General features: G+C 60.5%; 109 protein-coding genes and 1 pseudogene (2 of these 110 cut by a window edge). 68 read left to right on the top strand and 42 right to left on the bottom strand.

Features of this window, described 5'->3' with window-relative positions:
- The 5 genes in view from GA0061101_RS11955 to GA0061101_RS11935 are tightly spaced (at most 7 nt apart) and all read left to right on the top strand, a layout consistent with a single transcriptional unit that may run on beyond the window.
- Nucleotides 1-648, top strand: partial view of an ABC transporter ATP-binding protein gene (locus GA0061101_RS11955; protein WP_037193039.1) — the 3' portion only. 75 nt of this gene lie to the left of the window's left edge; only the last 648 of its 723 coding nucleotides appear in the window; its start codon lies beyond the left edge, outside the window; it ends in the stop codon at nucleotides 646-648.
- Entirely contained in the window at nucleotides 635-1498 is an 864-nt protein-coding gene (locus GA0061101_RS11950; RefSeq protein WP_092573607.1) for a branched-chain amino acid ABC transporter permease, read from the top strand. Before GA0061101_RS11955 ends, GA0061101_RS11950 begins: the two co-directional genes overlap by 14 nt.
- A 7-nt stretch (nucleotides 1499-1505) precedes the next feature.
- On the top strand, nucleotides 1506-2621 hold the full coding sequence (locus GA0061101_RS11945) for a branched-chain amino acid ABC transporter permease (RefSeq protein ID WP_092573606.1): 1116 nt from the start codon (nucleotides 1506-1508) through the stop codon (nucleotides 2619-2621).
- Entirely contained in the window at nucleotides 2614-4368 is a 1755-nt protein-coding gene (locus tag GA0061101_RS11940; RefSeq protein WP_092573605.1) for an FAD-dependent oxidoreductase, read from the top strand. The genes GA0061101_RS11945 and GA0061101_RS11940 overlap by 8 nt, the downstream gene beginning before the upstream one ends.
- A 6-nt stretch (nucleotides 4369-4374) precedes the next feature.
- Nucleotides 4375-5262, top strand: a complete 888-nt coding sequence (locus tag GA0061101_RS11935) for an intradiol ring-cleavage dioxygenase (protein ID WP_092573604.1) — start codon at nucleotides 4375-4377, stop codon at nucleotides 5260-5262.
- Nucleotides 5263-5342: 80 nt separating this feature from the next.
- Here GA0061101_RS11935 and GA0061101_RS11930 read toward each other — a convergent pair whose 3' ends face one another.
- Entirely contained in the window at nucleotides 5343-6134 is a 792-nt protein-coding gene (locus GA0061101_RS11930; RefSeq protein WP_047558656.1) for a phenylalanine 4-monooxygenase, read from the bottom strand.
- A gap of 123 nt (nucleotides 6135-6257) precedes the next feature.
- Between GA0061101_RS11930 and GA0061101_RS11925 the strand changes: the two genes are divergently transcribed.
- Complete coding sequence (locus tag GA0061101_RS11925) at nucleotides 6258-6719, top strand: Lrp/AsnC family transcriptional regulator (protein WP_092573603.1); 462 nt, start codon at nucleotides 6258-6260, stop codon at nucleotides 6717-6719.
- A 30-nt stretch (nucleotides 6720-6749) separates the two neighbouring features.
- On the opposite strand, the gene GA0061101_RS11920 is transcribed toward GA0061101_RS11925, so the two are convergent.
- The gene (locus tag GA0061101_RS11920) at nucleotides 6750-7229 is read right to left on the bottom strand and encodes an Lrp/AsnC family transcriptional regulator (protein WP_037193029.1); all 480 of its coding nucleotides are present in this window, start codon (nucleotides 7227-7229) and stop codon (nucleotides 6750-6752) included.
- 130 nt (nucleotides 7230-7359) lie between these two features.
- Here GA0061101_RS11920 and hppD point away from each other — a divergent pair, with 130 nt between their 5' ends.
- The 8 genes from hppD to GA0061101_RS11880 all read left to right on the top strand — a co-directional run bounded on the left by hppD (nucleotide 7360) and on the right by GA0061101_RS11880 (nucleotide 16058).
- On the top strand, nucleotides 7360-8469 hold the full coding sequence (gene hppD / locus GA0061101_RS11915; protein WP_047558659.1) for a 4-hydroxyphenylpyruvate dioxygenase: 1110 nt from the start codon (nucleotides 7360-7362) through the stop codon (nucleotides 8467-8469).
- Between the two features lie 59 nt (nucleotides 8470-8528).
- Nucleotides 8529-9890, top strand: coding sequence for a homogentisate 1,2-dioxygenase (hmgA, locus tag GA0061101_RS11910; protein ID WP_047640369.1), 1362 nt, complete (start codon nucleotides 8529-8531; stop codon nucleotides 9888-9890).
- Between the two features lie 37 nt (nucleotides 9891-9927).
- Nucleotides 9928-10953 (top strand): fumarylacetoacetate hydrolase family protein, encoded by a 1026-nt coding sequence (locus tag GA0061101_RS11905; protein ID WP_047640370.1) that lies wholly within the window; start codon nucleotides 9928-9930, stop codon nucleotides 10951-10953.
- Nucleotides 10950-11582, top strand: coding sequence for a maleylacetoacetate isomerase (gene maiA / locus GA0061101_RS11900; RefSeq protein ID WP_092573602.1), 633 nt, complete (start codon nucleotides 10950-10952; stop codon nucleotides 11580-11582). Before GA0061101_RS11905 ends, maiA begins: the two co-directional genes overlap by 4 nt.
- Before the next feature lie 388 nt (nucleotides 11583-11970).
- The gene (locus tag GA0061101_RS11895; RefSeq protein ID WP_342587918.1) at nucleotides 11971-12576 is read left to right on the top strand and encodes a DUF3455 domain-containing protein; all 606 of its coding nucleotides are present in this window, start codon (nucleotides 11971-11973) and stop codon (nucleotides 12574-12576) included.
- Between the two features lie 217 nt (nucleotides 12577-12793).
- Complete coding sequence (locus GA0061101_RS11890; protein WP_037193019.1) at nucleotides 12794-13996, top strand: MFS transporter; 1203 nt, start codon at nucleotides 12794-12796, stop codon at nucleotides 13994-13996.
- A 113-nt stretch (nucleotides 13997-14109) separates the two neighbouring features.
- A complete protein-coding gene (locus GA0061101_RS11885) occupies nucleotides 14110-14787 on the top strand; it encodes a FadR/GntR family transcriptional regulator (RefSeq protein ID WP_092573601.1) in 678 nt (225 codons plus the stop codon).
- Complete coding sequence (locus GA0061101_RS11880) at nucleotides 14784-16058, top strand: CynX/NimT family MFS transporter (RefSeq protein WP_092573600.1); 1275 nt, start codon at nucleotides 14784-14786, stop codon at nucleotides 16056-16058. The genes GA0061101_RS11885 and GA0061101_RS11880 overlap by 4 nt, the downstream gene beginning before the upstream one ends.
- 57 nt (nucleotides 16059-16115) lie before the next feature.
- On the opposite strand, the gene GA0061101_RS11875 is transcribed toward GA0061101_RS11880, so the two are convergent.
- Entirely contained in the window at nucleotides 16116-16820 is a 705-nt protein-coding gene (locus GA0061101_RS11875) for an SDR family oxidoreductase (RefSeq protein WP_047558678.1), read from the bottom strand.
- 528 nt (nucleotides 16821-17348) lie between these two features.
- On the opposite strand from GA0061101_RS11875, the gene GA0061101_RS11870 reads away from it, so the two are divergent.
- From GA0061101_RS11870 to GA0061101_RS11860, 3 genes are all read left to right on the top strand, one after another.
- Nucleotides 17349-17657, top strand: coding sequence for a co-chaperone GroES (locus tag GA0061101_RS11870; RefSeq protein ID WP_047558842.1), 309 nt, complete (start codon nucleotides 17349-17351; stop codon nucleotides 17655-17657).
- Nucleotides 17658-17705: 48 nt separating this feature from the next.
- Nucleotides 17706-19340: a chaperonin GroEL gene (groL, locus tag GA0061101_RS11865; RefSeq protein ID WP_092573599.1), complete on the top strand. Its 1635-nt coding sequence runs from the start codon at nucleotides 17706-17708 to the stop codon at nucleotides 19338-19340.
- A gap of 557 nt (nucleotides 19341-19897) precedes the next feature.
- Nucleotides 19898-20938: a fatty acid desaturase gene (locus GA0061101_RS11860; RefSeq protein ID WP_092573598.1), complete on the top strand. Its 1041-nt coding sequence runs from the start codon at nucleotides 19898-19900 to the stop codon at nucleotides 20936-20938.
- Between the two features lie 73 nt (nucleotides 20939-21011).
- Here GA0061101_RS11860 and GA0061101_RS11855 read toward each other — a convergent pair whose 3' ends face one another.
- Complete coding sequence (locus GA0061101_RS11855) at nucleotides 21012-21641, bottom strand: ParB-like protein (RefSeq protein ID WP_092573597.1); 630 nt, start codon at nucleotides 21639-21641, stop codon at nucleotides 21012-21014.
- An 80-nt stretch (nucleotides 21642-21721) separates the two neighbouring features.
- On the bottom strand, nucleotides 21722-22270 hold the full coding sequence (locus GA0061101_RS11850; RefSeq protein ID WP_092573596.1) for a cupin domain-containing protein: 549 nt from the start codon (nucleotides 22268-22270) through the stop codon (nucleotides 21722-21724).
- A 141-nt stretch (nucleotides 22271-22411) separates the two neighbouring features.
- Between GA0061101_RS11850 and aptA the strand changes: the two genes are divergently transcribed.
- The gene (aptA, locus tag GA0061101_RS11845) at nucleotides 22412-23746 is read left to right on the top strand and encodes an omega-aminotransferase AptA (protein ID WP_092573634.1); all 1335 of its coding nucleotides are present in this window, start codon (nucleotides 22412-22414) and stop codon (nucleotides 23744-23746) included.
- A gap of 46 nt (nucleotides 23747-23792) precedes the next feature.
- On the opposite strand, the gene GA0061101_RS11840 is transcribed toward aptA, so the two are convergent.
- Nucleotides 23793-24404, bottom strand: coding sequence for a TetR/AcrR family transcriptional regulator (locus tag GA0061101_RS11840; protein WP_080760598.1), 612 nt, complete (start codon nucleotides 24402-24404; stop codon nucleotides 23793-23795).
- A gap of 210 nt (nucleotides 24405-24614) precedes the next feature.
- Between GA0061101_RS11840 and GA0061101_RS11835 the strand changes: the two genes are divergently transcribed.
- The 3 genes from GA0061101_RS11835 to GA0061101_RS11825 are packed head-to-tail and all read left to right on the top strand — an operon-like array spanning nucleotide 24615 to nucleotide 28359.
- Entirely contained in the window at nucleotides 24615-25091 is a 477-nt protein-coding gene (locus GA0061101_RS11835; RefSeq protein WP_037192997.1) for a (2Fe-2S)-binding protein, read from the top strand.
- A complete protein-coding gene (locus GA0061101_RS11830; protein WP_092573595.1) occupies nucleotides 25091-26074 on the top strand; it encodes an FAD binding domain-containing protein in 984 nt (327 codons plus the stop codon). The genes GA0061101_RS11835 and GA0061101_RS11830 overlap by 1 nt, the downstream gene beginning before the upstream one ends.
- On the top strand, nucleotides 26071-28359 hold the full coding sequence (locus tag GA0061101_RS11825) for a xanthine dehydrogenase family protein molybdopterin-binding subunit (protein ID WP_092573594.1): 2289 nt from the start codon (nucleotides 26071-26073) through the stop codon (nucleotides 28357-28359). Before GA0061101_RS11830 ends, GA0061101_RS11825 begins: the two co-directional genes overlap by 4 nt.
- Before the next feature lie 47 nt (nucleotides 28360-28406).
- Here GA0061101_RS11825 and GA0061101_RS11820 read toward each other — a convergent pair whose 3' ends face one another.
- The gene (locus tag GA0061101_RS11820; RefSeq protein ID WP_208865000.1) at nucleotides 28407-29129 is read right to left on the bottom strand and encodes an ArsR/SmtB family transcription factor; all 723 of its coding nucleotides are present in this window, start codon (nucleotides 29127-29129) and stop codon (nucleotides 28407-28409) included.
- 154 nt (nucleotides 29130-29283) lie between these two features.
- Here GA0061101_RS11820 and GA0061101_RS11815 point away from each other — a divergent pair, with 154 nt between their 5' ends.
- Nucleotides 29284-30054 carry a metallophosphoesterase family protein gene (locus GA0061101_RS11815; RefSeq protein ID WP_081938694.1) on the top strand — a complete coding sequence of 257 codons (771 nt, stop codon included), beginning with the start codon at nucleotides 29284-29286 and terminating at the stop codon, nucleotides 30052-30054.
- Nucleotides 30055-30073: 19 nt separating this feature from the next.
- On the opposite strand, the gene GA0061101_RS11810 is transcribed toward GA0061101_RS11815, so the two are convergent.
- Both GA0061101_RS11810 and GA0061101_RS11805 read right to left on the bottom strand, forming a co-directional pair.
- Nucleotides 30074-31231, bottom strand: coding sequence for a patatin-like phospholipase family protein (locus GA0061101_RS11810; protein ID WP_037192987.1), 1158 nt, complete (start codon nucleotides 31229-31231; stop codon nucleotides 30074-30076).
- Between the two features lie 35 nt (nucleotides 31232-31266).
- Nucleotides 31267-32013: an acetoacetate decarboxylase gene (locus GA0061101_RS11805; protein ID WP_037192985.1), complete on the bottom strand. Its 747-nt coding sequence runs from the start codon at nucleotides 32011-32013 to the stop codon at nucleotides 31267-31269.
- A 207-nt stretch (nucleotides 32014-32220) separates the two neighbouring features.
- On the opposite strand from GA0061101_RS11805, the gene GA0061101_RS11800 reads away from it, so the two are divergent.
- The 10 genes from GA0061101_RS11800 to GA0061101_RS11755 all read left to right on the top strand — a co-directional run bounded on the left by GA0061101_RS11800 (nucleotide 32221) and on the right by GA0061101_RS11755 (nucleotide 45090).
- A complete protein-coding gene (locus GA0061101_RS11800; RefSeq protein ID WP_037192983.1) occupies nucleotides 32221-33009 on the top strand; it encodes a 3-hydroxybutyrate dehydrogenase in 789 nt (262 codons plus the stop codon).
- Nucleotides 33010-33096: 87 nt separating this feature from the next.
- Nucleotides 33097-34011 carry a polyphosphate kinase 2 gene (gene ppk2 / locus GA0061101_RS11795; RefSeq protein ID WP_037192980.1) on the top strand — a complete coding sequence of 305 codons (915 nt, stop codon included), beginning with the start codon at nucleotides 33097-33099 and terminating at the stop codon, nucleotides 34009-34011.
- Nucleotides 34012-34283: 272 nt separating this feature from the next.
- Nucleotides 34284-36884, top strand: coding sequence for a LuxR C-terminal-related transcriptional regulator (locus GA0061101_RS11790; protein WP_245297467.1), 2601 nt, complete (start codon nucleotides 34284-34286; stop codon nucleotides 36882-36884).
- Between the two features lie 115 nt (nucleotides 36885-36999).
- The gene (locus GA0061101_RS11785) at nucleotides 37000-38679 is read left to right on the top strand and encodes a hydantoinase B/oxoprolinase family protein (protein WP_037192975.1); all 1680 of its coding nucleotides are present in this window, start codon (nucleotides 37000-37002) and stop codon (nucleotides 38677-38679) included.
- On the top strand, nucleotides 38676-40739 hold the full coding sequence (locus tag GA0061101_RS11780) for a hydantoinase/oxoprolinase family protein (protein WP_037192973.1): 2064 nt from the start codon (nucleotides 38676-38678) through the stop codon (nucleotides 40737-40739). The genes GA0061101_RS11785 and GA0061101_RS11780 overlap by 4 nt, the downstream gene beginning before the upstream one ends.
- A 1-nt stretch (nucleotide 40740) precedes the next feature.
- The gene (locus GA0061101_RS11775) at nucleotides 40741-41835 is read left to right on the top strand and encodes an ABC transporter ATP-binding protein (protein ID WP_037192971.1); all 1095 of its coding nucleotides are present in this window, start codon (nucleotides 40741-40743) and stop codon (nucleotides 41833-41835) included.
- Between the two features lie 47 nt (nucleotides 41836-41882).
- Nucleotides 41883-43055, top strand: coding sequence for an ABC transporter substrate-binding protein (locus GA0061101_RS11770; protein ID WP_037192968.1), 1173 nt, complete (start codon nucleotides 41883-41885; stop codon nucleotides 43053-43055).
- Between the two features lie 105 nt (nucleotides 43056-43160).
- The gene (locus tag GA0061101_RS11765; protein ID WP_037192965.1) at nucleotides 43161-44015 is read left to right on the top strand and encodes an ABC transporter permease; all 855 of its coding nucleotides are present in this window, start codon (nucleotides 43161-43163) and stop codon (nucleotides 44013-44015) included.
- The gene (locus GA0061101_RS11760; protein WP_037192963.1) at nucleotides 44012-44812 is read left to right on the top strand and encodes an ABC transporter permease; all 801 of its coding nucleotides are present in this window, start codon (nucleotides 44012-44014) and stop codon (nucleotides 44810-44812) included. Before GA0061101_RS11765 ends, GA0061101_RS11760 begins: the two co-directional genes overlap by 4 nt.
- Nucleotides 44813-44880: 68 nt before the next feature.
- On the top strand, nucleotides 44881-45090 hold the full coding sequence (locus tag GA0061101_RS11755; protein ID WP_037192961.1) for a hypothetical protein: 210 nt from the start codon (nucleotides 44881-44883) through the stop codon (nucleotides 45088-45090).
- Nucleotides 45091-45137: 47 nt separating this feature from the next.
- Here the strand turns inward: GA0061101_RS11755 and GA0061101_RS11750 are convergent, their stop codons facing one another.
- The 7 genes from GA0061101_RS11750 to GA0061101_RS11720 are packed head-to-tail and all read right to left on the bottom strand — an operon-like array spanning nucleotide 45138 to nucleotide 51621.
- Nucleotides 45138-45485: a cupin domain-containing protein gene (locus tag GA0061101_RS11750; RefSeq protein WP_037192959.1), complete on the bottom strand. Its 348-nt coding sequence runs from the start codon at nucleotides 45483-45485 to the stop codon at nucleotides 45138-45140.
- Nucleotides 45478-46146, bottom strand: coding sequence for a cysteine hydrolase family protein (locus GA0061101_RS11745; protein ID WP_037192957.1), 669 nt, complete (start codon nucleotides 46144-46146; stop codon nucleotides 45478-45480). The genes GA0061101_RS11750 and GA0061101_RS11745 overlap by 8 nt, the downstream gene beginning before the upstream one ends.
- On the bottom strand, nucleotides 46146-47696 hold the full coding sequence (locus GA0061101_RS11740) for an ABC transporter ATP-binding protein (protein WP_092573592.1): 1551 nt from the start codon (nucleotides 47694-47696) through the stop codon (nucleotides 46146-46148). Before GA0061101_RS11740 ends, GA0061101_RS11745 begins: the two co-directional genes overlap by 1 nt.
- A complete protein-coding gene (biuH, locus tag GA0061101_RS11735) occupies nucleotides 47693-48406 on the bottom strand; it encodes a biuret amidohydrolase (RefSeq protein ID WP_051963325.1) in 714 nt (237 codons plus the stop codon). The genes GA0061101_RS11740 and biuH overlap by 4 nt, the downstream gene beginning before the upstream one ends.
- Nucleotides 48407-48417: 11 nt before the next feature.
- Nucleotides 48418-49344: an ABC transporter permease gene (locus GA0061101_RS11730; RefSeq protein WP_037193349.1), complete on the bottom strand. Its 927-nt coding sequence runs from the start codon at nucleotides 49342-49344 to the stop codon at nucleotides 48418-48420.
- Complete coding sequence (locus GA0061101_RS11725; RefSeq protein WP_037192953.1) at nucleotides 49344-50474, bottom strand: ABC transporter permease; 1131 nt, start codon at nucleotides 50472-50474, stop codon at nucleotides 49344-49346. Before GA0061101_RS11725 ends, GA0061101_RS11730 begins: the two co-directional genes overlap by 1 nt.
- 19 nt (nucleotides 50475-50493) lie before the next feature.
- Nucleotides 50494-51621: a BMP family ABC transporter substrate-binding protein gene (locus GA0061101_RS11720; RefSeq protein WP_037192951.1), complete on the bottom strand. Its 1128-nt coding sequence runs from the start codon at nucleotides 51619-51621 to the stop codon at nucleotides 50494-50496.
- Nucleotides 51622-51960: 339 nt separating this feature from the next.
- Here GA0061101_RS11720 and GA0061101_RS11715 point away from each other — a divergent pair, with 339 nt between their 5' ends.
- Both GA0061101_RS11715 and GA0061101_RS38595 read left to right on the top strand, forming a co-directional pair.
- Nucleotides 51961-52629 carry a GntR family transcriptional regulator gene (locus GA0061101_RS11715; protein ID WP_037193346.1) on the top strand — a complete coding sequence of 223 codons (669 nt, stop codon included), beginning with the start codon at nucleotides 51961-51963 and terminating at the stop codon, nucleotides 52627-52629.
- Nucleotides 52630-52856: 227 nt separating this feature from the next.
- A pseudogene (locus tag GA0061101_RS38595) lies at nucleotides 52857-52985 on the top strand (AraC family transcriptional regulator); the annotation flags it as partial.
- A 232-nt stretch (nucleotides 52986-53217) separates the two neighbouring features.
- On the opposite strand, the gene GA0061101_RS11710 reads toward GA0061101_RS38595, so the two are convergent.
- Nucleotides 53218-53841, bottom strand: coding sequence for a CGNR zinc finger domain-containing protein (locus GA0061101_RS11710; protein ID WP_037192947.1), 624 nt, complete (start codon nucleotides 53839-53841; stop codon nucleotides 53218-53220).
- 165 nt (nucleotides 53842-54006) lie between these two features.
- On the opposite strand from GA0061101_RS11710, the gene GA0061101_RS11705 reads away from it, so the two are divergent.
- The 4 genes from GA0061101_RS11705 (at nucleotide 54007) to GA0061101_RS11695 (ending at nucleotide 56034) form a co-directional block, all read left to right on the top strand.
- Nucleotides 54007-54717, top strand: a complete 711-nt coding sequence (locus GA0061101_RS11705) for an alpha/beta fold hydrolase (RefSeq protein ID WP_202032779.1) — start codon at nucleotides 54007-54009, stop codon at nucleotides 54715-54717.
- Between the two features lie 57 nt (nucleotides 54718-54774).
- On the top strand, nucleotides 54775-55617 hold the full coding sequence (locus GA0061101_RS11700) for an alpha/beta fold hydrolase (protein ID WP_037192945.1): 843 nt from the start codon (nucleotides 54775-54777) through the stop codon (nucleotides 55615-55617).
- Nucleotides 55618-55695: 78 nt separating this feature from the next.
- A complete protein-coding gene (locus GA0061101_RS41040; RefSeq protein ID WP_234903857.1) occupies nucleotides 55696-55851 on the top strand; it encodes a hypothetical protein in 156 nt (51 codons plus the stop codon).
- Nucleotides 55852-55857: 6 nt separating this feature from the next.
- The gene (locus tag GA0061101_RS11695) at nucleotides 55858-56034 is read left to right on the top strand and encodes an SDR family oxidoreductase (RefSeq protein ID WP_234903856.1); all 177 of its coding nucleotides are present in this window, start codon (nucleotides 55858-55860) and stop codon (nucleotides 56032-56034) included.
- A 20-nt stretch (nucleotides 56035-56054) separates the two neighbouring features.
- Here the strand turns inward: GA0061101_RS11695 and GA0061101_RS11690 are convergent, their stop codons facing one another.
- From GA0061101_RS11690 to GA0061101_RS11680, 3 genes are all read right to left on the bottom strand, one after another.
- The gene (locus tag GA0061101_RS11690; protein WP_037192943.1) at nucleotides 56055-56948 is read right to left on the bottom strand and encodes a hypothetical protein; all 894 of its coding nucleotides are present in this window, start codon (nucleotides 56946-56948) and stop codon (nucleotides 56055-56057) included.
- A 156-nt stretch (nucleotides 56949-57104) separates the two neighbouring features.
- Nucleotides 57105-58136: an aldo/keto reductase gene (locus GA0061101_RS11685; RefSeq protein WP_037192941.1), complete on the bottom strand. Its 1032-nt coding sequence runs from the start codon at nucleotides 58134-58136 to the stop codon at nucleotides 57105-57107.
- A gap of 71 nt (nucleotides 58137-58207) precedes the next feature.
- Nucleotides 58208-58963 (bottom strand): SDR family NAD(P)-dependent oxidoreductase, encoded by a 756-nt coding sequence (locus GA0061101_RS11680; protein WP_197072730.1) that lies wholly within the window; start codon nucleotides 58961-58963, stop codon nucleotides 58208-58210.
- A gap of 114 nt (nucleotides 58964-59077) precedes the next feature.
- On the opposite strand from GA0061101_RS11680, the gene GA0061101_RS11675 reads away from it, so the two are divergent.
- The gene (locus tag GA0061101_RS11675; RefSeq protein WP_037192937.1) at nucleotides 59078-59704 is read left to right on the top strand and encodes a TetR/AcrR family transcriptional regulator; all 627 of its coding nucleotides are present in this window, start codon (nucleotides 59078-59080) and stop codon (nucleotides 59702-59704) included.
- 211 nt (nucleotides 59705-59915) lie between these two features.
- Entirely contained in the window at nucleotides 59916-60557 is a 642-nt protein-coding gene (locus tag GA0061101_RS11670; RefSeq protein WP_037193338.1) for a dihydrofolate reductase family protein, read from the top strand.
- 130 nt (nucleotides 60558-60687) lie between these two features.
- On the opposite strand, the gene GA0061101_RS11665 is transcribed toward GA0061101_RS11670, so the two are convergent.
- A complete protein-coding gene (locus GA0061101_RS11665; protein ID WP_037192935.1) occupies nucleotides 60688-61482 on the bottom strand; it encodes an SDR family NAD(P)-dependent oxidoreductase in 795 nt (264 codons plus the stop codon).
- 123 nt (nucleotides 61483-61605) lie between these two features.
- Here GA0061101_RS11665 and GA0061101_RS11660 point away from each other — a divergent pair, with 123 nt between their 5' ends.
- The 4 genes from GA0061101_RS11660 (at nucleotide 61606) to GA0061101_RS11640 (ending at nucleotide 65855) form a co-directional block, all read left to right on the top strand.
- The gene (locus tag GA0061101_RS11660; protein ID WP_037192933.1) at nucleotides 61606-62571 is read left to right on the top strand and encodes a GlxA family transcriptional regulator; all 966 of its coding nucleotides are present in this window, start codon (nucleotides 61606-61608) and stop codon (nucleotides 62569-62571) included.
- A gap of 323 nt (nucleotides 62572-62894) precedes the next feature.
- Nucleotides 62895-63989, top strand: coding sequence for a diguanylate cyclase (locus GA0061101_RS11655; protein WP_037192930.1), 1095 nt, complete (start codon nucleotides 62895-62897; stop codon nucleotides 63987-63989).
- Between the two features lie 143 nt (nucleotides 63990-64132).
- Entirely contained in the window at nucleotides 64133-64279 is a 147-nt protein-coding gene (locus tag GA0061101_RS41035; RefSeq protein ID WP_080760602.1) for a DUF1344 domain-containing protein, read from the top strand.
- 316 nt (nucleotides 64280-64595) lie between these two features.
- Complete coding sequence (locus GA0061101_RS11640) at nucleotides 64596-65855, top strand: MFS transporter (protein ID WP_037192925.1); 1260 nt, start codon at nucleotides 64596-64598, stop codon at nucleotides 65853-65855.
- A gap of 22 nt (nucleotides 65856-65877) precedes the next feature.
- Here GA0061101_RS11640 and GA0061101_RS11635 read toward each other — a convergent pair whose 3' ends face one another.
- The 5 genes from GA0061101_RS11635 to GA0061101_RS11615 form a co-directional block, all read right to left on the bottom strand.
- Nucleotides 65878-67146, bottom strand: coding sequence for an MFS transporter (locus GA0061101_RS11635; protein WP_051963323.1), 1269 nt, complete (start codon nucleotides 67144-67146; stop codon nucleotides 65878-65880).
- Entirely contained in the window at nucleotides 67143-67472 is a 330-nt protein-coding gene (locus tag GA0061101_RS11630; protein WP_037192921.1) for a hypothetical protein, read from the bottom strand. The genes GA0061101_RS11635 and GA0061101_RS11630 overlap by 4 nt, the downstream gene beginning before the upstream one ends.
- A 1-nt stretch (nucleotide 67473) precedes the next feature.
- Complete coding sequence (locus GA0061101_RS11625; RefSeq protein WP_037192919.1) at nucleotides 67474-68040, bottom strand: isochorismatase family protein; 567 nt, start codon at nucleotides 68038-68040, stop codon at nucleotides 67474-67476.
- A 59-nt stretch (nucleotides 68041-68099) separates the two neighbouring features.
- Nucleotides 68100-68525, bottom strand: a complete 426-nt coding sequence (locus GA0061101_RS11620) for a MarR family winged helix-turn-helix transcriptional regulator (RefSeq protein WP_245297466.1) — start codon at nucleotides 68523-68525, stop codon at nucleotides 68100-68102.
- Between the two features lie 156 nt (nucleotides 68526-68681).
- Entirely contained in the window at nucleotides 68682-69506 is an 825-nt protein-coding gene (locus tag GA0061101_RS11615; RefSeq protein WP_037192915.1) for a helix-turn-helix domain-containing protein, read from the bottom strand.
- Nucleotides 69507-69602: 96 nt separating this feature from the next.
- Here GA0061101_RS11615 and GA0061101_RS11610 point away from each other — a divergent pair, with 96 nt between their 5' ends.
- A complete protein-coding gene (locus tag GA0061101_RS11610) occupies nucleotides 69603-70532 on the top strand; it encodes a phytanoyl-CoA dioxygenase family protein (protein ID WP_037192912.1) in 930 nt (309 codons plus the stop codon).
- A 331-nt stretch (nucleotides 70533-70863) separates the two neighbouring features.
- On the opposite strand, the gene GA0061101_RS11605 is transcribed toward GA0061101_RS11610, so the two are convergent.
- From GA0061101_RS11605 to GA0061101_RS11585, 5 genes are all read right to left on the bottom strand, one after another.
- On the bottom strand, nucleotides 70864-72213 hold the full coding sequence (locus tag GA0061101_RS11605) for a c-type cytochrome (protein WP_037192910.1): 1350 nt from the start codon (nucleotides 72211-72213) through the stop codon (nucleotides 70864-70866).
- 165 nt (nucleotides 72214-72378) lie between these two features.
- On the bottom strand, nucleotides 72379-74643 hold the full coding sequence (locus tag GA0061101_RS11600) for a xanthine dehydrogenase family protein molybdopterin-binding subunit (RefSeq protein ID WP_037192908.1): 2265 nt from the start codon (nucleotides 74641-74643) through the stop codon (nucleotides 72379-72381).
- Nucleotides 74640-75101 (bottom strand): (2Fe-2S)-binding protein, encoded by a 462-nt coding sequence (locus GA0061101_RS11595; protein ID WP_037192906.1) that lies wholly within the window; start codon nucleotides 75099-75101, stop codon nucleotides 74640-74642. Before GA0061101_RS11595 ends, GA0061101_RS11600 begins: the two co-directional genes overlap by 4 nt.
- Before the next feature lie 219 nt (nucleotides 75102-75320).
- A complete protein-coding gene (locus tag GA0061101_RS11590; protein ID WP_037192904.1) occupies nucleotides 75321-76721 on the bottom strand; it encodes a M20/M25/M40 family metallo-hydrolase in 1401 nt (466 codons plus the stop codon).
- 120 nt (nucleotides 76722-76841) lie between these two features.
- Nucleotides 76842-77561: a CDP-diacylglycerol diphosphatase gene (locus tag GA0061101_RS11585; RefSeq protein ID WP_037192901.1), complete on the bottom strand. Its 720-nt coding sequence runs from the start codon at nucleotides 77559-77561 to the stop codon at nucleotides 76842-76844.
- A 291-nt stretch (nucleotides 77562-77852) separates the two neighbouring features.
- On the opposite strand from GA0061101_RS11585, the gene GA0061101_RS11580 reads away from it, so the two are divergent.
- The gene (locus tag GA0061101_RS11580) at nucleotides 77853-78755 is read left to right on the top strand and encodes a LysR family transcriptional regulator (RefSeq protein ID WP_037192898.1); all 903 of its coding nucleotides are present in this window, start codon (nucleotides 77853-77855) and stop codon (nucleotides 78753-78755) included.
- A 116-nt stretch (nucleotides 78756-78871) separates the two neighbouring features.
- Here the strand turns inward: GA0061101_RS11580 and GA0061101_RS11575 are convergent, their stop codons facing one another.
- Nucleotides 78872-80758, bottom strand: a complete 1887-nt coding sequence (locus tag GA0061101_RS11575; protein ID WP_037192895.1) for an MFS transporter — start codon at nucleotides 80756-80758, stop codon at nucleotides 78872-78874.
- A gap of 348 nt (nucleotides 80759-81106) precedes the next feature.
- On the bottom strand, nucleotides 81107-81706 hold the full coding sequence (locus GA0061101_RS11570; protein WP_037192894.1) for a cation efflux transmembrane domain-containing protein: 600 nt from the start codon (nucleotides 81704-81706) through the stop codon (nucleotides 81107-81109).
- A gap of 354 nt (nucleotides 81707-82060) precedes the next feature.
- Between GA0061101_RS11570 and GA0061101_RS11565 the strand changes: the two genes are divergently transcribed.
- The 3 genes from GA0061101_RS11565 to GA0061101_RS11555 are packed head-to-tail and all read left to right on the top strand — an operon-like array spanning nucleotide 82061 to nucleotide 83718.
- Nucleotides 82061-82381, top strand: a complete 321-nt coding sequence (locus GA0061101_RS11565; RefSeq protein WP_081938693.1) for a hypothetical protein — start codon at nucleotides 82061-82063, stop codon at nucleotides 82379-82381.
- The gene (locus tag GA0061101_RS11560) at nucleotides 82382-83176 is read left to right on the top strand and encodes a class I SAM-dependent methyltransferase (protein ID WP_081999521.1); all 795 of its coding nucleotides are present in this window, start codon (nucleotides 82382-82384) and stop codon (nucleotides 83174-83176) included.
- The gene (locus GA0061101_RS11555; protein ID WP_037192890.1) at nucleotides 83176-83718 is read left to right on the top strand and encodes an AAA family ATPase; all 543 of its coding nucleotides are present in this window, start codon (nucleotides 83176-83178) and stop codon (nucleotides 83716-83718) included. The genes GA0061101_RS11560 and GA0061101_RS11555 overlap by 1 nt, the downstream gene beginning before the upstream one ends.
- Nucleotides 83719-83785: 67 nt before the next feature.
- On the opposite strand, the gene GA0061101_RS11550 is transcribed toward GA0061101_RS11555, so the two are convergent.
- Nucleotides 83786-84991: an MFS transporter gene (locus GA0061101_RS11550; protein WP_037192887.1), complete on the bottom strand. Its 1206-nt coding sequence runs from the start codon at nucleotides 84989-84991 to the stop codon at nucleotides 83786-83788.
- 412 nt (nucleotides 84992-85403) lie between these two features.
- On the opposite strand from GA0061101_RS11550, the gene GA0061101_RS11545 reads away from it, so the two are divergent.
- The 6 genes from GA0061101_RS11545 to GA0061101_RS11520 all read left to right on the top strand — a co-directional run bounded on the left by GA0061101_RS11545 (nucleotide 85404) and on the right by GA0061101_RS11520 (nucleotide 91215).
- Complete coding sequence (locus tag GA0061101_RS11545) at nucleotides 85404-86963, top strand: radical SAM protein (protein ID WP_037192885.1); 1560 nt, start codon at nucleotides 85404-85406, stop codon at nucleotides 86961-86963.
- A 368-nt stretch (nucleotides 86964-87331) separates the two neighbouring features.
- Nucleotides 87332-87673 (top strand): YjiS-like domain-containing protein, encoded by a 342-nt coding sequence (locus GA0061101_RS11540; protein WP_425349993.1) that lies wholly within the window; start codon nucleotides 87332-87334, stop codon nucleotides 87671-87673.
- A 209-nt stretch (nucleotides 87674-87882) separates the two neighbouring features.
- On the top strand, nucleotides 87883-88557 hold the full coding sequence (locus GA0061101_RS11535) for a response regulator transcription factor (RefSeq protein ID WP_037192883.1): 675 nt from the start codon (nucleotides 87883-87885) through the stop codon (nucleotides 88555-88557).
- The gene (locus GA0061101_RS11530; protein WP_037192881.1) at nucleotides 88554-89909 is read left to right on the top strand and encodes a sensor histidine kinase; all 1356 of its coding nucleotides are present in this window, start codon (nucleotides 88554-88556) and stop codon (nucleotides 89907-89909) included. Before GA0061101_RS11535 ends, GA0061101_RS11530 begins: the two co-directional genes overlap by 4 nt.
- A 98-nt stretch (nucleotides 89910-90007) precedes the next feature.
- Nucleotides 90008-90598 (top strand): class I SAM-dependent methyltransferase, encoded by a 591-nt coding sequence (locus tag GA0061101_RS11525; protein ID WP_092573591.1) that lies wholly within the window; start codon nucleotides 90008-90010, stop codon nucleotides 90596-90598.
- A complete protein-coding gene (locus GA0061101_RS11520; protein ID WP_051963320.1) occupies nucleotides 90595-91215 on the top strand; it encodes a DedA family protein in 621 nt (206 codons plus the stop codon). Before GA0061101_RS11525 ends, GA0061101_RS11520 begins: the two co-directional genes overlap by 4 nt.
- 73 nt (nucleotides 91216-91288) lie before the next feature.
- On the opposite strand, the gene GA0061101_RS11515 is transcribed toward GA0061101_RS11520, so the two are convergent.
- Nucleotides 91289-92320 carry a class I SAM-dependent methyltransferase gene (locus GA0061101_RS11515; RefSeq protein WP_037192879.1) on the bottom strand — a complete coding sequence of 344 codons (1032 nt, stop codon included), beginning with the start codon at nucleotides 92318-92320 and terminating at the stop codon, nucleotides 91289-91291.
- A 204-nt stretch (nucleotides 92321-92524) separates the two neighbouring features.
- On the opposite strand from GA0061101_RS11515, the gene GA0061101_RS11510 reads away from it, so the two are divergent.
- Together GA0061101_RS11510 and GA0061101_RS11505 are read left to right on the top strand one after the other, a co-directional pair.
- Nucleotides 92525-94513 (top strand): putative bifunctional diguanylate cyclase/phosphodiesterase, encoded by a 1989-nt coding sequence (locus tag GA0061101_RS11510; RefSeq protein WP_245297465.1) that lies wholly within the window; start codon nucleotides 92525-92527, stop codon nucleotides 94511-94513.
- 40 nt (nucleotides 94514-94553) lie between these two features.
- Nucleotides 94554-94940: an ester cyclase gene (locus GA0061101_RS11505; RefSeq protein ID WP_037192875.1), complete on the top strand. Its 387-nt coding sequence runs from the start codon at nucleotides 94554-94556 to the stop codon at nucleotides 94938-94940.
- Here the strand turns inward: GA0061101_RS11505 and GA0061101_RS11500 are convergent.
- The 5 genes from GA0061101_RS11500 to GA0061101_RS11480 form a co-directional block, all read right to left on the bottom strand.
- On the bottom strand, nucleotides 94935-96149 hold the full coding sequence (locus tag GA0061101_RS11500; RefSeq protein WP_051963317.1) for an MFS transporter: 1215 nt from the start codon (nucleotides 96147-96149) through the stop codon (nucleotides 94935-94937). The two genes, GA0061101_RS11505 and GA0061101_RS11500, sit on opposite strands and share 6 nt — an antisense overlap.
- Before the next feature lie 122 nt (nucleotides 96150-96271).
- Entirely contained in the window at nucleotides 96272-98599 is a 2328-nt protein-coding gene (locus GA0061101_RS11495) for a cation:proton antiporter domain-containing protein (RefSeq protein ID WP_051963315.1), read from the bottom strand.
- Nucleotides 98600-98759: 160 nt separating this feature from the next.
- Nucleotides 98760-99965 carry a 3-oxoadipyl-CoA thiolase gene (gene pcaF, locus GA0061101_RS11490; RefSeq protein ID WP_037192873.1) on the bottom strand — a complete coding sequence of 402 codons (1206 nt, stop codon included), beginning with the start codon at nucleotides 99963-99965 and terminating at the stop codon, nucleotides 98760-98762.
- Nucleotides 99965-100735, bottom strand: coding sequence for a CoA-transferase subunit beta (locus tag GA0061101_RS11485; protein ID WP_047558896.1), 771 nt, complete (start codon nucleotides 100733-100735; stop codon nucleotides 99965-99967). Before GA0061101_RS11485 ends, pcaF begins: the two co-directional genes overlap by 1 nt.
- Before the next feature lie 10 nt (nucleotides 100736-100745).
- A complete protein-coding gene (locus GA0061101_RS11480) occupies nucleotides 100746-101606 on the bottom strand; it encodes a CoA transferase subunit A (RefSeq protein WP_037192868.1) in 861 nt (286 codons plus the stop codon).
- A 132-nt stretch (nucleotides 101607-101738) separates the two neighbouring features.
- Between GA0061101_RS11480 and GA0061101_RS11475 the strand changes: the two genes are divergently transcribed.
- On the top strand, nucleotides 101739-102494 hold the full coding sequence (locus GA0061101_RS11475) for an IclR family transcriptional regulator (RefSeq protein WP_037193288.1): 756 nt from the start codon (nucleotides 101739-101741) through the stop codon (nucleotides 102492-102494).
- Nucleotides 102495-102582: 88 nt separating this feature from the next.
- Here GA0061101_RS11475 and GA0061101_RS11470 read toward each other — a convergent pair whose 3' ends face one another.
- Nucleotides 102583-103470, bottom strand: coding sequence for a helix-turn-helix domain-containing protein (locus tag GA0061101_RS11470; protein ID WP_037192866.1), 888 nt, complete (start codon nucleotides 103468-103470; stop codon nucleotides 102583-102585).
- A gap of 113 nt (nucleotides 103471-103583) precedes the next feature.
- On the opposite strand from GA0061101_RS11470, the gene pobA reads away from it, so the two are divergent.
- Nucleotides 103584-104756, top strand: coding sequence for a 4-hydroxybenzoate 3-monooxygenase (gene pobA / locus GA0061101_RS11465; RefSeq protein WP_037192864.1), 1173 nt, complete (start codon nucleotides 103584-103586; stop codon nucleotides 104754-104756).
- Nucleotides 104757-104763: 7 nt separating this feature from the next.
- On the opposite strand, the gene pcaQ is transcribed toward pobA, so the two are convergent.
- A complete protein-coding gene (gene pcaQ / locus GA0061101_RS11460) occupies nucleotides 104764-105690 on the bottom strand; it encodes a pca operon transcription factor PcaQ (RefSeq protein ID WP_037193286.1) in 927 nt (308 codons plus the stop codon).
- A 95-nt stretch (nucleotides 105691-105785) separates the two neighbouring features.
- On the opposite strand from pcaQ, the gene pcaD reads away from it, so the two are divergent.
- The 9 genes from pcaD to GA0061101_RS11415 all read left to right on the top strand — a co-directional run.
- Nucleotides 105786-106595 carry a 3-oxoadipate enol-lactonase gene (pcaD, locus tag GA0061101_RS11455; RefSeq protein ID WP_037192863.1) on the top strand — a complete coding sequence of 270 codons (810 nt, stop codon included), beginning with the start codon at nucleotides 105786-105788 and terminating at the stop codon, nucleotides 106593-106595.
- Nucleotides 106592-106996, top strand: a complete 405-nt coding sequence (gene pcaC / locus GA0061101_RS11450) for a 4-carboxymuconolactone decarboxylase (protein WP_037192861.1) — start codon at nucleotides 106592-106594, stop codon at nucleotides 106994-106996. Before pcaD ends, pcaC begins: the two co-directional genes overlap by 4 nt.
- Nucleotides 106997-107008: 12 nt before the next feature.
- Nucleotides 107009-107758, top strand: coding sequence for a protocatechuate 3,4-dioxygenase subunit beta (gene pcaH / locus GA0061101_RS11445; RefSeq protein WP_037192858.1), 750 nt, complete (start codon nucleotides 107009-107011; stop codon nucleotides 107756-107758).
- Nucleotides 107758-108372 carry a protocatechuate 3,4-dioxygenase subunit alpha gene (gene pcaG / locus GA0061101_RS11440; protein WP_037192855.1) on the top strand — a complete coding sequence of 205 codons (615 nt, stop codon included), beginning with the start codon at nucleotides 107758-107760 and terminating at the stop codon, nucleotides 108370-108372. Before pcaH ends, pcaG begins: the two co-directional genes overlap by 1 nt.
- A gap of 3 nt (nucleotides 108373-108375) precedes the next feature.
- Entirely contained in the window at nucleotides 108376-109425 is a 1050-nt protein-coding gene (locus GA0061101_RS11435; protein WP_037192853.1) for a 3-carboxy-cis,cis-muconate cycloisomerase, read from the top strand.
- A 149-nt stretch (nucleotides 109426-109574) separates the two neighbouring features.
- Complete coding sequence (locus GA0061101_RS11430; protein ID WP_037192851.1) at nucleotides 109575-110747, top strand: ABC transporter substrate-binding protein; 1173 nt, start codon at nucleotides 109575-109577, stop codon at nucleotides 110745-110747.
- A gap of 96 nt (nucleotides 110748-110843) precedes the next feature.
- Nucleotides 110844-111707, top strand: a complete 864-nt coding sequence (locus tag GA0061101_RS11425) for a branched-chain amino acid ABC transporter permease (protein WP_037192849.1) — start codon at nucleotides 110844-110846, stop codon at nucleotides 111705-111707.
- Nucleotide 111708: 1 nt separating this feature from the next.
- On the top strand, nucleotides 111709-112713 hold the full coding sequence (locus GA0061101_RS11420) for a branched-chain amino acid ABC transporter permease (RefSeq protein ID WP_037192847.1): 1005 nt from the start codon (nucleotides 111709-111711) through the stop codon (nucleotides 112711-112713).
- Nucleotides 112710-113287, top strand: the 5' portion of a protein-coding gene (locus GA0061101_RS11415) for an ABC transporter ATP-binding protein (RefSeq protein WP_037192845.1). The gene runs 187 nt beyond the window's last position; 578 of the gene's 765 nt are visible here — the first part of the coding sequence; its start codon is at nucleotides 112710-112712; its stop codon lies beyond the right edge, outside the window. Before GA0061101_RS11420 ends, GA0061101_RS11415 begins: the two co-directional genes overlap by 4 nt.

The following is a 113287-nucleotide window of genomic DNA, read 5'->3' as shown; positions in this document are numbered from 1 at the left end:
TACCTCGATGCCGGTGAAACGGTCGCGGTCATCGGCGCCAACGGCGCCGGCAAATCGACGTTGATGCGATCGGTCGCCGGTGTTCTCAGCAACCAGCCTGAGATGGTGGTCTACAAAGGCGAGCCGATTGGGGCGCTTTCGGCGCCTGACGTCATGGCTCGCGGCATCGCTCTCGTTCCGGAAGGGCGCAAGCTGTTTGCCTCCATGACCGTGGAGGAGAACCTGCTGATCGGAACATACGGCCGCAAGGTCGACGGACCGTGGACGCTGCGCGGCGTCTACGAGCTTTTTCCCATTCTCCAGGAGCGCCGGCACAATCCTTCCACGGCACTTTCCGGCGGCCAGCAGCAGATGGTGGCGATCGGTCGGGCGCTGATGTCCAATCCGCAGGTTCTGCTGTGCGATGAGCTGAGCCTCGGTCTGGCGCCCGTCGTCATCAAGGATATTTATGCGGCCTTCCCCCGCATCCGCGCCACGGGCGCCGCCATAATCATCGTCGAGCAGGATATCGGCCAGGCGCTTGCCGTGTCCGACCGTGTCTATTGCATGATGGAAGGCCGGATCACCTTGACCGGCCGCCCCGGAGAGCTCGACCGCGCGCAGATCCACGCCGCCTATTTCGGAGCTGATCAACATGAACTGGGTTGATACGATCCTCCAAGGCGTTCTGCTCGGCGGGCTCTATGCCCTGTTCGCCGCCGGCCTCAGCCTCGTGTTCGGCATCATGCGGCTGGTCAATCTGGCGCATGGCGACCTTATCGTCTTTGCGGCCTTTCTCATCCTGGTGTTGGTGTCGACGCTTGGCGTCAATCCGTTCCTTGCCGCCGCGATTGCCGCACCGCTGATGTTCGCGATCGGCTGGCTGGTGCAATTCATTCTTCTCAATCGCACTCTCGGCAAGGATATCCTGCCGCCGCTGCTCGTCACCTTCGGCCTCTCGATCGTCATTCAAAACGGGCTCATGGAAGGCTTCAGTGCCGACAGCCGCCGTGTGTCGGCCGGCGCACTGGAGACGGCCTCCATCCCGCTTGCCGGCCTCAATATCGGCCTCATGCCTCTGTTGACGTTCGCCTCGGCAATTCTTGTCATCCTCGTGCTGAACAGGCTGATCTACAGCACCTCGATCGGCCGCGCGTTCCGAGCCACTTCCGATGATCCCGTGACGGCAGGGTTGATGGGCGTCCGCCCCGAGCGAATTTTTGCCATGGCGACCGGGATCGCCATGGTCGTCGTCACGATCGCCGCCCTTTATCTTGGAACCCGCGCGAATTTCGATCCGAGCGCCGGACCGTCGCGATTGATCTATGCTTTCGAGGCCGTGATCATCGGCGGTCTCGGCTCGCTTTGGGGCACGCTGGCGGGCGGTATTATCCTTGGCGTTGCGCAGACCTTCGGCGCCGCCATCAATCCGGAGTGGCAGATCCTGGCGGGTCACATCGCCTTCCTCCTCGTACTCGTCTGCAAGCCGCGTGGTCTTTTCCCGCGAGCGATCGATTGAGGGTCCCATGACGTCAGGTTTCGAAACAATGATGGCAGAAGACGGGTCGCAAACCCCTTGGCGCACCGAAATAGGAACGCGGCTTTCGACAGGCTTTGCAGGCGTGGCTCTCCTCGTGCTGGCGGGCTTGGCTTTCGCGCCTTTCGTGGTCTCGCGCGGTGTGCTGCAGGACCTGTTCTTCATTCTGACCATGCTGGCGCTCGCACAAAGCTGGAACCTTCTTGCCGGCTATGCCGGGCTGATCTCCGTCGGGCAGCAGCTTTTCGTCGGCTGCGGCGCCTATGCTCTCTTCGGACTGGTCACCCTTCTCGGCATGGACCCGACCCTCGCGGTGCTGCTGGCCGGCGTGGTTGCGGCACTTCTCGCGGTCCCCACCGCCTTCTTCGTGTTTCGCTTGCACGGACCCTATTTCGCCATCGGCACCTGGGTGATCGCGGAAGTCGGCCGGCTGGTGCTTGCCCAGTGGAAGATGCTCGGCGGCGGCACGGGAACCTCCCTGCCGCGTGAGGCGGCCAGGGACATGGCCGGCATCGCGCTGCTCAAGGATTGGTTTGGCATGAAGGCAGCGCTTGCCGCCGATGCTCTCACCTTCTGGCTGGCGCTGATCATGGTCGCGATTACCATCGGCTTTGTCTATCGCCTGCTCAAAAGCAAGCAGGGCCTCGGCCTGGCGGCTGTGCGCGACAATGAAACCGCCGCCCGCGCGCTGGGTGTGGATGCCAGGCGCATGAAGGTGACGGTCTATCTCGCCACGGCCTTTCTGACAGGCATCGTCGGTGCCCTGATCTATCTGCAGAAGGGCCGGATCTCCCCGGATGCCGCCTTCTCGCTCACGGACTGGACAGCCTATGTGCTTTTCATCGTTGTCATCGGCGGCATCGGAACGATCGAGGGGCCGATCGTCGGTGTGATCCTGTTCTTTTTCCTGCAGAATGCGCTCGCAAGCTATGGGTCCTGGTACCTGCTGCTGCTCGGTGCGCTGGCGATCGCTACCATGCTTTTCGCGCCGCGCGGCCTTTGGGGTTTGGTCAGCGAGCGCACCGGCATCGAACTCTTTCCGGTCCGCCGTGTCTTGAAGGGCAGACCGCTCGCACAAACAGCAAAGGGAGGGCCAAATGGCTGACATCACGACCGACGTTCTCATCATTGGCACAGGGCCTGCCGGCTCGGCGACGGCCGCATTGCTGGCCAGCTACGGGTTGGAGCCTCTGGTGATCAACCGCTATCGCTGGCTGGCCACCACACCGCGGGCGCACATCACCAACCAGCGTACGATGGAGGTTCTGCGCGATCTCGGCCGCGATGTGGAGGACGAAGCCTATATGTTCGCGACCGAGCAGGAGCTCATGGGCGAAAACGTCTTCTGCACGGCGATCAACGGCGAAGAGATCGGCCGCATGAAGAGCTGGGGCACGCATCCGCTCTCGCAGGCGGAACACCAGCTGTCATCGCCGAGCCATATGAACGATCTGCCCCAGACCTTCATGGAGCCGCTGCTCTTCAAAACCGCCTGTTCGCGTGGCGCGCAGGCGCGCATGTCGACGGAATATCTGAGCCACGTGCAGGACGAGGACGGCGTGACCACGACATGCCTCGATCGGCTGACGGGCAAGGAAGTCACCGTGCGCTCGAAATTTCTGATCGGCGCCGATGGCGGCAATTCCAAAGTTGCCGAGCATGCCGGTCTCAGCTTCGAGGGAAAGATGGGGGTCGCGGGCTCGATGAACATCCTTTTCGAGGCGGATCTCTCGCCCTATGTTTCGCGCCGTCCCTCTGTGCTTTACTGGGTGCTGCAGCCGGGAGCCGATGTCGGCGGCATCGGCATGGGCCTCGTGCGCATGGTGCGGCCCTGGCATGAGTGGCTGATCGTCTGGGGCTATGACATCAACGAGCCGCCTCCGGCCGTCGACGAAGCATTTGCGATCAGGGTGGTGCGGGACCTCACCGGCGTTGCCGACCTGCAGCCGAAGATAAAATCGGTGTCGACCTGGACCGTCAACAACATGTATGCCACCACCATGTCCAACGGCCGGGTGTTCTGCATGGGCGATGCCGCCCATCGCCATCCCCCCTCGAACGGCCTTGGCTCCAACACGTCCATTCAGGACGGTTTCAATCTCGCCTGGAAGCTGGCGATGGTGATCAGGGGGCAGGCGGGCCGCGGTCTTCTCGACAGCTATCAGGCGGAGCGGGCGCCGGTCGCCAAGCAGATCGTTACCCGCGCCAACAAGTCGATCGAGGAGTTCGGGCCGATCTTCAGTGCGTGCGGCCTTCTGGACTCCGTCGATCCGGTGAAGATGCAGCAGAACATGGATGCCCGCTGTGATGACACGCCCGACGCCGAACGGCAGCGCAAGGAGATCCGCGAGGCGATTGCGGCCAAGGTCTATGAGTTCGATGCGCATGGCGTTGAAATGAATCAGCGTTACCGGTCGGATGCCATCGTCACCGACGGGCAACCGGAGCCCGGTTTCGAGACGGATGCGGAGTTGCATTATCAGCCGACGACATGGCCCGGCGCACGCCTGCCGCATACCTGGCTCTTCGGCCCCGACGGGGAAAAGGTGTCGACGCTCGACATTACCGGCCATGGACGGTTTACCGTGCTGACCGGCATCGGCGGCGATGCCTGGCTTGCGGCGGCAAGGGCGCTTGCTAAGGAATTCTGCATCGAGCTCATTGCGCACAAGATCGGTCCGCGGCAGCAATGGCAGGACTACACCGGCGATTGGGCGCGGGCGCGTGAAATCCGGGATTCCGGCGCGATCCTCGTTCGTCCGGACCATCATGTCGCCTGGCGCTGTGACGGTACTATCGCCGATCCCGTCGGCGAACTGCGCCGCGTATTGAACACCATTTTGGATCGGTGACTGATCATGGAAGCGCATGAAAAAGGATATTTCACAGAGGAAAACTCGGTCGAGGTCGTGACCGGCCGCAACGCCAACGCCAAGAGCGAACGGCTGAAGGAGGTCATGTCGGTCATTACGCTCAAACTACATGAGGCGGTGAAGCAGATCGAGCCGACCCAGGAGGAGTGGATGGAGGCGATCCTCTTCCTCACCCGGACAGGCGGGATGTGCAACGAATGGCGTCAGGAATTCATCCTGCTTTCGGATGTGCTTGGCGTATCGATGCTGGTCGACGCCATCAACAACCGCAAGCCTTCAGGCGCATCCGAGAGCACGGTGTTGGGTCCGTTCCATGTCGCCGACGCGCCGGAATTGCCGATGGGCGCCAACATCTGCCTCGACAGCAAGGGCGAGGATATGGTGATCTCCGGCCGCATCCTGGATATCGAGGGCAACCCTATCAAGAATGCGGTCATCGATGTCTGGCAGGCCAATGACGAGGGCTTCTACGACGTCCAGCAAAAAGGTCTTCAGCCTGATTTTAATCTGCGCGGGATATTCCGCACCGGGGGAGACGGAAGCTACTGGTTCCGGGCGGTCAAGCCGAAATACTATCCGATCCCGGATGATGGACCTGTCGGCCAGTTGCTGGCCCAGCTCGGCCGCCACCCGTACCGGCCCGCGCACCTGCACTACATCATCTCGGCCGATGGTTTTGAAACGCTGACGACCCACATCTTCGATCCGGACGATCCCTACATCCATTCGGATGCTGTCTTCGGCGTGAAGGAGAGCCTGCTTGCCAAGTTCAGGCTGACTGAAGATCAGGCGAGGGCAAGGCAGCTCGAGTTTTCAGGCAAGTTCTGGGAGGTTAACCACGACTTCGTTCTCGCCTATAAGCGACAAGTCTAGGACATGGTTGACGATGCGTATTGGATAATCGGCAGCGGGAGGACGCTGCCGATCTTTGTCGTCGCCGGATCGTCCGCGGCTCACGAGGCCTTGGCTTCGAAGGCGGGCGGGAAATCGCCCAGCGACTTTGCCTTGAGGATCAGGCCTTCGATATCCTCATCGACGATCGCTTCAAGGTCGCTGAAGCTGTCGATAACATAGTAGATCGGCTGGACGATATCGATCCGGTAGGGCGTCCTGAGCACGCTCAGCAGATCGAACGGCCGAAACTCGCACGCCTTGCCTTCCATCGCCGCCTTCGCTTCGCTTGGCGAGGAGACGATGCCCGCGCCGAAGCAGCGGCGGCCCTCCGGCGTATTGATCAGGCCGAACTCGACAGTGAACCAGAAGATGCGGAACAGGTGCCAGGAATAGCCCTTGCCGAGGCGTACGGCAGTTTCGCCGAAATGCCGTACGAAATTGGCATAACTCTGATTGGTCAGCAGCGGGCAATGGCCGAAGACTTCGTGGAACAGGTCCGGTTCCTCGATATAGTCGATATGCTCGCGACGGCGAAGGAAGGTGGCGAGCGGAAACTTGCCTTGCGACAGGAGCTCGTAGAAGCGGGAAGGCGGAATGAGTGCCGGCACGCCTTCCACCCCGAAGCCCGTCGTTTCGTTCAGGCGGCGGTTGACGTCGCGCAGCTGGGGCACCTTGTCCGGCTTCAGCCCCAGGGTTTTGACGCCGTCCAGATATTCGCGGCAGGCCATATTGGCGAGCAGCTTCAACTGACGCCGATAGAGTTCGCCCCATATCGCATCTTCTTCGGCGGTATAGGCGTATAAGCCATCCGGGCCTGGCAATTTGGCGGTGTAGCTGCTTTCCTTGACCATAGCTCGATCCTCCCAGATGCTGCGGTATCTTTCCAATTATGAACCGAGTTCGCGGGAAATTCTTTCCTTTTCCGGTAAAAATGGACGTGGTATTGGTAAATCTTCTCAAAAACGGTGCAGAAGATGAAAGAATCTGGGAATCCTCACCGCAAGCTTCTGCAATCGATCCAGGCCGATGGCAGTCTTTCGCTGGCAGACCTGTCGGAAAAGGCCGGTATGTCGCAGAGTTCGACCTGGCGGAAGATCCATGAACTGGAATCGGAGGGTGTCATCCGCAAGCGAGTGACGCTGCTCGATCCCGGCAAACTCGATCTCAAGCTTTGTGTGATCGCGCATGTAACACTGGAGGACCATCACGAGGAGACAGTGGCGTCTTTCGCATCGGTGGTATCGGAGCGGCCGGAGATCATGGAATGCTATGCCCTGTCCGGCGCCTTCGACTACATGCTGAAGATCAGGGCGAAGGACGTGGAAAGCTACGAGGCGTTCATGACCCATTACCTGCTGCGCAACCGGCGTGTTCGCACTGTCGTTTCGAGCTTTGTGCTGCGCGAGCTGAAATTCTCGACCGAATTGCCGATCTAGCGCCTGTCAGGCCGGATGCGCGCCACCATGTCAGCTGTGCGGCATGAGCACCGGGAACCCTTCGAATGTCTTCAGCGTATCGAGCACAATGGAAGTCTTTACGTGTTGCACCGACTCGTGCGGCAACAGGATGTCGTTGACGAATCTCGAGAGGTCAGCGAGCCCCCGTGTCGCGACCTTCAGGTGGTAGTCCATCTCACCCGTCAGCGCATAGGCTTCGAGAACTTCCGGCAGCCCGTTGATCAGCTGGGAAAATCGGCGAGCATTGTCCCTGTTATGGGTCGCAAGCGTCACCGAGATAACCACCAGCATATCCAGACCGAGCTTCTGCCGATCGAGGTTTGCCTGGTAGCTGCGAATATATCCTTCGGCTTCCAGCCTCGTTCGCCGGCGCGAGCATTGCGAGGGTGAAAGCGCGATCCGCTCGCCCAGTTCGTTGTTCGTCAGCCGGCCGTCTTTCTGGAGTTCCTGCAGCAGGCGCAGATCCAATTTGTCGAGTTGTTCATCCATTGCGCAAAACTTCCAAAATCCTCACAGATCGTGTATAATATTTTCGCTTCGCATGAAGAATGCAAGAACTTTGCATGCGTTTTGGGCCACACTTTGCATAGACAGAGTCCAATCTTCCGAGGAGGAGAAAATGGGTCCTTTTCCGCATGACGCGCCGCCGTCGGAAATTACCGCCGACAATCCGGCCGGCACCGACGGCTTCGAATTCGTTGAATTCGCTCATCCCGAGCCCGAGAAGCTGCGTGAGCTCTTCACGCGCATGGGCTATACTCCTGTTGCCAAGCACAAGACGAAGGACATCACCGTCTGGCGTCAAGGCGATATCAATTATGTGCTGAATGCCGAGCCGGGCAGCCATGCCGCCCGTTTCGCGGCAGAACACGGCCCCGCTGCTCCGTCGATGGCCTGGCGGGTCGTTGATGCCAAGCACGCCTTCGACCATGCCGTGTCAAAAGGTGCTGTTCCCTATGAAGGGAATGACAAGGCGCTCGATGTCCCGGCAATTGTCGGCATCGGCGGTTCGCTGCTCTATTTCGTCGAAACCTATGGCAAAAAGGGATCGGCTTACGATGCCGAGTTCGATTGGCTGGGCGAGCGCGACCCGCATCCCGAAGGTGTCGGCTTCTATTATCTCGACCATCTGACGCACAACGTCTTTCGCGGCAACATGGACAAGTGGTGGGCATTTTATCGCGAATTGTTCAATTTCAAGCAGATTCACTTCTTCGATATCGACGGGCGCATCACCGGTCTGGTGAGCCGCGCGATCACGTCTCCCTGCGGCAAGATCCGCATTCCGCTGAATGAATCGAAGGACGACACAAGCCAGATCGAGGAGTTCCTGAAGAAGTACAAGGGCGAGGGCATCCAGCACATCGCCGTCGGAACGGAAGACATCTACGAAGGCACCGACAGGCTTGCCGATAATGGACTGCGCTTCATGCCAGGTCCGCCGGAGACCTACTACGATATGTCCTATAAGCGTGTGAACGGCCACGACGAGCCCATCGACCGCATGAAGAAGCATGGTATCCTCATCGACGGCGAAGGCGTGGTGAATGGCGGCCTGACGAAGATCCTGCTGCAGATCTTCTCCAAGACGGTCATCGGCCCGATCTTCTTCGAATTCATTCAGCGCAAAGGCGACGAGGGCTTCGGCGAAGGCAATTTCCGGGCTCTCTTCGAGTCGATCGAAGCAGATCAGATCAAGCGCGGCGTCATCGGCACGGCGGCCGAATGATCTCTAGGCGACCCGGCGATTGCATGGGGTCGCCCTCAGTTTTCGGGAGGAATTGAGCGATGGACCAGACGATATCTAAGACTTCCGACCATGAGGCTCTGGCGGCAAGTAACCTCAAATACATGCCCGGATTCGGCAACGATTTCGAAAGCGAGTCGCTTCCCGGCGCTTTGCCGCAAGGCCAGAACAGCCCCCAGAAATGCAACTACGGTCTTTATGCCGAGCAGCTTTCCGGCTCGCCTTTCACGGCACCGCGCGGGACGAACGAACGGTCCTGGCTCTATCGCATCCGTCCGAGCGTGCGCCATACCCGGCGCTTTTCGAACACCTCCTATCCGCTCTGGAAATCCGCGCCCTGTCTGGACGACCATTCGCTTCCGCTCGGCCAGCTCCGCTGGGGTCCCGTGCCGGTGCCCGACGAGAAGCTGAGCTTCCTCGAGGGAGTGCGGACGATCACGACGGCTGGCGATGTCCTGACCCAGACAGGGATGGCCGCTCATGCCTATGTCTTCAACGAGGACATGGTGGACGATTACGTCTTCAATGCCGATGGCGAATTGCTCGTCGTCCCGCAGATCGGCGCCATTCGAATATTCACTGAAATGGGCGTCATCGATGTCGAGCCCTTGGAAATATGCATCATCCCGCGCGGCATGATGTTCAAGGTGCTGCGCATCGGCGACCAGAAGGTCTGGCGCGGATATATCTGCGAGAACTACGGCGCGAAATTCACGCTGCCGGATCGCGGGCCGATCGGCGCGAACTGCCTGGCAAATCCGCGAGACTTCAAGACACCGGTCGCGGCGTTCGAGGACAAGGAAACGCCTTGCCGCGTGCATGTCAAATGGTGCGGGAAATTCTACGTCACGGACATTGGCCACTCGCCCCTCGATGTGGTGGCCTGGCACGGCAATTATGCGCCTTACAAATACGACCTGCGGACATTCTCCCCGGTCGGCGCGATCCTGTTCGATCACCCCGATCCGTCGATTTTCACGGTACTGACCGCGCCGACCGAAGCAGCGGGCACGGCGAATGTCGATTTCGTGATCTTTCCGCCGCGCTGGCTGGTCGCCGAACACACCTTCCGTCCGCCCTGGTACCACCGCAACATCATGAGCGAATTCATGGGGCTGATCCACGGTCAATACGACGCGAAGGAAGAGGGATTCGTGCCTGGTGGTATAAGCCTGCACAACATGATGCTTCCCCACGGACCGGATGCGTCGGGCTTCGAAAAGGCATCCAATGCGGAACTCAAGCCCGTGAAGCTCGACAATACCATGGCCTTCATGTTCGAGACCCGGTACCCGCAGCAGGTGACGAAATATGCGGCGGAACTGGAAACGTTGCAGGACAATTACCTGGAGTGCTGGGATGGCCTGGAGCGCAGGTTCGACGGCACGCCCGGAATCAAGTGAAGATCGGCCACGCATCCTCTTACGGTGGAACCAGCACATGAAGCTCGCGACTTTGAAAGACTCCACGAGGGACGGGCGGCTTGTCGTCGTCTCCCGCGACCTGACCCGCTGCTCCGAGGTCGGTCATATCGCCCGCACCTTGCAGGCTGCCCTCGACGATTGGGAGCATGTGGCGCCCAGACTCGCGCAGGTTGCCGAGGGTATCGAGACGGGTGCCCAGCCGACGCTGAGGTTCCACGAGCATGACGCCACATCGCCTTTGCCACGGGCCTATCAGTGGGCTGACGGCTCTGCCTATGTCAATCATGTCGAGCTGGTGCGCAAGGCGCGCGGTGCCGAGTTGCCGACAAGCTTCTGGACCGATCCGCTGATGTACCAGGGCGGCTCGGATAGTTTCCTCGCACCGCGCGATCCGATCGTGGCGGCTGACGAGGCCTATGGGATCGACATGGAGGGCGAGGTCGCCGTCATCGTCGGCGACGTCGCCATGGGTTCGGGTCCGGAGATTGCCCGGAGCGCCATCCGCCTGGTGATGCTCGTCAACGACGTGTCGCTGCGCGGCCTCATTCCGCAAGAGCTGGCAAAAGGGTTCGGCTTCTTTCAGTCCAAGCCTGCATCGGCATTTTCTCCGGTCGCGGTCACGCCCGACGAACTGGGGGAGGCGTGGGATGGCGGCAAACTGCATCTCCCCTTGCTCGTGACCTTGAACGGCAAGCCATTCGGCAAGGCGAATGCCGGTGTCGACATGACGTTCGATTTTGGCCAGCTGATCGCCCATGCCGCCAAGACCCGTGACCTTGTGGCCGGAACGATCATCGGCTCGGGAACGGTGTCCAACAAGCTCGACGGCGGTCCGGGCAAGCCGGTCGAGAGCGGCGGTGCCGGCTACTCCTGCATCGCCGAGATCCGGATGATCGAGACCATCGAAAGCGGAGCGCCGAAGACTCCCTTCCTGCGGTTCGGTGACCAGGTCCGCATCGAGATGCACGACCGGGCAGGGCATTCGATCTTCGGGGCAATCGAGCAGAGCGTCGAAAGACATGGGGGATCGGAGCTGCAATGAATGAGGTCGTTCTCTACGACTATTGGCGATCGTCGGCGAGCTATCGCGTCCGCATCGCGCTCAATATGCTCGAGATCGACCATAAGACCGTGTCGATCAATTTGCTGGAAGGTGAACAGAGAGGCCCGGACTATTTGGCGCTCAACCCGCAGGGGCTCGTACCGGCGCTGGTGATCGATGGGAGAACGTTGACGCAGTCGCTGTCCATCATCGAATATCTGGCGGAGCTTCAGCCGGAGTGCGGTTTGATGCCGGCGGATAGTGCAGGCCGCCAGCACGTGCGGGCACTTGCCTACGCGATCGCCATGGACATCCATCCGATATGCAACACGCATGTCGCAGCCTATGTCATGACCATAACGGACAAGGCCGAAGCCCGCGGAGAATGGATGAAGCATTTCATTGCGGATGGACTTCGCAAGCTGGAAGCGATGCTTGGCGAATTCAACGGGGATTTCAGCTTTGGAGATCGGCCGACGATGGCGGACCTTTGCCTTGTCCCGCAAGTCTACAATGCCCGCCGCTGGGGAGTCGATATGACCGACCTCAAGCGCATCGTTGAAATCGATGGCCGGTGCGCCGCACTGCCTGCCTTCCAGGCAGCGCATCCGGACCGCGTGAAACCATAACGTCAGAGCTGTAACGGCGAGAATTCGCCCAGGCTTTTGCGTAGGTCTCGAAATCAAATCGATGGTGGTGTCCGCAGCCAAGGCAGACACCGACCGCCGGCGCGAGAAAAAGAGCCGGGGAGGATGAGCTTCCCGACCGTCAATGACAATAATCTTCTTTTCCACCCCCAGGGCATTGCTCAAAGCGAAACTATTTTCGGTTTCGGCTGAACCTGCGAGCCGGTGCAGCCGCATAATGCGTGCAGGCGCTATATGCTGGATCCGGCACCGGCAGTTTCACTTCGGGGTCACTTTATGGTGTGGGACCACCAGCTTGATCCTGCTCGAATTCAGGACTTGAAATGGGGCGCAGGAATCCTTCGCCGCAGGCGAACCGGACTTGCCTGGGATGAACGAGGAGTATGAGCATATCATGCAGATTCTATATTTTCGCAGATCTGGCGTCGCCACAATCCGGCTTGGCAAGCGACTTCGAAGGATGAAGCTTCTTTCCGTCGGCCTATTCGTGTCTTGTCTGGCAGTCGCAGCATCTATTTCGGCCAACTCTCAGCGAGCCAACGCTGCCGACCTCCCCGCGAATATAGAGGTCAAGGACGCAACGTCAGTTGCAACCGTGCATGCCGAAGGCGTTCAGATCTACGAGTGCAAAACCGGCTCGGACAATAAGATGAGCTGGCAGTTCCGCGAGCCGCTGGCAACGTTGCTGCAGGACGGCACGACCGTCGGGCGCCATTTTGCAGGCCCCGGTTGGGAGTTTGCCGATGGCAGCTCCATCAAAGGCAAGGTCGCGAGCCAGGCTCCAGGTGCCACAAAGAACGACATCGCCATTCTGAGGCTCGATGTCGTCGAACATCGGGGTGATGGAGTGTTGTCGAAGGTGACGGCGGTGCAGCGTCTGGACACGAAGGGCGGCGTATTCTCCGGCGCATGCGACCAACCGGGCGCGATGCATCTTGAACCCTATACAGCCCGCTACGTTTTCCTTGCGAACTGATCGCGTCCGTCAGGCTGCGGCCCCGGTATGGGAGCCAGGTGCACAAGAGCCGCCAATTGCCATCGGGTTTCTGGCGAGGCGTCCTTCCATCCAGCTCCCGATATGCAGCATCGCCAGTGCAGCCAATATTTATTTTTGCACGTTTCCGTCGGGCTCAAACCTGCTAAAAGCCGCTCACCCGCAAGACGGGTGATTTGACAGACCTTCGACACAACCGATGACCCGCCTCATTCCCGAAGTATTCCGCGACCCGACGATCCGGGTGAGCATGCTTGCCATCTTTGCCTTCGGCTTTGCCGGAGCCGCGACATCGCCTTATCAGTCCGTCGTGGGTATTCGCGAACTCGGCCTGAGCAATGGGCTATATTCGGCACTGATCTTTTGTGCGGCTGCGGTCAACGTCATCGTCAGCATTCTGCTGGGAAACCTGGCGGACAGGATCGGTGAATATCGCACGATGATGCTGACGGTCGCGCTCTTCGGCATCCTGGGTTATGGCGCGGTCTACGTCGTTCCCACGCAGGCGACCTTCATTCTCGCCGCATTGTTTCTCCTTCCGATCTACGGTTCCCTCAATTCACTGCTGTTTGCCAATGTCAGGGTCGCGACCAATGGGATGGAGCGCAACAACGTGGCGACCGTAAATTCGGGCGTCAGGGCGATGATTTCGCTATCCTGGGTTCTCGTGCCTGGTATCACCGGGGCGCTGCTCGCAAACTCCGCAAGCATGTTACCCGCCTATCTTTTCGCCGGTTTGGCCTGTGCGGTTTGTTTCGGATTGATTGCGGTTTTCCTTCCCCGCCAGAGCGGCACCGACAAGGCGGCAACGCGCCATCTCTCCTATCTCGCGGCACTCGGCGAGGTCATCTCGCCGCCGGTTTTTGTGCGGGTGATCGCGGTGGCTTTGATCAGCAGCACGCTTCATGTCAATGGTGCCATTCTGCCTCTCATCGTCACCGGTGCCGCCCACGGCTCCGTCGCCGATATCGGCGTGCTCGTCGGGATCGTTGCGCTTCTGGAAGTCATATTCATCGTCGTGTGGGGACGCGCCCAACGGATCATGAGCCATGTGACAGCGCTGGCCCTCGGCACGGTCATCTATGTCGTTTACCTGCTGTTGCTCGGGTTGGCATCGGCGCCCTGGCACGTCTATGCGCTGACCCTTATCAGCGGCATCGGAGCGGCTGCCCTCATCAGCATTCCCATCACCTATCTGCAGGATCTGATCGCCGAGCGTCCGGGGCTCGGCAGCGCCCTCATATCGGTCAATATTTTCCTCAGCGCCGGCCTGAGCGCCCTCCTGTTTGCGCTCGGAACCGCTACGAGCAGCTATTCGGGAACGGCAGTCATCGGAGCGGTTGCCGGCGTGGTCGGACTTGCCATGCTGCTCTTCTTTGATGGCGCCAGGCGGCGCGGATAGGCGCAGGCGCGCTTCCCTTGTTCGACGACCTGGCAGCAGCCAGGACATTTGTTGACGACACCTCGTCATTCGATTAGTCATTAAGTCATCTGATGACTTGATGAGATGTGATCATGCGCGCCCTGACCAAAACCACGCTCGCGGAAACAGCGGTCGAAGCAATCCGCGGCGAAATCATTGCAAGGCGATGGCGTGTCGGCGAGAAATTGCCCAATGAGGCTTCTCTCTCATCCATGCTTTCCGTCAGCCGCGGCACCATCCGCGAGGCAGTCCGGGTGCTGGCGTCTCAAGGCTATATCGAGACACGACAGGGATCCGGCACCTACGTGCGCTCGACGATCAACCTCGGCCGCCCTTTCGACATGGCGCGCCGGGCCGGGCTCCGGGACCAGTTCGAAGCGCGTTTGGCGCTCGACGTCGAGGCTGCACGCCTGGCCGCTCTGCGACAGACGCCGGAGGTGATTTTGCAATTGCGTGCGCTGCTGAAGGCGCGAGGAAACTATGATGGCGGAGACAAGACCGCATTTATCGAGCGAGACCTCGCCTTCCACAAGGCGGTGATCGCGGCGTCGCAGAACAGGGCGATGATCGAGATCTACGAATTCTTTTCCGTGTCGATCGCCGAGACCATCGAGGCGACGCTCGGCGAGGATCTTCCTGAGCCGGATATGCAAGCGCATGTCGCAATCATCGATGCCATTGAAGCAGGTGATCCGGAAGCGGCAGGTTCTGCCGTGCGCCGCTTCATGGCTCCGGTTGTCGCCACCCTCGATCGGTTGCTGATGTCATGACCGCGCCTTCGCAGAATGCCGCTTCTCTTGAACTGATCGATGCCGAGGCCGATGAAATCCCGCCACCGCAGGCGCATCGGGGCAAATCGCCAATCGGCAGATTTCTTCTCGGCACAAGCCTTGTGCTGATTGCGTTCAATCTCCGGCCGGTCTTCTCGAGCGCCTCGGCGCTATTGCCCGAAATCCGAAGCGGGCTTGGCCTTACCGCATTCGGCACGAGCATCCTCACCACATTGCCTGTCGTTTGCATGGGCCTGTTTTCACCGCTCGCGCCAAGACTGGCGCAGCGATTGGGGACAGAGCGCGTGCTGCTCGGCGTGATTCTCCTCCTTGCGCTCGGCACGGCGTTACGCGGCATTTCCTCTATCTCCCTGCTGTTCTTCGGGACGGCCTTGACCGGCGCCTGCATAGCGATCGGCAATGTTCTCTTGCCGGGCGTGGTCAAGCGTGATTTTCCGGACAAGGCGGCCCTGATGACGGGCTGCTACACAATGGCTCTGTGCGCGGGCGCGGCGAGTGCAGCCGGACTCACGCTTCCGATCGAGCATATTCTTGGCGGGTCGCTCGGCGGCGCGCTTGCGGCCTGGGCCTTGCCGGCCCTCGTGGTCGGGCTTCTGTGGCTGCCGCAGGTGATTGGATCGGGCACCCAAGCGCGGCGCACCGGCTTCCGCGTCATGGGCCTATGGACTGATGCCGTCGCCTGGCAGGTAACGCTCTTCATGGGGCTACAATCGGCGCTTGCCTATTGCGTCTTCGGCTGGCTGGTCCCAATTCTGCGCGAGCGTGGCCTCGATGGCGTGACGGCCGGCGCAATCGTGTCGGTTTCAGTCATGGTGCAGGCGGCTTCGTGTCTTGTGGCACCTCACATCGCCGTCAGGGGCAAGGACCAGCGGGCCATCAACGCCATTCTTTGCGCGGTCGCGGTCACGGCGCTGCTGGGCCTGCTCTTCGCGCCGCTCTGGACGGTATGGTTCTGGGCCGTGCTCCAGGGTGTCGGGCAGGGAGGGCTGATCGCGGTGGCGCTGACCGTGATCGTGCTGCGCTCGCCCGACCCGCACGTCGCCGCGCATCTGTCCGGCATGGCGCAGTTCATAGGCTACCTGCTTGCCGCAATCGGGCCGCTCGTCGTCGGCATGATCCACGGTTGGACGGGAAGTTTCGCCTGGTGTTCGGTTCTGTTCGTCCTGCTTGGTCTCGGCGCCGCCATCAATGGCTGGTTTGCCGGCCGCGCCATCAACGTCAATGCCACGATGATAGAAACCGGCACGTAGTTCGGACTACGTGCTGACCCGACTGGAACGAGGGGCGGTTTCGACGGCCGGCAGGCCTCATATGGAGCGGGTTAGTCCGCCATCGACCTTGAGGTTCTGGCCGGTGATGTAGCCTGCGCCATCGGATGCGAGGAACGCGATCGTGGCGGCAATCTCCGAACTCGTGCCGTAGCGCTTCATCGGCACGCCGTCGCGGCGCTCTTCGGTTGCCGGCAAGCTGTCGATCCAGCCCGGCAGTACATTGTTCATGCGGACATTATCCGCCGCATAGGTATCCGCGAAAATCTTGGTATAGGCGGCAAGGCCGGCACGGAAAACGGCTGATGTCGGAAACATCGCCGATGGTTCGAAGGCCCAGGCCGTGGAGATGTTGATGATCGCGCCCGACTTTTGCGCCTGCATGATCGGGGTGACCAGACGAACGGCGCGGATCACGTTCATCAGATAGACGTCAAGGCCTGTGTGCCATTGTTCGTCGGTGATCTCGATGATCTGTGCCCTGGGTCCGTGGCCGGCACTATTGACCAGCACGTCGATACGACCCCACTTCTCCATCGTCGCGTCGGTCAGGCGTTTGAGATCGTCGTTCGACTGATTCGAACCGGTGATGCCGATGCCGCCGAGCGACGCCGCAAGGGCCTCTCCCTTGCCGGAGGATGAAAGGATCGCAACCCTGAATCCATCGGCGGCAAGGCGCTTGGCGGCTTCCGCACCCATGCCGCTGCCGCCCGCCGTGATGATTGCTACTTTTTCTATCGACATGCCGTGAGCCTCTCTCTGTTCGTTTGCGGGCAAGGAAGATTGCCTGACTTTTATGAGTCAAATAGCATTTCAGGCGCGCTGGCACCAACCAGTTGCGTTTTTATTTGAGATGAAGATCCGTTTTGCGGGTGCTCATCCTGACCGCGGTCAAGGTTCCGCCCAACCACCAAAAGGGCGGCCGTGACGATCGTCCGTTACAATTGCTCATGGACGAACGGGCGGCTGTCGAAAGCGCTGCCGAAGCATCTTCCCATACCCGGCCGCGTCCGCAGCAAACTGATATGCGAAGCACCGATCGATATTTATCTCAGAAAAAATCCGGTTAGTTGAAATAAAAACTCATTCGTCATTACAATGGAGCCGGTAATTTTCATCAGAATTGCCCATACAATTCTATGGAATCATAGACGCCATTCTCGTATGATTTTATTCTCCAAATAATATTCGTTGGCACTCCTATCAATCGAGTGCCAAGAATGTTATTTTATGGTTGCAGCCGCCCTATGCGCCGGCCGCAGAAAGATCTTTATGCTATTTCGCCCGCTGCACGACCGCGTCGTCATCCGACGCGCCGAAGGTGATATCAAATCCAAGGGCGGGATCATCATTCCCGATACCGCCAAGGAAAAGCCGCAGGAAGGTGAAGTGATCGCCGTCGGTCCCGGTTCCCGCGACGAAAATGGAAGGCTGATCCCGCTCGACGTCAAGACTGGCGATACGATCCTGTTCGGCAAATGGTCGGGAACCGAGGTCAAGATCAATGGTGAAGACCTTCTGATCATGAAGGAGGCCGACATTATGGGCATCATCGAGAACGCCGTCGACAAGGCTGCCTGATCCACCGAATTTAGCTCCTTTATCTCAAGACTGAACAGGGCAAAGACAATGTCTGCCAAGCAAATCATTTTTTCTACCGACGTCCGCGACCGATTGCTTCGTGGCGTGGAATTGCTGAACAATGCCGTCAAGGTGACGCTCGGTCCCAAGGGCCGCAACGTCGTCATCGACAGACCCTATGGCGCTCCGCGCATCACCAAGGATGGCGTATCGGTCGCCAAGGAAATCGAGCTTGAAGACAAGTTCGAGAACATGGGCGCGCAGCTGGTGCGCGAGGTGGCTTCAAAAACCAACGACCTTGCCGGCGACGGTACCACGACGGCGACCGTGCTCGCCGCGTCCATCTTTCGCGAGGGTGCCAAGCTGGTTGCCGCCGGGATGAACCCCATGGACCTCAAGCGCGGCATCGATCTCGGTGTCACCGCCGTGCTTGCGGAAATCAAGGCGCGCGCCACCAAGGTCAAGTCCTCAAGCGAGATCGCGCAGGTCGGCACGATCGCCGCCAATGGCGATGCCAGCGTTGGCGAGATGATCGCCAAGGCCATGGAAAAGGTCGGCAACGAAGGTGTCATCACCGTCGAGGAGGCCAAGACGGCTGAGAACGAACTCGATGTCGTCGAGGGCATGCAGTTCGACCGCGGCTATCTCTCGCCCTATTTCGTCACCAATGCCGAAAAGATGCGCGTGGAACTGGAGAACCCCTATATTCTCATTCACGAAAAGAAGCTCGGCAATCTGCAGGCGATGCTTCCGATCCTCGAGGGTGTGGTGCAGAGCGGCACACCGTTGCTGATCATCTCGGAAGATGTTGAAGGCGAAGCGCTGGCGACATTGGTCGTCAACAAGTTGCGGGGCGGCCTCAAGGTCGCTGCCGTCAAGGCGCCGGGTTTCGGCGACCGCCGCAAGGCCATGCTGGAAGACATCGCCGTCCTGACGGCCGGACAGATGATCTCCGAGGATCTCGGCATCAAACTGGAGAACGTCACACTCGATATGCTCGGCCGTGCCAGGCGCGTGCTGATCGAGAAGGATACCACGACGATCATCGATGGCTCTGGCGATAAAGCCGCCATCGAGGCACGTATCAAGCAGATCAAGGCGCAGATCGCGGAGACGACCTCAGACTACGACAAGGAAAAGCTGCAGGAGCGGCTGGCAAAGCTCACCGGCGGCGTTGCGGTGATCCGCGTCGGTGGCTCGACCGAGATCGAAGTCAAGGAAAAGAAGGACCGCATCGACGATGCCCTGAATGCCACCCGTGCGGCGGTCGAGGAAGGCATCGTGGCCGGCGGCGGCGTCGCGCTCTTGCGTGCGAAAGCGGTCCTCATTGGGCTCACCGGCGAAAACGCCGACGTGACGGCGGGCATCGCGATCGTGCGCAGAGCACTGGAAGCGCCGATCCGGCAGATCGCCGACAATGCCGGTGTCGAAGGTTCGATCGTCATCGGAAAACTTGACGACAGCGAGGATCCTAATGAGGGCTTCGACGCGCAGACGGAAACCTATGTCGATATGATCGAAGCCGGCATCATCGATCCGGCCAAGGTCGTGCGGACCGCGTTGCAGGACGCCGGCTCGATTGCGGCGCTTCTGATCACCGCCGAAGCCATGATCGCCGATATTCCCGCCAAAGAACTTGCCCAAAACATCGGAAATGGCGCCATGGGCAATATGGGATATTGAGAGCAGTGCCTGAAGCGCTCGGCCAGTTTGGCCGGGCGGTATTTTCGCCATTTTGAGTGGTAATATCACTCCGTTGAGCGAACAGGCATTATGTGGTTGCTCGCAATGCGGGCCTCCAAATACTCTGGGGTAGTCGTTCGAGGACATCACATTCGAGCGGCTGCCGTTCCACTAGCTGATATCAACCTCAAGAAGGATCGCATCGATGGCCAAGGGACAAGTGAGAGGCAACCGCGAGGTTCGCAAACCGAAACAGGAAAAGCCTGCCGCAAAGGTAGAGAGTACGTTCGCAAGTCAGATCAAGGTCGCGACAAAGAACAATCCGCCGAGCGGTAAAGGCAAGAGCTGAGCTCGATCGGGAATTATTGTCAGGTGCCGGCAGCCAGGCACCACGTGAATGGCCATGCGAGGACGTGGTCGAGAAACTCAGGAGACACGACAACGATGAATGTTCTTCAGGCGATCTATCGCTTCGATTATTTGCTGCTCCCAATCGGTTCAGCTGCTGTGATAGCTCTTGCCTTGTTGGCATTCATTGCGGCTCAGGGAGTTGTCTTTTGAGTGAGGCCATCGACCACGACCCATCTGCGCCTCTTTTCGACGAAAAGGCATGGCTCAAAATCCTCGCCCGGTATCGCCAGCCACGTGCCAGACGCAGCCTTATCGAACTCGCGGTGACGGCCATCCCATTTGCGCTGTTGTGGGCCGGGACATGGGCAGCCGTTTACTTTGGCTTCTGGTTGGGCCTTATCCTCATCATTCCCGCGTCTGCGTTTCTTCTGCGTCTGTTCATGATCCAGCATGATTGTGGCCACGGTTCTTTCTTTGCGCGCCGGCGCATCGATGACTGGACCGGCCGCGCTATCGGCGTCCTGACGTTTACACCCTATGACTATTGGCGCAGGGCGCATGCGGAGCATCATGCCTCGGCGGGGAACCTCGACGAACGCGGCGTCGGCGACATAACCACGCTGACCGTTGAGGAATACAGTAGCCGGTCATGGCGCGGGCGGCTTGCCTACCGACTTTACAGGCACCCGGCGATCATGTTCGGCATAGGCCCGGCATGGCTGTTCCTGTTCAAGCAACGGTTGCCTTTCGGCATGATGCGATCCGGCCTTTTGCCCTGGGTATCCACCATGGCGACAAACCTGGCCATTGCAATCGCCTCCGCTTTGCTCATCTGGGCAATCGGCATCCTGCCCTTCCTCTTGGTGCATCTGCCGATCGTCCTGCTGGCGGGAGCCGCCGGCATATGGCTCTTCTATGTGCAGCATCAGTTCGAAGAAACCCATTGGTCGAAAGAGCCTGAATGGCGGTTTCAACACGCGGCGCTTCATGGCGCGTCGTACTATGATCTGCCGCTGATCCTGCGCTGGATCACCGGCAACATCGGCATTCATCACATTCATCATCTGTCGAGCAGGATACCCTACTACAGGCTTCCCGAAGTGCTCAAAGACCATCCGGAACTGGGTGATATAGGCCGGATCACCATGATGGAGAGCCTGCGCTGCGTAAAACTGGTTCTCTGGGATGAACAGAACCAGCGCCTCATTTCGTTTCGCGATGCGACAAAGCTGCGACGCTCCAGATAGGCGCGGGGCAGGTCCACACGAAGCTTGACGCAGTCTCAAACTGGCCAGCGTTACGCCTTGATTTCAGCTTCAGTCATTCGGCAATCGATCCACACCAGCCCGGCAGGTAATCCGCCTCCCTGCCTTTGGCGAGCGCGAGCGACCTTTCCAGTGCGGCGTCGAAATCTCGGTCGACGTCCTTCCGCTTCAGGCGGCGGCGCAGGAAATCCGCCCAGAGAAATTCGCTGAAAGGGGTCGTGTCCTTGGCGTAGCCGCCATGCCGGCGCAGTTCGCCCGCCAGCGAACGATAAGGGTCATCGACCAGATCCTTGATGCTTTTCGGGATGGCTTCGTAGCCGCGTCGTTTGCCGTCTTCGTCGAACGGATGCATCCAGTCATGGCAATCCATCACGAACCAGAAGGAATCCTGATCAAGCCGTGAGAGATCGGCCACCGTCGTGACCAGAATGTCCCTCACGCCCTCCTCATGAAGCGCAAGCGACAGGTGATGATGGTCAATGACATAATATCGCCCGCGTGGCCCACGGATTGCCGGCACCATGTGGTTTCCCAGGAACTCTCCGGCCTTTTCATCTTCAGCCTCTGCTTTCGCGCGCCAAGCCTTTCGCTTGGCTTTCACCTCGCGCATGCCGACGGTGATCTGGGTAGGCCGCAGCTCCTCGATCGGAACTGGATGCAGGATCGGTTCACGCAGCATAACCATTTGGAAGTTCTCCGCGAAGGTGGCATCAGCGGAGCGTAGCATGAGCTGCGAGTTGGACAAATTGGTCCTGATAATAGCGATCAGAAGCTTGGGGGCGTGCACGCGCTGATGACGTCGCAGGGAACCGGGCCGACGCAGCGGAAGCGATGCGGCCGGCGGCTTTCGAAATAATAGGCGTCGCCCGGTCCAAGAACGCGCCGCTCGTCATCGACGGTCACCTCCAGGCGGCCTGATAGCACGATGCCGCCTTCTTCTCCGTCATGGATCAGCGGCACTTTGCCGGTGTCAGCTCCCGGCTGGTAGCATTCTTTCAGGATTTGGAGACTACGTCCGAACAGGTTTTCGCCGATCTGGCGATAGGAGATCGGGCCTTTGCCGATCTCGACCAGTTCCTCGGCGGCATAGAAAGCCTGCTTCGGCCTATCCGGCTCGAAGGCAAAGAACTCGGCAAGGCCGATCGGGATGCCATCCAGGATGCGCTTGAGGGCGCCGACCGAAGGGTTGGCCGAGTTGGACTCGATAAGCGAAATGGTCGAATTGGTCACGCCGGCGCGCTTGGCGAGCTCGCGCTGGGAAAGATTGCGTGCGAGACGCAGATGGCGAAGGCGGTTGCCGATGTCGACGGACATAGTTTCACCTTTTCAGATGTTCGAAATATCGCAAACTTTACTATCCGCTCCAATAAAATCAATGCGTTGTAGTCATAAAGAAAAGGGCTTGTTCGAAACAGGGAAATCGCTGATGTCAATGTCAGCGCAATGGAGGCGACGATGGATAAGATCACTCACCCCAATACTCCGGTTCTTGACAATTTCTGGATGCCGTTCACGGCGAACCGCCAGTTCAAGGCGGCACCTCGGCTGTTGGCCGCGGCAGACGGCATGTATTACACCGATGTCGACGGCAACAAGGTGCTTGACGGCACCGCCGGCCTCTGGTGCGTGAATGCGGGTCACGGCCGCAAGAAGATTGCCCATGCGGTGGAACGCCAGCTTGCCACCATGGACTTCGCACCGACCTTCCAGATGGGGCACCCGATCGCCTTCGACTTTGCCGCCAAACTGGCCCAGCATGCGCCGGGCGGCCCGGCCGCGAAACTTGACCGCATCTTCTTTACCGGTTCCGGTTCAGAATCCGTCGATACCGCGCTCAAGATCGCCATCGCCTATCAACGCGCCATCGGTCAGGGGACGCGTACGCGCATTATCGGTCGCGAAAAAGGCTATCACGGCGTCGGCTTCGGCGGCATCTCGGTCGGCGGCCTGGTCAACAACCGCCGCGTCTTTCCTCAGATCCCCGCCGATCACATGCGCCACACGCTCGATACCGAGCGCAACGCCTTCAGCAAGGGTCTGCCGGCCCATGGCATCGAACTGGCCGAGGATCTGGAGCGGCTGGTCGCGCTGCATGGCGCTGAGACTATCGCCGCCGTCATCGTCGAGCCGATGTCCGGCTCGGCGGGTGTCATTCTGCCGCCGAAGGGCTATCTGGAGCGACTCCGGGCGATCGCCGACAAGCATGGCATCCTGCTGATCTTCGACGAGGTGATCACCGGCTTCGGTCGCCTGGGCACGCCCTTTGCGACCGACTATTTCGGCGTCGTTCCCGATCTCATCACGACAGCCAAGGGCATCACCAACGGCACGATACCGATGGGCGCGGTCTTTGCGAGCCGCAAGGTCCATGATGGTCTGATGATCGGTCCGGACGATCAGATCGAACTCTTCCACGGCTACACCTATTCGGGGCATCCAGTCGCCTGCGCGGCCGGTCTCGCAACCATGGAAATCTATGAGGAAGAGGGGCTGCTCACCCGCGCCAGCGAATTGGCGGACGACTGGCAGAATGCGCTGCATTCGCTGAAGGGCCTGCCGCATGTCGTGGATATCCGCAATCTCGGCCTCGTCGGCGCAGTGGAACTCGCATCGCGTGAAGGTGCGCCGGGCGCCCGTGCCTATGATGTCTTTGTCGACTGCTTCCAGAAGGGGCTTTTGATTCGAGTGACCGGCGACATCATCGCATTGTCTCCGCCGCTGATCATCGAACGCGGTGAGATCGGCACCATTGTCTCGATGCTCGGCGACGCGCTGAAGCGAGCCGCCTGACGTTCAATGGGCGGACCGCGGCCGGCCGCTTGATGTGGCCGGCTGCCTATTTGTGGCAGCGCAATCCGTCCATCAACAATCCGATCAGCCGGTGGGAGCGATCGCGCCAATCGGCTGCATCGGGGATGGAATAGATGCTGGAGAGTGCGTGCAGCACATCCATGGTTTCCATGTCCTTCCGGATCAGGCCCTGTTCGGCTGCCTTCTCCAGAAGGCTGCCCAAAGCGCCGCGCAGCAGGCCGGAGCTGTCCGCGAACAATGACGAATTCGACGTCATCAGGATGCGCAGGCTGTTCGACATCCCCCGCTTCGTGGCGATATAGTTCACGAACCGCCGCATCCATTCTTCCAGTGCCGCGTCCGGCGCATATTTTTGGGAAAGCTCGATGGCCGCAGCAGCAAGGCCTTCGAGTTCGCGTCGATAGACGACCTCAACCAGATGTTCCCGCGTCGGGAAATGCCGATAAAGCGTGCCGATGCCGACGCCGGCCTGCCGGGCTATATATTCCAGCGAGGCTTCCGCTCCTTTTTGCGCGAAGGCGTCGGCGGCGACTTCTATCAACCTGTCGCGGTTGCGGCGAGCATCCGCACGCAGCTTGGTCGGCGCCAACGATATTGTCCTCTGCTCGGCCAAGGCCAGGTGAAGCTCCCATCGCATCAGGGCTTGACGAAAACAAACAAGCCGCTAGTTTAATCGGAGGCGCCTCCGTTTATCTGGAGCGCCTTCCACTTCTTAATCTAGATGAGTGCCAGATGTCATGCCGAAATGCATCGGCGTCGTTTTCCATGAAAATGATGGAGTAGCTGGCCGACCGGACTCGTCTAGATTTCGAACGTCTCATTCTCGTGACGATGGCAGGAGCTTATCATGACACGATCCATTCATATTGCGCTCGATATTAACGGGCAGCGACACGAGCTCGACGTCGAGCCGCGCGTCACACTGCTCGACGCGCTGCGTGAGCATCTGACGCTGACGGGCACCAAGAAGGGCTGCGACCAGGGCCAGTGCGGGGCCTGCACCTGCCATGTCGATGGCAGGCGTGTTCTCTCCTGTCTGACGCTCGCCGCACAGGTGGAGGGGCGCCAGATCACCACGATCGAGGGTCTGGCCGGTGAAGCCGGCGATCTGCACCCGATGCAGGCGGCATTCATCGAGCATGATGCCTTCCAGTGCGGCTACTGCACGCCGGGCCAGATCATGTCGGCAGTTGCCTGCATCCGCGAGGGTCATGCGGGTTCCGACGCCGAAATCCGCGAATACATGTCCGGCAATCTCTGTCGGTGCGGGGCCTACAACAGCATCGTCGCGGCGGTGCGCCAAGCAGCGGCGGAGGCAGCGTAATGCGGGATTTCTCCTATATTCGCGCCGCATCCGCCAGCCAGGCCGGCAGTGCCGCGCAGCAGTCGGGTGCCATGTTTCTGGCCGGCGGGACGACGTTGCTCGATCTTGCAAAATGCGGTGTGAGCGAGCCTGAAACGGTCATCGATATCACCCATCTTTCCGGCATGAGCGGCATCACCGTCGATACGGCCGGTGCCAGGATCGGCGCGCTCGCCAGAATGAGCGAAGTGGCCGACCACGGGGATATTCAGGCAGCATTCCCGGCGGTTTCGCAATCGCTTTCGCTTGCCGCCTCCGCCCAGCTCCGCAACATGGCGACGATCGGCGGCAACCTTTTGCAGCGGACCCGCTGTTCCTATTTCCGTGATCCCGGCGCCTTTCCGGCCTGCAACAAACGCAATCCCGGTTCCGGGTGCGCGGCGATCGGCGGCATCACGCGCAATCATGCCGTGCTCGGCACGAGCGAGGCCTGCATCGCTTCCTATCCCGGCGATCTTGCGGTCGCTCTGGTTGCCTTCGATGCGGTTGTCGAGCTCGATGGCCGCAAGGTGGCCGTCGACGATTTCTTCCTTGCGCCCGGCAATACGCCGGATAGGGAGACCGTATTGCAACGCGGCGAAATGATCACCGCCATCAGCATTCCGGCCTCCGCTGCCGCCGTGAATTCGACCTACATCAAGGTCCGCGATCGCCAGTCTTATGAATTCGCCGCCGCGAGCGCTGCCGTCGGCCTCGAACTGGAGGCGGATGGCAAGACCGTCCGCGATATCCGCGTAGCACTCGGCGGCGTCGCTACCAAGCCGTGGCGCGCGCGCTCCGTGGAACAGGCGCTCATCGGCAAGGCTCTCGACGCTGATATCGTCGAAAAGGCAAGCCGGCTCGCCATGGAGGGCGCCGTCTCGCATGGCGGCAACCACTACAAGATCGAACTCGCGCCGCGCGTCGTTACCCGCGCCATTTTGAAAATGGGAGGTCTTGCATGACCATGATGGAACCTCGCAAACACGGCGATGCCTCAGATGGCACCGTCGGCGGCCGTCAGTCACGTTTCGAAGGCAGCATGAAGGTCACGGGTACTGCGACCTACGCGCTGGAATACCCGTTCGAGAACCTGGCCTATGCCGTTCTCATCCAGAGCACGATCCCGGCCGGTCGTGTCCTGAAGGTCGACATTTCGGATGCGCTTGCGATGCCGGGCGTGCTCCTGGTGCTGACGCCGGAGGATGATCTGGGTCTCAAGCTCGGGGCAGACTGGGGCGGTAACAAGCCCGCGGAAGGACCATACTATCCGCTGCCGCGTGAGGTGCAGTTCAATGGCCAGTCGATTGCCGCCGTCGTGGCCGAGAGCCGTGAACAGGCAACGGAAGCAGCCGGGCTTGTGCGGGTCACCTACGAGGAAAGCAAATACGTCGCCAACCTCAACGACCCGAATGCCGGCGAGGGCAAGCTCATGGACGCGCTCTCCTCCGCCTGGGGCGATGCCAAGGCGGCGCTTGCCGCATCGCCGGTCCGGATCGAGGCCGAATATTCCACGCCGCGCGAATATCACGTCGCGATGGAGCCGCACGGCCTGACGGCGAAATGGGATGGCGAGCAGCTGACCATCTGGGAGCCGAGCCAATGGTCGCACGGCATGGCGCGCATGTATTCCGAATGGTTCGACATGCCCTATGAAAATGTGCGGATCATCTCGCCCTTCATCGGCGGCGGCTTCGGATCGAAGGGGCAGCCGCTTGCCTATGGCGCTGTCGCGGTCGCGGCTGCAAGAAAGCTCGGCCGGCCGGTGAAGCTCGCGGTCACGCGTCCGCAGAATTTCACCAGCTATGGCGGCCGTGCTGGGACGAAACAGCAGATCGCACTTGGCGCCACCGAAGATGGTATCCTGCAGGCGATCGTTCATCGCGGCGCCAGCGAGACGTCCGTCTACGCGGACTGGCCGGAGCAGACGGGGGCGGCAACCTCGATCCTCTACAAGGTCGAGAATTTCTCCTCGCAGCATCGCATCGTGCCGGTCAACAGCGTGACGCCAGGCGCCCTGCGCGGGCCGGGCAAGAATCCGAGTGCCTACGGCATCGAATGCGCGATCGAGGAGCTTGCCTACAAGCTCGGTATGGACCCGCTTGAACTCCGGCTGAAGAACTATGCCGACCACGACTACCAGTCCGGCAAGCCGTGGTCGACTCGGCAGCTGCGCGAGGCATTGACCAAAGGAGCTGAGGCCTTCGGCTGGTCGCGGCGCAGCCATGCGCCACGGTCCATGCGCGACGGCAAGACCCTGATCGGCTGGGGTATCGGCTGCGGAACCTTCCCCGTCATTCGGGCACCGAGCGAGGCGATGATCCGCATTCTTTCCAGCGGCAAGGTCGAGGTCATCAGCGGCGCCATCGATATGGGGCAGGGGACCTATACGATCCTTGCCCAGAGTGCGGCTGAAGTCTTCGGCATTCCGGTGGATCAGGTCGAAGTCCATCTCGGCGATTCACGGCTGCCGGGTTCGGCAATTGCCGGTGGCTCGATGCTGGCCGGCTCGATCATGGGGGCCGTCCATAAGGCCGCAGTTGCCGCGCGCGATGAGCTTATCGGCCTTGCGCTCAGCGATGCCAATTCGCCGTTCCGCGATACGGGGGCGAATACGCTGAACTTCGTCGAAGGTCGCATCGCCGCGCCGCGCGGCGAAGCCCCTTCACTCACGCTGGCGGAACTGATGTTCGCGCTCAAGCGCGAGGAGATCGAGGTTCGTCGCAATACCTTGCCTGAAGGCGCGAGCGCCCAGGAGCAGGTGCAGGCCTGGACGACCATGGCCAAGGTGCAGGGACCGACGATGGGCGATTATTCCATGCACAGCTGGTGCGCCCATTTTGCCGAGGTGCGGGTCGACGAGGATTTCGGCACGGTGCGGGTGTCCCGCATGGTATCGGCCTTCGATTGCGGCCGGCTCTACAATCCGCGGCTGGTCGAGAGCCAGTGGCGGGGCGGCATCATCATGGGCATCGGTCAGGCACTCCTCGAGGAAGGATTGGTCGACATGCGCAACGGGCGAACCGTCAACAACAATGTGGGCGATTACCTCGTGCCGACGAATTCGGACATACCGGATCTGCAGGTGATCTCGGTCGGTGTACCTGACCACAATGCCTCGGCGCTCGGCGGCAAGGGTGTGGGCGAAGTCGGCATTGTCGGCGTCGCGCCTGCCATCGCCAATGCGGTGTTCCATGCGACCGGCAAGCGGATCCGCGACCTGCCCATTACGCTGGAAAAACTTCTCTAGCGGCGGGTTGATATAGGGCGGCAAGGGCGGAGCCTGGGCTCCGCCCGCTATACGGTATGATCACCGGATACCCTCAATATCTGCTCCTCAATGCCGAAATGCTTTTTCAGCCCTGTCCATCCCATAGGCGTGACCTCGACGGCGCGGGACGACTTTGCGCGTCGTATCCACCCCTTGGTGCAAAGAAGATCGGTGAATCGAACGCCGAGCGGGCCGGCGAGATGGTATTGCCGCTCCGTCCAGTCGAGGCATTGCCGGGCGAGACCGCGTCGGCCCGGCTTGACCGCCGCGACCTCGAGGCCAACGCATGCAAACCATTCCGCGCCGGCTTGCGTTACCTCGAATTGTTTATCGGATGCCGCAACGAGAAAGCCTCGCTCTTGCAGCCCGCAGGCGACCGCCACGCCGACGCGGCCGGCCAGATGGTCGTAGCAGCAGCGCGCAAACTGGAGTTTTTGTGCGTCATGCGTGAGCGCTCTTCGGCGGACAGGTTCCCTCGGTCCTATGGAGGCGAGGTTTTCGAGAACAAGGGCCACATGAGAGCCGGCCAGGCGATAGTAACGGTGACGCCCTTCCGTTTCGACCGTTAGCATGCCGCCCGCCAGCAGTTTGCTCAGATGCGAGCTGGCCGTCTGCGCGGTCACGCCGGCGCAATAGGCGAGCTCACCAGCCGGCCGCGCGCGTCCGTCGAGCAATGCGGTGAGCATGACGGCGCGAGCGGAATCAGCAATCAGAAAGGCTGCGGCGGCAATATTCGGCTGTTGGTTCATCATCATGGCTCCTGAGGTCAGCTGCCATCTTAGCAGGAAAGATGTTCGCACGCTTCGACACGGGTCGAAGCATCGAGTTGGGTCGGCATCATAGGTTGCGGTGTTAGATCACGACTCTGAACACCACAGCATCTTCTCGAATTGAGGTCCGGCAATGACCAGAACTGTTATCGCTCACTTAACCGACGCTCACCTCGGCCAGAAACTGACGATGGGAGCCGAAATGGCCGGCACCAAAATGCGCTATCTCGACGAGCCTCGAGAGCATGAGGACCATCTTCGGCTAGTTCTCGACGATATCGCCGGCAAGGGCATCTCTGATGTCGTATTTGGTGGCGATATCGGGACGCAGGAATCGGTTGGGGGTTTTTTCGAGATTCTGGGCGGCTATGATTTCAAAGTGTCCATCATCCTCGGCAACCACGATACCTATCCCAACGTCGTGCAACATTGTCGCATGGACGATGGTGCCGTCGAAGGAAAGATGTGCTTTTCACACAATAACGGACATCTGAAACGCATCTTTCTTGATTCGTCCGATAACGTGCTGGGCGACGATCAGCGCGCCTGGCTTGCCCGTGAACTCGATGGCGTAAGCAAGGCAGCGCTCTTTGTGCATCATCCGGTCCTTGCGATCGATACGCCCCTGGAGCAGGCTGGCGTCGCCTTGCGTGACCGGGATGAGGTTAAGACGCTGCTTCTTTCCCGCACCGATTGCGAGCTATCGGTATTTTGCGGTCATTACCACATGATAGACGAGGTCCGCCAAGCGAATATCAGCCAGTTCGCCACGCCGGCTGTTTCCTACCAAATCATTAGGCATTCCGACCCGCTTCGGGTGGATACCGACGCGTTCGGCTATCGGATCGTGGAAATCGATGACGCCCGGATCAGAACGGAAGTCGTGATGCTCACGAGCGCATAGGCACCAAAACGGTGCCGTCTCAGACTGGGTCTTCGCGATGCAGGTCGTGGATCGCAACGGCGTCGTCGCCGAGGGGCGGCAGCAGCCATTCGGTATGGCGCAGTGTGCGCTTGGTGTCCTCGAGGCCCATGTCCCAATGTTCGCGCATCGAGGTGCCGGAGAATTCATAGTCCTTGGCGTGGCCCTCGTAGTTCTTGTGCTGATAGATCAGGTGGACGATGTTGACGACGCCGGCATCGGAATAGTCGATGATCAACTCTTCCTCTTCCGGGGTCAGCTGGTCCTTCGGGACGCGCTTCAGAGCGCCGAGCAGCTTCATCTTCAGCCCGTGGATACGCTTGAAATTGTCGGTGTTCTGCCGGGTGCGGCTTGAATACATGATGTCCTTGTGGCGCGACAGCACGTCCGGCATGCTGCGCGGCAACACGCCGCGGGCGCTGAACAGATCGACCTGGAATACCAGCGAGCTGCGATCCTCGTCCTGGTCGAGCAGATATTGCAGCGGAGTATTGGAGACGATGCCGCCGTCCCAATAATATTCACCTTCTATGCGGACGGCCGGCAAGGCGGGCGGCAGCGCGCCGCTCGCCATGATGTGTTCCGGTTCGATGCGCAGATTGTCGGTGTCGAAATAGACGAAGTTGCCCGTCCTGACATTGACCGCGCCGACGCTGAAGCGCTTCTTGCCGTCGTTCAGCACGTCGAAATCGATCAGCATCTCCAGCGTTTTCTTCAGGTCGGCGGAATCATAGAAGCTGGTAGCGCCCTCTGCGCCCGGCAGTTCGAGCCATGGATTGGGGAAGCGCGGCTTGAAGAAGCCGGGCTGCCCCATCGTCATGGTCATCCATGAGCTGGTGCGGTTGCGGATGTCGCGGAAGACGTCGCCTTCCGGCGTGTAGGCCCAGATCTTGCGGCCGGAAATGATCTGCCAGAACTGTTCGAGGCGCTGCAGGCGGTGGCGCGGCTCGTTGCCGGCGATGATGGCCGCGTTGACGGCGCCGATGGACACGCCGGAAAGCCATGTTGGCTCGCATCCCGCCTCCGCCAGAGCCTGATAGACGCCAGCCTGATAGGCACCGAGCGCGCCGCCGCCCTGAAATACCAGGGCGACACGATCATATTGCGCGGCAATTTCCGGGATTGTCGGCACTGCGGCTTTGGCGTTTCGTTCGAGCACGGTGCATCTCCAGCAAAGGGAAAGATAAGGCTCTGTTACCTGCGCTCGGCGAGATAGTCGTGAACGACTTCGCCGAGCCCGAGCGTCAGATCCGCGGTGAAATGGACGGCCGAGACCACTTCCAGAACCGGCAGCCGTGCCACGTCCGCCATCACATGCGGCCTGAGATCGAGGGCGGCGGGCGAAGTCCAGGCTTCCTTGATGGTGATATCGGTCAGGTAGTAGCGCACGAGCTCGCAGATGCGCGGCGTGGCGTCGACATGCGGCACGATCTTGATCAGGAAATTGGGCTCGGACAGAGCGGCAAGCAACGGTGCCTGCTCTACCGGCTTGTGCTTGTAGCCCATCGTTCCCGTCGCGCACAGCACGCTGCCGTAATGCAGCGTGCCGACGATGACCTCGCCTTCGTTGACGATCTTTGGATTGGCGAGTTTCTTCGGGAAGCCCCAGATCTCGCGGCCGCCGGTGATCGGCGCATCGTCGTCCAGATACATGGAATGGACGTAGCCGCCAGCCTGGCCCCGATATCTGACCGGGATGACCTGCCCGGTCTCCGTATAGTCGCCGAAGCCGGTGGAGTCGGGCATGCGGATGAATTCGTATTTCACCAGCGGCTCGTCGATTTCGAGCGGCTCCGGCACCACGGCCTGCAGTGCCTCGCGAGTGGTGCGATAGGTTATGATGATGTATTCGCGATTGAAAAACCGATAGGGTCCGGGAGGATAGGAAGGATTGGTCAGCGGCATCGCATAGGCATGCTTCAGAATGTCTTCGACCTTCATCGCATTTTTCCACAGTTGGAGAAAACCGCCGGGCGCAGCGGCGAAAACTTGCATGGTTGCATGACAGTGAAATGTCAGTTGCCGGATAGTTGCCGCCGACTGGCCGTCGGATCTGTTATCAAAGCGACATATGACACTGGCAGTGTGCGCTCATCTCGGCGTTTTCCATTTACTCAACCATGTCATAGAGATTGCGGGAGTTGCATTATGGGTTCGTTGACTTCGAAGAATGCGCTGGTCACTGGTTCGACGAGCGGCATCGGGCTTGCGATTGCGCGCGCCTTTGCCGCCGAAGGTGCGAACGTTACGATCAACGGTCTCGGCGATGCCGACGCGATCGAGAGGGAACGCGCAGCGATCGAAGCCGATTTCGGCGTGAAGTGCCGCTATTCCGGCGCCAACATGATGAACGGCGAGGAAGTGACCTCAATGGTGCGCGATGCCGAGGAAGCCTTTGGCAGCCTCGATGTTCTCGTCAACAATGCCGGCGTCCAGTTTGTCGCCCCGATCGAGGAATTCCCGGATGACAAATGGGAAGCGATCATCCGCATCAATCTTCTGGCCGCCTTCTATGCGATCAAGGCCGCCATTCCCGGCATGAAGGCCCGCAAGTGGGGCCGCATCATCAACACGTCCTCGGCGCATGCGCTGGTCGCCTCGCCTTTCAAGTCGGCCTATGTCTCGGCCAAGCACGGGATCACCGGCCTGACCAAGACGATCGCCTTGGAAGCTGCGCAGGATGGCGTCACCGTCAATGCGATCGCGCCGGGTTACGTCTGGACGCCGCTGGTCGAAAAGCAGATCCCAGAGACGATGAAGGCACGCAACATGACGGAAGAGCAGGTCAAGCACGACGTGCTGCTCGCCGCCCAACCGACGAAGGAATTCGTCACCGTGGATGAAATTGCCGCTGTCGCCGTATTTCTGTGCAGCGACGCCGCCAAGCAGATCACCGGCACGACGCTTTCCGTCGATGGCGGCTGGACTGCCGAGTAATACCGCGACTTGAGTGAGCGCGAGCGCGCTGGCTCCTTCCGGTCGAATATTTCAACATCAATAGGAAAACAGAGCAGGAAGCGCGCAATGACCGAAGAGACCCAGGATCGGCTCAACCGCATCAAGGACGAGATTGTCGATAGCTTCGACGAAGAACTGGAGATGCAGCTCGAGGAAGATCGCCTGGACGAGCTGGTTGCCGAGGGGATGGGTGACGAGACCGGCCCCTCGCTCGACCGCAGGATCTATTTCCGCGAGCTCTTTCGCCTCCAGCACGAACTCGTGCGCCTGCAGGACTGGGTGCAATACAAGAAGCTGAAGGTTGTCGTGCTGTTCGAGGGCCGCGATTCCGCCGGCAAGGGCGGCGCCATCAAGCGGGTCACGCAGCGCCTCAATCCGCGCGTCTGCCGCGTGGTCGCGCTGCCGGCGCCGTCGGAGCGCGAGCGTCATCAATGGTATTTCCAGCGCTACACGGCCCATCTGCCGACCGCCGGCGAAATGGTGCTGTTCGACCGCAGCTGGTATAACCGCGCCGGCGTCGAGCGCGTCATGGGTTTCTGCACATCGGAGGAGCTCGAAGAATTTTTCCGCTCTGTTCCCGATTTCGAGCGCATGCTGGTGCGCTCTGGCATCATCCTCATCAAATACTGGTTCTCGATCACCGACGAGGAGCAGGAATTCCGTTTCGGCATGCGCATTCAGGATCCGCTGAAACAATGGAAACTGTCGCCGATGGACCTCCAGAGCCGCGTGCACTGGGAGGAATATACCAAGGCCAAGGAAGAGATGCTGGAACGTACTCACATTCCGGAAGCGCCGTGGTGGGTCGTGCACGCCGTCGACAAGAAGAAGGCGCGCCTCAACTGCATCGCGCATCTCCTCACCCAGATCCCCTATGAAAATGTGCCGAAGCCGGAAATCATCCTGCCCGAGCGCATGCGCAATGCCGACTATCATCGCACGCCGGTGCCGCTGGAAATGTACGTGCCGGAGATCTATTGATACGATGAAGCGATGACGGTCCCGTTTCGGCGGGTCCGCCATCGAAGCCCGCTGTGTGGTAAGCGAGACCGATCTCTGTCGGTCGTCTTCCTCGAAGCATGCGCAATGACTGAAATCGTTTCCAGATTTGCCCCACAGGGGACAACTAAGAGACGAGGTTTAGCTTGACTTGCCAAGAGCCTGCCAAGTCCGCATCATCGCGCCCCATGAGTGGACAGAACCGATTTGCTCCTCCAACAAGCGGACAGCAAACCATCAAGCGCGGCGATCTGTTGCGGCAGCTTCAGCGCGCCGGACTGCGTCGGCTGACGACCATCGTGGCGCCTGCCGGTTACGGCAAGACCTCGCTTGCGGCGCAATGGTACGAGCTGCTGAAGGAGGAAGGTGTCAGTCTCTGCTGGGCCTCGCTTGATGCCGAGCATATGGATCAGGCCACCTTTCTTCTTGCCCTCATCGATGCGCTGGAGCCGCTTCTGGCCGAGGACGGCGGCGACGCCGGCAATCTGCCGGCAAGCGCGCTTCTTTCCGTTCTTGCGACGCGCCTGCGCAAGCTCGAGGGCCCCGTCATCGTCTTCCTCGACGATTATCATTTCGCTCAGACGGATGCGACCGAGGCGCTGATGGCGAAGATCCTCGCCGATCCCTCGCTCAGCCACGTCAAACTGGTGCTGGTGACCCGCAGCCCGCCGCGCTTTCCCCTTTCTGCGTTGCGGCTCAGCGGCGAATTCAAGCAGTTTGGTATTGCCGAACTCGGCTTTTCCGATTCCGAGGCGCGGGAATTCTTTGCCGGCAAGGGTATCCATCTGACCGAAGAGCAGGTCGGCTCCTTCAATCGCCGGACGGAGGGCTGGGCCGTGGCGCTGCAGATGGTGAGCCTGCTGGTTTCGGAAGCGGACGAAGGGTATTCCATTCTGGCCTCGTTCGACGGCGGGAGTGCCGACATGGGCTCCTATCTCTCGGAGCAGGTGTTTGAACATTTGCCTGAGGACATCCGTCTGTTTCTGATCGAGACCGCCGCCTTGCCTGCCTTCAATCGTGGTCTGCTCGAGGCGGTGTTGGAAGGGGGAGCGCGCGCGGGCCTCATCGAACGGCTGAACCAGCACGCCCTTCCCGTCACCCTGCTTGCCGGACCCGGCAACTGGATGCGTTATCATCCGGTCTTCAACGCGTTCCTGAAGGAAACCGCCAGCCGCAGGGGTGTTGACGCCAAGCGCACGCTGAACCGGGCGGCGCGCTGGTTCGAAGCTCAGGGTGATATCGAGCGGGCGGTCCAGCACGCGCTTCTCGCGGATGACGCCAATCTCGCGGCGCGCATCGTCGAAACTGCCGGCGGCTGGCGGCGCATCTACGCCACCACACGCGGCGGCGCGACGCTCTTCCAGGCGCTGAGCGGGCGCGCTGCCGAGATCGATCTTGGTCGCTTTCCGCTTGCGACCCTCGGGCTTGCGATTTTCTGCGCCAAGGCGGCGCAGCTCGACGCCGCCAACCATTATATCGCCATAGCGGAGCGTGCTGTTGCCGCTGACGAGACGCTGGCGAAGGATCTCCGTGTCGTGCGCATTCTCATGGCGCTCTACATGGATCGTTGGACAAGTGCGGCCGATCTTTCGGCACTCGAGGACGACTTGCAGCGGCCGGACGGCGTGGAGCTTATCCATCGGGCGCTCGCGCTGAACATGCTCTCATACAATTTCCTGATCCGCAGCGAGCTCGACCGCGCATTGCACTATGGTCAGCTTGCCATCCGCGCCTTTCGCGACGGCGGTGCCGATTTCGGCGCGATGCATCTCTACACCCATGTCGGTCAGGCCTCCTTTCTCTCGGGAGATTGCGCGAGCGCGATTTCGGCCTATGACCAGCTGATCCGCGAAGCGCAGACCAATATCGGCCCCGGTAGCGACCTCGATGCCGTCGGCCAGGTGCTGAAGGCCGAACTTCTTTCCATCCGCGGCGATACGGAAGCGGCAGCGGAAACGCTGGGCTGGGCGTTGCCGCATCTTGAACGTCACGACACCTGGTTTGATCTTCTTGCCGCCGGCTTCATGGCTGAACAGCGGATCCTGCGCATGCGCGGGGACCATCTTGCCGCCCATGCGGCCATGGATCGCGTTCGCGCGGTTGCACGCCGCCGTGGCTTCGATAGGCTCATCCGCTTGGTCGATGGCGAGCGGGCCCTGCTTTTGTTGGCGTCGGGCGATCTGGCTCAGGCGATCCGCCATGCCGAGGCCAACGGCTTCGGCGCGCAGGCTGGGGCCTCGGATCGTGCCAATGCATTGTCAATCCATCTGCGTGGCGTGACCCCATCGCTCTTCTGGACACGCGCGTACCTGGCGCTCGGCGAACCTTCGAAGGCACGCGACGTTTTCAATCGGCTGATCACGCGCCAGGCTCAGCGCCCGCATACCCTGCGCGCCATTGAGCTCGAGCTCATCGAGATCGGGCTTCTCACAGCCGAGGGCCGTGCCGATCTGGCCGCGACCCGCCTTTCCGATCTCGTGTTGACGATGCCGCTTGCTGATTACCGCACGCTCCTCCATCTCGAGCACGCGGTGCGGCTCGCCGATCTTCGTGTGCTCGCCGATCATCCGGCCGTCGCGGATATTACCCGCAAGCGGCTCGAATCCTTGCTTGTGATCGCCGATGAGGCGCAGCAGGCATCGGCCGGCGAGGATATGTCCGGCTTTACCAGCCGCGAGCGCAAGGTGATGGAACTGCTGAGCGCCGGACTTTCCAACAAGGAAATCGGCCGCGCCCTTAAGCTCTCCGACAACACGATCAAGTTCCATCTGCGCAATATCTTCGCCAAGCTCAATGTCTCGACCCGGACTGCGGCAGTGTCCGTGGCGCGTGACAAAGGTATCCTAAGCCGTTAACCCACCCGAATGGGTAGGATATGGATTGCGGCTCGCCCACCCATCAGGAAGGCTATCGAGGTGATCAATTCATCCCTAATCTATGTTTTAATAACATAGCGTTGAGGGGTGCTTCGTGACCACTGTCGATCCCGTGACCCAGGAGATCATCGAAGGCAAGCTGACTGCAACCGTCGATGAGATGGGCGTGGTGATGGCCAGAACCTCGATGAGCCCGGTGATCTACGAGGTGCTCGATTTCGCCTGCGGTCTCCTGACGCACACCGGGGAACTGGTCGCGCAGATGAACGGCATCACGTTGTTCACCGGTACTTTCGGCACGCAGGTCAAATCGCTGATCGCACTCTATGGCGAGGATCTCGAAGACGGGGACATCCTGCTCACGAACGATCCCTATTCCGGCGGCACGCATGCCTGCGATTTTGCCATCGTCAAGCCGATCTTCTTCGATGGTCGGATTTTGGCTTATGCCATCAATGTTGCCCATTATCTCGATGTCGGCGGCTCGGTTCCCGGCTCGCTTGCGCCCAATGCCGTCTCGGTCTTTCAGGAAGGGCTGAGATTGCCCGGCGTCAAGGTGGTGCGTAGCGACCGCTTCTCCGGCGAAATCCTCCGCATCATCCGTGAAAACGTCCGCCTGCCCGACATTGCCATCGGCGATCTGACGGCACAGGTGGCAACTGTTCGGGTCGCTGCGCGCCGCATGGATGAACTTGCCCGGAAATATGGCGTCGATGTCGTCGAGGCCGCGTTCGATCATCTCCTGACGGTGAGCGAAAAGCAGGCGCGCGCCGCCATTGGCGCCTTGCCTGACGGGACCTATGAAGCCGAGGACATCATCGATGGGGATGGCGTGACCACCGATCCCATCGCAGTCAGGGTTGCGGTGACGATTGCGGGCGACCAACTGACCGCTGACTTCACCGGTTGCCCGCCGGCCGTTGCCGGTCCGATCAATTGTGCGGCGGGCGCGCTGCAATCGGCTGTGCGTACCATATTCAAGGCATTGGTGGCGCCGCAGGCCCCCTCCAACGAAGGCTGGTTTCGGCCGCTCACCGTCGTTGCGCCACGGGGATCGGTCTTCACGGCGGAAAAGCCGTCGCCGACCGGCTGGTATTACGAAGGCTCGGTCCATGCCTCCGAACTTGTGTGGAAGGCCCTTGCCGGGCTCATGCCGGAACGGTTTTCGGCGGGGTCCTATACCAGCCTCTGCGTCGTCTATCTCGCCGGCAAGGATGCGGGGGGCCAACCCTTCATCCATATCGAGCCGCAGCATGGCGGCTGGGGCGCGAGCGAGGATGCGGATGGTGCAAATGCCTTGATCGCCCTCACCGACGGCGATACCTACAATTACTCGGTCGAGGTCATCGAGGCGCGTTTCCCGCTGCTCGTGCGCCGCTATGCCCTCAATGTCGAGGGTGGCTCAGGCGCGGGCCGCCGTCGCGGCGGCTTCGGAGTCATCCGCGACTATGAAGTGCTCGAAGACGGCGCATCCGCCTATTGCAGCTTCGGGCGGACACAAACTCCCCCCTGGGGAGTTGAAGGAGGCGCACCCGGCACTCCCAATCTCCTGCAGGTGGAGGATCGCGACGGGCTGATACGCAATTTTGGCCGCGAGCCGGATATCGCGCTCAAGCGTGGCGATCTCGTGCGCATCATCACCGGCGGCGGCGGCGGCTGGGGCGAGGCAGGCGCTCGTGAGGCCGAGAGCGTCCGGCGCGATGTCGAGAACGGCTACATCACGAAGGAGGAGGCGAAAAGCCGGTACGGATTTGAAGAGAGGGTGGCGGTATGATCAGATTGGCGACGGATGTGGGAGGTACCTTTACCGACCTCGTCGGCTACGACGAGCGCACCGGCGAGGTTTTCACCGCCAAGAGCCTGACAACCATTCCCGATCAGTCCGAAGGGGTGCTCTCGGCCATCGAGCTTGCTGAACAGAAGGACGGGCTTTCCACCCGCGACGTGATCTTCTTCGCCCATGGCGGGACGACGGTCATCAATGCGATCACTGAGCGCAAGGGCGTCAAGACGGCGCTTGTGACGACAGCCGGTTTTCGCGATGTGCTGGAAATCGGCCGTGGAAATCGGCCCGATCTCTATAATCTGCATTTCAAGAGCCCGGAGCCCTTCGTGCCGCGCAGCCTGCGCTTCGAAGTCCGTGAGCGCCTGGATGCCAAGGGCCGGGTATTGACCCCGATCGTGCTTGACGATCTCGAGCCCATCATCCGCGAATGCCGCGCCCGTAATGTGGAGGCGGTGGCGGTCGTCTTCCTGCATAGCTACGTCAATCCCGAACACGAGATTCTTTGTGCCAGGGCACTGGCCGAAGCCCTGCCGGATGCGACCGTCTGCGCGAGCCATGAGGTTTCCCGTCAGTGGCGTGAGTATGAGCGCTCCAATACGACTGTGCTGAACGCCTATGTGCAGCCGATCATCAAGCGCTACTTCGCGCGCCTCGAAAGCGCATTGACCGAGCGCGATCTCACCTGCCCCTATTACGCCATGCAATCCAACGGAGGCATCTCGACATTCGATCAGGCGCAGATGAGCCCGTTGACGCTCGTCGAATCCGGCCCGGCCGGCGGGGTGGCTGGAGCGGCGCGCATCGGCGCGGTGCTTGGCGAATCGGAAATACTTTCGCTCGATGTCGGCGGTACGACGGCAAAATGCTCATTGATCCATGACAGCCGCCCGACGCTCGATAGCGAATACAAGCTCGAGCATACCCGCATTGCACCCGGCTACCCCGTGCAGGTGCCGGTCGTCGATATCGTCGAAATCGGCGCAGGCGGTGGCTCCATCGCCCGTATCGACGAGCGCGGCGCGCTTTGCGTGGGGCCGGAAAGCGCAGGCTCGATGCCTGGGCCCGCCTGTTACGGTCGGGGCGGAGATAAGCCGACCCTCTCCGATGCCCTGCTCACGCTTGGCATTTTCGATCCGGCAAGCTTTGCGGATGGGCAGATGCAGCTCGACAAGGACAAGGCGGTCGCGGCAATCGCAACCGTGGCTGAGCCGCTTGGGTTATCCGTGGAGGATGCAGCGCTCGCCATCGTCGAGATCGCCCACGCTTCGATGATCAATGCGCTCAAACTCGTGACGGTCCAACGCGGACATGATCCGCGCGACGCTGCCTTTGTGATTTCCGGCGGCGCCGGACCCGCGCTTGCCTCCCGCCTCGGGCGCGATCTCGGGGTGAAAGTGACGGTGGTGCCGCCGCATCCCGGCATCTTCTCGGCCTGGGGAATGCTGGCGGCCGAACCGCGCGCCGATTTCCGCGGTACCTGGTTCTCGCCCCTTGAACCGGAGGCGATCAATGAGCTGAAGCGCCGTTTCGATGGATTGAAGCGTGAGGCGGTCACCTACTTCGCCAAGGGCGCTGCGGCCGACATACGGTACACCTGCCGCGTCGAAGCCCGCTATCGTGGCCAGGAGCACGGCGTCTTCGCCCTGTTCGAACCCGGCGATGACACTGAAAGTTTTGCCGAGCGGTATCATGCCGCTCATGAGCGCGCTTATGCCTTCCGCCTTCCGGCCTCGGCGATCGAGATCACCATGATCCATCTTGAGGCGGTGTTGCGCGGCCCGGTCATCGCCATTCCGAAATTGAAGCCTGACGGCCGCTCGCTGGACGCTGCCTTAAAGGGCCAGCGAGAGGTCTATTTCGGCGGAGCGATCGGATGGACGCCTTGCCCGGTCTACGAGCGCACAAAATTGCCGTATCTGAAGAAGATCTCAGGCCCGCTCCTCGTCGAGGAACCGACCTCGACGTCGCTGGTGGTCGCCGGGCAGGAGCTCGAGGTGAGCGAGGAGGGCCTGCTCCTCATTCGTGAACGCGATGGGGGAGGTATCTGACGTGGCGATAGCGATCGGTCTTGACCATATCGTCAGAAGCTACGGTCCGGTTCGCGCCGTCGATGACGTGACGCTCGACGTGAACGCGGGGGAGTTTTTCACTCTGCTTGGCTCGTCGGGCTGCGGCAAGAGTTCGCTGTTGAAACTGATCGGTGGCTTCGACGAGCCGACATCAGGCCGTGTCCTTTTCGATGGCAAGGACATGGCCGGCGTCCCGGCCAATCGCCGGCCGGTCAACACCGTCTTCCAGTCGCTTGGGCTGTTTCCGCATATGAATGTCGCGCAGAATATCGGCTACGGGCTGAAATTGCGGGGGCTGTCCGGTTCTGCGCTGAAGACCAAGGTCGAGGGGGCTCTGGACCTTGTCGAACTTTCCGGTTTCGCGGATCGCGACGTCAATCTCCTTTCCGGCGGTCAGCGTCAGCGCGTGGCGCTTGCCCGCGCGCTTGTCATGGAGCCCGGCATCCTGTTGCTCGACGAGCCCCTGACCGGGCTTGACGAACGCTTGCGCCAACAGATGCGGGACGAATTCGGGCGGCTCCACAAGCGCACCGGCGCGACATTCATTCTCGTCACCCACAATCAGGATGAGGCGCTCAGCCTCTCGGATCGCATGGCGGTGATGCACAGCGGCCGCATCGAACAGGTCGACACGCCGGCACGCTTCTTCGAGGCTCCGGCCAATGCTTTCGTCGCACGTTTCGTCGGCATCGATACCTTGTTGAAGCCGGAGAGCATCTCGATTTCGGACAACCGGGCGGTGGTTGTCATCGCAGGTCAAAAACTGACCGCTACGTTTGCCGGGACCAAGCCCGCCGATGCCCTCGTGGCGATTCGACCAGACCGAATAGAACTTCTCGCGAGTGTTGAAAGCGAGCCCGATACAATTGAACTTAAAGTAGTAGAAAGCGTCTATCGCGGGCTCAGTCATGACGTTGCCCTTGCCTTCGCCGACAGCCAGCGCATGGTGGTGACGACAAGTGCGGATACCGCCCCCCCCATGCCGGGCGAGAGGGTGCGCGTGCGGCTGAAGCCGGGTGCAGCACTTCTGATTGACCGCTCCGGAACGCCGGCGCTGGCTGGAGGCGATGAGTAAAACCCAAATGGCTGAAATACTCAGAAAAAAGGGAAGGGAATAACACGATGAACAAAGGCAGTAATTCCGCCTCCTCCGCCTTGAGGAGCAATCTGCAACGCCGCGACATGCTGAAGCTCATGGGCGCGGGTGCGGCCGCGCTTTCCGTTGGTGGGCTCGGTGCCAACCGCGCCATGGCTGATGAGGCGTCGGTTGCATTCTGGGCCACCGCGACGCTCGACATCGGCGACAAATGGCAAGAATTTGCAAGCCAGAGTGGTGTTTCGCCCGAATTCACCGATAATGGCAACGATGTCGGTCCCGTCGTCGCCCGTCTTGCCGCCGGCAACGCCAACGATCTTTTCGATGTCGGTGGCTTTCAGGGCGGTGCCGAACGCGAGCTCGCCAAGCAGGGGCTGATAGCTCCGTGGGATCTCTCCAAGATCCCGAACTTTGCCGGCATCTGGCAGTGGGCGAAGGATATTCCGACACTGACCTACGAGGGCAAGCAATACGGCATTCCGACCGTGGTGAACGCCGACTCCATCATCTATCGCCCCGATAAGCTCGGCAAGGTCGACAGCTATGGCGTGATCTTCGATCCCAAGCTCAAGGGCCGGGTCGCCATGGAAGACGCCTGGATCAACAGCGCCATCTTCACCGCCATCTACCTCAAGGGTGCAGAAAACAAGCCGATCAAGGATCCCGGCAACCTTTCGGAATCCGAGCTCGGCCTCGTCATGGAATTCCTGATCAAGCACAAGAAGGACGGCCAGTTCCGCACCTTCTGGAACGGTTGGGAACAGGGCGTACAGCTGGTGGCCAACGAGGAAGTCGACGCGATGACCGGTTGGGAGCCGATCGTCTACGAGGGCCGCAAGCGCGGACTTCAGGTGGAATATGCCGCTCCGGTGGAAGGCTATGAAGGCTGGGGCAACAACACGGTGCTGCTCAAGGGTGCCGCGGGGCGCGGCAAGGCCGACGTTGCCCATAAGTTCGTCGATGGTCTGCTCGCCGGTCTCTACGGGTGCGAATTGGGCAAGGCGCGCGGCTACCTCGTGCCGACCGACAACAACCTTGCCTACGCCAAGGCCCATCCGGACGAATACAAGGCGGACGATGTGGCCAAGCTTGCCGACCATGTGAAGGCCAAGTTCTCCGGGAAGGTCTACTGGCAGAATTGCCGCCCGGACAATTTCCAACTCTACGAAGAATGGTGGCAGAAGCTGCGCAACGCCTGATGTGATGCGATGGACCGGGGCTGGCCTGTCTTTCCAAAGAGGACGACCGGCCCCGAGCCGACGGGGATCAACGCCGATGGATGCTCTTAGAAGCGGACCGAGGATATGAAGACACCGAGTCTATTGCTGGCAGCGCCGCTCGCAGCCATCCTTGTGCTTGGCCTTGCACCACTGATCCTGGTCGTGGTCTGGAGCTTCTGTGCCTGGGATTCCGCAACCTATTGGATCAAGCCGGAATTCAGCGTTGCCGCTTATGGCTCTATTCTGGAGGCGGGGCGCTGGAGTGTATTCCTCTCCACGCTCGGGAAGGCGTTTTTGACGGCCAGCATTTGCCTTGTGATCGCCTACCCCACTGCCTATGCGATGTATTTCCTCGCCGGGCCAAGGCTGTCAATTGCGCTCGCGGCGCTTCTGACGATCCCGTTCTTCACCTCCTATCTCATTCGCTCCTTCTCCTGGCGGCTCCTGCTTGGCCGCACCGGCGTCATCAATACGCTCCTTCAGCAGGTTGGGGTAACGGATGCGCCGCTCGACTGGCTGCTGTTCAGCGACTTCGCCGTGATTGTCGGGCTGATCGCGTCCTATCTGCCGTTTGCGGCCTTCCCCATCCTGCTCTCCATGCGCCGCGTCGATCCGGTTGCGATGGTGGCGGCGAGGGACCTCGGCGCCGGCTTCTGGACCATGGCGCGCACGGTGTTGCTGCCGCTGACCTATTCCGGCGTCTTTGCTGGATTTCTGTTTGTTTTTGTCATGGTCGCGGGCTCTTCGACCGAGGTGCAGATGCTCGGTGGCGCCGGTGCTTCCATCGTCTCGGTCATGATCAATGATGTGATGCGCGTCGCCAATTTCCCGCTCGCCTTCGCTATCTCGACACTCATGCTGGTCGTCGTCTTCGGGCTGGTCCTGATCGGGGACGCCATATTCGGCTTGGCGTCGCTGTTTGAGGATCGCGGCCAATGATCGTCAGGGAAGGAACGACTCCTCGCATCGTCATCTGGGCGCTGACCGTGGTCGGCCTTGCGGTGATCTATGCCCCGCCGCTCTATCTGCTTGGCGTCTCGTTCAATCCGTCGCTGCAGCCGGGATTGCCGCGTCTCTCCGATGTAACCTTGAAGTGGTACGAAGCGCTCGGTTCGGAGCATGCGCTCATCGCCGCGCTCGGCCAATCGCTCATCATCGCACTTGCGACGGCGGTCATCGCGACGGCCCTGTCGCTGGCCGCAGCACTTGCTTACCGCCAGCTTCATCGTGGCCGCACCGCATGGTTTCTGACGGTGCTTTTGCCGATGTTCGTGCCGGGTGTCATACAGGGACTGGCGCTTTCGACGGTCCTCAGCCGGGCCGGCGTGAAAGCATCGGCATTGACTGTGATCGCCGGCCATCTGCTCTGGGCGATGCCGTTCGCCTTCATCGTCATTCTGACGAGCTTCGCCGCCGTCAAGCGCACCTATCTGATGGCGGCGGATGATCTCGGCGCAAGCCGTTTCCGGCAATTCTACGATATCACCCTGCCGCTTGTCCGACCGGGTCTCATAAGCGCGTTCATCTTTTCGTTCCTGCTGTCGCTCAACGAGTTTACACGCGCCTTCTATCTCGCAGGCCGACAAAACACGCTGCCGGTTGTGCTGTTCGGCAAGATGAATGCTGGCGCCTCCCCGACGATTTACGCGATGTCGGGCGCCATTTTCCTGGTTTCAAGTGCTTGCGTGGTGGTTGTGGCACTGCGTTCGCTGTTCATGCAACGCCGTACTGGCTGATCAATATGTAGAGACAACTGACCGCCTAATTCGTCGGTCCCCAGTCCTCCATGAATAGGAGTATAAGGATGGAATACAAGTCAAAGCTGATGACGCTCATCGAAGCAGGCAAGCGGGAAGAGGCATTTGAGCTGGTCGAACGGCTGAAGGCGGCGGCCCAGCCGCTGCCAACCGCGATCAAGGTCGATCGGACGGGCGCCGTAACGTTCTACAAAGGAGATCGTCGCTTCGTGAAGAACGCCCAGGGCAAGTGGGAACTGGCACCGAAGAAGAAATAGGAAGAATGCGGTGCCGACGCATGTATGGAGGAGGCACACAGGGCCAATCAGCTATCCTCCAATATGGTCACCGGTCGGTCCCATTGGATGAGCACGACGCAGCCCGTATCGCTCCAAACCGAATGCTCGGTACCCGCAGCATTCACGATATAGCAGCCCCTGGCATAATCGCCGGCTTCATCCGATTGTATGCCTTCGAGCACGAGAATGGTTTCAAGCCCTTCATGCCTGTGGCGGGGCACGGAAGCGCCGGCTTCGTATTTCAAAAGGGCGATGCCGGGCTGGTCTCCTTCGAAAGGCTGGATCCAATGAATGGTGACGTCCTCGCGAAAGGGACCAAAGGCCAGATCCTTCCAGCCACCCGTCGTCAGGGTTTCGCGCGTCGTCCTAGGCATGATTGATGGTCTCCAGAATGTCATCGACATGCGCTGTCCAGCCGACGATCGCGCCTTGTGCGCGGATCATCGCGATGGTGGCGGCCTTGAACTCAGGGAAATAGCTTTCGGTGGCCTCTTCGGCGAGCAGGCATTCATAGCCGCGGTCGTTCGCCTCGCGCATGGTGGTCTGGACGCAGACCTCTGTCGTCACTCCCGCAAAGACGAGCTGCCGTATGCCCCTATCCCCAAGGATATCGCCGAGTTCGGTCGCGTAGAAAGCACCCTTGCCCGGCTTTTCGATGACGGTCTCGCCGTCGATCGGTGCGAGCTCGGGCAGGATCGCGGTGCCGGGTTCGCCGACAATAAGAATGCGCCCCATCGGGCCTTCGTCACCGATCCTGAGCGTGGGATTGCCACGGTTTCGTTTGGCAGCGGGCAGATCCGAAAGGTCTGGCCTGTGGCATTCCATCGTATGGATGACCGGCAGGCCGGCCTTGCGGAAGCCTTCGATCAGCCGCTTCACATCCGGGACGATCCTGGTGATGCGGCTGACATCATTGCCAAGACTTGCTCCGAAGCCGCCCGGCTCGGCGAAATCGCGCTGCATGTCGATGACTACAAGCGCGACAGCATCGCGTTGCAGGGGGAAGGCGAAGGGTTGGGCGGGGATCTCTCTCATCAGTGATGCCCCGCCATATGTGCGCCGATCACCGAAATATCGGCGCTTCGCGCCGCGGTCTCATAGACGAGCTTGCCCTCGGAGATCACCATGATCCGGTCGGACATTTCCATCAGCTCATCCAGATCCTCCGACAGCAGCAACACGGCAGCCCCCGCATTGCGGGCGCGCATGATACGGGCCCGGATTTCGGCGACGGCGGAAAAGTCGAGGCCGAAGCAGGGGTTGGAGACGATCAGGAGATCGACCTCACCCGTCAGCTCCCGCGCCAGCACGGCGCGCTGGACATTGCCGCCGGACAGGGCCGCGATCGGCGAGGACTGCGAAGCCGTCTTGACCTTGAAATCGGCTATGAGCGCAGTTGCGCCCTTCCTGATCTTCTTCCTGTTGAGCCAGATCGCATCCGCACCGCTCTCCTTGAGATCGAAGGTCCGAAAGGCCAGATTTTCGCTGACGCTCATGCGCGGCGCGCAGGCATTCTGCAACGGCTCCTCGGGAATGAAGCGGACATTGTTGCGGCGTGTCTCCGGTCGCGTGGCACCATAGGCGGCCCCCTTGACGGTGACGGAGCCCGCTTGTGTCGGCCGCTGACCGGCAAGGATCTCGGTGAGCTCCTTCTGGCCATTGCCGGATATGCCCGCAATGCCGACGATCTCGCCGGCATGCACCGTCAGGCTGTCGATCTCTATGGTCTTCAGGCCGGAGCGGTCCGGGGCCTTGACCTGTTCGATGCGCAGCACCGGCTTCGCCGCTTCGGTCACGGGGATGCGGGTGTCGAGTTCGGCGAGCTTGACGTCCCCGATCATCATCGCGGCCATCTCTGCTGTTGATAATTCCCCCACCTTGCCACCGCCGATCAACTTGCCGCGGCGCAGGATCGATACCGCGTCGGCGAACTTGGTCACCTCGTGGAATTTGTGGGAAATCATCAATACGGTAAGCTCGCCGCGCTCGGTCATGCCACGCACCAGACCGAGCATCTCGTCGGGTTCGGCCGGCGTCAGCACCGAGGTCGGCTCGTCGAGAACGAGGAAGCTGCGGCCGAGATAGAGCTGCTTGACGATCTCCAGCTTCTGCTTTTCGCCGGCGGCCAGTTGGCTGACAGGCCGGTCCAGCGGAATCTGAAAGGGCATGCGCTCCATGAACGCGGCGAGCGCCTTGCGCTCCCTGGGCCAGTTGATGACGGCGGGCACTTCCGTGCGGCTGATGACGAGGTTTTCGGCGCCCGTCAGCGACGGCACAAGCGTAAAATGCTGATAGACCATGCCGAGCCCATAGGCGGCGGCATCCTTTGGCGAGGTGATCGTCACTTCGCGACCGTCGACCGACAGCGAGCCGGATGTCTGCTGGTAGAAGCCCATGATGCATTTGACCAGGGTCGATTTGCCCGCGCCGTTTTCGCCGAGCAGGGCGTGGAAGCTGCCGGCCGGAATGCTGACCGACACATGGTCGAGCGCGGTAAAGCTGCCGAAGCGCATGGTCATATCAAGCGTTTCGATGCCGACGGCTTTGCCCGCTTGAGGCAGGGGCGTGTCGCGGATGACGCTCATGGCAGCTGGCTCACGAGGGACGTAGAATTGGAGACAGAGCCGAAGACGCCGCCCTGCATCTTCACCATCTTGATGGCGGCCAGATGATTGCCGTAGTCGGTCGCGCCGCAGCAGTCTTCGAGGAGCAGGCATTCGAAGCCGCGGTCGTTGGCCTCGCGCATGGTGGTATGGACGCAGACATCGGTGGTGATGCCGGTCAGGATGATGTTTTCGATGCGCTTCTGATTGAGGATGAGTTCCAGATCGGTGGCGCAGAACGAACCCTTGCCCGGCTTGTCGATGATCGTCTCGCCCTCGATCGGCTTCAGCTCATCGATGATATCCCAGCCCGGTTCGCCACGCACGAGGATGCGGCCGCAGGGGCCGGGATCGCCGATCCCGGCATTGATGCGCTGCGACCGCCACCGCTTGTTGGCCGGAAGGTCGGCAAGATCCGGGCGATGGCCCTCGCGGGTGTGAATGATGTGATAGCCCTTGGCGCGCATGGCGGCCAAAACTCTCTTGATCGGCTCGATCGGCGCGCGCACCAGCGACAGATCGTAGCCCATGTGGTCGACATAGCCGCCCGGCCCACAGAAATCCGTCTGCATGTCGATGATGATGAGGGCGGTATTGTCGGGTCGCAAGGCGCCGTTATAGGGCCAAACATAGGGGTCGGCATCGATATAGTTCAGCGTCTGGTCTGCGGTGGCGGTCGCGGGATGGTTCATGGCTGATCTCCCTATTTGGTGAGCGAGAGTGCGCCGGGAGCGCCGGCAAGCGCGCGCGTGGGCGAGGAAGTGATGATCATGATGACGAGCGTGAGCACGTAGGGAGCGGCGTAGAAAAGATAATATCCCTGGGTCACGCCGACTGATTGCAGGGCCGGACCGAGTGCGCCGGCGCCACCGAACAGAAGTGCCGCGACGAAACAGCCGATCGGGTTCCAGCGGGCGAAGATCACCAGCGCCACGGCCATCAGGCCCTGGCCCGACGAGATGCGCTCGTTCCAGGAGCCCGGATAGTAGAGCGAGAGATAGGCGCCGCCGATTGCCGCCAGCGAACCGCCGACGGCCGTTGCCAGCAGCCGGACGCGGTCGGGATTGATGCCCATGGCGCGCGCCGCATCCGTGCTGTCGCCGACGACGCGCAGCACGAGGCCGATCCGGGTGTTCTTCAGCGCCCACCATAAGCCGACGGCAAGCACTGCCCCGAGGATGAAGAGGATATTGATGTTGAGCGCGGCCTCTACCGGCGGCAGGCTCGACCAGAAGCCGAAGGGGATTGCCGGCAGATGCGGCGCGACGGGCTGGATGAAGGGCTTGCCGAGAAAGAAGGCAAGGCCGAGACCGAACTGCATCATCGCGATGCCGATGGCGATGTCATTGACTTTCGGCCACTTGCATATCCAGCCGTGCACTGCGCCGAAGACCGCGCCGGTCGCCATGGCAGCCAGAACGCCGAGCCAGGCTGAACCGCTGAGGACCGCGATGGCATAGGCGGTCATGGCGCCGAAGACGAGCGTGCCTTCGAGCCCAAGATTGATGCGACCGGAGCGCTCGGTGATCGTCTCGCCGAGGCTGACGAAGATGAAGGGGGTCGACACGCGGATTGCGCCGGCGAAGATGGCAAGGGGCACGCCCCAAAGACCGATGGCAGTGTCGTCCATCATGCGCTCCTTTTCCAGAGGTCGGGATTGAAGATCTTGAAACGGCCGTAGAAGGTTTCGCAAAACAGAATGACGATGAAGAGCGTGCCCTGCAGGACCAGAACAGTCGCGTCGGGCAGGCCCATGCGGCGCTGGATGAGCCCGCCGGAGGCATCGATGCCGCCGAGCAAAATGGCGACCGGGATGATCGCCAGCGGATTGTGCCGGGCGAGGAAGGCGACGAGGATGCCGGTGTAGCCGTAGCCGGCGGCGAGCGACGCATTGGCGCTGCCCTGGACGGCGGCGACCTCGATCATGCCGGCCAGACCCGCGAAGCTGCCGGCGATCGCCGTGAAACCGGCGATGAGGCGGCCGACGGGCAAGCCCTGGATCTGCGCGGCCCGGACATTGCCGCCGGCGATGCGTGCGGCAAATCCATAGCTGGTCATCTCGATGAGGATCCAGGAGAGGATGCAGGCGACGATGCCGATGACGAGACCCCAATGCACATCCATGCCCGGAATGTTGCCGAGCATATAGTCGTGCGGCAGCGGTTTGGTGGAGGGTTTGTTGAGGCTTGCCGGATCGCGCAGGGTCCCTTCGACGAATTGGTTCATCAGGGCGATGGCGATATAGGCGAGCAGAAGCGACGAAATGGTTTCGTTGACGCCGCGATAGTGGCGCAGGAAGCCGGAAAGACCGATCCAGATGCCGCCGATCACCATGGCGGCCAGCGCCATGAGGAGGAGGGTGACGATTGGCGGCAGCAGGCCGACGATCGGCAGCGCGATCGCCGCCGCCGCCACGCCGCCGAGAACGACTGCACCCTCACCGCCGATGATGACGAGACCGAGCCTTGCCGGCAGTGCGACGCAAAGCGCCGTGAGCAGCAGGGGAGAGGCGCGGCTCAGGCTGTTCTGGATGGAAAACCAGCTGCCGAAACCGCCGGTATACATGAAGCGATAGAGGTCGGCCGGCGATTTGCCGACCGAAAGGATGAACAGGGAGAAGAGCGCCGTGCCTGCCAATATGGCGCCAAGCGTGATTGCCACCGGCTCTGCTTTTCGCGCGAGCCACTCGAGCGCCGGGCGCAGAAGAGCCTGCCTTTCGGCCGGAATGGACAGGGTGCGGTCGTCAATTTCTGCCGTCATGACGCTTCTCCCGTTGTGATCAGGCGGTCGATCCGACGACACCCTCGACCAGATAGCTCATGCTCTCGAGCTCGATCGCATCTTCGGCGTAGCTCTTGTCCGCGGTGATGACGACATTGCCCTTGTTGTCCTTGAGCGCACCCTTGAAGACCGAGAAGCTGCCGGCCATCATCTGAGCGAGCGTCGCCTCGAACTTCTTACGGGATTCATCGGAAACGCCCGGGCCGAGCGGGCTCATCTTGACGAAGCCGTCCTTCAGGCCGCCGCGCACGAAATTGCCGAGCTTTTCGCCGGCCTGCGCCTTCTTGACGAAATCCGAATAGACATTGCCCCAGGCCCATTCGGCGCCGGTCAGGTATTTCGCCGGCGCAAGCGGGCTCTGATTTGCATGATAGCCGCAGACGAAAGCGCCGCGTCCGGAGGCTGTCTCGACAACCACCTTCGGACTGTCGACGTGGCAGGTGATGACATCCGCGCCCTGGTCGATGAGCGCATTGGTGGCCTCGGCTTCCTTGACGGCCAGCGACCATTCGCCCGTGAAGATCACCTGGCAGGTGATGGCGGGATCGACCGAGCGGGCGCCGAGAAGGAACGCGTTGATGTTCTGCAGAACCTGCGGGATGGGTTTGGCGGCCACGAAGCCGATCTTCTTGCTTTTGGTTGCATAGCCGGCCGCGACGCCGTTCAGATACTGGCCCTGGAAGATGTAGCCGAAATAGGAGCCGGTATTCGCCGGATGCTTGCCGGCCTGCCAGAGGCCGCCGCAATGGCGGAACTGCACCTCCGGATATTTGGCGGCCATCGCGAGCATATGCGGATCGAAATAGCCGAAGGAGGTCGGAAACAGCAGCGCCGCTCCATCGAGATTGATCATCGATTCCATCGTTTTCTGCACGTCGACGGTCTCGGGAACGTTCTCCTCCTCGACAACAGTCACTCCGGCGAGCTTCTTGACGGCGGCCGCGCCCTCGGCATGGGACTGGTTGTAGCCATAGTCGTCCTTGGGGCCGACATAGATGAAGCCGACGGTGAGCGCGCTCTGGGCAAAGGCGCGGGAGGACAGGAGGCCCGGCACGGCGCCGACGAGAGCGCCGGCTGCGGAGGTGCGGAGAAAATTGCGGCGATTCATGGAAAGGAGGCTGGTCATGGGCATGCTCCTTAGGGCGGTAGCCGGTTCGTAAAAAGGGTTACGAAAAAGTGTATGCAATCACCATGCCAGATTTTAAAATATTGATTTTTATGACATAAATTCCTGCAGCAAAAAGGCGTGCGAAAAGTGTATGCAGATTTCTGCTGCAAAATAGGCTTTCCGGAAAGTGATGCTCTTTTTTTAATCTTTAGAAAGAGAGACTAAGCCGATATCCCGCTTCTCTAGCGGCAGAAAGCGTATAAATACTATTTAAAAACATATGTTTAACTCAACAATTGACTTTGAGGACCGCTGGCATAAATCTGTATGCAAGAATTGGAAGGCAGATTCGTCCCCTTGAAGCAAGTCAAGCGCAGAGAAGTGATCAGAGCCGGAACGACCGTCGAGCAGATGGTGCGTTCCATTGCGGATATGATTGTAACGGGCGTGCTTCTGCCGGGGGAGAAGCTCGACGAAATATCGTTGGCAGGCCGTTTCGAGGTGTCGCGCACGCCGGTGCGGGAAGCCTTGCGGGAGCTTGGCGCCATGGGCCTGGTCGGACGGGAGCCGAACCGCAGCGCCGTGGTGACGAATGTCAGTGGCACCTATCTGCATTCGATGTTCGAGGCGATGGCGGAGCTTGAGGCGATCTGCGCGCGCCTGTCCGCCGAGCGGATGACGGTTGATGAGCGCCGCACACTGGAGCTCGATCACCGTGCGTCGGCGCGGCTCGTGCGTACCGGCGCCGAGGAGGACTACGCCACCTACAATACCGAGTTCCACAGCCAGCTCTATCGCGGCGCTCACAACGATCATATTTTCGAGCTGGTAACGCAGACCCGCGCCAGGCTCGCACCTTTCCGTCGTGCCCAGTTTCGTCTGCCGGGCCGCCTTGCCAAATCCTTCAGCGAGCATGATGTCATCGTGACCGCAATCATGCGTGCGGATGCTGCAGCTGCCAGCCAGGCCGCTTATTCGCATGTCGCCATCGTCAGCGACGCCAGCATCGTTTTTGCCGGAGACTGATAGTTTCTTCGTGTCTCGGCCGCTCTTGCGGTCACAGTCGTGCCGTTAGCTCTGCTTTCCCACACAATCGATATGGCCGGACCGCCGCCCGGTCGTCCCGCGCCTGGCGATCCGTCGCAACACCGCATCTTTGGGATTCCATGTTGACAGATCTCAACGACAGCGCGAGGAGATTCAGCATTGGGCCTACTGCAGGCAAGCGTGTATCGGGAGCGAAGCCGCCCGCAATGTCAGCAAATCTCCCGGCCGTCGAACATATTGTGACGAACGCGAACGAGACCTTCCTGTGGCGTGCGGACGATTATCCCTGGGAGCGAAACGCCTGGAACTATCACCCCGAAATCGAAATTCATCTTTCTGGAATTGCTGTCCTCTTCCGCTGAGTTCGAAGTACGGCAACGAAGTCCGTACTTTCGTCAAGGCGGCAGGCAGCCCGAAGGAGGGGGATCTCGTTCGGTTTTCACTTGCCGAGCCCCGGATCCACCTGCTTGAGGCAGGCACAGGGATGACGTCACGCCGGGACGAACAGGGTTCGGCTCGACCCGATCTGTGGCATGCAAAGAGGCGGCGCGATCGGCCCTTTGCCGCCTATTGACCCTGCTTCAGCCGATGCCGATGGGCCGTCTGCTTGGCGCGATTGCCGCACATGGCCATGCTGCACCAACGCCTGCGGTGGCCGCGCGTATGGTCGGCGAAGAGCAGGGTGCAGGCATGCCCCTCGCAGGCCTTCACGTCTGAAAAATCCTCCGTGCAGACGAAGCGCCCGAGCGCTTCGCCGATCGGCAGAAGCAGCGCCTCCGGCGAGCGCCACTTGCGCATCGACTGAAAATCAAGGCCACCGCCTTCGCCCGGCTGTTTTGCCGTGATCCGGCTGAAGCCTTCGTCACGCTCCAGCAAGCGGTTCAGCGGCTCAAGTTCGTCCAGCGCTGCGGCTGTCAGCGGCCGCCCCCTATGTGCGTGCACGAAGGTTCTGAACCACTCGCGCAGGCTCCTTGCCTGATCGGCGATCTTGTCGAGTTCGCCCGGCAGGGCTTGGCTGCGTATCACCTCCAGCGTCTCGCGCGGCACCAGCCCCGCCTGCTCCAGCCAGCGAAGCAGGCCTTCGCCGTCCTCGATCCAGTCGACCTGGACATCGAGGGGTGTCGCCACTGAATTCAGAAAATCCAGCCCCAGCGTGTCGCCGACGAAAATGGCCGGAGAGTGGTTGTCCATTGCGGCTCCTGTTTTGGTGGCCGGGCATGGACGCCAGGCTGCCTCTCGAAAACATGAATAGCATATAACCTGCTAAAAGGCTCTTGACAAGTTACGCATGTCGAGCGTAACCCCATTGGAGCATCTTAAATGGTTACTCAATTTCAGGTCATAGGGAGAAGGCCGATGTCACCGCAGAAGATATCCTTGCAGAATGTCGATATTGTTCTCGTCCACGGTGCGTGGGGCGATGGTTCGGGTTGGGCAAAGGTCATTGCTCCGCTTTCGGCCAGCGGTTTTGCGGTGACTGCCGCCCCGCTGCCGCTGACCTCGTTTGCTGATGATATCGCCGCCCTGGAGCGCGCCTTGGAGCGTGTGACGGCTCCGGTCGTTCTGGTCGGCCACGCCTATGCCGGAGCGGTCATCGCCAGCGTGCGGAGCGAGAAGGTCAAGGCGCTGGTCTATGTTGCCGCGCTTGCACCGGAGGAGGGCGAGACTGTGGCCGATGTGTTTTATCGCGGCGAACCTCATCCGCAGGCGCCGAAGCTGGCGCCCGATAGCCACGGCTTCATCTACCTTCCCCATGAGGCCTTTGCAGCGGCCTATGCCCAGAATGCGAGGGGCGAGGAACTGGCCGTCCTCGCCGCCGCCCAGCGGCCGATATCGCCCGCCTGCATTACCGTTCCTGTGCCGCGCCCGCTCTGGAAGGGCCGTCCGGCCTGGTTCCTGATCGCCGAAGAGGATCGAATGATCAGCGCTGCCAATCAACACTTCATGGCCGAGCGCATGCAGGCCACGCAGCGCTCGTTTCCGGTCGATCATACGCCGATGACGACAGCACCCGAGGCTGTCGTCGAGGTCATCCGCGATGCTGCCGCCGCAGTGGCCGGCGCGTGAACGCGGGAAAAGTAACCGGTAAAAATTGAATTAGAAGGTTAACGAAAGGACCTTGTCATGACCAACGTCAGCTATCGCACCATCAACGTCGACGGCGTCAAAGTCTTCTACCGCGAGGCGGGTTCGCCTGATAAGCCGAAGCTCCTGCTGCTGCACGGCTTCCCGAGCTCCGGCCACATGTTCCGCGATCTCATCCCCCTGCTCGCCGATCGCTATCACATCATCGCGCCGGACCTTCCAGGTTTCGGCCAGTCCGACCTGCCGGGACGTGGCCACAGCTTCGACAGCATCGCCGAAACAATCGATCGCTTTACCGAGATCGTCGGTTTCGATCGCTATGCCGTCTATGTCTTCGACTACGGCGCGCCGACCGGTTTCCGCTTGGCGGTAAAGCATCCGGAGCGGATTACGGCGATCATTTCGCAGAACGGCAATGCCTATGAAGAGGGCCTGAGCGAAGGCTGGAACCCGATCCAGGCCTATTGGCAGGATGCGTCGGAAGAAAATCGCAATGCGCTGAAGCCTTTCCTCGAACCGGAATCGATAGCGTGGCAGTACACGCATGGTGCCCCGGATATCGCCAAGGTCTCTCCTGACGGCTATTCACTCGACAGTTTCTATATGACGCGGCCGGGTGCGGTGGATGTGCAGCTCGATCTCTTCGGCGACTACAAGAGCAATGTGGCACTCTATCCCGCCTTTCAGACCTATTTCCGCACCCACAAGCCACGTTTCCTGGCGGTCTGGGGCCAGAACGATCCGTTCTTCCTGCCGCCTGGAGCGGAAGCCTTCCGCCGGGATATTCCGGACGCCACCGTCAAATTCTTCGACACCGGCCACTTCGCGCTCGAAACCCATGCGGTCGAGATTGCCGCCGCTATCCGCGATTTCCTCGGCTGAGATCTGAACGATCACCCGCCGGCGCGCTGCCGGCGGGTGATCGCGTGCGTCCAGCCTTCGTTTATAGGGAACGATGATATGTCTCATTCAGTCGCTATCATCACGGACGCCAGCCAGGGCATTGGCCAGGCAAGCGCCGTCCGCCTCGGGAAAGACTTTTCCGCGCTGGTGCTTGTCGCGCATACGGCCAAAGCCGTCATGACCGGTCGGCGCCGGTCCTATCTCGAGCATTGAGCGCCTTTGCACGCTGTCACCCTTGAGGAGGCAACCACCCGGTTTCCGCAGGAGGCGGGCATCGCTCGTTATGGCGAACTAGAGGAGATTGCCGAACTGATGGCCTTTCTGGTCTCGCCGGCTGCGCGTTGGATGACCAGCTTGACCTTGCACATGGATGGCGGCGAGGTGAAGTCCATCTGAAGACCGATCGCCGCTTGGCGTCAGCGCGCTTTGTAGCTGACCGAAATCTTTGCACCTGCCAAAGCGGTCCGGGCCAGTTGTGTGGCGTCGAGACCGAGCGAGCCGATTTGCAAGGGTTTGTCGAAGGCGAGATCGAGGGTAAAGAAGCCCGTCGGATGCGGCAGATCCTGCACGAAGCGAAGTAGGGCCTTTTTTGATTCCGCGTCGATCTGGTTGTCCGGAAGAATCTGTAGGGCCGCCACGGCGTTGCCGCGCAATTGGTTGATGCCCTGCTCGGGATCGTCCGCGCCCGTCAGCTGCTGTTGAAATGCGGCAAGCGACGGGACGGCCATTCCCTCGAACAGACCCTGATTATCGAGCCGGAAGCGCAGATGCGTCAGGCCGACAGAACCGCCTTGGGTCAATGTCTGCACATTCGTGTCTTTGGGCAGGGTGAGCTCAGCCGATAGGGACGCTTTGCCGAGGCGTAGATTGGTGAGGTCCAACTCCTGAATGTCCAGATAGCCGTCCTTGGGGTCGAAGCGAAATGCGCCCGAAATATCCATCGGCCATTGCTGGGCCGTGGCGATGTAGTTGGCAAGCGCATTGTCCAACAGCGGTGTAAAGCGCATGCCTTCGACGGAGAATCGTCCCCAGGTGGGAACATGGTTGGGCTTGCTGGCGATGGTCTTGAGGAAGGCGACAAGGTCGTCGCCCTTCAATTCCGCGCGATCGAAAGTCCATCCCATTCTGTTGCCGGACTTGAAAAGTCCGTTTGTCACCGCACAGCCATCGTGCAGTTCGGAGATGGCAAAGCCATCCCTATGTTGGACGACTGCGCTGCTGTCGACAAGCTCGGCACATGGGGTTCCGGCCGCCGCAGCGGAAAGAGGGGCGAAAGAGAAGAGGAGAGGCAACAGCAGGAAGGAGCGCATCTTTACGGTTCTCTGATTGAGGAGATCGGCAAATACAAAGTCGCGCCATGTTCTCGGCCGTGCTGCTTATGTCAAGCGATGTAGCTTCCTCCTCATGGTATTCCTCCGGCCGGCAGCCGTGTCCTAAGGTTCCAGGACACGGGGTCTTTGCCTTGCCTATGCGGCGGCGCGGTCGGTCATAGACCTGCGGCGCAACGCCGCCTTCAAAATCGCCGGCGGATTGTAGTTCGCCTCAAGCGGCCCGATATCGGTGCCGGGTGGGACGATCGCGTCGATCTGATCAAGGATCTCGTCGGTCAATCGGACCTCGGAGGCCGCGAGCAGATCGTCGAAGTGCTCCATCTTGCGAGGACCGATTATTGCGGATGTGACGCCGGGATGTGCCATCACGAAACCCAAGGCCATATGCGCCAGCGGCAGCCCTGCTTCCTGCGCCAGGGGAATAAGCTGCTCGACCGCGTCCAGCCTGCGTTCGTCGGACATCTGCTTCGGAAAACGTCTGGCGCGTCCGCTATCGGGCTGTGGTTCGCCCTTGCGGTAGCGGCCGGTGAGCATGCCCATCGCCAGCGGGCTCCAGACCATCGCACCCATTCCGTAGCGCTCACAGGCAGGCAGTACCTCGCGTTCGATGCCGCGGTTCAGGATGGAATAGGGCGGCTGTTCGGTGCGGAAGCGCGCCAGCCCGCGCCGTTCCGCGATCCACTGCGCTTCGATGATCTCCGAGACCGGGAATGTCGAAGAGCCGATGGCGCGCACTTTCCCCGCCCGCATCAGGTCGGTGAGGGCGGAAAGGGTTTCCTCGATGTCGGTATCCGGTGCCGGCCGATGGATCTGGAAGAGGTCGATGTGGTCGGTCTGCAACCGGCGCAAGGAGTCCTCCACGGCGCGCATGAGCCAGCGCCGCGAATTGCCCTGTTGGTTAGGATCGTCACCCATCGGGATATGCGCCTTCGTGGCCAGCACGATATTATCGCGCCTGCCCTTGAGCGCCTTGCCCACGATCTCTTCCGATTCACCTCGGCTATACGCATCGGCGGTGTCGATGAAGTTGATGCCTGCATCCAGGGCCTTGTGGATGATCCGGATGCCTTCGTCGTGATCGGGATTGCCGGCGGCGCCGAACATCATCGCGCCGAGGCAATAAGGGCTGACTTTGATGCCGGTTTTTCCCAGCGTGCGATATTGCATGGTCTATTCCTTCTTCTGTTCAGTGATCCGGGGCGGTGCCCACCTGCTGCGTCAAATTTCCCGCGCGCGCATCACCAAGGGAGCGGGCCTTCCGCGCTCGTAAACGTGCCCGTCGGGCCGTTCACGTCGAGGGCGACGCGCACGGGGTTGCGGGCACCCTGTTCGACCGTCTCGATGCCCTCGAAGTTGTTGAGGGCGGTTGCGGTGAAGCCCGGACCTGCGGCATTGACCTTGATGTTTGTCGATTCGAGTTCAATCGCGAAGGAAAGCGTGATCGCATTGAGGGCAGTCTTCGATGCGGCGTAGACGACGCCGAATCCCGAGCGATAGGGAAAGTTCGGGTCAGCGTTCAACGTCAGCGAGCCGACGCCGCTCGTTACATTGACGATGCGCCCTGCAGGTGCTTCACGCAGCAAAGGAAGTATCGCCTGTGTGACGGCAATGACCCCGAACACATTCGTCTCGAAAACAGCGCGCACCTCGTCGAGTGACGCAACGCTGGCGCGGCTCGACTGCAGTATCTCGGCGAGCGATCTGCCCGGCCTTCCCGCATGCGAGATGGCCGCGTTGTTGACAAGCAGGTCAAGGCGGCCAAGCTCGATCCGGATGCGCTCCGCTACTGCGGCGATGGAGGCCTGATCGGTGACATCGAGCTGGAGGGCACGGGCATCCGCTCCGATGCTTTTGGCTGCCTCTTCACCACGCTCGAGGTTTCGCGATCCGACGAGCACAGTGTAGCCGTTAGCCGCGAGTTCCCTGGCGATTTGAAGACCGATCCCTTGGTTGGCCCCGGTGACGAGGGCGACGGGTTTGTCCTGCACAATCATTCTCCTTTGGCGCAGCGATCTGTGGCAAGCGCCACTGTCCTGTGTTAGAAAGATAAACGGAACGCTATTCCGGTTTATACGGAACAATGTTCCGTTTAGCAAATGGAAAAATGCATGAGCGATAAAATCGACGAGCGGGATGATGTCGGGGAGCCAACGGGCTCGACAGATCGGCGCGTACGCGCTGACGCCCAGCGCAATCTCGACGGGCTGCTGCGGGCGGCCATGGCGGTGTTCGCAGCTTCCGGGGTGGACGCTCCCGTGCGTGAAATCGCAAAGACTGCCGGCGTCGGCGTCGGCACGGTCTATCGCCACTTTCCGCAGCGCTCCGACCTCATCAAGGCGGTCTTCCGTCGCGAGATCGATGCCTGTGCGGACGCGGCATCCGTTTTGGCCGGGGAGTACGATCCCGGCGAAGCGCTGGCGCGGTGGATGCAGCGTTTTGTCGACTTCATCTCGGCCAAGCGTGGATTGGCCGCTGCACTTCATTCCGGCGATCCGGCCTACGAAGCCTTGCCGGCCTATTTCGACAAGCGGCTGCGTCCAGCGCTGGAATCATTGCTGGATGCCGCCGCTGCGGCGGGCGAGATACGGGCCGGGGTCGAGCCGAACGACCTGCTGCATGCGGTCGCAAGGCTCTGCACGCCAGCCCATAATGTCGGGCCTGATCACGCGCGGCGGATGGTAGCGCTGCTCATCGATGGCCTGCGTTACGGAGCGGGCGCGAACAATCCTAGGTAACGTGCCGCATGTTTACTGTGCGTCATGTGTTGAGCAAGCGCCGCAGCGGTTCCTATGCTCTTCCGGGCAACGGCTTTGATGTCGAAAACATCAGAAGCGAGAAAAATATACGAAGTTCAAAAAACTGTCTCGATAATAAAACCAGTTGCGTTATTGCATCAGATATGCGACATCATAGTCAGTTGCGAAATGCAATCAGATGGAGGACGTCATGAGCAAGGTGCGAGTTGCAGCATTTTCCCTCTCCGTTGACGGTTTTGGTGCGGGACCCGAGCAGAGCCTCAATGATCCGCTGGGCAAGCGTGGAATGGAGCTTCACAGCTGGTTTTTCCGCACGCGCACGTTCCAGCAGATGTTCGGGAAGGAGGAGGGCTCGACCGATGTGGACGATGACTATGCCGCGCGGGGGATGGCCAATTTCGGCGCCTTCATTCTTGGCCGAAACATGTTTGGCCCGATCCGCGGCGAATGGCCGGATGATAGCTGGAAAGGATGGTGGGGAAATAATCCTCCATACCATACCCCAACCTACATACTGACGCATTATCCTCGCCCATCAATCGAGATGGAGGGCGGCACGACATTCCATTTCGTCACGGGCGGCATTGAGGCGGCGCTTGCGCAAGCAAAGGCTGCTGCCGGTGGCAGGGATGTGAAGATCGGCGGCGGCGTCAGCACAGTGCGCCAATATCTGAGTGCCGGTCTGATTGACGAGGTCCATTTTGCAATCTCGCCGGTCGTGCTTGGCAAGGGTGAGGCTATGTTCGAGGGAATTGACCTGCCCGCCCTTGGCTTCCGCGTCAGCGAGCATGTCGCAACCGCTCATGCGACCCATGTCGTTCTGACCAAATAGGCAGTCCAGGTTGACGCGGAAATCCGGATGCCAACCTGTCCAGTTCATTCGGAAGGAGTGAGCCCGATATTGAAGCGCCATGGTGTTATCCGGCGCTTCTCGATCGGTCACTCCATGCACTTAGGCCCTATCACTTTGACCGGTAGCGCTCGGCCTGAACAGCGCTTGAAAGATGCGGTAGCATAACCTGTCGTGTCGCTTCCCAGGCATCGTATTCTGCCGCGTCCATCAGTGAGGGTATCGTTGCAAACTCGGCCCGGTCGAGGCCCACGAGGGCCGCATCGACGAGATCCTCGGTTGACATGACCCACTCGCTCGGCAAGTTGCTGGACGGCAAGCCGGCAACATCCCAGAATTCAGTCGCCGTAGCGCCGGGCATCACGACCTGCACATGAACGCCGGTGTCTTTGAGTTCCTTGCGCAGCGAATGGCTGAAAGACAATACGAATGCCTTCGTCCCTCCGTAAACACCGTTCAGCAACTCCGGCGCAATGGCGACGATGGAGGAGATGTTGATGATGGTGCCTTTGCCACGCGCAACGAACCCTGGCACGGCGGCATAGGTCAATCGTGTGAGTGCCGTAACATTGATGTCGATCATGCTTTGCATGTCGTCGACCGATGCCGAGGCGAGCGGTGCGGCGCTGCCGAAGCCGGCATTGTTGACGAGATGGGTGATCGTACTGTCCGTTTTCAGGGTCGCTTCGACTTGGTCGCGCTGGGCGCCATCGGTCAGGTCTGCGACGATCGTGCGAACCTTCACTCCGTACCGGCCGGCAAGCCTGTCGGCGACGGCGTCGAGCTTTTGCCTATTGCGTGCGACGAGGATGAGATCGTGGCCGCGTGCTGCGAATCTGTCAGCATAGACGGCGCCGATGCCAGACGATGCGCCGGTGATGAGAACGGTTCCATGGGAGGTGATCATTGTACTGTCCTTGTCCTGCTTCGAAGGGTTTTTGTTTTTAAGAATGACAGAATGGTAACGCTGGACGGCAATGTCTCAAATGTCATATAACCGGCAAAAACGGACAAACGTCTGGAGATGCGCATGAGACAGATCGGCTTCATCATGGAAGACGGGTTTCAAGTGATGGGGATGGCGGCGCTGACGGCGTTTGAATTTGCCAATGCCGATCTCGGCCATGAAGCCTATCGATTGAGCGTCATGTCGGAGAGGGGAGGCACGATCCGCTCTTCGCTCGGCATAGGTATCGAGACACAGGCGCTGGGCGACTTCCCCGATACGCTCATGGTGATCGGGGAAATGGTGCCTCGTCCCATCACTCCCGCCCTTCGGAATTACATTGCGGCTGCGGGCCTGGAGTCGCGTCGTGTCGCCGGCGTATGTACCGGCGCATTCCTTTTGGCGGAGGCCGGGCTTCTCGACGGCAGGACTGCCACCACGCACTGGATACATGCCCGCACTCTCCAGGAGCGCTTCCCCTCGATCAAGGTGGATGAAGACCGGATCTTCGTTGTCGATGGCAATATCTGGACCTCGGCCGGCATGAGCTCCGCCATCGATCTGACGCTGGCACTGATCGAAGACGACCACGGGGTAGAACTCGCCCGCGCGATCGCCCGTAAAATGGTTGTTTATCATCGGCGCCCCGGCGGGCAGTCGCAGTTCTCGGCCCTGTTGGAACTGGAGCCGCGTTCGGATCGGGTTCGTCGCGCCCTGGTCCATGCCAAGGAGCATCTCCGCAATCCCCTGACGGTCGAGGAACTAGCCGAGGCGGCAAGCCTTAGCGCGCGTCAGTTCAGCCGCATCTTTCGCGAGGAAACCGGCCAGTCGCCCGCCAAGGCCGTCGAACGGCTGAGGCTGGAGGCGGCCAAGATCATGCTCGAAGAAGGCCGTCACTCCATGGATGTCGTGGCGCGCGATACTGGTTTTGCCGATCGCGACCGCATGCGTCGCGCATTCCTTCGCTTCTTTGGCCAACCGCCGCAGAGCTTGCGGCGCAGCCTCAGGCTGATCGAAGGCGAGGAGGAGGTATTACTTCCGGGTCGATGAAAGATGAACTCATGCCTGTGGATTGAGCGGGCGCTTGCGTGGAAGCCTCCATTATCGGGGCAGGCTGCTGCAGGCGAGCAGAATGCCCGGTCCGTGCGTTTCGACGCGGAGGAAACACCTCCCGGCTGATTGCCGTCGAGGGGAGTATGTCGTTGAAGTTGCAATTCGTTCTGAAACACAGCCGCGGTCGCCGTGTATTCCGTGGCCCATGCGAATCCACTGCTGAAGCTAATGTCATAAGGAAGTGAACGCGAAGCTTGACCACCGCGCCAGACGGGAAACATAGATAGCAAACAGGTCGGTTTTGGCTGGAAATCAATATTGTGGAAATCGAGTCGCATTTTGCCTCTTTCGTGCGTGTCCTGGGCCAAGTGGCTGTCATCGTCTACGCCTTTTCCTGGGTCATCCGGACGGTCGAACGCGGCGTTTTGAAATCCGTCGCTGTCGGGTTGCTGTTCGGCGTGGGCGGCATCCTGTCGATGAGCGATCCCATTCGTTGGATGCCTGGCGTCTTTCAGGACGGCCGCTCGGTTCTGCTCGTCCTTACGCCGATCTATGGCGGTCCGGTCGGAACTGTGGTGGCGGTGATCATGATGGCCTTGTTTCGTTTCGCAGCCGGCGGCATCGGGGCTGTCGGCGGCGTGGTGGGTATCATGGCCGTTGCGACCACCGGATATGTCTTGACGCTGCTGCCGCGCCAATGGATCGGGACTGGCTGGAAACGATCTGCCTTGTTTGGCCTGGCGACCGGCGCATCGCTTATTGTTCTCGCTTTCCTGCCTTCGCCGCTCGCGCATCAGCTCCTCGTTTCGGCGACGCTTCCTGCGATGGCGACCAATTTCCTCGGCGTCCTCCTGCTGTCGGATCTGCTTGAGCGGGAGTGGTATCGTATCGGCATTCAACGCGTGCTCGAGAACGAAGCCAGCGTCGATCCGCTGACAAGGCTGCCAAATCGCCGCGTGCTGCAGCGTGAAGGCGATCGCTGCAGCAAGGAAGCGGGAACCCGGCGTATCCCTTTTTCGATCATCATGCTCGATATCGATCACTTCAAGAAGATCAACGACAGCTACGGGCACTCCTTTGGCGATACGGTCCTTGCCCGGGTGGCGGACATAATACGGCAGACCGTGCGCAAGACCGATATCGCTGCCCGCTACGGCGGCGAGGAGATCGTCGTCCTCTTACCAAATACAGACACAAGGGCTGCTGCCATCGTTGCCGAAAAGATCCGCAAGGATATCGAAGCGACGGTGCTGACGTTCGATAACAATGCCATCAATGTCACCGTAAGCATCGGCGTTGCGTGTTCGGATGAACCCGCCACCGACTTCAAACATGTGCTGGAGGCTGCCGACAAGGCGCTCTATCGTGCGAAGGCCGGCGGGAGAAATCGTGTGGAGAAGGCGAATGCCGCCTGAAGACGATCGGTAGGAGACGATTGAACGCGGGTCGTTGCGGCCACGAGGCCGCATGAGATGATGTGCTCGCCCAGGCTCACGACCTCCTCGTGATCTATCTTCCCAATTGGTGTTGATCTGCTGCTCGTCAGAACAGCGCGCAGATCACGCTGTCCACGGGCACGACCATCAAACTGCCCGAAAACATCGAGGTTGAGACCTTCAAGGTCGGCGAGCGGGTTTCGGTGAAATACACCATACAGAAATCCGCCTCTCCCAGGCCGCGCGAAATATATTCGGCGGTCTTTTGATCGTCTTCCACGACGAGAATTTTCATGCTTCGGCAGCGCTCCTAGAGCCTGGCTGAACAAGGTGTCAGCGGCCTGAACGGCAGCCGCCATGGATGGTACATTGACGACGTGCGGATTTCTGGTTAGCTGTGATGTCATGAAGATCGCAATGGTTCTTGTCGTGGTAAGAGGGCGCATGGGCAGGATGGTGTAGCCATCCGGCGAAAGCACCCATGCGCGGTAAGCAGGCTCCTGACGGGGCCTTTTTTTATGCCCGCAATTCGGGCCGCGCCTCGTCAGATTTCACGCTCCCCCCACTGACAAGACGGACATAGCCATGACGGGCAATCATTCCATTGAGACTTCGCGCACGCAATCGACCGGAGAAACGGACAAAATTCCGGCTGCCGCTCCGCCGCGATTGACAACTCTCATATTGCTTTCGGCGCTTGCGGTACTGCCGGTAAACATGATCCTGCCGTCGCTGCCGAATATCGCTGCTGAGTTCCGGGCGGATCGCGCCCTCGTCAATCTTTCGGTCGCAGGATACGCGATCGTAACCGCCCTGATCGCGCTCATAGCAGGCGCGGCGTCGGATCGGTATGGACGCAGACCGGTCGTATTGATCGCGGTCTCCATCTTCATAGCCGCCTCTGCCGGCTGTGCTCTTGCCGGCAATATCGGCGTATTCCTTTTGTGTCGGGCGATGCAGGCGTCCATCGATGCCTGCTTCTCCATTGCCCTCGTCATCATCCGGGAAACCTCGAGCGATCGCAAAGCCGCAAGCAGGTTCGGCTATCTTGCCATGGGCTGGGCCGTCGCGCCGATGCTTGGCCCGATGTTGGGTGGGTTGCTGGACGAACTATTCGGATGGCGAGCGAATTTCTTTATTCTGGCTATCCTCGGCGCGGCTATTTTCGCATTGTCGATGCGCGATGTCAGGGAAACGGCCTTACGTTCCACAAGACCGCGGGGTAACTACCTCGCTGCCTATGGGACGCTGGCAAGCTCGGCGCGGTTCTGGGCCCATGCCGCGTGCATGGCCTGCTCCATGGGGACGTTCTATATCTTTCTCGGAGGTGCGCCGCTGGTTGTCGCCAAGTCGCTTGGGGCGTCCGGCGCGGAACTTGGCTTTTACATGGGCATGACGCCGGCCGGCTTTATCCTCGGCAGCTATTTGACCGGCCGCTACGCCGCTCGCTATGCGCTGAGCACAACAGTTATCGTCGCACGTCTCTTGACCTGCCTGGGATTGCTGATCGGCTTCGCCTTATCGATGTTGGGCACGACGCATATTCTTGCGTTCTTCGGCCCGTGCATGTTCATCGGCATAGGCAACGGCCTGACCATGCCCGCGGCCAACGCCAGTGTACTGTCCATACGTGCCGATCTTTCCGGCACGGCCATGGGGCTAGCCACCGCGATGAGGATTGCCGGTGGAGCGCTCATAGCCTCTGCTGCCGGCTTGTTGCTCGATCGCTCGGGCGCGACCTATGTGCTTCTCGGAACAATGCTGGCATCCGCGTCGCTAGCGTTGTTGGCGGCACTTGGCGCAGCCGTGATCGAGAGACGCATAACCAAGCTCGTGTCAGCGTGATGGCGATCTTTCATTGCCACTGTCATAAACCTGGCCTATCTGGCGTTGGCTGCATGTCGTCATCCGTTCGCTCACGTCGGGCTTGTCGCATCGTGGCGTAAAGTCCGACGATAGCGGCGGCAAAGCCTGAAGCGGCACCGATGCCGAGCGCCCAGCGAGGGCCGTAATGATCGGCCACCCAGCCGACGATCGGGGCGCCGATCGGCGTACCCCCGAGTGCAATGCTGACGCGCAGCGCCATCACTCTTCCGCGCATGGCCGGCGCTGTTGAAAGCTGCATGAGGCTGTTCGTGGTATTGGTGAAGGTGAGCGCCGCAATGCCGGTGACGATGAGAGCGGCGGCAAATAGCCAATAGCCGGGAGCAAACGCCGCCAGCGTGCAGCCGATCCCGAAAACACCGGCGCCGACAGGAAGGCCCTGGAAGCGTACCTTTTCACGGCCGGCGTTCAGGAGGGCGCCGGTAATCGTTCCAATCGCCATCATTGATGACAGGAGGCCGTATCCCGCAGCGTCGGCGTGGAAGATGCCGACCGCCATCGCGGATATGAAGATCGGGAAATTCAGGCCAAAGGTTCCGATCAGAAACAGCATGAGCAACATTGCCCTGAGGTCCGCCCGGCTCCGGACGTAGCGGAGCCCTTCGACGAAGTTTCCCCTGGCGCGGATCACCCTGGCATTCGAGCGCAATTGGTCGACGCGCAGGAAGGCGAGCGAGACGAGCACCGCCACGAAGGACACGCCGTTGATCAGGAAGGCCCAGCCCGTACCGATCGCTGCGATGACAACGCCGGAGACAGCTGGACCGACCATGCGCGCGACGTTGAAGGAGGTCGAATTGAGCGCAACCGCATTTGACAGGTTCTCGTCGCCGACGAGTTCGGCGACGAAGGTCTGGCGAACGGGAGCATCGAGGGCAGCCGCGCTGCCGAATAGGAAGGCGAAGATGTAGACGTGCCACAGCTGCACGATGCCGAGGACGGTTAGGGCGCCGAGCGCCAGGGAGAGGCCGCCCATCGTGGCCTGGGTGGCGATGAGGAGTTTGCGCTGGTTGAAACGGTCCGCCGCATATCCCGTCCAGGGCAACAGCAGCAGCTGCGGCGCGAATTGCAGCGCCATGACGGTGCCGACGGCCGAGGCATCATGATGGGTGAGCTCTGCAAAGACCAGCCAGTCCTGGGCCGTGCGCTGAACCCAGGTGCCGATATTGGAGACCAGCGAGCCCGCTGCCCAGACGCGATAGTTGAAATGCCGCATCGACCGGAAGGTGGCGGCGAGCGGGCTCTTCTTCATGGACGGCTGGGCGTATTGCCGCCGTTGAAGCGACCGAAATGCCACGCCATCATCACTGCGAGCAGGAAGGCGCCCACGCTGGCAACGGCGGCATCTCCCACATCATCGAGTGCGAAACCGCCGATATGTACGAGGAGCAGATAAGCAATGAAGAGATTGAAGAAGCCCCAGACCACGTTCGTCGTCGAGGACGAGTGTCCTTCACCCCGCGGCCTGGCGAAGGGGGTTTGGAACGGCTTGCCCATGACGCCGCTGACGACATGCGGCACAGCGTTCATCAGGAAAGCGCCGCCGAAAAAATAGGATATGAGATGAGAGATCGACATATTATTCGCTCCGGCTTGCAAGCAGTTGCATGACGTCGTGGGCAGTCCCGGTCTCGCCGAGCCGCGGGAAGATCTGGTTGATGCTGTATTCGTGCGCCTCGGTGCGCGCGTCCGTCATGGCATCGATGGCAAGCGTCACATTGAAGCCCTGTTCGTAGGCCTGTCGAGCTGTCGACTCGACGCCCGTGCCGGTCGCGACGCCGGTGATGACGACCTGTGTGACGCCTCGCGACTTCAACTGCCTATCCAGATCGGTACTGGCAAAAGCACCCCAAGTTCGCTTTGTCACGACGATGTCATCGGGCTGTCGATCGATCTGCGGAATGAAATCGGTGAAGTCCTCGGAAAGGACGCTCGCATGTTGTCGTTGTCGTTCCGTGCGGCCGGGCGCCACGCCGGCAACATTGACGAGCACGATGGGAAGCCGATGCTTGCGGAATGCACTGATCAACTCGACCGTCCTATCCACGATCGGGCCGATGGCGTGGATGAAGCGTGAGCCGATGATGCCCTTCTGGAGATCGACAACGATAAGTGCGGTCTTTGCGTCAAGCGCGGTCAGCGCCATGGGATTTCCTTTTTCGGATTGTTCGCAGATTTCGGGGGAGGAACCGTTGATGTCGATTGTTAATCGTCGACCAGCCGCCGCAGCAGCTCGAGGGATGTCCGGAGTTGCTCTTGCTCCTCCAGGGAAAGTCGCGCTTCGATCTTGCGATGCAGCCAATCCTGCCGCGCGGCACGGCCCTCCCGAATCAATCGAAGGCAGGTGTCGGTGAGCGACAGGATGGTTTGCCGCCCATCCGCCGGGTCCGGCACGCCATCGACAAGCCCGGCCGCCTCCAGCGCACTGACGACCGCCCCCATCGACTGCGGCCGCATGACTTCGGCGCGCGCGAGGTTTGATGTCGTCGCCGGCCCGTCCTTATCGAGGCGCAGAAGCACAGAAATCTGCGTCGGCGTCAGGTCTCCGACATTAGCCTGTTCACGCAGCCGGCGTTTGAGCTTGCTCATGATGCCGCGGAGATCCTGTGCGAGGGCGGCGGCATCCGCCATGTGAGGTTTATCCGATTGATCACTCATACGCACTTCATACCATATATGAAGGCAAACTGTAAAGATTATCTTCTAAGATAGGCTTATCATATGTACGCGAACTAGCGAAGCTCGCATTCTAACCAGCGGTCCTCGCCAATAATTTTGATTGACGCTTCAAGTCCTCTTGTAGCGTGCTCGGAATTCGCGCGGCGTGCAGCCTTCCCTTTCATGAAACAGCCGCGAAAAGTAAAAGGCGTCGCCGATCCCGACCCCAGCGGCAATGATCTCGATCTTGTCGTCGGTGGTTGCCAGCAACTCCTTGGCGTGATCCATGCGCACCCGAAGCTGGAAGCCCTTTGGCGACAGTCCGATTTCTGCCGTGACCTTTCGGCGCAGCGTGGCAGCCGACATTCCATGTTCGGCGGCGAATGCGGCCATGTCGAGTGGTTGCATGGCTCTTTTGCGAAGCGCTTCGACGATCGCGGCGATATCAGATCCGTCACGGCGTGACGGTGTCGCATGGCTTGCCTGCCGGGCCGCCGACACGACGATCTGGTGAAGAATTGCGGCGGCAGAGGCTCTGGCGAGGTTCGTATCGTCGAGCAGATCGGCGTGGAGACTGGTGAAGAGGCGCTGCACCCGGTCGAGATTGCGCAGGGTCACGATTGGGGATTGTTCGCTAATGAGCCGCAGTCGCACGAAGTCGCGCACGAGTGAACCTTCGAAAAGCGCCCACCGTTCGCTCCAGCCTGAAGCATCCGGCCCATATGAATGCTGTCGGCCCGGAAAAAGCCAGAAAAGCGCCGGCCCCTCCACGCTCTGCCGGCCACAGGCACCGGTCTCGAGAAAGCCCTGGCCTTGCTCCACCAGAACCACCGCATAACTTGGCAGCTTCCGGTCCCTGACCGCGTGCCTCACCTGCTGTTTTCCACTACCGGTGACTGCAAGGCCGCCGGCTGCTGCGAGAGGGGATCGATAGACTGCTTCGGCTGTTCTCATCTGAGCGAAAAGTCCAGTATGGCTTTCCTCTATGTAGGAGAGTGTCCTTATCCGCTACATTCTGGACACTATCAACGCAAGCTTCGGACGAGTGAAATGTCGGTTTCCGCACAGACGACGCAATCCAGCGAGGAGACGCCCGCCCTTACTGCTAACGGAAAGATCCTGTCGACGGCACCGGATCGGTTCGGATATCTGACGCCGACCGATCCGGCGATCGGTGTCGGGGCCATCCGCCGTCTTTACGAGGAGAACGGCTACGTATGGCTGAAGGGCTTTTTGCCGCGCAACGACGTCATCGAATTCCGCGGCTGGGTTTTCGGCCATCTGGCCAGCGTTGGACTGATCGAGCAGGGAACGGATCCGCGAGAAGGGATCGCAGGCGCGGCTGTGACGGACAACAGGGCAGTGGACCGATATCTCATGTCTCTGGTCCGGTCGGTTGCATATGAAGGCTTCTGCGCACAGCCACGCATGGCGCGTTTCATGGACGAATTTCTGTCGGGCATCTCCTATTTGCACAAGCGCAAGATCATGCGCCATGTCCGGCCCGGCACGACAACCGTGACGCCGGCGCATTACGATCTCGTCTATCTCCGCGGCGGCACGAGCCGGGTTGTGACCACATGGATTCCCCTTGGCGATATTCCGGTCGAAATGGGCGGCCTGGTCTATCTCGAAGGATCGCACACGATCGGCCTCAGAATGGAACGTGAATTCAGCGAGCAGAACGGGGATCTGAGCCCTGAGGAACGCATAAGCGCCTACAATCGAAACATGACGGAAGGCGGATGGGTTTCAAAGGACTTGCCCGACATGGCGGAGCGTTTCAATACGCGTTGGTTGGCCGCGGACTACCAGGCGGGAGACATCATGCTCCACTCGCCCTTTATGATCCACGCGTCGACGACCAATCAGGACAGGAGTCAGCGGCTGCGCCTGTCCACCGATATCAGGTACCAGAACGTCAATGACGAAATCGACGCACGATGGAACAACCATTGGAGCCTGGACGATATGCTCTAGCGTTGAGCGCGGATGACCTGACCTCCTGATCTGCTTGGCGCGGAGAAACGCATGCCATAGAATTGGAGAGGCATTGGCGGCGTCGGGCTCGGCCTGTCGATTGCCCCGGGGCGTTGCCCGGCAGCATGGTGGCGACATCCTCCTTCAGCCAAACAATCCCGGCCCCAGGGCAATCATCTCATTGCCGCAGGAGGGGCCATGTGGAGGCGTCCTCAAGGGTGAGCAGACGAATGAGGCGAGCGCGGCCTGCCAAGCTTGCGGAACAGCAACATGAGGCGGAAAGTTCACCGGACCTTTCCGCCCAACCTTGTTTGAGGGCTCGGCGGCAGATCTATCGCATTTGGAGCACGATGGGACTGCTGCTTGCCGGATCGGTGTGCGTGCGCAGGGCTTTCACGTCGTTTGCCACAACCGGTCCCCCTTGATTTCCCCAGGAGGAGCGCACGAAAGTCAGGACATCGGCGATCTGTTGATCCGAAAGCTGCTGTCTGAACGGAGGCATGCGATAGGCGTCCGGAATACCATTCGCCACGACGCGGCCGGAGCCGTTCAGGGTGACATTGATCTGGGACGCGTTTTCCTTCGCAAGCGACGAGGTCGATCCGGCCAGAGGTGGAATCCACGGCGCCTTTCCGCGGCCGTCGACACCATGACAGAAACTGCATTTCGCCACGAATGTCTGTGCGCCGGGGTTGTCTTGATGGGCAGGAAGGGAAGCGCTATCCGCGGCGGCCTTGACATATTGCCAGGGCGTCCCGTCGCGGGCAGGATCCCCAGGCAATGATTTCAGATAATGGCTGATCGCCCTCAGGTCGTCGTCGGTCATGAACTGCGTCGAATTGTTGAAGGCATCCGCCATCGAGCCGAAGACGACGCCGTGCTCGTTCCTGCCGTTCTTGAGAAATGCGTAGATGTCCTCCTCGGTCCACCGGCCGAGACCGGTATTGGGATCGCCCCGCAGGCTCGGGGCATACCAGCCGTCGAGAAGAGCGCCGGAAAGGTAGAGCGGGCTGCTTTCATCGAGCGCTTTTTCCGCCATGGTTATCGCACGCGGCGTATGACAGCTTCCACAATGCCCCGGCCCTTGGACGAGATAGGCACCCCGGTTCCAGCTGCTATCGCCGGCGGTCTTGGGTTGATAGGTTCCGCCCTCTGTGAAAACCGCGTTCCACAGAGCCAACGGCCAACGCATGTTCAGCGGCCATTTTATGTCCGAAAGCCTGCTTGCCTGATGAACCGGCTCGACCCGGTTCATGAAGTAGGCATAGAGCGCCCGAATATCGTCGTCGCTCATCTTCACGTAAGACGGGTAGGGCATCGCCGGATAGAGACGCTGTCCATCGCGCGCCACGCCCTGGCGAACGGCGCGGTCGAAATCGGCGAGCGTATAGTTGCCGATGCCGGTTTCCTTGTCCGGCGTTATATTCGTGGTGAAGATGGAACCTAGCGGCGTCCCCATCTCGAGGCCTCCGGCAAAGGGGGCGCTTTTCGGAGTGCTGTGACAGGCAACGCAGTCACCCAGACGCGCGACATATTCGCCCTGTTGAAGCAGCTGCTCCGTTGGAGCCTGCGCCTCGGCGATATTGTCGAAGGGGGAGGCCGGTTTCCGGGTGACGAACCATGTGAGGCCGCCAGCGACAAGCACGACGATCAAAAGAAGAACCAGAAGAAATTTCCGCAAGGGTGCCTCACGTCTTTGCTAGAGGGTTTCGTATTCGGCTATTCGGGAGCCAGTCGCGATTGACTGCTTCGCCGAACAGACCGGATCAGCTTGCTGATTTCCGGCTCCCCGTCCGATAAATGGACCGGGAGCCGGAAACGTGCGCTGCGCAGCGAGAGCTGCGCTCTAGCTTTCGAACGTGTAGTTGGAGAGCGGCATGCTGCGGATCCGCTTGCCGGTCAGCGTCGAAACCGCATTGGCGACCGCCGGAGGAATGGCGGGAAGACCCGGCTCGCCGATGCCGCCCATCTCGGCCCCGCTTTCGATGATGCGAACATGCACGCGGGCCATGCGATCGGGCGGCAGGATCGGATAGAGATCATAGTTGCGCGCCACGGGCTCGCCGTTCTTGTAAACGGCTTCCTCCATCAGCACCTGCGATAATCCGAGAGCGGTTGCCGAGTTGATCTGTGCTTCGATGATTGCCGGATTGACGATGCTGCCGGGGTCGATTGCCTCCCAGACGTCGTGAACGACGACCTGCCCGTTGCGGATGGAGACTTCAGCTATCGCCGCCGTATGGCTGCCGAAGGGAGACGCCATTGCGAGGCCGCGCGCTCGGCGCGAGCCATCTTCCGCGGTGAACGGTCCCCGCTTCCAGCCGCCGGAGAGATCGCCGACGGCCTTCAGCAGATTGCTCAGCCGCTCATTCTTCTGCAGCAGCTTTAGGCGCAGTTCGTATGGATCCTGCCCGCCCTTGTCGGCCAGTTCGTCCAGAAATGTCTCATAGAAGAAGTCATTCATGGAATTGCCGACCGAACGCCAATAGGCGAGCATCGTCGGATTTTTCACGTAGATCTGGGCGATGCGGTAGTTGGGGATGGCATAGGACTTGCCGGTCAGGCCCTCCAGGGCTGTCGGATCCAGCGAGTCCTCCTTATGGCCGAAAACGCCTTCCGTCGGCCCTTCGCAAGCGCTGATGGCTTCGAGCGCGACGGGCATGCCGCTGGCGTCGAGCGCGCCCCGGAAACGCACCGCGGCCATCGGGCGCAGCGGGTCGCGCAGAAATTCCTCCTCGCGGCTCCAGATCAGCTTGACCGGGCGCCCCACCGCCTTGGCAAGTTGGATGGCCTGGGGATAGGGGTTGGCGGATGGATAGAGAAAATGGCGCCCGAAGAAGCCGCCGAGAAGCGGGCTGTGGACCGTGATTTTCGAAGCGTCGAGCCCGGTCAGCTTGGCAATGTCGGCCTGGAATTGCTCCGGCGCCTGGTTGGGCATCCAGACTTCTAGAGTGCCGTCCGGGTTGAAGCGTGCCAAGGTCGAGGGCGGCTCCAGTTGTGCGTGATGCACATACTGGCTCTTGTAGGTGGCCGAAACGACGGTCTTAGCGCTCGAGAGAGTCCCGGCGGTATCGCCGACATTCTCCGCGTCCTTGCCGGTGCCCGGCTCGTTTGCCAGCCGATCGCTGAAGGCTGCGGTAGAGAAATCCGCCGGCATCTGGCGAAACGCGGGATCGGCATCCGGGCCGGGCTCTTTCCAATCGACCTGAGCCGCTTCGGCGGCGCGCTTGGCATTCCACCACCGCTCGGCAACGACGCCAACAGCGCCTTGCAGGTTATGAACGGAGTGGACGCCCGGCATCGCGCGAAGCTGGTCTTCGTTGCGGATACGGCCGACGATCAGGCCTAGGCGCGGGGCGTGCTGGACGGCGGCATGCAGCATGCCGTCGACCTTGCAGTCCATCGCGTAGACCGCCTTGCCCGTCGATTTGTCATAGACATCGAGACGCTCGACCGGCTTGCCGATCCAGCGGAACTGGCTCGGGTCCCTGAGCGCCACGCTCGCAGGGTCCGGCACGGGAAGATCCAATGCCTCCGTCGCGACCTCGCCATAGGCAAGGGAGCGTCCGGACGCCGCATGGATCACCCGGCCCGGCTCTGTCGTCAGTTCGCCGATCGGCGCATCCAGGCGCTTGGCGGCGGCCTGCAGGATCATGTTGCGTGCGAGCGCACCGAGCTTGCGCATGGTCTCATAGCTCGTGCGCACCGACATGCTGCCGCCGGTGATGCGCATCTTGCCGTGCACGACCAGATAGTCGTTACCCGTCGGTGCGTTCTCGACCACGAACATTTTCGGATCGACATCGAGCTCTTCGCCGACGATCTGGGCCATCGCCGTGAAGACGCCCTGGCCGCCTTCGGCGAACGGGCTCATGAAGCGGACCGTGTTGTCGGGGCGGATTTCCAGAAACGCGGGGACGCGCGTGCCCGGAGGCATGGGGCCGGCGGCCTGCTGCGCTCGTGCGGTGCCGATCGGAACGCCGAAGCCGAGGACAAATGCGCCCGTTGCAGCCCCGGCGGAGGCAAGGAGAAAGCGCCGCCGCGAGATGTTGACCGGAGATCCGGTCGGGAATTCATCTTCGGGAACAAGATTGCGGTTGGACTCGGTCATAGCGTTTCTCCTTCTTTCGAGGAGAGGTCTTTGACGGCCGCCTTGATCGCGTTGTAGGTCCCGCATCGACAGAGATTGATCATCGCCGCGGCGATCTCTTCGTCGGAAGGATTGGGTGTCTCCTTGAGGAGTGCCGTTGCGGCGACGACCTGACCCGATTGACAGTAACCGCATTGCGGAACCTGGTGCTTGACCCAGGCGGTGACCACCCGTTTGCCGACGGGATCGTTCTCGATGGCCTCGATCGTGGTGATCTGGCGACCAACGACGCTGTCCAGTGGCGTCACGCATGAGCGCACCACTTCTCCATCCACCAGGACGGAACAGGCACCGCATTGCGCCAGCCCGCAGCCGTATTTCGTGCCTGTCAGGCCAAGTTCATCGCGGATGATCCAAAGGAGCGGCGTGTCTCCGTCCGAGGTGACTTGGTACGACTGACTATTGATCTGAAGATTCATGAAATGCCTCCTGCGGCTTTCGATTGCGAACCTTCAACGCCGTGCGTCGTTTGATGATCTGAATGCTCAACAACCGGATGACGCATAGCTCAGGCTCACAACCCCAGCCTACAATATTTAAGCTGTCTCATCAAAAAGATTAGTATGTGAATCGCGATAGAAGTTAGAAGCCAGATTCATAAATCATTGGCTGAGCAACACGATGATAGCGGCTTCGCATCATATATCGCCGAAGGCCGCCAGGATGCGGACCCAGGATCGGATCCCCTTGTGAAAGCTCGAGAGATCGTATTTCTCGTTCGGGCTGTGGACGCGGTTGTCGAAGCGGGCAAAGCCGACCAATAGCGCATCGCAGCCAAGCCGCCGCTTGAACTCGCCGATGATCGGGATCGATCCGCCAGTTCCCGCCAGTGCCGCCTCGCGCTGCCATTCCGTGCTCAATGCTTCGAGTGTCTTGCGCAGAAACGCGCTGTCGAGCGGCATCGTCGTTGCGGGCGCCAAGCCATGGTCCTTGAAGCTGACCGAGCAGTCGGCCGGAATACGAGCACGCACATGCGCCTGGAATGCGTCACGGATGGCGATCGGATCCTGGCCCTCGACCAGGCGAAAGGAGATCTTGGCGCTCGCCTTTGCCGGGATGACCGTTTTGAAACCAGCGCTTGTATAACCTCCACTCATGCCGTTGATCTCGCAGCTCGGACGCGCCCAGATCTGCTCGAGGATCGAGCGGTTCTTCTCGCCTGCGGGGATGCTGAGGCCGATATCGCGAAGGAAGCCTTCTTCATCGAAGGGTAGCGCCTGCCATTGCTTGCGAACCGCATCCGGCAATTCCCGCGTGCCGTCATAAAAGCCGGCGATGGCCACGCCGCCATCCGGCGTGCGCAGACTGGAAACGACATCCGCAAGGACTTGCAATGCATTGCGCGCGGCATTGCCGAACATGCCGGAATGCAGATCGCGATCGGCGCAGGTCACCTCGACTTCCTGGCCGACCAGGCCGCGCAGCATGGTTGTGACGGCCGGCGTGTCATGGTCCCACATGTCGGTATCGCAGACGAGAACCGTATCCGCGGCAAGCTCGGCGGCCGTCCTATCGAGAAATGGAGCCAGGCTCGGGCTGCCTGCCTCTTCCTCGCCCTCGAACAGCATGCTGACCTGGATGGGTAGGGCGCCTGTCACGGCTTTCCAGGCGCGACAGGCTTCCACGAAGGTCAGCAGCTGTCCCTTGTCATCCGATGCGCCGCGCGCGACGATGGCGGTGTCGCCGTTTTCGAGCGGCTGCAATACCGGTTCGAAGGGATCGGTGTTCCAGAGCGCCAGGGGATCGACGGGCTGCACATCGTAGTGGCCGTAAAAGAGCACATGCGCCCCGGATGCCGCCTTGTCGTGAGCGACCACCATGGGGTGGCCGGTGGTGTCCCGGACGGACGCATCGAAGCCCATGGCCGTCAGATCTGCGGAAAGCCATTCCGCGACCCGGCGGCAATGATCGCCATAGGCAGGATCGGTGGAGATGCTGGGAATGCGGATAAGGTCGAAGAGCCGACCCAGGCTTTGATCGATGGTGCGGTCGACATGGGCAAGAACGGCATCGATCTGATCGGCGGTAGGCTTCGGCATGGGCTCGTTTCCAGGCTGTGGGTTTCGCATCCTGCCACCGGCAGGCAGCGGATCATGCAAGGAAACGGCCCATGTTTCAAATCTTTAGCGTTGCCGCGCAGAGGTCATCCGCTATCGTCATCAATGCTCGATGGCGCAGCTGTGATCCTGCACATCCTCGCCGCCCATGCCGGGTTTAGCGACGTCAGTCAGAACGATGAAGCCGGGGCCTTCGGCGAAGTTGGCGCCGACAACGACGAGATTGTGACCGCCCATGTCCTTTGCCGGGTCCTTCAGGGTCTTGGCAAGCGCCAGGAATGGATTGAAGTCGCCCAGTGTTTCGCCCTTGACGCGGATCGCGGTGAACTGATGACCGGCAATAGCATCCGGCAGCGGCGCCCAATCGGTCCCGACGCGATCGGCATCGGCCTTCAGGACAGCGCGGGCATCCGTGCTGAGGCAGTCGATGTGGATGTGAAGCTGGTTCTGCGAGCGGGCCTGCTGCGCGTTGACGGCCAAGCTCAGACCGTCGCGAGGGATCGCATGCGGCAATCTGGAATCGACATCACCTTGTTCGGCCCAGGCATCGGCAAAGAAGTTGTGCGTCGCCGGATTGAGGAGATCGGGGCTTTCGATGCCGGTGATCTTGTCGGTGGGGATCAGAAGAAACTGCGCGATACCATTCAGGTCCTTCAGCATCGCATAGTGTTCGGCGGTGTTTACCGAGAGGCACGGAGCGGTTTGCACCGCGCATCTGTCATGAACGATCTTCCACAGCACATCCGAGTCGGCAAAGGCCGGAGCGAAAAGAAGGGGAAGGAATGAGGCGGCAAGAGCCGTGACGCGGCGAGGAGGTGTCATGGCAGGAAATTCCCTTGTTCAAACGGTGGGGCATTCTTCGAAATTGTGCAGGCTTAGCATGGAGCTGTGAGAGCGTTGTGACGGACATAATTGCCGCAAACCGCTCCTCACGATCGCTCCATCTTGGCCGCTACGCAATGTTTTATGTCCTGATGTCGTCACCAGGACATCGGTTGTAAGCTAGGGCACGACGTGATTCGTGCGCATTAAGATCAGTGCTATGATGATATTCAGTCACTGTAAGCGCCCTGCAACTATGGGAGCAATACGCGATGAAAGGAATGGCATCGAATGGCTTTCGATACGCGGCTTCTGACCGGCGTCGGCGTCCTCGCGGCGGTTACCGAAGCGGGAAACTTTGCGCGCGCCGCCGAGATCCTCGGCCTGACGCCATCGGGCGTGAGCCGGGCGGTAGCGCGCCTGGAGGCGCGGGTCGGCGTGCGCCTCTTCGATCGCAATCCCCGCGAGGTCAGCCTTACCGAAGAGGGACGACGCTTTCACGAACGGGTCATGCCGCTGCTGACGGGGCTGGACGAGGCCGCCGCCGAGGCGGCAGACGCGGCTGCGGTCGTAGGCGGCCGGTTACGCGTTTCGGTGGATCCATGGTTTGCGCGCATGGCGCTTGCCTCCGAGCTGCATCGGTTCCTGAGCCGCTATCCCCTGCTGTCAGTGGATTTCTCGACCAGCAACTACCGCGAGGAGATGATGGCGAGTGTCGATGTGGCGGTGCGCTTCGGGCCGCCGGACGCATCGTCTCTGATCGTGCGCAAGCTGCTGGAAACCCGCGTTTTGACGGTTGCTTCGCCGGCCTATCTTGAAAGGCAGGGCGAACCGCGCTCGCCGCACGATCTTGCCCATCACGAGGCGCTTCTCTTTCGCGATCCGCAAACCGGCGTTCCCTTCCCTTGGGAATTCCAGCGAGGAGACGAGTTGGTTGAGATCAGGCTGCGCAGTCGCCTGGTGTTGGACGACCCTTCGGTTGCCATTTCCGCATGCCTGGCGGGCAACGGCATTTTTCAAAGTCTGGCGATCGGCCTGGCGCCCTTCCTGTCACGGGGCGAACTCGTGCCGATCCTCTCTGAATGGTCGGAAGAGCTCTTTCCGCTCTATGCCTATCACCCCTCCCGCCATCTTCCGCCGGCGAAGGTCAGGGCTTTTCTGGATTTCGTCCAGGAAGTGGCTGCCGGATTGTGATCCTTTCCAGCAGGCGGGGGCGTCGTTCGCAGACTCGGTTCATGCCGAAATTGAACCGGCGAGGAAGGCCCGACTTGGGGTGGAGGTCGGGCCTTCTTTTATTGCTCTCCGTGCCGCTACTTGATGGCGTTGAGATCGACGCCCTTGCTTTCGCGGATAAAGATAACGCCGATGACCAAGGTCATCGCGGCGATCGCGATCGGATACCACAGCCCATAGTAGATATCGCCCTTGGCCGCGCTCATCGCAAAGACCGTTGCCGGAAGCAGGCCGCCGAACCAGCCGTTGCCGATATGATAGGGCAAGGACATGCCGGTATAGCGGATGCGGGTCGGGAACATCTCCACCAGGATTGCGGCGATCGGGCCGTAGACCATGGTCACGTAAATGACGAGAACGGTCAGAATGGCGATGGTCAGAGGCCAGTTGATCGCCGAGGGATCGGCGACCATCTTGAAGGCACCGCCACTGGGTACGGTGTAGACCGGCATCTCGGTTGCGCCGGCGGCCTGGTCCGCCGTTAGAAGCTTCGCCTTGACGAGATCGGCAACGGGCGTGACGGTCTTGTCGCCAGCCCGAACCGTTGCCGCATTGAGCCCGAGTTCGGGGTTTGCGGCAATGAAGCCATCGAGCTTGGCATCCGGCACCTTGGCGGGATCGCGTGCCAGCGGGAAACCGGCCTTCTGCAAGGCAAGGTTCATATCGTGTGCGAATGAGGCGCTCTTGGCCGTCGCACCGGTCCCGGCTGCGGTGGCATCATAAGATGTCACGGTCGCGTCACCGATCTTGATGGTTGCGGGTTGCCCGGCCGGCCCATCGGCAACCGTATAGGGAACCGATGATTTCGACAGGAAAGACGTGGCGATATCGCACGAATTGTTGAACTTGGCCGTGCCGACCGGATTGAACTGGAAGGTGCAATCGCCGGGGGCGGCCGTCACAACGGCGCGGATGGTTTGTTCAGCCTGGGCGAGCGCCGGATTTGCCGCGTGGGTCAATGCCTTGAACAGCGGGAAATAGGTGAGGATTGCCAGGGCAAGACCTGCCATGATGATCGGCTTGCGGCCGATCTTGTCGGACAGCCAGCCGAAGAACACGAAGAAGCCGCTGCCGATCAGAAGCGCTATGGCGATCATGATGTTGACCGACTGACCGTCGACCTTCAGCACGTTCTGCAGGAAGAACAGCGAATAGAACTGCCCCGCATACCATACGACAGCCTGACCGGCGGTGAGGCCGAACAGGGCAAGCAAGGCAATCCGGGCGTTCTTCCATTGTCCGAAGGCTTCCGACAGCGGCGCCTTTGAGCCCTTGCCCTCTTCTTTCATCTTCTTGAAGGCTGGCGATTCACTGAGGGATAGCCGGATCCAGACCGAAATACCGAGAAGGATAAAGGACAGGATGAAGGGAATGCGCCAGCCCCAGGCAGCAAACGCATCCTTGCCGAGCCAATTCTGCACCACCAGGATCACGATGAGCGACAGGAAGAGCCCGAGCGTTGCCGTGGTCTGGATCCATGATGTGTAAAAGCCGCGCCGGTCATTGGGTGCATGTTCGGCGACATAGGTCGCCGCACCACCATATTCGCCGCCGAGCGCCAGGCCCTGCAGCATGCGCAGCGCAATCAGAATGACCGGGGCAGCGACGCCCCAGCTGGCCGAGCCGGGCAGGATACCGACCAGGAAGGTCGAGAGGCCCATGATGAGAATGGTGACCAGGAAGGTGTATTTGCGGCCGACGAGATCGCCGATCCGCCCGAAGACCAAGGCACCGAACGGCCTGACGAGGAACCCTGCGGCGAAAGCGAGCAAGGCAAAGATGTTGCGGGTTGCCTCCGGATAGTCACTGAAGAAGGCGGCGCCGATGAAGGCGGCCAAGGATCCATAGAGATAGAAGTCATACCATTCGAACACTGTGCCGAGCGAAGAGGCAAAGATGACCTTCTTCTCTTCCCTGGTCATGCCTCCTCGACCAGTCGTCTCAGCCACGGATGTGGTTGCCATTACTCAATCCTCCCAATTGCACCAGGGACACAGTCAAAAGACCCGTCTCATGTCCCCCACGATGACATTCCGCAGGACCTTCCAGCCGGCTCGCGGCGGAAAGTCGCGCCAGTGGGTGCTCTCCGGATTTCCTCCCCCAGGAGAGCACGCACCTGATGCATTTGCGAGTGTTGGCTAAAAATTGAAAATTGCAATGCCTGCAACCGCAGTCGCTTATGGAAAACTGTGCGTAAGGCATCAGGAAACGCGCGGAATTGTGTAGCAAATGCCGTCAACCCGCCCAGCGACTATGAGATTGCCGGGATCGCGCCTGGAGCGGTCATCTGCACGTTTTACGCATACGCCCCATTATGGGACCAGGTCGGCGGCTTTGTGTTCTTCCCGCGCAGCTTCCCAGACTTCACGGGCGGCATCAGCGTTCATGATTGCAATGCCGATCCCGACAACGACGTCAGGCCACACCGACAATGTATAGGCTGTGACAAGGCCTGTAAGGATGATTGCGACATTGGCGAAAGCGTCATTGCGGGCGGATAGAAAAGCTGCTCGCGTGAGGCTTCCACTATGGCTGCGAAATCGTGCCAGCATGAAGGCGCATGACAGATTGACGAGCAGCGCCCCGCCGCCTGTCATCGACAAGGCGAACGGCTCAGGCGGCACCGGCGTATTGAACTTGCTCCACAGCGCCCACACCATCGCGAGGGCTGGAATAAGAAGGATACCGGCAAGCGCCATGCCGACCCTAGCCCGAGCTTTGAGGGACCAGCCCATTGCAAGAACAATCAGCAGATTGACCGAAGCGTCTTCGAGAAAATCGACGCTATCAGCAAACAATGACACCGACCCAATTTTGAGTGCGATGGCGAACTCTACCCCGAAATATCCGAGGTTAAGAAGAGCAACGATAAGGACGGTGCGTCGGAGTCCGGCGTCAAAGGTTTCGGTCATAGGGCTCCCTGCCAACCAGATCGTTCTTTGTGGCGATTTGCTGTCGGACATACGAGGCCGAATTTGGAGAAGCTAACCCAAGTGCATCACGCCGCCGTTTAGGGTAGGGGGTCAAAGCTCCTCTTGCAACTTTGCCATGAATACCTCAGCTGTGCTTTTATACCCGAGGCATTTTCCCGGCTGATCGTTGAGATGGCGGGCAAGGTGTAGCAGGGTCGGGATAGCATCGAACGGCAACATTCGCTCAAATCGCAAAATGGCGGGCTTTCGGCGAGCCCCGATTTTGGGCTTATTCAACAATATCCGCCAATAGCGGATCGTTTCAGCATGGCGAACCAAAAGGAGTCAGCTGCAATGAAGTGCCTGCGCATCTATGCCACCCCGGATGGCGAGTCGCATTTCGACGAAGTCGAATTGCCGACGACGACGAGGTCGGTGCACCCCGTTGCAGTGCCGTTCGAGGTTTCGGCCAGTCGTCAGGCGTCCCGCGTCCGCCTCACCCGCATCCCAGCGGGCATGGGCGAGGTTGCTTGGCATACGGTTCCAGATCCGGTGCTTACAGTCAGGCCGGATGGTTCGGTTGAATACGAGACGAGCGACGGAGAGGTGCGGCTCGGCGGCTACCTCGAACGGCCTCCACCGGCGGCCATCATGAATTTCGTTTTGGAGGGATAGGTGATGGCTGAAGAAGCAGCGTTGAATTTCGCAGATTTCTATGATGCCGAGCTTGCTCGCCACAACGCGCATTTTCGGGTCGCCGCCGCGGTTGGGCGGTCTGATAGTGTGCTCGATATCGGTTGCGGCGCCGGACAAACCACACGTGACGCCGCCCGCGCTGCTGAGACAGGACGAGCACACGGAATCGACCTGTCCGTCAGGATGCTGGAGATTGCCCGCCGGCGCAGCGCCGAGGAGGGGTTACCCAATGCTACGTTCGAAGTGGCGGATGCACAGAACCATTTCTTCGCAGAAGGGGAATTCGACCTTTGCATCAGTCGATTTGGCGTCATGTTCTTCGCCGATCCGGCGGCGGCTTTCGCCAACATCGCCAACGCCGTACGGCCGGGTGGGCGTTTCGTCTTCATGGTCTGGCAGGGCGGAGACCGCAATGAGTGGGCCACGGCTATACATGAGGCGCTTAACCCGAATTCAACTCGTCCGGTTGCGGCCAGCAAAGCCTTTTCGCTGAGCGAACCCTCCGTGACGTCGGGGCTGCTCGAAACGGCCGGGTTCACCGCCATCGAGTTTCGTGAAATCAACGAGCCTGTGTTCTACGGTCCGAATCCTGAGACCGCATTGGCGACTGTTCAGACATTTGAAAATGTCGAGAAGGCTCTCAATCGTCCCGTCGAGACGGCCGAAATACGGGCGCGGCTGCTCGATATGCTTGAGGCCCACCAGACGCCCCACGGAATTCAGTTCGATTCGCGCGCATGGCTGATCACCGGTTGCCGGAACGGCGGCAGGTAATGGGCATCAAAAACTATTTGATTGAAGGCGTTTCCGGCACCGGCAAAACCACGGTGGCTGAAGAACTGCAACGGCGCGGCTACCACGTCATCCACGGTGACCGGGAGTTATCCTATCTAGGCGATCCCGAGACTGGTGAACCCCTGGATGGGCTTGCCCACGACACCATGACGGACAGTGCCAGATGGGGGCACGAGCACCATATTTGGGATGTAGGCAAGGTCGAATCCATGATCGCTGATCAACGCAACGCGATCTCCTTTTTCTGCGGCGGCTCTAGAAATTTCGCCCGCTTTATCGATTTGTTTGATGGGGTCTTCGTCCTCGACGTCGATCTCGACACCTTGAACCGACGGCTTGTCCAAAGACCAGAAGACGAGTTTGGCGGAAAGCCGGGCGAACGGAAGCTGATTGCGCGATTGCATGCAACGAAAGAGGATATTCCGGCGTGCGGTGTCGTAATCGACGCCACAGCGCCGCTCGACGTCGTTGTCGACGAGATTCTCTCGAAATGCGGAGAGGCGGACCAAGGGGCCTGCTAGGCTCGGCGGCGCGCCGTTCCCGCGTGCATTATTGGTGATTTCCGCACAGCGTGAATGTCGGCCTATATCATGCGGTTTGCATCCGCAGGCGTTGCATGGGCGGGAAGGCAAGGGCAATGGCCGCCGCGCCCAGTCCCACCATGGACGAGCCGATGAAGAGCCAGGAATAGTTGGCGAACGTATCGAATATCCAGCCGCCGATCAGCGGCCCGGCGGCCATGCCGATGCTCGATAACATCGAGGCGGCGCCGAAGACCGTTCCAATGACACGCTGCCCGAAATATTCCCGCGCCAGCACCGCATAAAGCGGCATGACGCCGCCATAAGCGCTTCCGAAGATCACCGCCAGCGCATAGAACTGGCCGAGTTCGCTGACCAGAAGGTAGGTGGCGAGTGCTGCCGCCTGCACCAGAAGGCCGGCGACCAGAACCGGCTTGACGCCCAGCCGGTCGGCGAGCGTGCCGTAAAGGAGGCGGCCACCGAGACCCGCCAGCCCTTCGACGCTGTAGATGCTGACGGCGACCATCGGCGTCACGCCGCAGATCGTCGCATAGCTGACCATGTGGAAGATCGGGCCGGAATGAGCCGCGCAACAGGCAAAGAAGGTTGCCCCAAGGACGATGAACTGCGGCGAGCGGAAGATCCGGCCGAGCGGCAGGCTTTTTTCCTCCGTCGGTCCTCCCTCGGAGCTGGCGCCGGCGTCTGCAGGCACAGGTGCGCTTTGCACCAGCAGCGCGGCCGGTATCAGCAGCGCCCATGCCATGATGCCGATCACCATCATGGCAAAGCGCCAGTCGTAGGCCGAAATGAGATAGCGGGCGAAGGGCGATACGGTCATCGGCGCGACGCCCATGCCGGCAGACACCAGCGATACGGCGAGGCCTCTGCCCTCCTCGAACCACGCGGTCGTTGCTGCCATCATGGGGGCGAAAAAGGCGCTGGCGGCAAGACCGACCAGAATGCCGTAGGTCAGCTGGAACTGAAGAAGCGAGCCGGCTCTGCTTGCCAATACGAGCGCAAGCCCGAGCAGCAGCGCCCCGACGAGGACGACGATCCGCACCCCGAAGCGATCGCTTGCCGCACCCCAGGCAAAGGCACCCAACCCCATGACCAGGAAATTCAGCGTCATCGCAGCGGCGATACCGGCATGCGACCAGCCTGTGTCGGCAGCGATCGGCACCTGAAAGATCGCCAAGGAAAACATCGCGCCGAGTGCGACGCAGCTCATCAGTGCACCGGCGCCGACGATCACCCAACGATAGGAGGAATTCATCTCTCGCAACTCCTTCAGCTCGACCCGCGACGTCAAGGATCTCACATTTATCCCTCGCGTCACCTTTGGAATAAAGACGATCGAGCCTTAGCGATTTCGACATTGCCGTGCCTGAATTCTTTCAATTGGCGAGCTGAATGGGATTTGGAGGGTTCAGGCGAGGAGCGCGCGGTGACGAAATCCCTTAAAATATGCCGATCCTCGGACCAATGGCAGCCAAAAATCGCGGCCCGTCGCCGTTGGCATGTCGCCGAGAAATTAATCCTGAGCTCATATAGGACTGCTAATACTACCGTCTTAATGCCGAAAGAACCTGCTTTCCACGCCCAAGGCAACCGAAGGCAGCTGCGAATGACATACGGCCCTAGTGCATACCGAACCGGATCTTCAAAATCGTGGAGCGGACCATTCAATGGCTCATATCGTCATCATCAATCCGCGTTTCGAAACCTCTTATTGGGGCATGGAACACGCTCTGCCGCTGTTTGATGTGAAGGCTAACCTTCCGGTGGCCTGCCTGCCTCTCTTGGCAGCACTGACGCCTGCGGAGCATATCATCACCTTGGTGGACGAGAATATCGAACCGATCGATTACGGCCTGTGCGAGAGGGCTGATATCGTCGCGCTGACGGGGATGATCGTCCAGCGTTTCCGCATGACGGAGATCCTGACCGAGCTTAAACGACGCAATTGCTTCACCGTCGTCGGCGGGCCTTGGGTTACGGTCAAGGAGGACTATTTCGGCAATCTCGTCGATGTCTCCTTCATCGGCGAGGCGGAGGAGACCTGGCCGAGATTCCTGCTCGAATGGCAGCAAGGCTCTCATGCGCGACGCTACGAACAGACCGACAAGACGGATATGAGCACGGTGCCGGTGCCGCGCTTCGATTTGCTGAAAATGGATGAGTATGCCGTCGGCAGCATCCAGTTCTCGCGCGGCTGTCCCTTTACCTGCGATTTCTGCGACATCATCGTCGTTTTCGGGCGTAAGCCGCGCATCAAGACCAGCGCCCAGGTCATCGCCGAAATGGAGGCTTTGCTGGCGTCCGGCATGGATACGGCCTTTATCGTCGACGACAATCTGATCGGCAACAAGAAGGCGATCAAGGAGGTTTTGCGTGATGTCGTCGCCTGGCAGGAGCGACATCACTATCCGATGACGTTTCTGACCGAAGCGTCGATCGATCTGGCCGATGACGCGGAGCTGATGCAGCTGATGGTCGACGCCAATATCCGGGTGGTCTTCATCGGCGTCGAGACGCCGAACGAGGAGGCATTGCGCGAAACCAAGAAGCTGCAGAACCTGCGCAAGGGCGGAACGATGCTGGACAAGATCCACGCTGTCCAGCAGACAGGCATGGAAGTCTGGTGCGGCATGATCCTCGGCTTCGACAGTGACGATGCAACGATTTTCGATGCGCAGCGCGTCTTCATCAAAGATGCGCGCATCGTCAACGCCATGATCGGCATGCTCGCCGCTATTCCGAAGACGCCGCTCTACGCGCGCCTTGCCAAGGAGGGGCGGCTCGATCACGACGATCCGCCTGCCTTCGGCACGAATGTCATTCCCCTCAATCTCTCCCGCGAAACGCTGCGGGATGGATATCTGTCCGTCTTGAGCGACCTGCATGAGCCGGGCGCCTATTTCGACCGCCTGGATGCGCTCTATATCGATGCCCGCATCGAGCCGGAAAGTACCCGCTTACGTCATCTGCGTCGTCATCCGCTGCGCCTGCTTGCTCTCAACGCAACATGGGCGCTGGAGGCAATCGGCATCTTCATAAGATTGATGCGGCGGGTGAAGGAGGCGGACCTGCGCGCCACTTACCGGCGGCGGCTTCTCAAGCTGCTGTGGTATCGCCGCTCTCCGGTGATCCTGCAGATCTATGCGATCAAGTGCGCGATGCATTACCATGCTCATATCATGGTTCAGCAGATGCGCACCGGCGGCGGTATCGTCAATTCGTTCTAGCGGAACCTGGAGATCAAAGATTCCCGATCTGAAGATTGCGATTGCTTCATGATCTCCAGTTAGATTAATTAGCCGACTAAATAATTAGCGTTCTATCTGTTGCATCGATGCAACAGATAGAGCCGGATGCCTGCAATTCGAAATTGTGGGGTTGCCGATTCGAACATCTTGCGTATGATACACTTATCCGCAAATCAAACAGAGGAGGCGTCAAATGCATCATATGCGAATGTTTACTTACGTCTCTGGCGGATTGATCTCGATGGCCTCGGTGTGTGCAGCACCAATGGCACGACGATCACTTATTTAAAGCCGTAAAAAGCTTTATCTGCCGCCCCTTAGGCGTTTTCCCGTTAAACCGATGTGACTTGCTGACGGAATGGTTCGGCGCGTTTTCCGCGCGCCTGCTCCTCAAGCTGGTCGAGCTTCAAGAGGACCTGGCCGTACGATCGCGCCAGGAAAAGACAATGACGCAATCACAATTATTAGTTGCCGATAACTTAACGGCGACGGTCAACGAACTGTATCAGAAATTCGGCGCATGGAGAACCGCGCGTGCCTTGTTGCTTGTCGCCTGGAGGCAGAGGCAAACACGCATGCAGGTTGCGGAGCTTTCGAATTCCCAGCTTCGCGACATAGGCCTTCCCGAGCGAGAGGATAGTCTGGGCCATCCCAATTTCCTGCCGCTGCATCTGCGCCGCTTCGGTTAGACCTGAACCGCAGGCGAGGCCATGCCGAGAAGGTCATTGAATGAGACCGTGCATCGCGGCTTACCGAGAACCATGCGGGGGAGAGCTATCTGCACTTCCCCATATGGACCAGCTTTGCATCGCACCCGTTTGTGTCCGCCAAGTACCGGTCGCAATGTTCCTGCAATGCGCCTATGCAATTGCATTGATTTCTGCGCAGGGGTGGAGCATTGCGGATTCTGTTGCTTGAGGACGAGCCTGAAATGGCGTCGGCGCTGTGTGCTGCGTTGGGAGCCCGCGATGCCGTTGTCGATCATATGTCGACGCTGGGCGATGCGGAGGAGGCAGCAAGAAACATTCTTTACGATGTCGTCCTGCTCGACCGTCAGCTCCCGGATGGAGACGGCCTTTCGCTCATTCCCAAACTTCGTGCGAGCGGTATCAGTGCACCCGTGATCGTACTGACGGCACGCGGCCAGCTCGACGACCGCATCGACGGCCTCGATATTGGCGCTGACGATTATCTCGTCAAGCCTTTCGCGATTGAAGAACTCCTGGCACGCTTGCGTGCGATTATGCGCCGACCCGGTGACATCCGGGCCGACGTGGTGAGCCTCGGCCGGATGTCCTACGATTTCGGATGCCATGAAGCGCAGGTCGATGGCCGCCGGCTCGAATTGCCGCGCCGGGAACTGCTTGTGTTCGAGGCGCTGGCACGCCGCATCGGCCGCACGGTTCCGCGGCATATGCTCGAAGAGGCCGTTTATGGTTTCATCGATGATATCCAGTCCAACACGCTCGATGCGCATATTTCCCGTCTGCGTCGAAAGCTCGCCGCCGTTGGCGCCGGCCTTGAGATCCATCCCGTTCGAGGCATCGGCTATCTCATGAAGCAGACGTCATGAGCCTCCGTCAGCCTTCATTGCGATGGCAGCTGGTTTGGCGCCTTTCCTCGCTTCAGGCGGTCTTTTTGACCGTGCTTGCGATCCTCATCGTTGCCGCGCTCTGGGTGACCGGAAGCTTTGTCTCGCTCCAGCCGGAAGACGAGACAATCGACGCAATCGCACAGTCCATTGCACGAGGAGAGAACGGCGCTTTAACGCTCAGCCAGACATCGGCGCTGGCCGCGCGACGCGCCGAACTGCCGGGTCTCTGGTTCGTCGTAAGGGATCGCAGCGGTGCGACGATCGCCGCCGGTGTCGTACCGCAGGCCTATGCGAGCATCGGTGGTGCGCTTGATGGCATCGGCCAGGCGCGCTTCGGCAGCAATCTTGGAGGAAACCTCGTGCCCGCCGCCCGGCTCCAATGGGTGCACTCTCCGGTCGGCGAGGTGCAAATCCTGACAGGCGTCGATGGCAGCGTGTCGACGTCCCGCGTTATTGCGGCGGCCAGCATCGTGTTTTTCAGCGCTCTCCTGCCGCTGCTCGTCGTCACCGCGATCGCCACTCTCGTCGCGGCGCCGCTCGTGGTTCGTCGGGCATTCTCCTCGCTCGACAGTGCCGTGGCACGTGCGGAGGAAATCGATATCAATCGTCAGGGGACGCGCCTGCCGGACGAAGATGTTCCAAGAGAGATTTTACCGCTCGTCGGCGCCGTCAACGATGCGCTTGCCCGGCTGGACGAAGGCTATGAACGGCAGAAGCGCCTCTTTGCCCATCTTGCCCATGAGTGGCGCACTCCCCTTGCAATCCTGCAGGCGCGGTTGGACGGTTTGCCGCCAAGCCCGCTGAAGGAACGCCTCTTCGAGGATACGGTCCGGCTTGCGACGCTTGCCGAACAGTTTCTCGATCTGCAGCGTCTCAATTATCGGTTCGAGCCGACTTTGATCAACCTCGTGGATGTCGCGCGGCACGTCGTCTCCGAACTGGCGCCGCTTGCCATTGCCGCCAATTACGAACCTTGCTTCCAGGCAGACGAAGATGCGGTCGAAATATTCGGCGATCGCGTGGCGCTCGAACGCGCCGTCACTAACCTTGTGCAGAATGCGATCCACCACGGGGGCCGGCGCGGCGGCATAACGGTGCATGTCGGCCGCGCGACCGGCATCACCGTGACCGACGAAGGCCTGGGTGTTCCGGCGGATGAACGGTGCCGCATCTTCGAGCCGTTTCATCGCCTGGAGAGTCGCGGCAAGGGGTTTGGCCTCGGTCTCAATCTCGTTCAGGAAATCGCCCTGCTGCACGGGGGAGAGGTCTACGTCATGGAAGGTCCCAGAGGCGGCGCAGTCTTCAGGCTGAGTTTCCCCTTGGCCGAATAGGGCAGGGTGCCAGGTTCTCGGTGCAATGTTCTTGCAATCGGATGCGCCTAGACGGTGTCCGGAAAGGCCGAATCTCTCGGTCACGCAGGCGGAATCTCATGTCCAATACATTGCTGTTCCTACGAACGCTGTTATCCAACCCGCGGATGGTCGGTGCCATGCTACCGTCAGGCGCGATGCTGGCTGATCTCATCACGAATGAGGTGGATCCTTCCGATGGCCCCGTTCTCGAACTCGGACCCGGGACCGGCGTCTTTACGGAGGCCCTGCTCGCTCGCGGCGTACATCAGAAGGACCTGACGCTGGTGGAGTTCGCCTCCGACTTTGCCGGCATGCTTCGAGTGCGGTTCCCTGAAGCTCACGTTCTCTGCGCGAATGCGGCAAGGCTCGGCGCGCACAACTTGCCCGAGGACGTGTTGTTCGGATGCGCAATCAGCGGACTGCCGCTCTTGAACATGTCGCCAAAAGCGGTCGTCGCAATTCTGACTGGCGTCTCGTCCCGACTGCGCGAAGGCGGCGCTCTGTATCAGTTTACCTACGGGGTTCGCTGTCCTGTTTCGTACCGGTTGCTCGACCGGTTCGGTTTCAAGGCAACGCTGCATGGCCAGGTCTTGCGCAACTTTCCGCCCGCCAGGGTCTATAAAATCATCAGGCGCAGGCCGCCAAGACTATCGGCGGCTCCAAGATGAATGCCCCATCCCAACTCTTCAATTTCATGCCCGCTCTGGCCGGGTGGGGGCTGCTTGGCCTCGCGCTATGTTCAACGATGGAAAAGCTCGTGCCTATCATACCGTCCGGCGGCATGTTCATCATGCTCGGAATATACGGCGTGCCTGCCTTGCCCATTTTGCCGTGGGCGATCGCCGTCACCGCAGCCGGATCAACCGCGGGTTCATTGTTCTGGTACGGGCTGGGACGATGGTTCGGGCCCGATCGCGGCGACGCTCTTGCTCTGCGCGCGGGGAGCCTTCTACGCGTCCGGAGCGAACGATACTGGCAGCTTAAGGATCGGTATCGTCGTCACCGATTCTGGCTGACCCTTGCCAGTCAGACTCTCCCCGCTGTCAGGGTCTATGCGGCATTTCCCGCCGGGGTTCTCGCCATGCCATCAACCGGCTTCATCATCGCGACCTATATGGGCGCCGCTTTTTGGAATGGGCCGTTCTTGCTGTCGGGTTACCTGCTGCGCGAATACGGGTTCGATCGGGAAACAGCGATACTTGCGACACCAGCCGCAATTTTCCTGGCCCATCCCCTGCTATTCCTGGCATCTCGCCTGTGTCGACTAATCCACAAAGCGGCCTAGCCCACACATTGACTGAATGACTTGGAACCTTCGGCGCGCAAGCCTGGGGTTGTCATTCAAAGAATCGGGCGTTCTACACGGTCAGAACCGCGTAGATGACGCCGCCGTTTTCGCCGCGCGTGACGGAACTATCGGCAAGCGGGTGCTTGAGCTTGTCGATGATCGCCAAGATGTCTCTTTCGGTTCGCCATATCAGCGGCCAGTTCATGAAGGTTTCCATATAACCTTCAACGCCGATGTCTTTTGCGAAGTTCGCGAGAAGAAACTTGCCGCCGGGTTTCAGCATCTGCAAGCAGCGTTCCGTCAGCTTCACGGCAACGTTTTCCGCCAGATAGTCGTAGAGCCCGGCCGCGTAGATGAAGTCGAATGTTCCGAGCTTCTGCGCCCGGCCGAGGATCGTGCGAACGGAGCCGTTGATCGCCTCGACACGGCTTCCGTGGTAGTTCGAGCTGACGGTCCCGACGCTGATGGGATCCTGATCGAGCGCGACCCAGCGCTTGAGCCTCTCGCTCCGCAGGGCATGGGAAAGCTCTGCCTCGCGAAGGTGCCCGGCGGCGATTGCCAGGACTTCCGCATCGCTGTTTGCGGCAGCCAGCTCATCGACATGAGCCGCAAGAATGTCACGTCTCTCGCGCACGGCCACCGCGGATGCCGCTCTCCGGGTGAAATCGTAAACTTCGGCGCCGAGCGCCGATGCTTCCTTCACCTGTGCGGCAACGGTCGGGTGCTCGTAGATGAAATCCAGCAGATAGGCGTCGCCGCTGTAACCTCGCGGCTTCTCGAAGGACCATCGCGTCAGGGGATCCTGGAGCAAAAATGACGTGACGGGGTGTGTCTGCGCAAGGGACGCAAGGCGTTCCCAGACTACAGGCGTCGACTTGTTCCTCAGTGCCTGCAGCCGCTCCGTCAAGGTTTTCATGATGCCTTGAACGGGAGAATTGGCCTCGAATGCCTGCTGTGTCAGGGACAGAATAAGGGCGAGTTCGGCTTCGCCCTCTTTGAGTTGTTCGGTTGTAAGATTGTTAACCGATGATCTCGTGTGTTCCGAGATGGACTGCGCGGTAACAAGGCTATAGCCGTCGAGAGCAGTTTGAAATTGTTTCAATTTTAAATGATTCCGTGAAGACTATGCAAACCATATCGCACATAAAATTTGAGCGCTATGGTTTTGTTAATTTCGCTGGGTCAACGCTGTCGCTACCAAACGGACTAGATTGGCTGCCAGTCGTGGCGGCCGATTCGTTCCGTCGCGAGACGCAAAGGTCAAGCGGTAGACATGAGGTCTTGGCTAACTCGGGTGATGATGAGCATGCGTCGATTGTGGGGAGGAGGCGATTTTGAGCAGGGAGACGCCCGCCGGTCGAGTCCCCCCACCGGACTTCGCGCGCTCTACAAGGATTACAGCAACGAGGCGCGTCGCGCATTGGCGCGCAGCGGCCTGTGGCTTGCCGTGCCCGTTTATCTTCTTTTCGTGGTCACGGATCTGATCTTTATTCCCGACGTCTCGCACGTGACCATTCCGGCCCGATTCTTCATCGGCGGCGTCTCGCTCCTGGTTCTGGAAATCCAGTTTTCGCTTCAACGTCGCGCGGGAGAGCTGGAGGCGACCTGTGCCGCTGCCGTGGTTTTCGGCTGCATCGTGTGGCTCGTGCCTGCGCTAGGCACCTTCCATGCCGAAGCGTTCTCCTATTATGCCGCGTATGGCGCGATTTTCATGATGGGCGTCAATCTGTTCTTCAGTCTCGAATTCGGCCTTGCGATAGCGTCGTCGGGTCTGATCTTTGTCAGCTTTCTGTTGTCGCTGATCGTCTTTCACTACAGCCCCGCTTACTGCCTGGCTTTCACCACCTTTTACCTTTGCTGCTTCGTTTTCACATCCTATGTGAATTGGAAGTTGAACAAGGAGCGCTTCAATGTCTTCCTCAATGCGAGGGAGGCCGAATTGCAGCAGCGCCAGGCCACCGAGCGCGGTGAAGCCCTTCTGCGCCTGTCCATTACCGATTCCCTCACCGGCATGGAAAACCGAAGGGCCGCCGATATCCGGCTGAAGCAATTTTGGGACCGCTGGCGCGAGGAGAGGGCTGGATTTGCCGTTCTGCTCGTCGACGTCGATTTCTTCAAGAAGTACAACGACTATTATGGTCACCAGGAGGGCGATCATTGCCTCGTCACCGTTGCCAATGCATTGGCGGACATTGTTGCCCCCTTGGGCGCGACCGTCGGGCGATATGGGGGTGAAGAATTTATCGTTATCCTCGATGTGGAGCATGGTGCTGATGCATTGGGCCTGGCGGAAGCCATTTGTCGGGGGATCGAAGCCCTCGACATAGTCCATGCCCAGCGGCTCGACGGTTTTCCGCATGTAACGGTGAGCGTGGGGGCGACTGTCACGAGAGAAATCGCCAGCGCAAAGCTTGAAAACGTCATCAACGAAGCCGATCGGGCACTTTACTCCGCAAAGGCAAGCGGGCGGAACTGTGCCCGGCTGTTTGATCCGAACGAGCTTCCGGGTGGCGATGCCAGCGAAAATATCGCGGCCATACTGAAGATCGCCCTTCCGCAAAACCTCGTCTCCCTCGTCTATCAACCCATCCAGTATCTTGAGACCGGCGAGATAGGCGCTTACGAGGCCTTGATGCGCATGCAATTGCTCGATGGCTCGAGCTCTCCGCCCAGCGTCTTCATTCCCATAGCGGAGCGCACGGGAGCCATCATCGATTTGGGATATTGGGCGATCAGGACGGCATGCCGGGAGTTGCTGTCGCGTGATGTCGTCGAGACCGTGAGCATCAATGTTTCTCCGATCCAGCTGAGGGCCCCAACCTTTGCGGCGCAGGTTGCCGCCATTCTTGCCGAGACGGGCGTTTCGGGACACAGGGTTGCGTTCGAGATTACCGAAGGCGTCGATTTGGAGATACGTCCCGACGTTCTCAGCGGCATCCACGATCTCAAGAAGCTCGGCATCAAATTCTGGCTGGACGATTTCGGGACGGGATTTGCCGGGCTATCCTGGCTTCGCCTGATGGAATTCGAAACCGTCAAGATCGACAAATCGTTCCTCCACGATGCCGTAAACAGCACCAGTGCCAGGGTTCTTCTTGAGGATATCGTCGACTTGGTGCGAAATCGCGGACATAAGATCCTTATCGAAGGTGTCGAGGACGATGAACAGCTCGACCTCGTCAAATCCTTTGGTATCGATGCCGTTCAAGGATACCATATCGGGCGGCCGGCACCGCTGCTGAAGCATTCGATGGCCATGATCGCAGGCCGTCGTCGTCGGCAGCTATCCGCGTAAGTATCGATGCCGCGCCGCAGCGCCAGCGGAGGCAAGGATCATGACGAGCGCAGACCTATCTGACATTTACCGAGGCTATATTGATTGCCTGAACGAACAGGATTGGTCGAATTTGGGTCACTTCGTCCATGAGGACGTTGACTACAACGGCAGCCGCATCGGGTTGTCAGGTTATCGCGAGATGCTCAAGCGAGATTTTCGTGCCATTCCCGATCTTCATTTCGACATCCGCCTGCTGATTTGCGAACCGCCCTGGGTCGCCAGCCGTTTGCATTTCGATTGCACGCCGACGGAGATGCTGTTTGACCTGCCGGTGAACGGAAGGAAAGTGCAGTTTACCGAAAACGTCTTCTACGAGTTCCTGGACGGACGGATCCGTCAGGTTTGGTCGATCATAGACAAGGCTGCTATCGCCGCCCAGCTATAGGGCAATTGCGCTCTTGCGTTCAAGGCGAAGGGCTATGAATCCCGCGATGAAGGCGGCGACGCCGCTTGCGACGATAGGGCCGAAGTAACTGCCGGTACGATCGAAAATGAAGCCCGCGGCAGTGGGGCCGATCAAGGCTGCTATGCCCACCGCCGTATAGAGATATCCGAGGACCGCGCCGATACGACGCGTGCCGAACAGATCGGCTGCGACGGCCGGATACAGGCCGACGCAGCCGCCATAGCTCATGCCGAACGTTAATGCGAACAATGCCAGCTGGATCATGCCCGTTGCCGATGCCCATAGGGCAAACGACCCGGCGACTGCAAATGTCAGCGATGCCAGCAACCGTCGGCGACCGAGGCGATCCCCGAGGCCGGCCAGAAAAAAGCGTCCGATGACATTGCCGACGCCGATAAGGCCGACAAGGGCGGTTCCGTCCTGAATCGAAAGACCCATGTCCTGGGCGGCCGCGACGATATGGACGTAAGGGATGAAGGTGCAGAAGGAGGACAGAATAAGCACGATGTAGAAAAGACAAAATCTGCTGTCGCGCCATAGTGTGAGGGCATCTGCATGGCCGTCACGGACCGAGGGCCGGCTCGTATTGTCACGCCTTTTGCGGATGAACATTGCAGCCGGCAGGGCGAGACCGGCAAAGACACATGCGAGCGCGACGAAACATCCCCGCCAGCCGATCGATGGAAGGGCCTGGCCGACGGCAAAGGGCAGGATCAGCGTACCAAGCCCCAGACCGGCCGTGGCGATACCAGACGCCTGACTTCGTTTGCGGATAAACCAGGACTGCACAACCCCGAGGGCCGGAACATAGGACAGGCCAATCCCAAACCCGACGCCAAAGCCATACCAGATGTAAAGCGACAGAAGGGAGCCGGCGCGACTGGCCCCGATATAGCCGAGGATCATCGCCGCCAACCCCAGCACAACCAGGCTACGCGGTGACCGTCTGTCGGCAAGCGGCCCGGCAATCGCGCCCAGCGAATAGAACAGGAAAGCGGATATGGAAAAGACCAAGGCAGTCTCGCCGCGGGACGCGCTGAATTCGGCAGCAAGCCCTGGGAAGGTAGCGGAGAAGGAATAGGCCGCTCCGAAGGTCACGGCCGTCAGCACATGGGTGGCGGCGACCACCTTCCATCCCTCCCGCGTATCGGCCTCTTCATATTCACGCAAGACGGCAAGTTCGGACATCATCGATCTCGATAGAATTGTGCTGTCACCCAATATGGCTTACGGCACCGCGCGGGAGAAATGAATAGCATTGATGCCCTTCATTGATTCCCTTGATCTATCCCCGCATTCTGCGCACTTGCCTATTCACGGATTGCCTGCGAGGGGGCCACGTCGGTTTCGATGAAGATGCATGACCGGTCCGCCGTTTGCAGCAGCGTATCGGCAACGCTTCCGTAGGAAAGGCTGCCGCTTGCCCGTTTGCTCACCCCGAGCACGATCAAGTTATATTGTCCGCTGCGGGCGTGGCGCAGGATCGACAGCTCCGGCGACGGTCCCTCCTGGACGACCTTCTCGACTTTGACGCCATAGTGGTCCGCAATAGAGCCGACCTTCTTCAAGATATCCCAATGGTCGTCGGGATGATCACTGATGCGCGGGATGGCTCGGGCTTGCCTTGGTTCCACGATCAGCAGCAGCGCGCAATGAGCATTCGCCGCCTTCGCGATCGCGAGCCCGAATTCGGCCGCCCTGACGGAGCGTTCCGTGCCGCTGACCGGGAGCAGGATTCGCAGATCCTGAGGTCGTTCCGAAAGCAAGCCGCGCGCCGTTACGATGGCGGAGGTTCCCGCGAACGCCGATGTCATGACCTGCAGGGAAGCGCTAAATCGGCCATCCTCCCCCATGGACGGCTCGATGCCGGTGAATAGGAGATCATGGCCTGTGCTTGAGATATCGCCAAGCACTGTGTCGAGTTCGCCATCCTTTTCTCGAACCGTGACATGGATATCGCTTTCGGACGCCGTGTCCTTGTCCGTCGGTGCCGTCGAAATGAGATCGGTTGCGCATTTCCGCAGATCATCGGCAGAGGACTTGGCCTGCGAGGTTTTCGATACGGCGGCCGTCGCATCCCTTTCGCTCCTGTCGTCGTCTGCTTCCCGCACGTCGAGAACGGTGACCGGCATCTTGCGCGTCACCGCGAAGAAGGCGGCGAGCCACGTCGCCAGACGGCTGCTTTGCGAACCGTCGATCGTGAGAAGAATGCGTTCGAAATTAGCCAGGAAACTTTCGCTCTCGAACTGCTCTCGCTCCAATCGGTCGCGCTCTTCCTCGCGCAACGGCAGGCGTTTAAGCGCCCAGCGCAGCGTCGGCGGCATGGCCATGGTGGTGATGACGGCCATGGCGACGATGACGGAGAAGAGCTTTTCGTCGAGAACGCCTACGGATAGGCCTATGGTCGCGACGATCACTTCCGTCGACCCCCGCGCATTCATGCCGCAACCGAGTGCCAGGGCTTCCGCCGCCGAATAGCCTCCGATTTTCGCGGCGGCGAAAGCGCCTCCGAATTTGCCGATACTGGCGATGACAACGACGGCGGCCGTCAGCAGCAGGATAGAGGGATCGGCGAGCACGGTCAGATCGGTCTGCAAGCCCGTCAGCCCGAAGAAAACAGGCATGAAGAGCGCCGTCGTCAGCGCGCGCAGCTGAACATCGATCTGGCGCGTGAGGATCGGCGATTCGCCGATCAGAATACCGGCGACAAAGGCGCCGAGGACCGTGTGAACGCCGATGAAGTTGGTGATGATCGCCATCGCGCCCATGATCGCGATGATGGCGCTGAGCACCGGCAGGTCGCTGCGAAAATGGTCGTTGGTCCAGCGGATGATCTCGAATACGACCCGCCTGCCGACCGTGAAGCTGACGGCCATGAAAGCCAGCGTGCCGATGACGCTGGTTGCGAGCGTCGCGAGATCGACGGTTCCCTTCACTGCCAGACCGAACGTCACCGCGATAATGACCCAGCCCACGGTATCGTCGATGATGGCGGAGGCGACGATGAGCTGGCCGACATTGCGACGCATGAAGCCCATCTCGCGAACGACCGTGGCGACGATCTTGACCGAGGAGATCGAAAGGGCCGTTCCGAGGAACAGGGATGTCACGAGCCTTTTCTGGGGATCGGGAAGCAAGGCGTCCGGAATGAACTCGCCCAGCGCAAAGCCCGCCGCAAAGGGGATCACGATCCCCGTCAAGGAGACACCGGCTGCGGATTTGCGCAGGCGCCTGGCCAGACTTAGGTCGGTCTCCATGCCCGCAAGCAGCAGGAGAAAGAGGATGCCGAGCTGGCCGATTGCATCCGTCATGCTCTTCTGCGCGCCGTCCGAAGGAAAAAGGCTCGCTTGCAGATGCGGGAACGCCAGACCGAATAAGGAGGGACCCAGGATGATGCCCGCGATGATCTGACCCATGATCGACGGCTGGCCGATCCGAACCATCAATTCGCCGAGCAGGCGGCCTGAAACCACCAGGACGATGATCTGAACCAGAAACAGCCCTTCGGAAGGATGGGCCGCCTTCTGGCCCTCGGCTGCGAATGCGACCTGCGCAGTCGATAGCGACAGGATGGCGGTGATGAGAATGACGAAGGCGATCGAGAGGGGTAGCTTTGGAAATTTCTGGCGTGACTGCATGGATTGATCCCGCTGAGCAGCAGGAAAAACGCGCCAGAGTGCTTGCCGTTCCCGGCAAGGTTGATAATCGCCGCGTGCCACGAAGCAATCGACGCATGCACCGTGGGCATAAGCTTCGATCCGCCGACCGTGGGGCGGCGGACCTTGGACAACGGGAAAATCAGACGCGTTCGAGCGCGATCGCAATCCCCTGGCCGACGCCGATACACATGGTCGACAGCGAATAGCGGCCGCCGGTTTCCTTCAGTTCGAGGGCGGCGGTGCCGGTGATGCGGGCGCCTGACATGCCGAGCGGATGGCCGAGCGCTATGGCGCCGCCGTTGCGATTGACGCGGGCGTCGTCATCGGCGATGCCGAGCTCGCGCAGGACAGCAAGCCCTTGCGAGGCGAAGGCCTCGTTGAGCTCGATGACGTCGAACTGCTCCTGGCGCATGCCGAGGCGCGCCATCAGCTTGCGGGAGGCAGGAATCGGGCCGATGCCCATGATGCGCGGGGGGACGCCGGCGGCGGCTCCGCCGAGAATACGGGCGATCGGTGTCAGACCGTATTTCTTCACGGCTGCTTCCGAAGCGATGATGAGGGCGGCGGCGCCATCATTGACGCCGGAGGCATTGCCGGCCGTCACGGTGCCGCCTTCCTTCTTGAAGGGCGTCCCAAGCTTGGCAAGCGCCTCGATCGTCGTGGCGCGCGGATGCTCATCCTTGCCGACGACGATCGCGTCGCCCTTGCGCTGCGGGATCGTTACCGGCGTGATCTCCTTGGCAAGCCGGCCGTTTTCCTGGGCTGCTGCAGCTTTTGCCTGCGAGCGAACGGCAAAGGCGTCCTGATCCTCGCGGCTGACCTTGTAGTCCTCGGCGACGTTTTCGCCGGTCTCCGGCATGGAATCGACGCCATATTGCTTCTTCATCAGCGGATTGATGAAGCGCCAGCCGATCGTGGTGTCATAGATCTCGGCATTGCGCGAAAAGGCGCTTTCGGCCTTGGGGATGACGAAGGGCGCGCGCGACATGCTCTCGACGCCGCCGGCGATCATCAGATCGGCCTCGCCGGAGCGGATGGCGCGGGCTGCTGCGATGACGGCGTCCATGCCGGAGCCGCAAAGGCGGTTGATCGTCGTGCCGGAAACAGAAATGGGAAGGCCGGCAAGCAGAAGCGACATGCGGGCAACGTTGCGATTGTCTTCGCCGGCCTGGTTGGCGCAGCCGAAGATCACGTCGTCGACGGCTTCCCAATCGATCGAGCCATTGCGCTCGATCAACGCCTTCAGCGGCACGGCGCCCAGATCATCGGCGCGGACGGAGGAAAGCGATCCGCCAAAGCGGCCGATCGGCGTGCGGATATAGTCACAGATAAAGGCTTCGGTCATCAGGCTGCCTCATGGGCTTTCTTGGTGCGGGCGTTGATGTCGCGCAGGACGGAAAGTTCGGTGTCGGTCGGTGGCGGCGTCTCGATCACCTCATCGGCAAACTTGATCGCCCAGCCGCAATTCTCAATGATCTGCTCGCGGGCAACGCCCTTGTGGATCGACACGACAGTCAACTCCTTGGTCACCGGATCAGGCTCGAGAATGCAGAGATCGGTAATAACCCGAGTCGGGCCTTTCGTCTTCATGCCCAAGCGTTCGCGGTGATTGCCACCTTCGCCATGGCCCATCGAGGTGATGAAGGGCAGCTTTTCGACGAAGCCGCGCTTGGAGAGCGCCATGGTGATGAAGATCTGGCCGCAATTGCTGGCTATTTCCGGTGCGCCGCCGCCGCCCGGAAGACGGACTTTGGGGTGGTCATAAGGGCCGACGACGGTGGTGTTCAGATTGGCGAATTTATCGATCTGCGCGCCGCCGAGGAAGCCTGTCGTGATGTGCCCGCCCTGCAGCCAGTAGCGGAACATCTCCGGCACCGCGACGGTGAAGAGTGCGGTGTCGCAGAGCTCGCCATCGCCGATCGACAAGGGCAGCACATCCGGCTTGGTGCCGACGGTGCCGCTCTCATAGATGAGCGTGATATCAGGCGCATGCGTCAGCCGCGCGACGTTGCAGGCAGCCGATGGCGCGCCGATACCGACGAAGCAGACATCGTCGTTGGTCAGTGCGCGGGCGGCGGCAATGGTCATCATTTCGGTTGGCGTAAAATCGCTCATCTTGACCTCCTCACGCCGACTTGACCGGCTTCTTGCCGGCATATTTGGCGAAATCCTCCGGACCCGCCTTCATCACATGCTCGTCGATCCAGGCCAGGAAGCTGTCGCGATCGCGGGCGATTTCGTCCCAGGCGATGTAGAAGGCGTTGGAACGGGCATAATAGCCCTGCGCATAGGAGGGGAATGCCCCACCGGGCACGAGAGCGACCGCGGTCAACGCCCATGTCGGCAGCACGACCGAGTTCGGCGACGGCGGGTTCAGCTCATCGACGATTTCCTCGACTGTCACGATGGAGCGCTTGGCGGCAAGCACCGCCTCTTTCTGCACGCCGACGATCCCTTCGAGCAGCACATTGCCCTTACGGTCAGCACGCAGCGCGTGGATGATGGCGACATCCGGCCGGATAGCCGGGACGGCAGCCAGCACTTCGCCGGTGAAGGGACAGGTCACGTTTCTGATGTTCGGATTGACCTTCGGCAGGTCGGCGCCGATATAGCCGCGCAGCATCGCAAAGGGCAGGTTTGCCGCGCCCGCCTCATAAGCGTTGGCCATGGCGGCATGCGAATGCTCCTCGATCTCAAGCGGTCGCGGCCACTGGTTCTCGGCGGCATCGCGGAAACGGTGCAGCGAGCCGACGCCGGGATTGCCGCCCCATGAAAATTTCATGCCGCGCGCCGCGCCGACGCCGATCAGCTGATCATAGAGAATATCCGGCGTCATACGGACCAGATAGAGGTCTTTCTTGCCCTGTCGGATGACTTCGTGGCCGGCGGCATAGGGAATGAGATGGGTGAACCCCTCCATGGCGACCGTATCGCCATCATGCACATTCTCTGCCACCGCCTGCGAAAGCGATAGGATCTTCGCCATAGGGCCTCCTCAACAAATGCTGTCCTGCGGGCGTCAATAAGCGCCTTTGGCCTGACATCGTCAATAAATTTGTGCGTTATTTGACATTTGTTCATATATCGCACAAAAATGGTCGAAAATTTGGAGTGAATGATGCGAGAGACGGATTTCGTCAGCGGCTTTGCCAAGGGCTTGAAAGTCATCGAAGCCTTCGGGGAGACGCGGCAGCGTCTGACGATCGCCGAAGCATCGAAACTGACCGGGCTCGACCGCGCCACCGTGCGCCGCTCGCTGCTGACGCTCTCCGAGCTCGGCTATGCCGTTTACGACGGAAAATTCTTCACCCTGACGCCGAAGGTCCTGCGGCTCGGTCACGCCTATCTAGCGGCGACGCCCCTGCCGATCATCATCCAGCCTCATCTCGATCAGCTCTCCGAGCGGGCAAGCCAGAATGCCTCGGCCTCGGTGCTCGACGGCACCGAAGTCGTTTATATCGCCCGCGCCTCACAGCGCCGGGTGATGTCCATCAACCTGACGCCCGGCAGCCGCCTTCCGGCCTTCTGTGCCTCGATGGGCCGCGTCCTGCTCGCCGCCCTGCCGGAAAGCGAAGCGCGCTCCGTCCTCGCGAGGACCGATCTCAGGGCGAACACGCCGAACACCAAGACCGATCCGGAAGACTTGATGGCCGAATTTCGCCGGGTGAGGGCGCAGGGCTATGCCGTCATCGACCAGGAGCTGGAAATAGGCCTTTGCTCCATCGCCGTCCCGGTCGAAAACGATCGGGGCCAGACCGTGGCGGCCATCAATATCGGCGCCCCGGCCGCCTATGTCGCCGCCGCCGACATGGTGGAGCGCTTTCTGCCATTGCTGAAAGAAACGCAGAAGGCGTTGAGGCTGGTGCTTCCGTAACCTTCACGCTCCTCCGGGCCATCCTCGTCCTTCGAGGGTGGATGGCTGGCCATTATTTTCCGCCCATCGGCATAGGCGATTATCTTGCTCACATCCCAAGCTTCGCCCGCTCGGCAATGCGCCAGGCGCGCGGTGTCTCGCCGGTCTGTTTTACGAAGAATCTCGAGAAATAAGCGGGGTCGGCGAAGCCGAGGCGATAGCTGATTTCCTGGACGGTCGCGAAGGTGAAGACCAGCTCGCGCTTGGCTTCATCCAGCAGCTTGCGCGTGATCAGCTCGTGGGCGCCGTGGCCGGTCTTGCTGCGCACGATGCGGCTGAGATGGGCTGGCGAGATGCCGAGGCTTTCGGCATAGAAGGCGGCCGGCTTGTGCGAGCGGAAATGGCGCTGGATAAGGCCCTGCAGCATTTCCGTCCGCCGCTCGCTCTCGTCGCCGAGACTGGACCCCTCATCCGTCTTTTGGGCGATGCGCGCCGTCAGCAGGACTGCCGAGGTGAGATAGGCTTCGAGCAGATCGTTGCGGCCGTTGCGATGGCTGGCAAATTCCTCGCCGAGCCGCCGCAAGGTGCGCGCAACATAGGCGGCATCCTCATCGTCGGTATCGAGCAAGGTCAGATGCGGGTCGGCGAGCCACGACCCCAGCCGGCTGCGGTCGCCGGGGGCGGCTTTCAGGTGCGAGATCAGCACGGTGATGACGAAGCCGTCTATGTCTTTGGAGAACCGGAAGCCGTGATTGAGGCGTGGCGGCACGGTGATGATGGCGGGCGGCGTGATGGGATGGGCAATTCCATCGAAGATCGCGTCGCCCGAGCCGGCGTCTATGTACAAGATCTGAAAGAAGCTCTCGTGCCGATGCGGGCGAATCTCCCAGTGATGGAGGCTGCTGCGCGAGGGAATCGTCTCACAATGCAGCCAGAAATCCGGCTTTTGGCCGGTATTTTCGCCGTAGAGCTCATAGGTCGGCACGGCCCTCGTCATGGTTCTTCTCCTCCACCATGTTCGGTTTGTGCAATTTCTTGACCGAAATGTCCATTGCGAGCCTGCTGCCAGCCGGACAGACTTAGGCAAAAGACCGTGCATGGGAGGAAACGATGCGCACCCAAGTCGCCATTATCGGGTCAGGGCCATCCGGTCTGCTGCTCGGCCAGCTGCTGACGGAAGCCGGGATCGACAATGTCATTCTCGACCGCGTCGGCAAGGACTATATCCTCGGCCGCGTCCGCGCCGGCGTGCTGGAGGAAGGCACCGTTTCGCTGATGGACAAGGCGAAATCCAGCGCGCGCCTGCATGCAGAGGGCCTGCCGCATGACGGCTTCTCGCTCGCCTTCAACGGTCGCGATCATCGCATCGACCTTCATGGGCTCACAGGCGGCAGGCGCGTTCTCATCTACGGCCAGACGGAGATGACCCGAGATCTGATGGCCCATCGCGAGCAAAGCGGCGCTCAGACCATCTACAATGCGGCCAATGTTCAGCCACACGGTTTTGATGGCGATACGCCTTATCTGACTTATGACAAGGACGGCATTTCCCATCGCATCAATTGCGATTTCATTGCTGGCTGCGACGGCTTTCACGGTGTCAGCCGCAAGTCCGTTCCGGAAAAATCGATCCGCAGTTTCGAGAAGGTCTATCCCTTCGGCTGGCTCGGCGTGTTGGCCGAAGTAGCGCCGGTCAATCACGAATTGATCTATGCCAATCATCCGCGCGGCTTTGCCCTATGCTCGATGCGTTCCATGACGCGCAGCCGCTATTACATCCAGTGCCCACTCGACGAGAAGGTCGAGGACTGGAGCGACGATCGCTTCTGGGACGAATTGCGCCGCCGTTTGCCGGCTCATCATGCCGAAGCCCTGGTCACGGCGGCGTCCTTCGAGAAATCGATCGCGCCTCTGCGTTCCTTCGTGGCCGAACCGATGCGCTTCGGCCGGCTCTTCCTCGTCGGCGATGCCGCCCATATCGTTCCGCCGACCGGTGCCAAAGGGCTCAATCTGGCGGCGAGTGACGTGTATTATCTGTTCTCGGGACTTGCCGAGCATTATCAGGTTCACTCGGACGCCGGACTGGAGGCCTATTCCGCTCGCGCGCTTGCCCGGGTCTGGAAAGCCGTGCGCTTTTCCTGGTGGATGACGACGATGCTGCATCGTTTTCCCGATACCAGCGACTTCGACCAGAAGATCCAGGAGGCCGAACTCGATTATCTCACCCATTCCCGCGCTGCTTCGACCGCGCTTGCGGAGAATTATGTCGGTCTTCCGTTCTGAGCCGATTCTAGAGCTTCTTGGCGACCTCGTTCGCCGCCTCGCGGATCGTCTGCATTAGGATAGACAGTGGCAGGGTGGGGACGGCGTCGGTACGCACAGTCAATCCGACCGGCCCTTTCGTCTCGCTGGTATCGATCGGCAGCAGCGCCAGCAGACCGTCATCGACATCACCCGCGACGACGCCGGCCGAAATGATCCAGATGGCGTCGCTGGCCCGAACGAAGGCGCGGCCGAAGGAGTCGGACACGGTCTCGATCTGGTTGGGCAGGCGGCCGGCGCCATTGGCGATGAGGAAGCTCTCGACGAAGGGGCGGATGATCGAGCCTCGCGTGGGCATCAGGATCGTATAGCGGCTGAGATCGGAAAACACCGATTGCTTTGCCGAAAGCAGCGGGTGACCAGCCCTGACGGCAAAGACCACTTGCTCGGAGTAGAGATGCTCGAAGGAGAAACCGGCCATATTGTCCGGGCTTGCCAGCCGACCGACCACGAGGTCGAGATCGCCGATGCGCAACTGCTCCAGCAATACGGCGTTCTCGCCGGTGACGATCTTGATGCGGCTCCAGGTCTCCTCGCGGAGAAACAATTCCATCGCCCTTGGCATGATCCGTGTCGACACCGTCGGCAGCGCGCCGATGCGGATCGGCGGCGCCTCGCCGGAGCGCTCCTGCGATACGGAATCCAGCCCCTGTCTTAAGGCCGAGAGTGCTGCGCCGGCGTGGCGGAGAAACACTTCACCGTAGCGGGTGATGCGAATGCCGCGCCCGTCGCGCTCGAAGACGGAGACGCCAAGCGCCTCCTCCAGCTCGCGGATCGTTTTTGTCACCGCCGGTTGGCTTATATGGAGGAGCCCCGCCGCCTTGATCACGCTTTTCTGGCGCGCAACCTCGACAAAGGTCTGCAGATGGCGGAATTTGATGCGGGCGTCGAGCATGCTCATTCATAACCCAGGAGTTATCGTAGAGCAAAGAAATATCATTTTACCTAACCGGATTATAGTTCCAATCTCGCGCTCGAGGAGATTTTCCAGTGCAGTTTGCCCGCATCAATGACGTCACGATCCACTATCAGATCATCGGCGGATCGCCCGACAAGCCGGTTCTTGTCTTTGCCAATTCGCTTGGCACCGACTTCCGGATCTGGCGCGACGTGATCGTGCGCCTGGCCGGCGATTTCGCGATCGTACTCTACGACAAGCGCGGCCACGGCCTGTCCGATCTCGGCCAGATGCCCTATTCGATCGAGGATCATGCCACCGATCTTGCCGGCCTGCTCGATTTCCTCTCGGTCAAGGATGCCGTCATTTGCGGTCTTTCCGTCGGCGGGCTGATCGCCCAGTCGCTCTATCAGCGGCGGCCGGATCTCGTGCGGGCCTTGATCCTGTGCGACACGGCCCCCAAGATCGGTACGGCCGACAGCTGGAACGCCCGCATCGCGCAGGTCGAGGCCGCGGGCATCGAATCGATCGTCGATGCGATCATGGAGCGCTGGTTCACGCCGGCTTTCCGCCGCCCGGAAAACACTGCCTTCGGCGGCTATTGCAACATGCTGATCCGTCAGCCGGTGGCGGGCTACACCGCAACATGCGCCGCCCTTCGCGACGCCGATCTGACCGAGACGGCAAAAAGGATAGCGGTTCCGACCATCTGCATCGTCGGCGATCAGGATGGTTCCACGCCGCCCGAGCTGGTACTTTCGACGGCCAAGCTCATTCCAAATGCGCGCTATGAAGTCATCAAGGACGCCGGCCATATCCCCTGCGTCGAACAACCCGAGGCGTTGACCGAAGTCATTCGTGCCTTCATCGACGTCGTTTTGCGTGGAGAACAAGCCCCATGAATGACCCCACCACGCCATCCGAGCGCTATCTGCAGGGCATGGCGACGAGACGAGCGGTGCTCGGCAACGGCCATGTCGATCGTGCCCAGCAGGGAGTGACGGAGTTCGACCGGCCTTTTCAGGAGTTGATCACCGAAGCGGCCTGGGGCCACGTTTGGTCGCGCCCGACGCTCAGCCGGCGCGAACGCTCCATCGTGACAATCGCCCTGCTGGCGGCGCTCGGCCAGGACGAAGAGGTCGCGATGCATGTGCGCGCCACCAGCAATACCGGCGCGACGCGCGACGATATCCGCGAGGCGCTTTTGCATGTGGCAATCTATGCCGGCGTGCCGGCGGCCAACCATGCGATCAAGATCGCCAAGCAGGTTTTTGAACAGATGGACGCCGAAAGGGCGGCTTGAAGCGAGGCAGACATGTCCGACAGAACCAACAGCAAGCCCGAAACGGGCGCCTTCTTTGCCAGGGATCGCGCCTGGCATCCGCCGGCCTTTGCGCCCGGCTATAAGACTTCCGTGCTGCGTTCGCCGCAGCGCGCATTGCTTTCGCTCGACGGCACGATCTCTGAAATCACCGGACCGGTCTTCGGCCACTCCATTATAGGCGAGCTGGACAACGACCTGATCCATAATTTTGCCAAGCACGGCGAAAGCGCGATCGGCGAGCGCATCATCGTCCATGGCCGCGTGCTCGACGAGCGTGGCCGGCCGGTGCCGGGCGTGCTGCTCGAATTCTGGCAGGCCAATGCCGGCGGGCGCTATCGCCACAAGAAGGAAACCTATCTCGCCGCCATCGATCCGAACTTCGGCGGCTGCGGCCGCGCGATCACCGATGACGAAGGCCACTATGCCTTCCGCACGGTCCGGCCAGGCGCCTATCCCTGGCCGAACGGCGTCAACGACTGGCGCCCGGCTCATATTCATTTCTCCGTTTTCGGCCATGGCTTTGCCCAGCGACTGATCACGCAGATGTATTTCGAGGGCGATCCGATGATCTGGAAATGTCCGATCGTCGGCACGATCCCTGACAAGCAAGCCATCGAGCAGCTGATCGCACCGCTCGACTGGGGCAATACGATCCCGATGGATGCGCGCGCCTACAAGTTCGATATCGTGTTGCGCGGTCGTCGCTCGACCCTGTTCGAAAACCGGCTGGAGGGCAACTGATGGTACAAGAACTCGGCTATCTGAAGGAAACACCTTCGCAGACGGCAGGCCCTTACGTCCATATCGGCCTCACGCCGAACTACAGCGAAATAGGCGGCGTCTATGACGCGGATCTCGGTGCCTCCATGGTCAATGACAAGACGCATGGCGAGCGCATCACGGTGACGGGCCGCATCCTCGATGGCGCCGGCGGGCTGGTCAGGGACGCGGTCATCGAGATCTGGCAGGCCGACAGTGCCGGACTTTACAATAGTCCTTCGGAACTGCGCGGCACGGCCGATCCGAATTTCACCGGCTGGGGTCGTTGTCCGACGAGTTCGGACGATGGGATTTTCCGTTTCGAAACGATCAAGCCCGGTCGCGTTCCCTTCAAGGACGGACGCAAGATGGCGCCGCACATCACATTCTGGATCGTGGCGCGCGGCATCAATATCGGCCTGCATACGCGCATGTATTTTCCTGAAGAGACGAGCGCCAACGCCGAGGATCCCTTGCTTGCCCGCATCGAACACAAGGATCGCCTGGCGACGCTCGTCGCCACCAAGGAGGGTTCGGTCTATACCTTCGATGTGCATTTGCAGGGAGACAGGGAAACGGTTTTCCTCGATATATAGGCTATGAGCATTTCTCCCTTCGATCACCCTTTTCTGTCCGGCCTCCTCGGTGACGCGGAGATTTCGGATTATTTTTCGGCCACGGCCGACATCCGCGCCATGCTTGACTTCGAAGCGGCGCTTGCCAGGGTGGAAGCGCAGCATGGGTTGATCCCGCAGGCATCCGCGCGGCGTATCGAGGAGATCTGCGCCAGTTTCGAGCCCGATCTCTCGAGCCTGAAGGCTGCAACGGCAACGGACGGGGTTGTCGTGCCTGATCTCGTCAAGCAGCTGCGCAAAGCCGTCGGCGAGGATGCCGGTACTCATGTCCATTTCGGCGCCACCAGCCAGGACGTCATCGATACCAGCCTGATGATGCGCCTGAAGGCGGTGGCCTTCCTCTTGAGCGGCCGCCTTTTTACCGTCTCTGCAGGACTTCAAAAGCTTGACAAGCAGTTCGGTTCGAACAGGCTCATGGGCCGTACTCGCATGCAGGCCGCAATCCCGATTACCGTATCCGACCGGCTGCGTGCCTGGCGCCATCCGCTTGAACAATATCGGGACCGGCTGACGCAGGAGAGCTTCGCCCTGCAATTCGGCGGTGCGGCCGGCACGCTGGAAAAGTTCGGGCCGAGGGCGGAAGACATCCGTGCCTCGCTGGCGCAGGCGCTCGGTCTGACGGATGAGCCGCAATGGCAGAGCCAGCGTGGGCGCATCGCCGAACTGGCCGGGCTGCTGTCGATGATCTCGGGCAGTCTCGGCAAGATCGGTCAGGACGTCGCGCTTCTGGCACAGGCCGGCGATGAGATCGAGCTTGCCGGCGGCGGCGGCTCCTCCGCCATGCCGCACAAGCAGAATCCGGTTGCGGCGGAGATGCTGGTGACGCTCGCTCGCTTCAACGCGGTCCAACTCTCCGGTATCCATCAGTCGCTTGTTCATGAACAGGAGCGTTCCGGGGCCGCCTGGACGTTGGAGTGGCTCCTGTTGCCCCAAATGGCGGTGGCGACGGCTGCGTCGCTACGCCACGCGCTGGAGCTGATCGGTATGATCAAGCGGTTGGGGACGGCAGCATGAGCGAGGTATTGGCCTTCAATCATAACCCATGAATTATGGGTTATGATATTTATTTCATTTTACATCACTATTTCCTATGAGAAATTGGCGATGATCGAGATTTGAAGATCAGGGGCGGCTCGGAATCCGCGCCGCCGGGAGGAGAAAGAATGAAACGGTTTGTCTTGGCCGCCATCGCGGCCGTTGCCCTTGGCGGCGCTGCCTATGCCGATACCATCAAGGTCGGGGTCATCGGACCCTTTTCGGGGCCGTTTGCGCTGCAGGGAAAGAATTTCAAGGCCGGCATCGATGCCTATATGGCTGTCAATGGCAAGAAGGTCGGCAATGATGAGGTGGAGGTGATCTACCGCGACGTGCCGCAGGCCGATCCCGCGCAATCGAAGGCGCTGGCCCAGGAACTGGTCGTCAAGGAGCATGTGCAGTACCTCGCCGGTTTCTATTTCACCCCGGACGCCATGGCGGTGACGCCGATCCTCAAGCAGGCCAATGTGCCGATGGTGATCTTCAACGCCGCGACATCGGCGATTGTCACCAAGAGCCCGCTTGTCGTTCGTACCTCTTTCACAACCTGGCAAACATCGACCCCGATCGCCAAGGTCGCCTATGACGCCGGCGTCAAGAAGGTCATCTCCGTCGTCAGCGATTACGGCCCCGGCGTCGATGCCGAAAATGCCTTCAAGGCCGGTTTCGAGAAGCAGGGTGGCGAAGTGGTGCAGGCCATACGCATGCCGCTGTCGACCAATGACTTTAGCCCGATCATGCAGCGCATCAAGGATTCAGGCGCGCAGGGCGTCTTCGCCTTCCTGCCCTCCGGCCCGACGACGCTCGGCTTCGTCAAGGCCTATAATGAAAACGGCCTGAAGACGGCCGGCATCAAGCTGTTCGCCCCAGGTGACCTGACGCAGGAATCCGACCTGCCGGCGCTTGGCGATGCGGCCCTCGGCATGCAGACGACGTTCCATTATGCGATTTCGCACGATTCCCCTGAAAACAAGGCTTTCGTCGCGGCTGGCGACAAGGCGATCGGCAATCCAGCCGAATTGACCTTCCCGGCCGTCGGCGCCTTTGACGGCATGCATGTCATCTACAAGATGATCGAGGCGACCGGCGGCAAGCAGGATGCGCAGAAGGCTGTCGATGCCGTGAAGGGTCTTTCCTGGGTCAGCCCCCGCGGTCCGGTCACCATCGATCCCGAAAGCCGTCACATCACGCAGAACATCTATCTGCGCGAGGTCACCAAGGGCGATGACGGCAAGTACTACAACAAGGAGATTCAGACCTTCGAAAAGCAGGGCGATCCCGGCCTCGCGGCAGCGAAGTAGGACGCTCTAACCGATAGCTCCTATCTGAGCAGAATTGGTTTCCGCTCAGATAGAGACCCAAAGGTCGGCGCCGCAATAACCGGACCAGTGATTTCAATGCAAACCGTGCTCAGCATAGCAGTCGATGCCCTCGCTTACGGCATGGTGCTGTTCGTGATCTCCATCGGCCTCTCCGTCACCATGGGGTTGATGCGCGTCGTCAATCTGGCCCATGGCGCCTTCGCCATGATCGGCGGTTATATCGCCTCCTATGCGGCGCACGATCTGGGATTGGGTTATGCCGCTGCCGTCTTGCTGGCCGTAATCGGCACGGTGATTATTTCCATCCCGATCGAGCGACTGCTTTACCGGCGTATCTACGGTGCGCCGGAACTGACACAGGTGCTGATGACGATCGGCATCACCTTCTGCATCATCGGCATCGCCAACTATGTCTTCGGCCCGACCTTGAAGACCATACCTTTGCCCGGCAGCCTGCAAGGCTCTGTCGACCTCGGTTTCCGCACCATCGGGACGCATCGCATTTTCGCAATCGTCTGCGGTCTTATCGTCGCTCTGGCGCTCTGGTACACGATCGAGAAGACGTCTTTCGGCGTCAAGCTGCGCGCCTCGGTCGACAATGCCTCGATGGCGGCGGCTCTCGGGGTGAGGACCGAGATCGTCTATGCGGTCAGTTTCGCCATAGCCGTCGGGCTTGCCGCCTTTGGCGGTGTGGTGGGCGCCGAATTGCTGCCCGTCGAGCCCTATTATGCCCTGCGTTACATGGTGACTTTCCTTGTCGTCGTCTCGGTCGGCGGCGCTGGCTCCATCTCCGGCGCGTTGCTTGCCTGTCTCGTCCTCGGCTGCATTGATACGACCGGCCGCTACCTTATGCCCGAGTATGGCGACTTCTTCTTCTATCTGGCCGTCATTGCTATCGTCTGCGTCTTCCCGCGCGGTTTTGCCGGGAGGATGAAGTAAGATGGCGCTGACACTGGAAAAAGAGGCCACCCCCGCCGTGACCAGACATCGTACTGTTGGACAGGATATGATTGCGGTCGCTGTTATCGTAGTGCTGGCCGCCGTCGGCTACATCCTGTTTCCGGACAATCTCGCGCTTCTGACGCGCCTGATCGCCATTGGGCTTCTGGTTCTGTCGCTCGATCTGGTCACCGGCTATTGCGGTGTGGCGACGCTCGGTCACGCGGCCCTCTTCGGCGCCGGCGCCTATGCCGCCGGCATCGCGTCTGCGCATTACGGCATCAACGATCCCCTGCTGATGACGCTTGCCGGCATCCTGGGCGGCGCGGTCGCTGGCTTGGTCTGTTCCATCGTCATTCTGCGAGCCCATGGCCTGCCGCAGCTCGTGCTGTCGATCGCGCTGATCTACCTCTTCCATGAATTCGCCAACAAGGCCTCGAGCTGGACCGGCGGCAGCGACGGCCTGTCGGGCATTTCCCCGGACCCGCTGTTCGGCAGTTTCGAATTCGATCTCTATGGGCATACGGCCTACATCTATGGCGTCGGATTGCTGCTGATCGTGCTCGTGCTGCTGCGCTTTCTCGTGCGCTCACCGTTCGGCATGCTCTGTCGCGGCATCCGGCAGGATCCCTTGCGTATTCGCGCCATGGGCGCCTCGCCGAAGGCGGCATTGATCAAGATGTATGTGATTTCCGGCGCCGTTGCCGGTGTCGGCGGCGCATTGAACGCGATTTCGACGCAGGTGGTTGGTCTCGACAGCCTGTCCTTCACGCAGTCGGCCGAGGCGCTCGTCATGCTCGTGCTAGGCGGCACCGGATCGCTGTTCGGCGCGCTTGTCGGCACGCTGATCTTCATGCTCTTCGAAGACTATATCTCGGCCGCCAATCCCTTCCATTGGCTGACGATCGTCGGCGCACTGCTGATCCTCGTCGTTCTCTTCGCGCCTAAGGGCATTTACGGCACGGCCGCCGCCTATGTCGCTCGCCGTAGGGAGGCGCGGTTATGAACGCGATTTTCGAGGTCACAAATCTGAGGAAGGCTTTCGGCGGCTTGACTGTCACCAATGACGTCAGCCTGTCCATGGCGCCGGGGGATCGCGTCGCGCTGATCGGCCCGAACGGCGCCGGCAAGACCAGCTTCGTCAATCTCGTCACCGGCAATCTGCGGCCGGATGCCGGTGAGATCCATATCGCCGGTCACAACGTCAACCGGATCGACGCCATCGGCCGGGTCCGGCGCGGATTGGTGCGCTCGTTCCAGGTGACCCGGCTGTTTCAGGACATGACCCCGGCCGAACATATCGGCATGGCGGTCCTGCAGCGGACGGGTCGCTCCGGCCGCATGTTCGGCAACTTCCTTGCCATGCGCGACGTCATGGCCGAGACGGAAGAACTGCTCGGCACGCTCGGTCTTGCCGGCCTGGCGCATCGCAAGGTCAGCGAGATTGCCTATGGCCAGCAGCGGCTCCTTGAGATCGCTGTCGCCATGGCCCTGAAGCCTAAGGTGTTGCTGCTCGACGAGCCTGCCGCCGGCGTGCCGCAAAGCGATACCGGCCGCATCGAGCAGGCGCTTGCCGATTT

It is taken from the genome of Martinezella lusitana, from assembly GCF_900094565.1.
GTDB classification, from domain to species: domain Bacteria; phylum Pseudomonadota; class Alphaproteobacteria; order Rhizobiales; family Rhizobiaceae; genus Rhizobium; species Rhizobium lusitanum.
Note: the sequence above shows the minus strand (reverse complement) of the source record. Positions and strands in the feature narration are given on the sequence as shown.

Coding starts and splice junctions, on each gene's coding strand:
- GA0061101_RS11950 (WP_092573607.1), top strand. CDS start 635: ATGAACTGGGTTGATACGATCCTCCAAGGCGTTCTGCTCGGCGGGCTC.
- GA0061101_RS11945 (WP_092573606.1), top strand. CDS start 1,506: ATGACGTCAGGTTTCGAAACAATGATGGCAGAAGACGGGTCGCAAACC.
- GA0061101_RS11940 (WP_092573605.1), top strand. CDS start 2,614: ATGGCTGACATCACGACCGACGTTCTCATCATTGGCACAGGGCCTGCC.
- GA0061101_RS11935 (WP_092573604.1), top strand. CDS start 4,375: ATGGAAGCGCATGAAAAAGGATATTTCACAGAGGAAAACTCGGTCGAG.
- GA0061101_RS11930 (WP_047558656.1), bottom strand. CDS start 6,134: ATGGTCAAGGAAAGCAGCTACACCGCCAAATTGCCAGGCCCGGATGGC.
- GA0061101_RS11925 (WP_092573603.1), top strand. CDS start 6,258: ATGAAAGAATCTGGGAATCCTCACCGCAAGCTTCTGCAATCGATCCAG.
- GA0061101_RS11920 (WP_037193029.1), bottom strand. CDS start 7,229: ATGGATGAACAACTCGACAAATTGGATCTGCGCCTGCTGCAGGAACTC.
- hppD (WP_047558659.1), top strand. CDS start 7,360: ATGGGTCCTTTTCCGCATGACGCGCCGCCGTCGGAAATTACCGCCGAC.
- hmgA (WP_047640369.1), top strand. CDS start 8,529: ATGGACCAGACGATATCTAAGACTTCCGACCATGAGGCTCTGGCGGCA.
- GA0061101_RS11905 (WP_047640370.1), top strand. CDS start 9,928: ATGAAGCTCGCGACTTTGAAAGACTCCACGAGGGACGGGCGGCTTGTC.
- maiA (WP_092573602.1), top strand. CDS start 10,950: ATGAATGAGGTCGTTCTCTACGACTATTGGCGATCGTCGGCGAGCTAT.
- GA0061101_RS11895 (WP_342587918.1), top strand. CDS start 11,971: ATGAACGAGGAGTATGAGCATATCATGCAGATTCTATATTTTCGCAGA.
- GA0061101_RS11890 (WP_037193019.1), top strand. CDS start 12,794: ATGACCCGCCTCATTCCCGAAGTATTCCGCGACCCGACGATCCGGGTG.
- GA0061101_RS11885 (WP_092573601.1), top strand. CDS start 14,110: ATGCGCGCCCTGACCAAAACCACGCTCGCGGAAACAGCGGTCGAAGCA.
- GA0061101_RS11880 (WP_092573600.1), top strand. CDS start 14,784: ATGACCGCGCCTTCGCAGAATGCCGCTTCTCTTGAACTGATCGATGCC.
- GA0061101_RS11875 (WP_047558678.1), bottom strand. CDS start 16,820: ATGTCGATAGAAAAAGTAGCAATCATCACGGCGGGCGGCAGCGGCATG.
- GA0061101_RS11870 (WP_047558842.1), top strand. CDS start 17,349: ATGCTATTTCGCCCGCTGCACGACCGCGTCGTCATCCGACGCGCCGAA.
- groL (WP_092573599.1), top strand. CDS start 17,706: ATGTCTGCCAAGCAAATCATTTTTTCTACCGACGTCCGCGACCGATTG.
- GA0061101_RS11855 (WP_092573597.1), bottom strand. CDS start 21,641: ATGGTTATGCTGCGTGAACCGATCCTGCATCCAGTTCCGATCGAGGAG.
- GA0061101_RS11850 (WP_092573596.1), bottom strand. CDS start 22,270: ATGTCCGTCGACATCGGCAACCGCCTTCGCCATCTGCGTCTCGCACGC.
- aptA (WP_092573634.1), top strand. CDS start 22,412: ATGGATAAGATCACTCACCCCAATACTCCGGTTCTTGACAATTTCTGG.
- GA0061101_RS11840 (WP_080760598.1), bottom strand. CDS start 24,404: ATGCGATGGGAGCTTCACCTGGCCTTGGCCGAGCAGAGGACAATATCG.
- GA0061101_RS11835 (WP_037192997.1), top strand. CDS start 24,615: ATGACACGATCCATTCATATTGCGCTCGATATTAACGGGCAGCGACAC.
- GA0061101_RS11830 (WP_092573595.1), top strand. CDS start 25,091: ATGCGGGATTTCTCCTATATTCGCGCCGCATCCGCCAGCCAGGCCGGC.
- GA0061101_RS11825 (WP_092573594.1), top strand. CDS start 26,071: ATGACCATGATGGAACCTCGCAAACACGGCGATGCCTCAGATGGCACC.
- GA0061101_RS11820 (WP_208865000.1), bottom strand. CDS start 29,129: ATGAACCAACAGCCGAATATTGCCGCCGCAGCCTTTCTGATTGCTGAT.
- GA0061101_RS11815 (WP_081938694.1), top strand. CDS start 29,284: ATGACCAGAACTGTTATCGCTCACTTAACCGACGCTCACCTCGGCCAG.
- GA0061101_RS11805 (WP_037192985.1), bottom strand. CDS start 32,013: ATGAAGGTCGAAGACATTCTGAAGCATGCCTATGCGATGCCGCTGACC.
- GA0061101_RS11800 (WP_037192983.1), top strand. CDS start 32,221: ATGGGTTCGTTGACTTCGAAGAATGCGCTGGTCACTGGTTCGACGAGC.
- ppk2 (WP_037192980.1), top strand. CDS start 33,097: ATGACCGAAGAGACCCAGGATCGGCTCAACCGCATCAAGGACGAGATT.
- GA0061101_RS11780 (WP_037192973.1), top strand. CDS start 38,676: ATGATCAGATTGGCGACGGATGTGGGAGGTACCTTTACCGACCTCGTC.
- GA0061101_RS11770 (WP_037192968.1), top strand. CDS start 41,883: ATGAACAAAGGCAGTAATTCCGCCTCCTCCGCCTTGAGGAGCAATCTG.
- GA0061101_RS11765 (WP_037192965.1), top strand. CDS start 43,161: ATGAAGACACCGAGTCTATTGCTGGCAGCGCCGCTCGCAGCCATCCTT.
- GA0061101_RS11760 (WP_037192963.1), top strand. CDS start 44,012: ATGATCGTCAGGGAAGGAACGACTCCTCGCATCGTCATCTGGGCGCTG.
- GA0061101_RS11755 (WP_037192961.1), top strand. CDS start 44,881: ATGGAATACAAGTCAAAGCTGATGACGCTCATCGAAGCAGGCAAGCGG.
- GA0061101_RS11750 (WP_037192959.1), bottom strand. CDS start 45,485: ATGCCTAGGACGACGCGCGAAACCCTGACGACGGGTGGCTGGAAGGAT.
- GA0061101_RS11745 (WP_037192957.1), bottom strand. CDS start 46,146: ATGAGAGAGATCCCCGCCCAACCCTTCGCCTTCCCCCTGCAACGCGAT.
- GA0061101_RS11740 (WP_092573592.1), bottom strand. CDS start 47,696: ATGAGCGTCATCCGCGACACGCCCCTGCCTCAAGCGGGCAAAGCCGTC.
- biuH (WP_051963325.1), bottom strand. CDS start 48,406: ATGAACCATCCCGCGACCGCCACCGCAGACCAGACGCTGAACTATATC.
- GA0061101_RS11730 (WP_037193349.1), bottom strand. CDS start 49,344: ATGGACGACACTGCCATCGGTCTTTGGGGCGTGCCCCTTGCCATCTTC.
- GA0061101_RS11725 (WP_037192953.1), bottom strand. CDS start 50,474: ATGACGGCAGAAATTGACGACCGCACCCTGTCCATTCCGGCCGAAAGG.
- GA0061101_RS11720 (WP_037192951.1), bottom strand. CDS start 51,621: ATGACCAGCCTCCTTTCCATGAATCGCCGCAATTTTCTCCGCACCTCC.
- GA0061101_RS11710 (WP_037192947.1), bottom strand. CDS start 53,841: ATGGACAACCACTCTCCGGCCATTTTCGTCGGCGACACGCTGGGGCTG.
- GA0061101_RS11705 (WP_202032779.1), top strand. CDS start 54,007: ATGTCACCGCAGAAGATATCCTTGCAGAATGTCGATATTGTTCTCGTC.
- GA0061101_RS11700 (WP_037192945.1), top strand. CDS start 54,775: ATGACCAACGTCAGCTATCGCACCATCAACGTCGACGGCGTCAAAGTC.
- GA0061101_RS41040 (WP_234903857.1), top strand. CDS start 55,696: ATGTCTCATTCAGTCGCTATCATCACGGACGCCAGCCAGGGCATTGGC.
- GA0061101_RS11690 (WP_037192943.1), bottom strand. CDS start 56,948: ATGCGCTCCTTCCTGCTGTTGCCTCTCCTCTTCTCTTTCGCCCCTCTT.
- GA0061101_RS11685 (WP_037192941.1), bottom strand. CDS start 58,136: ATGCAATATCGCACGCTGGGAAAAACCGGCATCAAAGTCAGCCCTTAT.
- GA0061101_RS11680 (WP_197072730.1), bottom strand. CDS start 58,963: ATGATTGTGCAGGACAAACCCGTCGCCCTCGTCACCGGGGCCAACCAA.
- GA0061101_RS11675 (WP_037192937.1), top strand. CDS start 59,078: ATGAGCGATAAAATCGACGAGCGGGATGATGTCGGGGAGCCAACGGGC.
- GA0061101_RS11670 (WP_037193338.1), top strand. CDS start 59,916: ATGAGCAAGGTGCGAGTTGCAGCATTTTCCCTCTCCGTTGACGGTTTT.
- GA0061101_RS11665 (WP_037192935.1), bottom strand. CDS start 61,482: ATGATCACCTCCCATGGAACCGTTCTCATCACCGGCGCATCGTCTGGC.
- GA0061101_RS11660 (WP_037192933.1), top strand. CDS start 61,606: ATGAGACAGATCGGCTTCATCATGGAAGACGGGTTTCAAGTGATGGGG.
- GA0061101_RS11640 (WP_037192925.1), top strand. CDS start 64,596: ATGACGGGCAATCATTCCATTGAGACTTCGCGCACGCAATCGACCGGA.
- GA0061101_RS11635 (WP_051963323.1), bottom strand. CDS start 67,146: ATGAAGAAGAGCCCGCTCGCCGCCACCTTCCGGTCGATGCGGCATTTC.
- GA0061101_RS11630 (WP_037192921.1), bottom strand. CDS start 67,472: ATGTCGATCTCTCATCTCATATCCTATTTTTTCGGCGGCGCTTTCCTG.
- GA0061101_RS11625 (WP_037192919.1), bottom strand. CDS start 68,040: ATGGCGCTGACCGCGCTTGACGCAAAGACCGCACTTATCGTTGTCGAT.
- GA0061101_RS11620 (WP_245297466.1), bottom strand. CDS start 68,525: ATGGCGGATGCCGCCGCCCTCGCACAGGATCTCCGCGGCATCATGAGC.
- GA0061101_RS11615 (WP_037192915.1), bottom strand. CDS start 69,506: ATGAGAACAGCCGAAGCAGTCTATCGATCCCCTCTCGCAGCAGCCGGC.
- GA0061101_RS11610 (WP_037192912.1), top strand. CDS start 69,603: ATGTCGGTTTCCGCACAGACGACGCAATCCAGCGAGGAGACGCCCGCC.
- GA0061101_RS11600 (WP_037192908.1), bottom strand. CDS start 74,643: ATGACCGAGTCCAACCGCAATCTTGTTCCCGAAGATGAATTCCCGACC.
- GA0061101_RS11595 (WP_037192906.1), bottom strand. CDS start 75,101: ATGAATCTTCAGATCAATAGTCAGTCGTACCAAGTCACCTCGGACGGA.
- GA0061101_RS11590 (WP_037192904.1), bottom strand. CDS start 76,721: ATGCCGAAGCCTACCGCCGATCAGATCGATGCCGTTCTTGCCCATGTC.
- GA0061101_RS11585 (WP_037192901.1), bottom strand. CDS start 77,561: ATGACACCTCCTCGCCGCGTCACGGCTCTTGCCGCCTCATTCCTTCCC.
- GA0061101_RS11580 (WP_037192898.1), top strand. CDS start 77,853: ATGGCTTTCGATACGCGGCTTCTGACCGGCGTCGGCGTCCTCGCGGCG.
- GA0061101_RS11575 (WP_037192895.1), bottom strand. CDS start 80,758: ATGGCAACCACATCCGTGGCTGAGACGACTGGTCGAGGAGGCATGACC.
- GA0061101_RS11570 (WP_037192894.1), bottom strand. CDS start 81,706: ATGACCGAAACCTTTGACGCCGGACTCCGACGCACCGTCCTTATCGTT.
- GA0061101_RS11565 (WP_081938693.1), top strand. CDS start 82,061: ATGAAGTGCCTGCGCATCTATGCCACCCCGGATGGCGAGTCGCATTTC.
- GA0061101_RS11555 (WP_037192890.1), top strand. CDS start 83,176: ATGGGCATCAAAAACTATTTGATTGAAGGCGTTTCCGGCACCGGCAAA.
- GA0061101_RS11550 (WP_037192887.1), bottom strand. CDS start 84,991: ATGAATTCCTCCTATCGTTGGGTGATCGTCGGCGCCGGTGCACTGATG.
- GA0061101_RS11545 (WP_037192885.1), top strand. CDS start 85,404: ATGGCTCATATCGTCATCATCAATCCGCGTTTCGAAACCTCTTATTGG.
- GA0061101_RS11530 (WP_037192881.1), top strand. CDS start 88,554: ATGAGCCTCCGTCAGCCTTCATTGCGATGGCAGCTGGTTTGGCGCCTT.
- GA0061101_RS11525 (WP_092573591.1), top strand. CDS start 90,008: ATGTCCAATACATTGCTGTTCCTACGAACGCTGTTATCCAACCCGCGG.
- GA0061101_RS11520 (WP_051963320.1), top strand. CDS start 90,595: ATGAATGCCCCATCCCAACTCTTCAATTTCATGCCCGCTCTGGCCGGG.
- GA0061101_RS11510 (WP_245297465.1), top strand. CDS start 92,525: ATGCGTCGATTGTGGGGAGGAGGCGATTTTGAGCAGGGAGACGCCCGC.
- GA0061101_RS11505 (WP_037192875.1), top strand. CDS start 94,554: ATGACGAGCGCAGACCTATCTGACATTTACCGAGGCTATATTGATTGC.
- GA0061101_RS11500 (WP_051963317.1), bottom strand. CDS start 96,149: ATGTCCGAACTTGCCGTCTTGCGTGAATATGAAGAGGCCGATACGCGG.
- GA0061101_RS11495 (WP_051963315.1), bottom strand. CDS start 98,599: ATGCAGTCACGCCAGAAATTTCCAAAGCTACCCCTCTCGATCGCCTTC.
- pcaF (WP_037192873.1), bottom strand. CDS start 99,965: ATGACCGAAGCCTTTATCTGTGACTATATCCGCACGCCGATCGGCCGC.
- GA0061101_RS11485 (WP_047558896.1), bottom strand. CDS start 100,735: ATGAGCGATTTTACGCCAACCGAAATGATGACCATTGCCGCCGCCCGC.
- GA0061101_RS11480 (WP_037192868.1), bottom strand. CDS start 101,606: ATGGCGAAGATCCTATCGCTTTCGCAGGCGGTGGCAGAGAATGTGCAT.
- GA0061101_RS11475 (WP_037193288.1), top strand. CDS start 101,739: ATGCGAGAGACGGATTTCGTCAGCGGCTTTGCCAAGGGCTTGAAAGTC.
- GA0061101_RS11470 (WP_037192866.1), bottom strand. CDS start 103,470: ATGACGAGGGCCGTGCCGACCTATGAGCTCTACGGCGAAAATACCGGC.
- pobA (WP_037192864.1), top strand. CDS start 103,584: ATGCGCACCCAAGTCGCCATTATCGGGTCAGGGCCATCCGGTCTGCTG.
- pcaQ (WP_037193286.1), bottom strand. CDS start 105,690: ATGCTCGACGCCCGCATCAAATTCCGCCATCTGCAGACCTTTGTCGAG.
- pcaC (WP_037192861.1), top strand. CDS start 106,592: ATGAATGACCCCACCACGCCATCCGAGCGCTATCTGCAGGGCATGGCG.
- pcaH (WP_037192858.1), top strand. CDS start 107,009: ATGTCCGACAGAACCAACAGCAAGCCCGAAACGGGCGCCTTCTTTGCC.
- pcaG (WP_037192855.1), top strand. CDS start 107,758: ATGGTACAAGAACTCGGCTATCTGAAGGAAACACCTTCGCAGACGGCA.
- GA0061101_RS11435 (WP_037192853.1), top strand. CDS start 108,376: ATGAGCATTTCTCCCTTCGATCACCCTTTTCTGTCCGGCCTCCTCGGT.
- GA0061101_RS11430 (WP_037192851.1), top strand. CDS start 109,575: ATGAAACGGTTTGTCTTGGCCGCCATCGCGGCCGTTGCCCTTGGCGGC.
- GA0061101_RS11425 (WP_037192849.1), top strand. CDS start 110,844: ATGCAAACCGTGCTCAGCATAGCAGTCGATGCCCTCGCTTACGGCATG.
- GA0061101_RS11420 (WP_037192847.1), top strand. CDS start 111,709: ATGGCGCTGACACTGGAAAAAGAGGCCACCCCCGCCGTGACCAGACAT.